Origin of the sequence: Mesorhizobium sp. M0676, assembly GCF_040320535.1 — a bacterium.
Lineage (GTDB): Bacteria > Pseudomonadota > Alphaproteobacteria > Rhizobiales > Rhizobiaceae > Mesorhizobium.
Genome location: NZ_JAMYPU010000001.1, coordinates 272169 through 383182, shown reverse-complemented (window position 1 = coordinate 383182; position 111014 = coordinate 272169). Strand labels below are relative to the sequence as shown.

116 protein-coding genes (2 of these 116 cut by a window edge) are annotated in these 111014 nt (G+C 64.2%); 59 read left to right on the top strand and 57 right to left on the bottom strand.

All coding sequences use genetic code 11. The features are described from left to right. Positions 1–228: the 5' portion of a sugar ABC transporter substrate-binding protein gene (locus tag NKI35_RS01855; RefSeq protein ID WP_352738235.1), read on the bottom strand. The gene continues 843 nt to the left of window position 1, outside the view; the window shows 228 of its 1071 coding nt (coding positions 1–228); its start codon is at positions 226–228; the stop codon falls past the left edge of the window. A 299-nt stretch (positions 229–527) separates the two neighbouring features. Here NKI35_RS01855 and NKI35_RS01850 point away from each other — a divergent pair, with 299 nt between their 5' ends. Next, positions 528–2123, top strand: coding sequence for a GMC family oxidoreductase (locus NKI35_RS01850; protein WP_352738233.1), 1596 nt, complete (start codon positions 528–530; stop codon positions 2121–2123). Between the two features lie 216 nt (positions 2124–2339). Here NKI35_RS01850 and NKI35_RS01845 read toward each other — a convergent pair whose 3' ends face one another. Continuing rightward, positions 2340–2720, bottom strand: a complete 381-nt coding sequence (locus NKI35_RS01845) for an endonuclease/exonuclease/phosphatase family protein (protein WP_023751374.1) — start codon at positions 2718–2720, stop codon at positions 2340–2342. A 268-nt stretch (positions 2721–2988) separates the two neighbouring features. On the opposite strand from NKI35_RS01845, the gene rsgA reads away from it, so the two are divergent. Continuing rightward, entirely contained in the window at positions 2989–4002 is a 1014-nt protein-coding gene (rsgA, locus tag NKI35_RS01840; RefSeq protein ID WP_352738231.1) for a ribosome small subunit-dependent GTPase A, read from the top strand. Between the two features lie 60 nt (positions 4003–4062). Here rsgA and NKI35_RS01835 read toward each other — a convergent pair whose 3' ends face one another. The 7 genes from NKI35_RS01835 to NKI35_RS01805 are packed head-to-tail and all read right to left on the bottom strand — an operon-like array spanning position 4063 to position 10378. Further along, entirely contained in the window at positions 4063–4854 is a 792-nt protein-coding gene (locus NKI35_RS01835) for a sugar isomerase domain-containing protein (protein ID WP_023700933.1), read from the bottom strand. A gap of 37 nt (positions 4855–4891) precedes the next feature. Beyond that, positions 4892–5662 carry a GntR family transcriptional regulator gene (locus NKI35_RS01830; RefSeq protein ID WP_023683130.1) on the bottom strand — a complete coding sequence of 257 codons (771 nt, stop codon included), beginning with the start codon at positions 5660–5662 and terminating at the stop codon, positions 4892–4894. Next, complete coding sequence (locus NKI35_RS01825) at positions 5659–6534, bottom strand: ROK family protein (RefSeq protein WP_352738228.1); 876 nt, start codon at positions 6532–6534, stop codon at positions 5659–5661. Before NKI35_RS01825 ends, NKI35_RS01830 begins: the two co-directional genes overlap by 4 nt. Continuing rightward, complete coding sequence (locus NKI35_RS01820; protein ID WP_352738226.1) at positions 6531–7271, bottom strand: PIG-L deacetylase family protein; 741 nt, start codon at positions 7269–7271, stop codon at positions 6531–6533. Before NKI35_RS01820 ends, NKI35_RS01825 begins: the two co-directional genes overlap by 4 nt. Continuing rightward, the gene (locus tag NKI35_RS01815) at positions 7268–8125 is read right to left on the bottom strand and encodes a carbohydrate ABC transporter permease (protein WP_352738223.1); all 858 of its coding nucleotides are present in this window, start codon (positions 8123–8125) and stop codon (positions 7268–7270) included. The genes NKI35_RS01820 and NKI35_RS01815 overlap by 4 nt, the downstream gene beginning before the upstream one ends. After that, positions 8122–9054, bottom strand: coding sequence for a carbohydrate ABC transporter permease (locus tag NKI35_RS01810; RefSeq protein WP_352650423.1), 933 nt, complete (start codon positions 9052–9054; stop codon positions 8122–8124). Before NKI35_RS01810 ends, NKI35_RS01815 begins: the two co-directional genes overlap by 4 nt. Before the next feature lie 49 nt (positions 9055–9103). Beyond that, a complete protein-coding gene (locus NKI35_RS01805; RefSeq protein ID WP_352538989.1) occupies positions 9104–10378 on the bottom strand; it encodes an extracellular solute-binding protein in 1275 nt (424 codons plus the stop codon). 316 nt (positions 10379–10694) lie between these two features. On the opposite strand from NKI35_RS01805, the gene NKI35_RS01800 reads away from it, so the two are divergent. Genes NKI35_RS01800 through NKI35_RS01790 form a run of 3 tightly spaced genes read left to right on the top strand, consistent with a single transcriptional unit; the run spans position 10695 to position 13737 of the window. Then, positions 10695–11987 carry an ABC transporter substrate-binding protein gene (locus tag NKI35_RS01800; RefSeq protein ID WP_352738220.1) on the top strand — a complete coding sequence of 431 codons (1293 nt, stop codon included), beginning with the start codon at positions 10695–10697 and terminating at the stop codon, positions 11985–11987. Next, the gene (locus tag NKI35_RS01795) at positions 11987–12877 is read left to right on the top strand and encodes a carbohydrate ABC transporter permease (protein WP_352738218.1); all 891 of its coding nucleotides are present in this window, start codon (positions 11987–11989) and stop codon (positions 12875–12877) included. The genes NKI35_RS01800 and NKI35_RS01795 overlap by 1 nt, the downstream gene beginning before the upstream one ends. Further along, a complete protein-coding gene (locus NKI35_RS01790) occupies positions 12874–13737 on the top strand; it encodes a carbohydrate ABC transporter permease (RefSeq protein WP_023804639.1) in 864 nt (287 codons plus the stop codon). The genes NKI35_RS01795 and NKI35_RS01790 overlap by 4 nt, the downstream gene beginning before the upstream one ends. Before the next feature lie 6 nt (positions 13738–13743). On the opposite strand, the gene NKI35_RS01785 is transcribed toward NKI35_RS01790, so the two are convergent. After that, on the bottom strand, positions 13744–14928 hold the full coding sequence (locus tag NKI35_RS01785; protein WP_352514036.1) for a Gfo/Idh/MocA family protein: 1185 nt from the start codon (positions 14926–14928) through the stop codon (positions 13744–13746). An 86-nt stretch (positions 14929–15014) separates the two neighbouring features. On the opposite strand from NKI35_RS01785, the gene NKI35_RS01780 reads away from it, so the two are divergent. The 8 genes from NKI35_RS01780 to NKI35_RS01745 all read left to right on the top strand — a co-directional run bounded on the left by NKI35_RS01780 (position 15015) and on the right by NKI35_RS01745 (position 24374). Continuing rightward, positions 15015–15902 carry a MurR/RpiR family transcriptional regulator gene (locus NKI35_RS01780; RefSeq protein WP_352498316.1) on the top strand — a complete coding sequence of 296 codons (888 nt, stop codon included), beginning with the start codon at positions 15015–15017 and terminating at the stop codon, positions 15900–15902. A 79-nt stretch (positions 15903–15981) separates the two neighbouring features. Further along, positions 15982–16764 (top strand): SDR family oxidoreductase, encoded by a 783-nt coding sequence (locus NKI35_RS01775; RefSeq protein WP_352514037.1) that lies wholly within the window; start codon positions 15982–15984, stop codon positions 16762–16764. Beyond that, positions 16761–18296 carry a mannitol dehydrogenase family protein gene (locus tag NKI35_RS01770; RefSeq protein ID WP_352738216.1) on the top strand — a complete coding sequence of 512 codons (1536 nt, stop codon included), beginning with the start codon at positions 16761–16763 and terminating at the stop codon, positions 18294–18296. Before NKI35_RS01775 ends, NKI35_RS01770 begins: the two co-directional genes overlap by 4 nt. Before the next feature lie 22 nt (positions 18297–18318). Continuing rightward, positions 18319–19233, top strand: a complete 915-nt coding sequence (locus NKI35_RS01765) for a sugar phosphate isomerase/epimerase family protein (RefSeq protein WP_352514039.1) — start codon at positions 18319–18321, stop codon at positions 19231–19233. A gap of 77 nt (positions 19234–19310) precedes the next feature. Next, positions 19311–20345 (top strand): ABC transporter substrate-binding protein, encoded by a 1035-nt coding sequence (locus tag NKI35_RS01760; protein ID WP_023704174.1) that lies wholly within the window; start codon positions 19311–19313, stop codon positions 20343–20345. Between the two features lie 267 nt (positions 20346–20612). After that, the gene (locus NKI35_RS01755; RefSeq protein WP_352738214.1) at positions 20613–22163 is read left to right on the top strand and encodes a sugar ABC transporter ATP-binding protein; all 1551 of its coding nucleotides are present in this window, start codon (positions 20613–20615) and stop codon (positions 22161–22163) included. Then, positions 22160–23131, top strand: a complete 972-nt coding sequence (locus NKI35_RS01750; protein ID WP_352738212.1) for an ABC transporter permease — start codon at positions 22160–22162, stop codon at positions 23129–23131. Before NKI35_RS01755 ends, NKI35_RS01750 begins: the two co-directional genes overlap by 4 nt. A 262-nt stretch (positions 23132–23393) precedes the next feature. Then, on the top strand, positions 23394–24374 hold the full coding sequence (locus NKI35_RS01745) for an ABC transporter permease (RefSeq protein WP_352738210.1): 981 nt from the start codon (positions 23394–23396) through the stop codon (positions 24372–24374). Positions 24375–24667: 293 nt separating this feature from the next. On the opposite strand, the gene NKI35_RS01740 is transcribed toward NKI35_RS01745, so the two are convergent. The 3 genes from NKI35_RS01740 to NKI35_RS01730 all read right to left on the bottom strand — a co-directional run bounded on the left by NKI35_RS01740 (position 24668) and on the right by NKI35_RS01730 (position 27151). Continuing rightward, on the bottom strand, positions 24668–25108 hold the full coding sequence (locus tag NKI35_RS01740; protein WP_352538980.1) for a lipid-binding SYLF domain-containing protein: 441 nt from the start codon (positions 25106–25108) through the stop codon (positions 24668–24670). A gap of 446 nt (positions 25109–25554) precedes the next feature. Further along, the gene (locus tag NKI35_RS01735) at positions 25555–25914 is read right to left on the bottom strand and encodes a hypothetical protein (RefSeq protein ID WP_352738208.1); all 360 of its coding nucleotides are present in this window, start codon (positions 25912–25914) and stop codon (positions 25555–25557) included. A gap of 88 nt (positions 25915–26002) precedes the next feature. After that, positions 26003–27151 (bottom strand): amidohydrolase, encoded by a 1149-nt coding sequence (locus tag NKI35_RS01730; protein WP_352738206.1) that lies wholly within the window; start codon positions 27149–27151, stop codon positions 26003–26005. A gap of 277 nt (positions 27152–27428) precedes the next feature. On the opposite strand from NKI35_RS01730, the gene NKI35_RS01725 reads away from it, so the two are divergent. The 3 genes from NKI35_RS01725 to NKI35_RS01715 all read left to right on the top strand — a co-directional run bounded on the left by NKI35_RS01725 (position 27429) and on the right by NKI35_RS01715 (position 29085). Next, on the top strand, positions 27429–28424 hold the full coding sequence (locus NKI35_RS01725; RefSeq protein ID WP_352738203.1) for a GlxA family transcriptional regulator: 996 nt from the start codon (positions 27429–27431) through the stop codon (positions 28422–28424). A 68-nt stretch (positions 28425–28492) separates the two neighbouring features. Then, the gene (locus NKI35_RS01720; RefSeq protein ID WP_023669694.1) at positions 28493–28774 is read left to right on the top strand and encodes a type II toxin-antitoxin system ParD family antitoxin; all 282 of its coding nucleotides are present in this window, start codon (positions 28493–28495) and stop codon (positions 28772–28774) included. Then, positions 28771–29085, top strand: a complete 315-nt coding sequence (locus tag NKI35_RS01715; protein WP_023669695.1) for a type II toxin-antitoxin system RelE/ParE family toxin — start codon at positions 28771–28773, stop codon at positions 29083–29085. The genes NKI35_RS01720 and NKI35_RS01715 overlap by 4 nt, the downstream gene beginning before the upstream one ends. Here NKI35_RS01715 and NKI35_RS01710 read toward each other — a convergent pair. Genes NKI35_RS01710 through eglC form a run of 3 tightly spaced genes read right to left on the bottom strand, consistent with a single transcriptional unit; the run spans position 29072 to position 33580 of the window. Continuing rightward, positions 29072–30391 carry an HlyD family type I secretion periplasmic adaptor subunit gene (locus tag NKI35_RS01710; RefSeq protein ID WP_023735099.1) on the bottom strand — a complete coding sequence of 440 codons (1320 nt, stop codon included), beginning with the start codon at positions 30389–30391 and terminating at the stop codon, positions 29072–29074. The two genes, NKI35_RS01715 and NKI35_RS01710, sit on opposite strands and share 14 nt — an antisense overlap. Positions 30392–30394: 3 nt before the next feature. Then, on the bottom strand, positions 30395–32155 hold the full coding sequence (locus NKI35_RS01705; protein WP_352738201.1) for a type I secretion system permease/ATPase: 1761 nt from the start codon (positions 32153–32155) through the stop codon (positions 30395–30397). After that, a complete protein-coding gene (gene eglC / locus NKI35_RS01700) occupies positions 32156–33580 on the bottom strand; it encodes an endo-1,3-1,4-beta-glycanase EglC (RefSeq protein WP_023714107.1) in 1425 nt (474 codons plus the stop codon). It abuts the gene before it with no gap. A 416-nt stretch (positions 33581–33996) separates the two neighbouring features. On the opposite strand from eglC, the gene NKI35_RS01695 reads away from it, so the two are divergent. Continuing rightward, positions 33997–34440 carry an SRPBCC family protein gene (locus tag NKI35_RS01695; RefSeq protein ID WP_023714108.1) on the top strand — a complete coding sequence of 148 codons (444 nt, stop codon included), beginning with the start codon at positions 33997–33999 and terminating at the stop codon, positions 34438–34440. A gap of 70 nt (positions 34441–34510) precedes the next feature. Here the strand turns inward: NKI35_RS01695 and NKI35_RS01690 are convergent, their stop codons facing one another. From NKI35_RS01690 to NKI35_RS01680, 3 genes are all read right to left on the bottom strand, one after another. Further along, positions 34511–35476, bottom strand: a complete 966-nt coding sequence (locus NKI35_RS01690; RefSeq protein ID WP_023714109.1) for a hypothetical protein — start codon at positions 35474–35476, stop codon at positions 34511–34513. 128 nt (positions 35477–35604) lie between these two features. Next, positions 35605–37107: a helicase HerA domain-containing protein gene (locus NKI35_RS01685; protein ID WP_352738198.1), complete on the bottom strand. Its 1503-nt coding sequence runs from the start codon at positions 37105–37107 to the stop codon at positions 35605–35607. Positions 37108–37243: 136 nt separating this feature from the next. Further along, positions 37244–37885 carry a glutathione S-transferase family protein gene (locus NKI35_RS01680; RefSeq protein WP_023710834.1) on the bottom strand — a complete coding sequence of 214 codons (642 nt, stop codon included), beginning with the start codon at positions 37883–37885 and terminating at the stop codon, positions 37244–37246. 146 nt (positions 37886–38031) lie between these two features. On the opposite strand from NKI35_RS01680, the gene NKI35_RS01675 reads away from it, so the two are divergent. Continuing rightward, positions 38032–38262 carry a hypothetical protein gene (locus NKI35_RS01675; RefSeq protein WP_023669703.1) on the top strand — a complete coding sequence of 77 codons (231 nt, stop codon included), beginning with the start codon at positions 38032–38034 and terminating at the stop codon, positions 38260–38262. 132 nt (positions 38263–38394) lie between these two features. On the opposite strand, the gene NKI35_RS01670 is transcribed toward NKI35_RS01675, so the two are convergent. Further along, positions 38395–38880 carry a hypothetical protein gene (locus NKI35_RS01670; RefSeq protein WP_023686540.1) on the bottom strand — a complete coding sequence of 162 codons (486 nt, stop codon included), beginning with the start codon at positions 38878–38880 and terminating at the stop codon, positions 38395–38397. A gap of 175 nt (positions 38881–39055) precedes the next feature. Here NKI35_RS01670 and NKI35_RS01665 point away from each other — a divergent pair, with 175 nt between their 5' ends. Continuing rightward, complete coding sequence (locus NKI35_RS01665; protein ID WP_023683098.1) at positions 39056–39421, top strand: RidA family protein; 366 nt, start codon at positions 39056–39058, stop codon at positions 39419–39421. Between the two features lie 105 nt (positions 39422–39526). After that, positions 39527–40753: an amidohydrolase/deacetylase family metallohydrolase gene (locus NKI35_RS01660; protein ID WP_352738195.1), complete on the top strand. Its 1227-nt coding sequence runs from the start codon at positions 39527–39529 to the stop codon at positions 40751–40753. 82 nt (positions 40754–40835) lie between these two features. Here NKI35_RS01660 and NKI35_RS01655 read toward each other — a convergent pair whose 3' ends face one another. Further along, on the bottom strand, positions 40836–42698 hold the full coding sequence (locus NKI35_RS01655) for a flavin-containing monooxygenase (protein ID WP_352738193.1): 1863 nt from the start codon (positions 42696–42698) through the stop codon (positions 40836–40838). Positions 42699–43100: 402 nt separating this feature from the next. Here NKI35_RS01655 and NKI35_RS01650 point away from each other — a divergent pair, with 402 nt between their 5' ends. The 7 genes from NKI35_RS01650 (at position 43101) to NKI35_RS01620 (ending at position 51306) form a co-directional block, all read left to right on the top strand. Further along, on the top strand, positions 43101–43190 hold the full coding sequence (locus NKI35_RS01650) for a K(+)-transporting ATPase subunit F (protein WP_023669708.1): 90 nt from the start codon (positions 43101–43103) through the stop codon (positions 43188–43190). A gap of 18 nt (positions 43191–43208) precedes the next feature. After that, positions 43209–44912, top strand: coding sequence for a potassium-transporting ATPase subunit KdpA (gene kdpA / locus NKI35_RS01645; RefSeq protein ID WP_023699137.1), 1704 nt, complete (start codon positions 43209–43211; stop codon positions 44910–44912). Positions 44913–44920: 8 nt separating this feature from the next. Next, on the top strand, positions 44921–45148 hold the full coding sequence (locus NKI35_RS01640) for a hypothetical protein (RefSeq protein ID WP_023686545.1): 228 nt from the start codon (positions 44921–44923) through the stop codon (positions 45146–45148). Further along, complete coding sequence (kdpB, locus tag NKI35_RS01635; RefSeq protein ID WP_352738190.1) at positions 45145–47238, top strand: potassium-transporting ATPase subunit KdpB; 2094 nt, start codon at positions 45145–45147, stop codon at positions 47236–47238. Before NKI35_RS01640 ends, kdpB begins: the two co-directional genes overlap by 4 nt. A gap of 12 nt (positions 47239–47250) precedes the next feature. After that, a complete protein-coding gene (gene kdpC, locus NKI35_RS01630) occupies positions 47251–47817 on the top strand; it encodes a potassium-transporting ATPase subunit KdpC (protein WP_031209129.1) in 567 nt (188 codons plus the stop codon). Between the two features lie 67 nt (positions 47818–47884). Then, positions 47885–50617: a DUF4118 domain-containing protein gene (locus NKI35_RS01625; RefSeq protein WP_352738187.1), complete on the top strand. Its 2733-nt coding sequence runs from the start codon at positions 47885–47887 to the stop codon at positions 50615–50617. Beyond that, complete coding sequence (locus tag NKI35_RS01620) at positions 50614–51306, top strand: response regulator transcription factor (RefSeq protein WP_023669714.1); 693 nt, start codon at positions 50614–50616, stop codon at positions 51304–51306. Before NKI35_RS01625 ends, NKI35_RS01620 begins: the two co-directional genes overlap by 4 nt. Before the next feature lie 15 nt (positions 51307–51321). Here the strand turns inward: NKI35_RS01620 and NKI35_RS01615 are convergent, their stop codons facing one another. Beyond that, positions 51322–51912, bottom strand: coding sequence for an invasion associated locus B family protein (locus NKI35_RS01615; protein WP_023669715.1), 591 nt, complete (start codon positions 51910–51912; stop codon positions 51322–51324). Positions 51913–52130: 218 nt separating this feature from the next. Here NKI35_RS01615 and NKI35_RS01610 point away from each other — a divergent pair, with 218 nt between their 5' ends. Next, on the top strand, positions 52131–52433 hold the full coding sequence (locus NKI35_RS01610) for a hypothetical protein (protein WP_023683090.1): 303 nt from the start codon (positions 52131–52133) through the stop codon (positions 52431–52433). A 120-nt stretch (positions 52434–52553) separates the two neighbouring features. Then, on the top strand, positions 52554–53030 hold the full coding sequence (locus NKI35_RS01605; RefSeq protein WP_023669717.1) for an NUDIX hydrolase: 477 nt from the start codon (positions 52554–52556) through the stop codon (positions 53028–53030). A 6-nt stretch (positions 53031–53036) separates the two neighbouring features. Here NKI35_RS01605 and NKI35_RS01600 read toward each other — a convergent pair whose 3' ends face one another. The 5 genes from NKI35_RS01600 to NKI35_RS01580 all read right to left on the bottom strand — a co-directional run bounded on the left by NKI35_RS01600 (position 53037) and on the right by NKI35_RS01580 (position 58261). Next, positions 53037–53903 carry a citryl-CoA lyase gene (locus NKI35_RS01600; protein ID WP_031205139.1) on the bottom strand — a complete coding sequence of 289 codons (867 nt, stop codon included), beginning with the start codon at positions 53901–53903 and terminating at the stop codon, positions 53037–53039. Beyond that, positions 53900–55078: a CaiB/BaiF CoA transferase family protein gene (locus NKI35_RS01595; RefSeq protein ID WP_031205140.1), complete on the bottom strand. Its 1179-nt coding sequence runs from the start codon at positions 55076–55078 to the stop codon at positions 53900–53902. Before NKI35_RS01595 ends, NKI35_RS01600 begins: the two co-directional genes overlap by 4 nt. A gap of 15 nt (positions 55079–55093) precedes the next feature. Next, positions 55094–56617 carry a tripartite tricarboxylate transporter permease gene (locus NKI35_RS01590; RefSeq protein WP_023747051.1) on the bottom strand — a complete coding sequence of 508 codons (1524 nt, stop codon included), beginning with the start codon at positions 56615–56617 and terminating at the stop codon, positions 55094–55096. A 4-nt stretch (positions 56618–56621) separates the two neighbouring features. Next, positions 56622–57158, bottom strand: a complete 537-nt coding sequence (locus tag NKI35_RS01585; protein WP_023683087.1) for a tripartite tricarboxylate transporter TctB family protein — start codon at positions 57156–57158, stop codon at positions 56622–56624. 125 nt (positions 57159–57283) lie between these two features. After that, a complete protein-coding gene (locus tag NKI35_RS01580) occupies positions 57284–58261 on the bottom strand; it encodes a Bug family tripartite tricarboxylate transporter substrate binding protein (protein WP_023686552.1) in 978 nt (325 codons plus the stop codon). 206 nt (positions 58262–58467) lie between these two features. Between NKI35_RS01580 and NKI35_RS01575 the strand changes: the two genes are divergently transcribed. After that, positions 58468–59241, top strand: a complete 774-nt coding sequence (locus NKI35_RS01575) for an IclR family transcriptional regulator (protein WP_023686553.1) — start codon at positions 58468–58470, stop codon at positions 59239–59241. On the opposite strand, the gene NKI35_RS01570 is transcribed toward NKI35_RS01575, so the two are convergent. The 3 genes from NKI35_RS01570 to NKI35_RS01560 form a co-directional block, all read right to left on the bottom strand. Next, entirely contained in the window at positions 59228–60328 is a 1101-nt protein-coding gene (locus NKI35_RS01570; protein ID WP_023747050.1) for an OmpA family protein, read from the bottom strand. The genes NKI35_RS01575 and NKI35_RS01570 overlap by 14 nt on opposite strands. 119 nt (positions 60329–60447) lie before the next feature. Further along, complete coding sequence (locus tag NKI35_RS01565; RefSeq protein ID WP_023669725.1) at positions 60448–60987, bottom strand: GNAT family N-acetyltransferase; 540 nt, start codon at positions 60985–60987, stop codon at positions 60448–60450. 142 nt (positions 60988–61129) lie between these two features. Next, on the bottom strand, positions 61130–61360 hold the full coding sequence (locus NKI35_RS01560; RefSeq protein ID WP_023669726.1) for a YdeI/OmpD-associated family protein: 231 nt from the start codon (positions 61358–61360) through the stop codon (positions 61130–61132). Between the two features lie 141 nt (positions 61361–61501). On the opposite strand from NKI35_RS01560, the gene NKI35_RS01555 reads away from it, so the two are divergent. The 4 genes from NKI35_RS01555 to NKI35_RS01540 all read left to right on the top strand — a co-directional run bounded on the left by NKI35_RS01555 (position 61502) and on the right by NKI35_RS01540 (position 65203). Further along, positions 61502–61957: a DUF2214 family protein gene (locus tag NKI35_RS01555; RefSeq protein ID WP_023669727.1), complete on the top strand. Its 456-nt coding sequence runs from the start codon at positions 61502–61504 to the stop codon at positions 61955–61957. Positions 61958–62135: 178 nt separating this feature from the next. Continuing rightward, positions 62136–63113, top strand: a complete 978-nt coding sequence (locus NKI35_RS01550; protein ID WP_023683081.1) for a tripartite tricarboxylate transporter substrate-binding protein — start codon at positions 62136–62138, stop codon at positions 63111–63113. Positions 63114–63211: 98 nt separating this feature from the next. Beyond that, on the top strand, positions 63212–63685 hold the full coding sequence (locus tag NKI35_RS01545; protein ID WP_023683080.1) for a tripartite tricarboxylate transporter TctB family protein: 474 nt from the start codon (positions 63212–63214) through the stop codon (positions 63683–63685). A gap of 9 nt (positions 63686–63694) precedes the next feature. Beyond that, complete coding sequence (locus NKI35_RS01540; protein WP_023683079.1) at positions 63695–65203, top strand: tripartite tricarboxylate transporter permease; 1509 nt, start codon at positions 63695–63697, stop codon at positions 65201–65203. Here NKI35_RS01540 and nth read toward each other — a convergent pair. Then, complete coding sequence (nth, locus tag NKI35_RS01535) at positions 65163–65996, bottom strand: endonuclease III (RefSeq protein ID WP_023683078.1); 834 nt, start codon at positions 65994–65996, stop codon at positions 65163–65165. The genes NKI35_RS01540 and nth overlap by 41 nt on opposite strands. Positions 65997–66018: 22 nt before the next feature. Here nth and NKI35_RS01530 point away from each other — a divergent pair, with 22 nt between their 5' ends. Then, complete coding sequence (locus NKI35_RS01530) at positions 66019–66513, top strand: DUF2244 domain-containing protein (protein WP_023700093.1); 495 nt, start codon at positions 66019–66021, stop codon at positions 66511–66513. 10 nt (positions 66514–66523) lie between these two features. On the opposite strand, the gene NKI35_RS01525 is transcribed toward NKI35_RS01530, so the two are convergent. Next, positions 66524–67216 carry a class I SAM-dependent methyltransferase gene (locus NKI35_RS01525; RefSeq protein WP_352738183.1) on the bottom strand — a complete coding sequence of 231 codons (693 nt, stop codon included), beginning with the start codon at positions 67214–67216 and terminating at the stop codon, positions 66524–66526. Positions 67217–67453: 237 nt separating this feature from the next. On the opposite strand from NKI35_RS01525, the gene NKI35_RS01520 reads away from it, so the two are divergent. From NKI35_RS01520 to NKI35_RS01500, 5 genes are all read left to right on the top strand, one after another. Continuing rightward, positions 67454–68359, top strand: coding sequence for a methylated-DNA--[protein]-cysteine S-methyltransferase (locus NKI35_RS01520; RefSeq protein WP_352738181.1), 906 nt, complete (start codon positions 67454–67456; stop codon positions 68357–68359). Positions 68360–68500: 141 nt separating this feature from the next. Continuing rightward, entirely contained in the window at positions 68501–69409 is a 909-nt protein-coding gene (locus NKI35_RS01515) for a ribokinase (RefSeq protein WP_023740841.1), read from the top strand. Further along, positions 69406–70866: an amidase gene (locus NKI35_RS01510; RefSeq protein WP_352738179.1), complete on the top strand. Its 1461-nt coding sequence runs from the start codon at positions 69406–69408 to the stop codon at positions 70864–70866. The genes NKI35_RS01515 and NKI35_RS01510 overlap by 4 nt, the downstream gene beginning before the upstream one ends. Before the next feature lie 98 nt (positions 70867–70964). Next, positions 70965–71579, top strand: a complete 615-nt coding sequence (locus NKI35_RS01505) for a LysE family translocator (protein WP_023669737.1) — start codon at positions 70965–70967, stop codon at positions 71577–71579. 148 nt (positions 71580–71727) lie between these two features. Next, positions 71728–72000: a hypothetical protein gene (locus tag NKI35_RS01500; RefSeq protein WP_245261353.1), complete on the top strand. Its 273-nt coding sequence runs from the start codon at positions 71728–71730 to the stop codon at positions 71998–72000. A gap of 209 nt (positions 72001–72209) precedes the next feature. Here NKI35_RS01500 and NKI35_RS01495 read toward each other — a convergent pair whose 3' ends face one another. Continuing rightward, on the bottom strand, positions 72210–73151 hold the full coding sequence (locus NKI35_RS01495; protein WP_023698210.1) for a nucleoside hydrolase: 942 nt from the start codon (positions 73149–73151) through the stop codon (positions 72210–72212). Positions 73152–73295: 144 nt separating this feature from the next. Between NKI35_RS01495 and NKI35_RS01490 the strand changes: the two genes are divergently transcribed. After that, positions 73296–73721 carry an Hsp20 family protein gene (locus tag NKI35_RS01490; RefSeq protein WP_023669741.1) on the top strand — a complete coding sequence of 142 codons (426 nt, stop codon included), beginning with the start codon at positions 73296–73298 and terminating at the stop codon, positions 73719–73721. Between the two features lie 64 nt (positions 73722–73785). Continuing rightward, complete coding sequence (locus tag NKI35_RS01485) at positions 73786–74043, top strand: BQ00720 family protein (protein WP_023683072.1); 258 nt, start codon at positions 73786–73788, stop codon at positions 74041–74043. Between the two features lie 71 nt (positions 74044–74114). Here the strand turns inward: NKI35_RS01485 and ptsN are convergent, their stop codons facing one another. The 6 genes from ptsN to lptC form a co-directional block, all read right to left on the bottom strand. Further along, entirely contained in the window at positions 74115–74579 is a 465-nt protein-coding gene (gene ptsN / locus NKI35_RS01480; RefSeq protein ID WP_023669743.1) for a PTS IIA-like nitrogen regulatory protein PtsN, read from the bottom strand. A 108-nt stretch (positions 74580–74687) separates the two neighbouring features. Further along, positions 74688–75272 carry a ribosome hibernation-promoting factor, HPF/YfiA family gene (gene hpf / locus NKI35_RS01475; RefSeq protein WP_023747046.1) on the bottom strand — a complete coding sequence of 195 codons (585 nt, stop codon included), beginning with the start codon at positions 75270–75272 and terminating at the stop codon, positions 74688–74690. Positions 75273–75670: 398 nt separating this feature from the next. Then, positions 75671–77197, bottom strand: coding sequence for an RNA polymerase factor sigma-54 (rpoN, locus tag NKI35_RS01470; RefSeq protein ID WP_023735117.1), 1527 nt, complete (start codon positions 77195–77197; stop codon positions 75671–75673). Positions 77198–77411: 214 nt separating this feature from the next. After that, positions 77412–78230, bottom strand: coding sequence for an LPS export ABC transporter ATP-binding protein (gene lptB, locus NKI35_RS01465; protein WP_023669746.1), 819 nt, complete (start codon positions 78228–78230; stop codon positions 77412–77414). After that, positions 78227–78811: an LptA/OstA family protein gene (locus tag NKI35_RS01460; RefSeq protein ID WP_023683069.1), complete on the bottom strand. Its 585-nt coding sequence runs from the start codon at positions 78809–78811 to the stop codon at positions 78227–78229. Before NKI35_RS01460 ends, lptB begins: the two co-directional genes overlap by 4 nt. Continuing rightward, a complete protein-coding gene (gene lptC / locus NKI35_RS01455; RefSeq protein ID WP_023669748.1) occupies positions 78798–79511 on the bottom strand; it encodes an LPS export ABC transporter periplasmic protein LptC in 714 nt (237 codons plus the stop codon). Before lptC ends, NKI35_RS01460 begins: the two co-directional genes overlap by 14 nt. A gap of 295 nt (positions 79512–79806) precedes the next feature. Here lptC and sppA point away from each other — a divergent pair, with 295 nt between their 5' ends. The 4 genes from sppA (at position 79807) to lhpI (ending at position 82521) form a co-directional block, all read left to right on the top strand. Then, the gene (gene sppA / locus NKI35_RS01450; protein ID WP_023686570.1) at positions 79807–80763 is read left to right on the top strand and encodes a signal peptide peptidase SppA; all 957 of its coding nucleotides are present in this window, start codon (positions 79807–79809) and stop codon (positions 80761–80763) included. A gap of 80 nt (positions 80764–80843) precedes the next feature. Continuing rightward, positions 80844–81128, top strand: a complete 285-nt coding sequence (locus NKI35_RS01445) for an integration host factor subunit beta (RefSeq protein WP_006200394.1) — start codon at positions 80844–80846, stop codon at positions 81126–81128. A gap of 52 nt (positions 81129–81180) precedes the next feature. Then, positions 81181–81525, top strand: coding sequence for a lipopolysaccharide assembly protein LapA domain-containing protein (locus tag NKI35_RS01440; RefSeq protein ID WP_023714118.1), 345 nt, complete (start codon positions 81181–81183; stop codon positions 81523–81525). 30 nt (positions 81526–81555) lie between these two features. Continuing rightward, entirely contained in the window at positions 81556–82521 is a 966-nt protein-coding gene (gene lhpI, locus NKI35_RS01435; protein WP_352738176.1) for a bifunctional Delta(1)-pyrroline-2-carboxylate/Delta(1)-piperideine-2-carboxylate reductase, read from the top strand. Between the two features lie 188 nt (positions 82522–82709). On the opposite strand, the gene NKI35_RS01430 is transcribed toward lhpI, so the two are convergent. Further along, entirely contained in the window at positions 82710–83864 is a 1155-nt protein-coding gene (locus NKI35_RS01430; RefSeq protein ID WP_352738174.1) for an MFS transporter, read from the bottom strand. Positions 83865–83987: 123 nt separating this feature from the next. Between NKI35_RS01430 and NKI35_RS01425 the strand changes: the two genes are divergently transcribed. Then, positions 83988–84752: a helix-turn-helix domain-containing protein gene (locus NKI35_RS01425; RefSeq protein WP_023700105.1), complete on the top strand. Its 765-nt coding sequence runs from the start codon at positions 83988–83990 to the stop codon at positions 84750–84752. A gap of 90 nt (positions 84753–84842) precedes the next feature. Here the strand turns inward: NKI35_RS01425 and NKI35_RS01420 are convergent, their stop codons facing one another. The 3 genes from NKI35_RS01420 to NKI35_RS01410 form a co-directional block, all read right to left on the bottom strand. Continuing rightward, positions 84843–85274 (bottom strand): EVE domain-containing protein, encoded by a 432-nt coding sequence (locus NKI35_RS01420; RefSeq protein WP_023698201.1) that lies wholly within the window; start codon positions 85272–85274, stop codon positions 84843–84845. Beyond that, a complete protein-coding gene (locus NKI35_RS01415; RefSeq protein WP_023698200.1) occupies positions 85271–85681 on the bottom strand; it encodes a VOC family protein in 411 nt (136 codons plus the stop codon). Before NKI35_RS01415 ends, NKI35_RS01420 begins: the two co-directional genes overlap by 4 nt. A 91-nt stretch (positions 85682–85772) precedes the next feature. After that, a complete protein-coding gene (locus NKI35_RS01410; RefSeq protein ID WP_352738172.1) occupies positions 85773–86471 on the bottom strand; it encodes a helix-turn-helix transcriptional regulator in 699 nt (232 codons plus the stop codon). A gap of 127 nt (positions 86472–86598) precedes the next feature. Between NKI35_RS01410 and NKI35_RS01405 the strand changes: the two genes are divergently transcribed. From NKI35_RS01405 to olsB, 6 genes are all read left to right on the top strand, one after another. Continuing rightward, positions 86599–87681, top strand: coding sequence for an RsmD family RNA methyltransferase (locus tag NKI35_RS01405; protein ID WP_352738170.1), 1083 nt, complete (start codon positions 86599–86601; stop codon positions 87679–87681). 34 nt (positions 87682–87715) lie between these two features. Further along, positions 87716–88573 (top strand): TrmH family RNA methyltransferase, encoded by an 858-nt coding sequence (locus NKI35_RS01400; protein WP_023683061.1) that lies wholly within the window; start codon positions 87716–87718, stop codon positions 88571–88573. Continuing rightward, entirely contained in the window at positions 88570–89058 is a 489-nt protein-coding gene (gene lspA / locus NKI35_RS01395) for a signal peptidase II (RefSeq protein ID WP_023683060.1), read from the top strand. Before NKI35_RS01400 ends, lspA begins: the two co-directional genes overlap by 4 nt. 105 nt (positions 89059–89163) lie before the next feature. Continuing rightward, complete coding sequence (acuI, locus tag NKI35_RS01390) at positions 89164–90153, top strand: acrylyl-CoA reductase (NADPH) (protein ID WP_023704210.1); 990 nt, start codon at positions 89164–89166, stop codon at positions 90151–90153. Positions 90154–90295: 142 nt separating this feature from the next. Further along, positions 90296–92584 carry a response regulator gene (locus tag NKI35_RS01385; RefSeq protein ID WP_352738168.1) on the top strand — a complete coding sequence of 763 codons (2289 nt, stop codon included), beginning with the start codon at positions 90296–90298 and terminating at the stop codon, positions 92582–92584. A gap of 276 nt (positions 92585–92860) precedes the next feature. Then, positions 92861–93736: a l-ornithine N(alpha)-acyltransferase gene (gene olsB, locus NKI35_RS01380; RefSeq protein ID WP_502897116.1), complete on the top strand. Its 876-nt coding sequence runs from the start codon at positions 92861–92863 to the stop codon at positions 93734–93736. 79 nt (positions 93737–93815) lie between these two features. Here the strand turns inward: olsB and NKI35_RS01375 are convergent, their stop codons facing one another. Next, on the bottom strand, positions 93816–94448 hold the full coding sequence (locus NKI35_RS01375; protein WP_023683056.1) for a trimeric intracellular cation channel family protein: 633 nt from the start codon (positions 94446–94448) through the stop codon (positions 93816–93818). Positions 94449–94574: 126 nt separating this feature from the next. After that, positions 94575–95204, bottom strand: coding sequence for a nucleotide exchange factor GrpE (grpE, locus tag NKI35_RS01370; protein WP_023691975.1), 630 nt, complete (start codon positions 95202–95204; stop codon positions 94575–94577). A gap of 259 nt (positions 95205–95463) precedes the next feature. On the opposite strand from grpE, the gene NKI35_RS01365 reads away from it, so the two are divergent. Both NKI35_RS01365 and NKI35_RS01360 read left to right on the top strand, forming a co-directional pair. After that, on the top strand, positions 95464–95664 hold the full coding sequence (locus NKI35_RS01365) for a hypothetical protein (RefSeq protein WP_023669766.1): 201 nt from the start codon (positions 95464–95466) through the stop codon (positions 95662–95664). Between the two features lie 84 nt (positions 95665–95748). Beyond that, positions 95749–96771 carry a fatty acid desaturase gene (locus NKI35_RS01360; protein ID WP_023669767.1) on the top strand — a complete coding sequence of 341 codons (1023 nt, stop codon included), beginning with the start codon at positions 95749–95751 and terminating at the stop codon, positions 96769–96771. A gap of 319 nt (positions 96772–97090) precedes the next feature. On the opposite strand, the gene NKI35_RS01355 is transcribed toward NKI35_RS01360, so the two are convergent. The 5 genes from NKI35_RS01355 to cysG form a co-directional block, all read right to left on the bottom strand. Next, positions 97091–97624 carry a DUF934 domain-containing protein gene (locus tag NKI35_RS01355; RefSeq protein WP_023669768.1) on the bottom strand — a complete coding sequence of 178 codons (534 nt, stop codon included), beginning with the start codon at positions 97622–97624 and terminating at the stop codon, positions 97091–97093. A gap of 117 nt (positions 97625–97741) precedes the next feature. Then, positions 97742–98506, bottom strand: a complete 765-nt coding sequence (locus tag NKI35_RS01350) for a phosphoadenylyl-sulfate reductase (protein WP_023669769.1) — start codon at positions 98504–98506, stop codon at positions 97742–97744. Beyond that, entirely contained in the window at positions 98481–100151 is a 1671-nt protein-coding gene (locus tag NKI35_RS01345) for a nitrite/sulfite reductase (RefSeq protein WP_352738163.1), read from the bottom strand. Before NKI35_RS01345 ends, NKI35_RS01350 begins: the two co-directional genes overlap by 26 nt. 35 nt (positions 100152–100186) lie before the next feature. Further along, positions 100187–100480 carry a DUF2849 domain-containing protein gene (locus NKI35_RS01340; RefSeq protein ID WP_352738161.1) on the bottom strand — a complete coding sequence of 98 codons (294 nt, stop codon included), beginning with the start codon at positions 100478–100480 and terminating at the stop codon, positions 100187–100189. After that, positions 100477–101928 carry a siroheme synthase CysG gene (gene cysG / locus NKI35_RS01335; protein WP_023704213.1) on the bottom strand — a complete coding sequence of 484 codons (1452 nt, stop codon included), beginning with the start codon at positions 101926–101928 and terminating at the stop codon, positions 100477–100479. The genes NKI35_RS01340 and cysG overlap by 4 nt, the downstream gene beginning before the upstream one ends. On the opposite strand from cysG, the gene NKI35_RS01330 reads away from it, so the two are divergent. The 3 genes from NKI35_RS01330 to NKI35_RS01320 all read left to right on the top strand — a co-directional run bounded on the left by NKI35_RS01330 (position 101927) and on the right by NKI35_RS01320 (position 104773). Further along, positions 101927–102181, top strand: a complete 255-nt coding sequence (locus tag NKI35_RS01330; protein WP_155923978.1) for a hypothetical protein — start codon at positions 101927–101929, stop codon at positions 102179–102181. The two genes, cysG and NKI35_RS01330, sit on opposite strands and share 2 nt — an antisense overlap. 166 nt (positions 102182–102347) lie before the next feature. Then, positions 102348–102797, top strand: a complete 450-nt coding sequence (locus tag NKI35_RS01325; protein WP_352738159.1) for a baeRF12 domain-containing protein — start codon at positions 102348–102350, stop codon at positions 102795–102797. A gap of 185 nt (positions 102798–102982) precedes the next feature. Beyond that, positions 102983–104773 (top strand): cation:proton antiporter domain-containing protein, encoded by a 1791-nt coding sequence (locus NKI35_RS01320; protein WP_023669774.1) that lies wholly within the window; start codon positions 102983–102985, stop codon positions 104771–104773. 22 nt (positions 104774–104795) lie between these two features. On the opposite strand, the gene NKI35_RS01315 is transcribed toward NKI35_RS01320, so the two are convergent. Continuing rightward, a complete protein-coding gene (locus NKI35_RS01315; protein WP_023669775.1) occupies positions 104796–105605 on the bottom strand; it encodes an AraC family transcriptional regulator in 810 nt (269 codons plus the stop codon). Positions 105606–105716: 111 nt separating this feature from the next. On the opposite strand from NKI35_RS01315, the gene NKI35_RS01310 reads away from it, so the two are divergent. Next, positions 105717–106637 carry a zinc-binding dehydrogenase gene (locus NKI35_RS01310; RefSeq protein WP_352738156.1) on the top strand — a complete coding sequence of 307 codons (921 nt, stop codon included), beginning with the start codon at positions 105717–105719 and terminating at the stop codon, positions 106635–106637. A 15-nt stretch (positions 106638–106652) separates the two neighbouring features. Here the strand turns inward: NKI35_RS01310 and NKI35_RS01305 are convergent, their stop codons facing one another. From NKI35_RS01305 to NKI35_RS01280, 6 genes are all read right to left on the bottom strand, one after another. Beyond that, entirely contained in the window at positions 106653–107405 is a 753-nt protein-coding gene (locus tag NKI35_RS01305; RefSeq protein WP_023733595.1) for an SDR family NAD(P)-dependent oxidoreductase, read from the bottom strand. A 130-nt stretch (positions 107406–107535) separates the two neighbouring features. Further along, entirely contained in the window at positions 107536–109812 is a 2277-nt protein-coding gene (locus tag NKI35_RS01300) for a transglycosylase domain-containing protein (protein ID WP_352738153.1), read from the bottom strand. A 205-nt stretch (positions 109813–110017) separates the two neighbouring features. Beyond that, positions 110018–110164: a hypothetical protein gene (locus NKI35_RS01295; protein WP_023686592.1), complete on the bottom strand. Its 147-nt coding sequence runs from the start codon at positions 110162–110164 to the stop codon at positions 110018–110020. 78 nt (positions 110165–110242) lie between these two features. Continuing rightward, positions 110243–110497, bottom strand: coding sequence for a GlsB/YeaQ/YmgE family stress response membrane protein (locus NKI35_RS01290; protein ID WP_023704219.1), 255 nt, complete (start codon positions 110495–110497; stop codon positions 110243–110245). A gap of 105 nt (positions 110498–110602) precedes the next feature. Continuing rightward, positions 110603–110809 carry a hypothetical protein gene (locus tag NKI35_RS01285; RefSeq protein ID WP_023683046.1) on the bottom strand — a complete coding sequence of 69 codons (207 nt, stop codon included), beginning with the start codon at positions 110807–110809 and terminating at the stop codon, positions 110603–110605. An 81-nt stretch (positions 110810–110890) separates the two neighbouring features. Next, a protein-coding gene (locus tag NKI35_RS01280; protein ID WP_031245915.1) for a ribonuclease D crosses the window boundary here: on the bottom strand, positions 110891–111014 show its 3' portion. The gene runs 497 nt beyond the window's last position; only the last 124 of its 621 coding nucleotides appear in the window; its start codon lies off the right edge, out of view — the gene reads right to left on this strand; the stop codon is at positions 110891–110893.

Below are 111014 nucleotides of genomic sequence, written 5' to 3'. Positions count from 1 at the left end.
GCCTTCCGAAACCAGCGTGACGTGTTCCAGCCCGGCCCATTTGGCATACGCTTCCGCGCCGGTCTTCCACACCGCGTGATAGGGGTTGGACAGCGAGCGGATCGACGTCACCAGTGTCGGCTTGTCCTGCGCGCGCAACACGCTCGGCATGGCGAGTGCCGCCACGCCGGCGGTGGCGCCCATCATCAGCGTGCGCCGGTTGACCGCAAAATTCTTCGTGTCGTTCATACCTCGAAACCTCCCGATTGAATTCTGTTCCGCCCGGCATCTTGCGCGTGGAGCGCGGCCGGGACCTCCTGGTGAGGATCGTCAAGCTCCTCCACTTGTACGACAACCCTTCAACACGATAACCATACCCTTTCTCTTGACGCGGCACAAGCGACTTGAGATCGTCGCGCGCAAGAGGAAGGGGCGGTGATCACCGCTGGCAGGAGCTTGATCCCTAGAAGTGGGAACCGGTTTTCTCGGACAAACGGGAAACCGTTTTGTCCGGAGATCTTGCTCCCAAAAGAGAGCCTGGAGTGGAAATGGCGGATTACATCATCGTCGGCGGCGGCTCGGCCGGCTGCATTCTGGCCGCGCGGCTGAGCGAGGACCCGGACGTGTCCGTCGTGCTGCTCGAGGCCGGTCCGCCCGACACCGACCGCTACATCCATTTGCCGGTCGGCTTCTTCAAGATGACGTCGGGGCCGCTGATCTGGGGCTATGACACCGCGCCCGGCAAGGAGATCGACGGCCGCACCATGGTCTATCCGCAGGCGCGTGTGCTCGGCGGCGGCTCCTCGATCAACGCCCAGGTGTTCACCCGTGGTTGCCCGCAGGACTACGATGGCTGGGCGACCGACGATGGCTGTGCCGGATGGAGCTATGCCGACGTGCTGCCCTACTTCGTCCGCTCCGAGGGCAACGACACGTTTGCCGATGCGCAGCATGGCATTGACGGCCCGCTCGGCGTCTCCAGCGGCGCGCCGCATCCGCTGACCCGCATCTTCGTCAAGGCGGCGCAGCAGGCGGGCCTTCCTTTCCGCGCCGACTTCAACGCCGGTGAGCAGGCGGGCGCCGGCTTCTACCAGACGACGACGCGTCGGGGGAAACGCTCGAGCACGGCGGTCGCCTATCTGAAGCCGGCGCTCGGCCGCAAGAATCTGACGCTACGCACCGACGCCTCGGTCAGCCGCATCGTGGTCGAGAACGGCCGCGCCATCGGTGTAGAGATCATCGTCAATGGCCGCACCGAACTGCTCCGCGCCGAGCGCGAAGTCATCGTCGCCGCCGGCGCCATCGGCTCGCCGAAATTGCTGATGCTGTCCGGCATCGGCCCGGCCGTGCATCTCGGCCATCACGGCATCGAGGTGGTCCACGATTCCAAAAACGTCGGCCAGAATCTGCACGATCACATGGACGTCGATGTCGTCGCCGAGCTCAACGGACCGCACGGCATCGACCGTTACAAGAAGAAGCGCTGGCAAGCGGTCGCCGGTCTTGAATATGCGCTGTTCGGCAAGGGGCCGGTGGCCTCCAACATTGTAGAGGCCGGCGGCTTCTGGTGGGGCGACCGCGCGGAGAAGACGCCGGACATCCAGTTCCATTTCCTGCCCGGCGCCGGCGTTGAGGAAGGCATCGGCTCGGTTCCCGGCGGCAATGGCTGCACGCTGAACTCCTACCATGTGCGCCCGCGTTCGCGCGGCAGCGTCACGCTCAAGTCCGCGGACCTGCGCGATGCGCCCATCATCGACCCCAACCCGTTCGCCGAGCGCTATGATCTCGAACGCGCCATCGACGGCATCGAGATCAGCCGCGAAATCCTGTCGCAGCCAGCCTTCGCCAGATACATCAGCCGCGAGCATCTGCCCGGCAAGGCGATGCAGGGGCGCTCAGCACTCGAAGCCTTCGCCCGAGAACATGGCCGCAGCGCCTATCACCCAGTCGGCACCTGCCGGATGGGCGGCGATGCCGACAGCGTCGTCGATCCCGAGTTGCGCGTGCGCGGTCTGCAAGGCCTGCGTGTCTGCGACAGCTCGGTCATGCCGAGCATCGTGTCGTCCAACACCAACGCGGCCGTGGTCATGATTGCGGAGAAGGCTGCGGATCTGATTGCGGGGCGAACGCTGCCGGTGGCGTAAGCAGGACAATCGCATGTGGTGGCGCCACGCGATTGCCCTGCCTTGAGCACCTGTCGCTGAGCGCATAGCACTCGAACCGCACTAAAAACGACAGCCTCCCGCAGCGCCTTCAACCGACGCTTGCGCAACCCACCAACCGACCGGAAACCCCCGGTTGCGGGCTCGTTGCCGACGCCTGCGCGGGGATGTGAAAGCGCTTTTGCGCCAGTTCCGCGATCACACCATATGAACCGATCCAAGCTCTGCTAGCTTGTGGGCGTGGGACTTGTCCCGCTTTGGCCGGTGCTTCAGGCAACCCCATCCCAACCCCCCGCCCCCTGTGGCGCCGGCCATCCCCCTCCCTTCTGCCAGGCTTCCCGACCTGCCATCCTCAGCCGTCCTTGCCAACTTCGAGGTCGACGACGAGGCTTGATGCGTTGCATGCAAATCCAAACCATCGGGCAGCGTATCGAGGAATTTCACATCGGCTGTCTGGATGACCTCCTGAAAGGCGACCAGATCCGGGTCGAGCCGCCCCAGCTCCCGGTTGATGGCCGCCAGGCGCTCCGGTTCGCCTTCCGTGTTGCAGACATTGAGAGTAACGAGGCGTAAGCGCATAGGATTTTTCCTCAATGTTGAACGACCCTCGACGCACGCGACGCGGATAGGTGCCACGATAGGGTTCCGTGTCTGGTGACGTTCAGCGAACCACCGCCTCGATGCGTTCCACGCGGTGCGCGAAACGGCTTGGCCATCGGCGCGGTTCGGCTTGCCAAATGCCGCCATGCCGCCCATACACGGCTTGAACAACCGCCCCGAGGGTCCGCGCCCATTTTGCCAAAGGATACTCTCCGATGTCTGTGACGCCGTCCCCGTGGTCAAAACCGTGACGGCTTCCCTCGCAAGCCTGGGCTGGACGGATTTCTTCGGCGACCAGCTTGAAGCCGATGAGGCAGACCTAGTGCCGACGCGCATCGCCTCGGTGCACCGCGACCGCCTCGCCGGCCTGTCTCTGTCAGGGCCAGTGGATCTGACGCTGCCGGCCAATGCCAACACCGGCGACTATGCCGTCGGCGACTGGGTGCTGGTCGAGCCGCATACACATCTGCTGCGCCGCCGCCTGACCCGCAAGACGGTGCTGGAGCGCCGCACACAGGGCGGCAGGGTGCCGCAGCTGGCCGCGGCCAATGTCGACACGCTGTTCATCGTGACGTCCTGCAATGCCGATTTCAACATCGCCCGGCTCGAGCGCTATCTGGCGCTGGCCAACCAGGCCGGAACGACGCCGGTGATCCTGCTGACCAAGGCCGACACCGCTGACGATGCCGAGAGATACCAAAGCCAGGCTGCCGCCCTTCAGCGTGGTTTGCCCGTAGTGACGCTGAACCCGCGCGTCGCCGATGCCGCAGCGGCGCTTGCTCCCTGGTGTGGCGCGGGGCAGACGGTGGCGCTGGTCGGCTCCTCCGGCGTCGGCAAATCGACGCTGGTCAACACGCTGGCCGGAGCGGCGCAGCAATCGCCGCAACAGACTGCGGGCATTCGCGAGCACGATGCCAAGGGTCGCCACACCACCACGGCGCGGTCGCTGCACCCCATCGCCGGTGGCGGCTGGGTAATCGACACGCCGGGCATGCGCACGCTGCATGTCAGCGACGTCGCATCCGGCATCGACACGCTGTTTGCCGAAATCACCGAGCTCGCACCGCTGTGCAAGTTCCGCGACTGCACCCATGTCCACGAACCGGGCTGCGCGGTGCAGGCTGCGTTGAAGGCGGGTACGCTCGACCCTGAGCGCCTTGCCCGCTGGCGCAAGCTGTCGGAGGAAAACCAGGGCAACACGCCGGTTCAGAGCGGCCCGCGCGGCAACAAATCGCCTGCCGGGCGCCCGAAGCGGCGTTGAGAGGATAGGAATTGCGGAACGAGACGTCGGAGGCCCGGCATGTGCCGGGCCTCCCTTTTTTCACTCTCCGCGCATCGTTGCCTGGAAGGTCGGCAGGTGCTTCTGCTGCGCCTCCAGCATGCGCTCGCGGTAGACGCCATAGATGACGTCGGTGTCGTGCAGCGTCACGCCGGCAATGGTCGGCGAGGCGAAGACCGGCAGTTCGATGCCGCGCTTGGCGAGCTGCTCGGCGGTGCGCGCGATCAGCTCATGCGCGAGGATCATGGCAAGCACCGTCGATGAGCCCGACACCGGCCGGCTCCAGCCCTCGACCGGCACGATGGCGTCCTCGATCGGCGAACAGGTGTCGATGACGAGGTCGGCGGCATCCGCCAGCCGCTTGCCGGAGGAGTGCGTCGCCGGCTTGTCCAGATTGTTCTTGCTGGTGACCGCGACGACGAAGATGCCGCGCTTCCTGGCGTATAGCGCGGTGTCGATGCCCGACGAGTTGCGGCCGCTATGGCCGAAGATGATGATCGAATCGCCCTTGTTGAGCGGCTGGTGGTCGAGGAATTTTTCGGCGTATTTTTCCGTACGCTCCAGCCACAAAAGCTCGCGCACGCCGCCGGCGCCGAGCACATTGTGCCACATCACGCGCGGGTCGGTCAGGGGGTTGAAGCCGACATAGCTGCCATAGCGCGGAAACACTTCCTGCACCGGCAGCACCGAATGGCCGGAGCCATAGAGATGTACCAGCCCGCCGCCCTCGAGCGAGTCGGCAAAGCGGCTGGCAGCCTGGCCAAAGGCCTCTTCATTGGCTTTCGCAGCCTGGTCGATGAGGGCGGCGAGACGGTGGATGTAGAGATCGGACACGCGGGTACTCCTGTTTGATGTGTCGGTCTGGAATGGATCAGCTTCTTGGGTTCAGCGGCACGCGTCCGGCGCGCAGCGTCGAGCGGATTTCGTAGCGGTCGCCGCGCATGATCGAGACGGTGAATTCGAACGGGCCGCGCTCGTCGGTGGTGATGCGTTCGACGACGAAGGCCGGGCTGCCGACGGCGAGGTCGAGCAGTTCGGCGTCCGCCGCGCCGACCGCGCCGACCCGGTAGTTCTCCCGCGCGGCCACCGGCACGATCCCGTAATGGCGCTCCAGCGCCTCGTAGAGCGAGCCCTGCAGCAGGCCGGCATCGAGGAAGCCCGGCACGCGCACCGCCGACAGCTGCGCCGTCTGGATGCCGATCGGCTCGTTGTTGCCGAGCCGCAGCCTGCGAATGCGCACCACCGGATCGCCCTCCTCGATCTCCAGCGCGCCGGCAGCCGCCGCATTGGCGGTGGTCAGGCTGCAGTCGAGCAGGCGCGAGCCCGCGACCACGCCCATATTGCCCATCTCCTGGGTAAAGCTGGTCAGCTCACGCGTGCCGGCGACCAGCGTGGTCGAGCGCACGAACGTGCCGCGGCCATGTTCGCGCCTGAGCAGCCCGGCCTCCTCGAGATTGCGCAGCGCGTGGCGCAGCGTGATACGGCTGACGCCGAACAGGGCGCACAGCCTGTCCTCCGCCGGGATCTGGTCGCCCGTTGCCCATTCGCCGCTCTTGACGATGGCGCGGATCGCCTCTTCGACCTGATACCAGAGCGGCTCCGGCCGTCTGCGGTCCGGCTGCTGAAAGCTTGCTTCGCTCATCGCACCTGCCTCCACCCTTGCCCAACGGCGCCGGCCAGCGCCGCGCCGACGAGGCCGGCGCGGGGACCGAATTTTCCGGGCTTGACGTCGATGCCGCGCAGATGCGGCGGCAGTTGGCATCGCAGCGCTGCAAGCAGCGGCGGCCGGATCACATCCAGCGCCTCCGCCAAACCACCCGAAATCAGAACCGCTTGCGGATCGAGCAGCGCGACAGCGCCTGCAAGCGCGGTGCCGAGCTGTCGCGCCGGCAGTTCAAGCAAGGTGAGTGCGGCCAGTTCGCCGGCCTGGGCAGCGGCGATCAGCTGGCGGCCGTCGGCAAGGCCGATCTGTCCAGTAAGGGCATCAAGCGCCCGGCCCGACGCGACGCGCTCCAGCCAGCCGCTGCGCTCCTCGCCATGATCTTTGACGTCGGCGCAGGCCCAGCCGAACGAGCAGGCGCCGCCATGCGCGCCGGCAACGATGCGGCCATTGGCCAGCACCGCCGAACCGATGCCGGTGCCGATGGCGAGCAGGATCGCATCCGACATGTTTTTCGCACTGCCTTCGACAGCCTCCGCCAGCAGCGCAATCTGCGCGTCATTGCCGAGCGCTACGCGCAGTTCGGGAAACAGCGGCTGGATATCGACGCCGTCGAGGAACGGCAAGTTGGGGATCCAGCGGCAGATTGAGCCCTCGACCAGACCCGGCACCGCGATACCAAGCGCTGAGACCGACCCGGCCTCAGCGCACAGCGCGTCGATGCGCGCAATGAAGGCACCAAGGGTTGCCGGCGCCGGCTCGCTGCCCAGCGCCTCCAACGCACCGACATCGCCCGTAGATACGGCGGCGCGCAGATTGGTGCCGCCGAGATCGATGGCGAGTACCCGCCTCATCGACCGGACCCTTTGCCGAAGGGGAGCGAGAACAGGCCGCTGCCGGCATTCCACGAATGCGACGCCGCCGCGAAGGCCTGCGCATGGCGCGTGCCACGCAGGCAGCCGCGCAGCCGGTACAGCGAACTGTAATAGTCGACATAGGGGAAGCTGCTCAGGCCGCGCGCCAGCTCATACTCCATGACCGCGTCGCGCCAGGCCTCGAACCCGTCGCTGACATCGACGAGATGCTCGGGCCGGAAGCCGTCATCGTCCTCCCAGTTCTCGCCGAACAGCAGCAGTTGCGGCGTGTGCGCCGGATGGTCGCTGGCAACGGTCGGCAGTCCGGCGAAGAAGATACCGGTCTTCGTCAAATGCGCGGCGGCGCGATGGTCCTTGTGCCAGCTGCCATGCCAATGGGTGATGACGATCTCGGGTTTCAGCTCGCGAATGATGTCGCCCACTTCGAGCGCCGTCTGATCGTCTGTGGGCAGGAAGCCGTCGCGCAGGCCAAAGCCACGCATGATGACGCCGAGCCGCTCCGCCGCGCTGCCCGCTTCCTCTTCCTTCTGCACGCAATAATGCGCGGGAACCAGGTACGGATGGCCCTGCTCACCCATGGTCAGATGCAGGAAGGTCACCGTGGCGCCGCGCTTGACGGCAGCGGCCGCCAGCGGCCCGGCCATCACCTCGGCATCGAAGGCGTGCGCGCCGACCACCAGGATGGATTTCGCCGCATAAATTCTGTCTTCGATCATCTCATGCCCCCTCCGGTGCCCACGCCTTCGCGAATCTGGCGCGCCAGCAGACAATACATGATCAGGATGGGCGCCATGGATATCACCAGCGAGGCGAACACCAGGCCCCAGTCGGTGCGGAACTGGCCGACGAAGACGCTGATCGCCAGCGGCACCGTCTTGTAGCGGTCGTCGAAGATGAAGATCAGCGGGAAGAAGAAATCGTTCCACACCGCGATCGCTGTGAAGATGGCCACGATCGACACCGCCGGCTTGACCATCGGCAGGATGATCTGGAACAGGATGCGGACCTCGCCGGCGCCGTCCATGCGCGCCGCCTCGTCCAACTCGGAGGGCAAGACGCGCATGAAATTGGCGAAGATGAAGACGGCGAAGGGAATGCGGATCGCCGAATAGACCAGGATCAGCCCGGTCAGCGAATCCAGCAGGCCGAGATTGCGCATCAGCGTGAACAGTTCGACCGAGGCCAACCGGATGGGCAGCATGATGCCGGACAGGAACAGGCCGAGCATGATGGCATTCCAGCCAAGCTTGTAGCGGCTGAGCGGATAGGCGGCCATCGCCGAGACGACGATGGTGAGGATGACGGCGCCGCCCGTGACGATCAGGCTGTTGATGAAATTCTGGCCGAGATCGGCGCGCGTCCAGGCGTTGAGGAAATTGTCGAAGGCAAAGCTTTGCGGCAGGCCGAGCCTGTTGTCGTAGATCTCGGCCGTGGTCTTGAAACAGGAGACGATGAGGATGTAGAGCGGCAACAGCACGGCCGCCGTCCAAACGACCAGCACCGTCCAGCCGGGCAGCCGCGCCAGCTGCCGAGAGATGGCCGGTCTTTGCGAAATCGCCAGCGCGCTCATAGCTGCACCGTGCGGCGGTCGAAGAAGCGCAGCATCATGAGCGTGCCGATGCTGAGGATCAAAAACAGCACGGTGCCGAGCGCCAGCGCCAGACCGATATCGGTGATGCCGACAGCACCTTCCGCCCCGAAGGCCAGCCGGTAGAAGTAGGTCACCAGCGTGTCGGTCGAATAGCTCGGATTGCCCTGCACGCCCTGCATGACATAGACGATGTCGAACTGGTTGAAGGTGTTGATGAACGACAGCGTCGTCAGCGTGCCCAGCGCCGGCATCAGCAGCGGCAACGCGATCGAGAACAGCATGCGCGCATTGCCGGCGCCGTCAAGTTTTGCCGCCTCGAAAATCTGGCCGGAAATCTGCCGCAGACCTGCCGTGTAGATCAGCACCGGCAGGCCCATCCAGTTCCAGGCATCGACGGCGATCAGCATGGCGAGCGCGGTGTGGCTGTTGCCGAGCACGGTCAGGCTGCCCTGGTGCAGGCCAAGCCCGTTCAGCGCCCATTCGACGACGCCGCCCGGTGCCAAAAGCAACCGCCACAGCGCGCCGACGATGACCGGGCTCAGCACCGCCGGAAAGAAGAACACCGACTGGAAGAAGGCCGCACCCTTGTCGCGCAGGAACAGCAGCCAGGCGAACAAAAGGCCGAGGCCATTTTGGAAGACCATGATGCCGAAGAACCAGGCGGTGTTGTGCCACAGCGCGCCGTAGATCCGCGCGCCGCTGGGGAAAACGAACAGCCTTGAGAAATTCGACAGGCCGGCGAACTCGACCATGCGCAGCCCCTTCCAGACGAAGAAGCTGCCCCAGAGCGACATCCCCAGGGGATAGAGGACGAACAGCGCATAGACCGCCAGCGCCGGCAGGATGAACAGCACGGCCATGCGCTGCTGCGTGCGGCGAAGGCTGCTGGTGCGGCGAAGGGTGCTCATGCGCTTTTCTGGTCCGTGAGTGACCGGCCGCTTTTGCGACCGGCCGCGCCTACTGCTTCGGCTTGAACCAGGTGGCGACCGCGGCCTGCATGTCGGCCGCTAGCTTCTCCGGCGCGATGTTGCCTTCGACCATGTCGATGATCTCCGACTGCAGCACCGAAGACGCCGTCGGCGACTGCCAGCGGAAGCCGACCAGCGTCAGATACGGCGTCGAATTCTTCGCCATCTCCATCATCGAGGCCAGCACTGGATCCTTCACCGTCACATCCGTGCGGGCCGGCGGCCAGCCGAGCTCGTCGGCGAACATCTGCGCGAACTCTGCCGAAGCCATGAAGCCCAGCACCTTGGTCGCGGCTTCCTTGTTCTGGCTCTCGGAGACCAGGCCATAGGAGCCGTCGGAGAAGGCCGAGGTGTAGAGTTTTGCCGCGGCATCGTCGGCGGGGAACGGGAAGATCGAGAATTTCAGCTTCGGGTTCTGCGCCTTGAAGCTGCCGTTCTCGAACGAACCGCCGAGGAACATCGCCGCCTTGCCGCCGATGAACTGCTGCGTGGCGGTGGTGTAGTCGATGCCGGCGAAGCCGTCGGGGAAATACGGCTTCAGCTCGGCGAAGCGCTTCAGCGCCGCCACATAGCGCGGATCCTCGAAGGTCGCCTTGCCGCTCATCATCTCGTCGTAGAATTCAGGACCATAGACGGTCGGGCCGACGACGCCGACGGCGATCTCCAGTTCCCAGGCCGAGCCGTTGGCGCCGCCGGTGGCGATCGGGGTGATGCCGGCCGCCTTCAGCTTCTCGCAGACGGCGGTGAAATCCTTGTAGGTCTTGGGGATCTCGATGCCCTGGGCGGCGAAGATATCCTGGTTGTAGAAGACGCCCATCATCGGCACCGAGTAGGGCACGCCGTAGAGCTTGCCGTCGCTGCGGCCGCGCGCGCCGCCAAGCGCCGCGTCCTCCATGTTCTTCAGCTCCGGCACGCTGTCGTCCAGCGCGTCGAGATAGCCGGCCTCGACGAAGGGCTGCAACTCGCCATAGGCCTTGAGCTGGGCGATGTCGGGCCCGCGGCCGCCCCGCAGCGCCGTGCTCAGCCGGTTCTGGTAGTCGGCATCGGGCGTGAACTGGATGGCGACCTTGATGCCGGGATTCTTCACCTCGAAGGCATCGAAGATGCGGCGCATCGCGGCCTCGTCCTCGGTGCGCCAGCTCCACAGCGTCACCGTGCTGTCGGCGGCTCGCGCCGGCAATGAGGCGAAGACGCCGGCGCAGGCGGCGGCAAGGCCGCCGATCAGCCCAAGTGCTGCGCGCCGGTGAAGTGAAAGCATGCTCATTGCCAGTCTCCCATTGTTCTCTGTCCTTGGCGTCCCGCGGCGTTTCCGTGCCGTGAGAAGTCATTGGTTAGGCAAAAGTCATTATAACGACATAGCGGTATTCGCAAGAGGTCTGCTACGCCTCAGGAATGGCGGCGTTGGCCCGCTCACGACATTGCAGTACCTGCATCCATTTGTTACCTAACGATAAATATCCACATTCCAGCGCCGCAAAGAAATCTGTAACCGTACCATGTGAGACTTTTTCGCTAGCAAGCCCTTGCGTCGCCGCGCTGACTTGTCATAACGTCATTGTGACCAATAGGGAGGATGAGGAATGTCGTTTGCCTGGACGTCGAAACTGGCACTGGCCGCAGGCCTCGCCATCCTGCCCGCCACGGCCTGGGCGCAATCGGTCAACATCTCCTATCTCACCCACTGGTCGCCGGAAACGGTGGCGCTGCTGGAAGCGGCGGCCAAGGATTATGCCAAGACCAATCCGGATGTCAGCGTCACCGTGCGTGCCGTCCCCTTCGGCGACCTCCTGACCACGCTGCGCTCGCAAGGCGGCGGCGCGGACGGTCCGACGATCGGCGGCATTTACGATCTCTGGTTGCCGGAACTGGCGCGCGACAAGCTGGTCGCGCCCGCTCCCGATGCGGTGGCCAGCGAGGTCAAGGCCGCCTGGCCGGCGGGCATCACCAGCGCCGCCTCGGTCGGCGGCACGCTCTACGGCATCCCCAACGAAATCGACGTCTATGCGCTGAACTACAACAACGCGCTGTTCAAGCAGGCCGGCATCGCGGCGCCACCCAAGACCTGGGACGAATTCAAGGATGCGGCGAAAAAGCTGACCAACAAGGATGCGGGACAGCAAGGCTTCGGCATGATCAATTCATGGGCCGCCGGTGTCGTTCATCCCTTCGCCTCGCTGCTGGTCTCCAATGGCGGCGACCTGGTCAAGGACGGCAAGCCGGTGCTCGACAGCCCGCAGGCCGCGGAGACTTTCGAGCTCTATGAAGACCTGATCAAGTCCGGCGCCAGCGTGCCTTCGATGGCGACAGCCGACGCCAACACCACCGGCCCCTTCCTCGACAATTTCGTCTCCGGCAAGACCGGCATGATCATCATGGCCAATTGGTGGGAGAGCGCACTGAAGGCCGGCATGGGCGACAAGTTCGCCGACATTGCAACGGCGCCGCTTCCCGTCGGCCCGAGCGGCGACAAGCCGCATTCGATATCCTACTCCTGGATGACCGTGGTCAACGCCAATGCAGGTGCCGCCGAGCAGAAGGCGGCGTGGGACTTCCTCGCCTGGCTGAACAATCCAAAGTCCGGCAAGAACGGTGCTTCCGCGATGTCGGATATCCTGATGTCGATGGGCATCCTGCCCTCACGCCTCTCCGACATCGAGGCGCACAAAGACAAGCTCGGCTCGGAATTCCTCTCCGGCTATGTCAGCGTGCTCACCGATGCCAAGCCGTTCCCTGTCGTGCCCGGCGGCCAGGAATTCTCGGAATCGCTGCAGCAGACGCTCGAGGCGTTGCAGTATGGCCAGGTCTCAGCCAAGGATGCGCAGGCGACGGCGCAGGCCGACGCCATTTCGATCCTGGAGCGCGCCGCCAAGTAATGATTCAGAGGTACCGTGCCTCGGCGGGCATCATGCTGGCGCCCGCCGTGACGCTGATCGGCATCTTCATCCTGTTGCCGATGCTGCTCACCGTCTGGCTGTCGTTCCAGGACTGGTCGACGCAGACGCCGTTTTCCAGCGCCAGCTTCGTCGGCCTCGACAATTTCCGCGAGATTATCGGGGCCACCTCGATCGGCCGCGACTTCAAGGCCGCGCTCACGAACACAGCCGTCTACACCGCGCTCTCCGTCGTCCTCATCCTGCCTCTGTCGGTGGCCTTCGGCCTGATGGTCTACCAGCAGGATATGCCCGGCGGCACGGCGCTACGCACGGTGCTGTTTGCCACCTACATGGTGCCGATGATCGCGGTGGCGCTGGTCTGGTCGAAGCTTTATTCGCCGAGCGAAGGGCCGCTCAACCAGATGCTCGGCCTGATCGGCATGGGACCACAGCCCTTCCTGTCGTCGCCGCGCTCGGCGCTGGTCTCGATCGTCTTCCTCAATGTCTGGCAGCAGGTCGGTTACTTCACCGTCTTGGCGATCGCCGGGCTGACGCAGATCCAAGGCAGCCTCTACGAGGCGGCGAAGCTCGATGGCGCCAACCGCTTCGAGCAGTTCCGCTTCATCACGCTGCCGCTGATGCGGCGCACGCTGTTGTTCAGCGCCGTCATCGCCATCATCAACGCCGTGCAGGTGTTCGAGCCGGTTGCCCTGATCACGCAGGGCGGGCCGGTCGGCTCGACCAATGTGCTCACCTACCACATCCGCCGCGTCGGCATCGAGCGTGCGCAGGGTGGACTGGGTTCGGCCATGGCGGTCATGCTGATGCTTTCGCTGATTGTCGTCGTCTGCGCGCTGTTTGCCTTCGCCAACCGGAAGAACGACGAATGAGCGCGGGATCGTCGAGCCGGCTGTCGCGCCGGCGCCCGTCCGGCCACAAGGCGCTGCTGGCGACGCTGATGCTGCTGGTCGCCGTCGCCTCGGCCTTCCCGCTGGTATGGATGGTGCTGTCGAGCCTCAAGACGCCGGCCGAGAGCATGCAGGTGCCGCCGGTGTGGATCCCCCTTACGCCGAGCCTCGACGCCTATGAGAAGGTGTCGGGCGTCGTCAATGTCGGCCGCTCGATGTGGAATTCTCTGGTCATCGCCTCGATCACCACCGCCGGCATCCTGCTGACCAGCATGATGGCCGGCTACGCATTCGCCAAATACCACTTCCCCGCCAAGTCGCTGCTGTTTTCTGTGCTGATCGCCACCATGTTCCTGCCGCCGATCGTGACGTTGATCCCGCTCTATCGCCTGGTCGGCTCGATCGGCCTCAACGCCAGCCTCGCCGGCATCATCGTGCCCAATCTCGCCAATGCTTTCGGCATCTTCCTGATGCGCCAGTTCATCTCCGGCGTGCCCGACGAGCTCATCGACGCCGCGCGCATGGACGGCGCCTCGGAGTTCTTGATCCTCTACAAGATCGTCGCGCCGAGCGTCGCACCCGCAATCGCGGCTCTGGCCCTCTTCGCCTTCGTCTATCACTGGAACAGCTATCTGTGGCCGCTGACCGTGCTGCAGGGCAATGCCGACGCCTATCCGATCGTCATCAGCTTGAGCCGCTTGCTCAGCTACAACAGAGGTGCGGTCAACACCGGCTTGGTGATGGCCGGCGCGACGCTGGCCGTGCTGCCGCCGCTCATCCTGTTCGTCTTCCTGCAGCGCTTCTTCGTCGATTCCATCGTCGGCTCGGCGATCAAGGGATAGCTCGCCTCACCCGAACCTTGCCGCCGTCCAAGCCCCGCCCGCAGCATTCGACTCCACCGCCGCCGCCACAAACTTCACCCCGCGCGCGCCATCGACGACGTCGGGCACCTGTGCCGCGCGCGCCGGATCAACCGACCCGCCCGAACGGTGCGCGTGAATGATGTCGGCGGCGTCGCGGTAGAAATTGGCGAAGGCCTCGATATATCCCTCCGGATGCGCCGCCGGCATGCGCGACACGCGCTGGCTCTCAGTGGTCGAGCCATGGCCGCCGCGCACCAGCGTGCGGGTCTCCTCGCCGTACATGGAGAAGCGCAGTTCTTCCGGCCGGCCGCCCGACCATTCGAGCCCGGCTTTGTCGCCATAGATGCGCACCGAGAGATCATTGTAGTGGCCGGGCGAGGTCTGGCTGGCGAGGATCGTGCCGCGCGCGCCGCCCGTCCAGCGCACCAGCACATGCGCATTGTCGTCGAGCCGGCGTCCGGGGACGGCGGTGAACAGATCGGCCGACACCGCCTCGGCCTCACAGCCGGAGATATAGCTTGCCAGGTTGAAGGCATGCACGCCGATATCGGCCAGCACCGCCGACTGCCCGGCGCGCGCCGGATCGGTGCGCCACTCCGCCTGCTTCTGGCCCTCGGCGTCGATCGGCTTGGTCAGCCAGTCCTGGATGTAGGCGCCATGCACGGACACGATGCGGCCAAGCGCGCCCGCCGCCACCATCTCGCGCGCCTGGCGGACCATGGCGTAGCCGGTGTTGTTGAGCGTGACGACGAAGCGTCGCTTTTTCTCCCGCGCCAGCGCCACCAATGCTTCTGCGTCGGCCAGCGTCGTCGACAGCGGCTTGTCGCAGATGACGTCGATGCCGGCCTCGAGAAAGGCCGTGGCGATCGGCGCGTGCAGATGGTTGGGCGTGACGATGACCACCGCCTCGATGCCGTCCGGCCGCGCCGCTTCGGCTCGTGCCATGGCGCGATAATCGGCATAGCTGCGCTCGGGCGCGATGCCGATCTCGGCGGCCGAGGCGGCGGCGTTCTCCGGGTTCGACGACAGCGCGCCGGCGACCAGTACGATCTGGTCGTCCAGGCGCATGGCCAGCCGATGCACGGCGCCGATAAAGGCATTGCGACCGCCGCCGACCATGCCGACCCTGAGCCGCTTGCCCGCCGATCCGTCCGATGTTGCGTAGACCATTTTCAAGCTCCTCCCGGCAGACCGCTTTCGAACATCATTTCCAATTTTCATATTGTAAAACGATCGTATCGCGCTAGCCTGAAATCATGAGTGGGGCAAGCAAGGCATCCGGACGGTCCAGCACCGACGAGGCGGCGACGCGCAAGCGCGGACGCTCGCTGGCCGCGCTTGGCTACATCCAGCCGCAGACCTATGAGGAGCTACGCGCGGTGCTGTCGTCGGGCACGGTGCATTTCCCCAAGCGGCTGCGCCAGGTGGCAATCTTCCTTTGGCAGCATCCGAGCGACGTCGCGCTCGGCACCATCGCGCAGGTTGCGGCACAGGCCGGCGTGCAGCCCTCGACGCTGGTGCGCTTTGCCCAGATCTTCGGCTATTCCGGCTTTTCCGATTTCCAGGGCCTGTTCAAGGAGCACATCAAGGGCTCATGGCCGGAAGGGCGCGGCGAACCGCGCACCGAGACCGAGCCAAATCTGCATTTCCTGCACGGCATGGTCGGCGCATCGCAGGCCTCGCTGGGCCGCATCGAGACCGGCTTCGACGTCGAGAGTTTCGACAAGATGGTGGCGCTGCTGGCGGCGGCCGAGCTGATCTATGTCATCGGCTCCAAGCGCGCCTTTCCCGTCACCGCCTATCTCTCGCTGACGCTCTCGCAGCAAGGCGTGCGCAACGTGCTGGTCGACAATGTCGGGTCCTCCGCACTCGACCAGATCGGCTGCATCGGCGGCCGGGATGCCGTGCTCGCTGTCTCCTTCAGCCCCTACAATTCGATCACGCCCGATCTCGTCGCGGTGGCGCATGAGCGCAAGGCGCGTATCGTCACCGTCACCGACAGCACCTTCAGCCCGCTGATCCCGCTCTCGGACAGCTGGCTGGAAGTGGTGGAATCCGACTTTGCCGGCTTCCGCTCACTGGCGGCCTCGCTCGCCGTTGGGATGGCGCTGGTCCATGGCGTGGCGGCGCGGCGCGGCGAATGAGGCGTCACTGGTCCAATTGACTATCGGGAATTGTCGTTCCATATTTCTCAAAATAGAAACTTTATTCCCGGGAGGAGGAATGGAGATCCGGCTTGACGGCAAGGTGGCTCTGGTCACCGGGTCGACGCAAGGCATTGGCCTCGCCATTGCCGAGACGCTGGCGCGTTCCGGTGCCGAAGGATTGGTTATTACCGGACGCGACAAGTTGCGTGGCGCTGAGGCGGCTGCGGCAATTTCGAGAATGGGCACTCCCACCGTCATCGTGCCTGCGGACCTCTCGGACCCTGCCACACCGGCTCGGCTGGTGGAATTTTGCGTCTCGCATTTCGGCCGCATCGACGCTCTCGTCAACGCCGCCGGCCTAACCGACCGCGCCTCCTTCCTCGACGCCAGCCTCGACGACTGGGCGTCACTGTTTGCCGTCAATGCGCGCGCGCCCTTCTTCTTGATGCAGGCAGCCATCGCCGACATGAAGAAGCGCAGTCAGGGCGGCGCGATCGTCAACATCCTGTCGATCAATGCCCATTGCGGCTCGCCGGAGCTTGCCGTCTATTCCGCCACCAAGGGCGCGCTGGCGACGCTGACCAGGAACGCCGCCAACGCCCACCGTTTCGACCGCATCCGCGTCAACGGCATCAATGTCGGCTGGACCGACACGCCGGCCGAACGCATCATGCAGGCGGAGACATTGGGCAACGGCCCCGGCTGGCTCGACAAGGCCAACGCCGCGCAGCCTTTCGGCCGGCTGCTGACGCCGAACGATATCGCCAGCCTCGCCGTCTTCCTGCTCTCCGACGCGGCCGGCCCGATGACCGGCGCGGTCATCGACCAGGAGCAGGCGGTGATCGGGGCCAACTGGTGAGCGCCTCCACCGAAACGCTTGGGCCGGCGCTGCTCGACCGCTTGCCGGCCTCGGTCCAGACACCGTCCTATGACCGTACGCTCCTGGCGCCCGGCATAGCGCATCTCGGCGTCGGCGCTTTCCATCGCTGCCATCAGGCCGAATACACCGACGATCTCATCTCGCTGCGCTTCGACCGCTGGGGCATCGTCGGCATCAACATCCGTCCGCCCAGCCTTGCCGACACGCTGGGACGGCAGGGCGGGCTCTACACAAGGCTGATCCGCGAGAACAGCCACATCGAGGCGCGCGTCATCGGCAGCATCGTCCGGGTGGTCGACAGCCAGGAGAGTGCGGCACCGGCGCTCGGCGTGCTGATCTCACCCGATATCGAGTTGGTGACGATGACAGTGACCGAAAAAGGCTATTGCCACGTCCCGTCCAGCGGCGAACTCGACCTTGGCCATCCCGACATCGTCCACGACCTCGCCAGCCCCGAGACGCCACGCAGCGTCCCCGGCCTGTTGGTGCGGGCGCTGGAGCAGCGCAGGGCCACAAATGGGCGGCCGCTGACACTGCTGTCCTGCGACAACATTCCGGCCAATGGCGTTATCCTAGCCAATGTCGTGCAGACCTTCGCCAGGCAGCGCGGCAATGGCTTGGCCGCGTGGATCGCAGCCAATACCGCCTTCCCTTCGTCAATGGTCGACCGCATCGCGCCGGCGGTGACGCAAGATGACATCGATAGTGTCGAACAATGGTTCGGCTACCACGATGCCGCCGTCGCTGTCGGTGAGCCGTTCCGGCAGTGGGTGATCGAGGAAAAATTCGCCGGCCGCATGCCGCGCTGGGATCTGGTCGGCGCCACCTTCGTCGACGATGTGACGCCGTTCGAGCATCTCAAGATGCGGGTGCTGAACGGCGCCCAGACGACACTGGCGACGCTCGGCGTGCTGGCCGGGCTCGAGCACACATCGGACGCCATAGCCAACCCGCTGCTGTCGGACTTCATCCGGCGCATGCTGGTCGAGGAGACGCTGCCGACGCTGATGCCGGTATCCGGCGTCCTGCCGCTTGCCTATGTCGAGCAGAGCCTTGCCCGGCTGAAGAACACCGCGATCCGCCACCGCAACCACCAGGTCGCAACCGACGGTTCGCAGAAGATCGTCCAGCGCCTGCTCAACCCGATCCGCGACCGGCTCGCAATGGGCCAGAGCATAGGCCTCCTGTCGGTGCCGGTCGCCGGCTGGATGGCCTATCTCATCCATGCTTCCGCACGCTTCGGCAAACGCTGGCCGGTGTCGGATCCCTATGCCGGCAAGGTCGCCGCGATCGCCGATGCGACCGGTCACGATGCCAGCGCGCTGGTGTCCGCCATCCTTGCCATCGACGGGATATTCGACCCCGGCCTTGCCGCCGACGATACGTTCCGCGCGGCCGTCACATCGGCGCTGGGCGACCTGCTGTCGGACGATCCGATGGCGGCTGTCCGGCACAGTCTCGAACAAGATGAGGTCGCGAGGTTGAAGCGATCCAAACAATCGGCATTATAGTCGTCGGGTCTAGGGAGGCAGAATGAAACTTGGAGTTCTTACAGCACCGTTTGCGGAGACGCCGCTTGGCGAGGTCGCCGGCTGGGCGCACTCGGCCGGCTTCGAGGCGCTGGAAATCGCCTGCTGGCCGAAGACCTCCGGCCCGACGCGACGCTATGCCGGCACCAGCCATATCGATGCCGCTTCCACCTCGCCCGCGCAGGCCAAGGAGATCGTCGCTTCCCTGACGGAGAAGAAGCTGACGGTCTCTGGCCTCGGCTACTACCCCAACCCGTTGCATCCGGACCCTGCCCATCGCGAGGCCGTCATCGGCCATCTGAAGAAGGTCATCGTGCTGGCCGCCAATATGGGCGTGCCGGTGGTCAACACCTTCTGCGGTGGCGATGCCTCGAAGACCGTCGACGTCAACTGGCAGGACGCGCTGAAAGTCTGGCCCGAGACCGTCGCCTATGCGCGCGATCACGGGGTAAAACTCGCCTTCGAGAACTGCCCGATGATCTTCAGCTATGACGAATGGCCGGGCGGGCACAACATCGCCTATTCGCCGCTGGTCTGGCGGCGCATCCTCGAAACCTGGGGCGGCGAGGTCGGCATGAATTTCGACCCCTCGCACCTGGTCTGGCAAATGATCGACCAGGGCCGTTTCATCCGGGAGTTCGGCCCCTACATGCTGCATGTCCACGCCAAGGATTTGATGATCGATCATGATGGTTTGTATGAGCGCGGAATCCTTTCCGCCGGGATAGGCTGGCAGGTGCCGCGCATGCCGGGATTGGGCGATGTCGACTGGAGCGGCTTCTTCTCCGGCCTCTACCGCGCCGGCTATGACGGCTCGGTCATCATCGAACATGAGGACAGGCGGTTCGAAGGCAACGACGATGCGGTGAAGCGGGGCTTCCTGCTCGCCCGCGACGTGCTGCGTCCCTTCGTCAAATGACGAGGCAATGACTTGGTCCGATCCTGCCGAAGGGTCTGGCCCTGAGACGAAAAACAACAATGTGGAGGAGTACTGACATGAAGAAAATACTGACCATGGTCCCGTTGCTTGCGGGCGCTGCCTTGCTGGCATCGATGGGCGTGTCGTCGGCCGAAGCCAAATATACGATCGGCATTTCCAACACCGTGCAGGGCAATGGCTGGCGCGAGGAAATGGTCTGCGCCATGAAGGCGCAGGCGCTGGCTTCGGGCGAAGTGACGAAGCTCAACATCGCCCACCGCAACACCGATGCCGCCGGCCAGCTCGAAGACATCCGCAATCTGATCAGCGCCAAGGTCGACGCCATCGTCGTCAACCCCGCTGATCCCGCCGGCATCAAGGCGGGCCTGGAAGAAGCCACCAAGGCCGGCATCGTCGTCGTTGCCGTCGACCAGGCGGTGACCGAACCGTCGGCCTACATCATCTCCAACAACCAGGAACAGTATGCCTATCTCGGCGCCAAATGGCTGTTCCAGCAGATGGGCGGCAAGGGCGAAGTGTTCTACATGCGCGGCGCCGCCGGCGCCTCGGCCGACAGCGATCGCGACAAAGGCTTCAAGAAGGCGCTGGCCGAAAACCCCGGCGTGAAGGTGGCGCAGGAAGTCTTCACCGGCTGGCAGCAGGATCAGGCCAAGCAGCAGATGCTGTCGTTCCTGGCCACCGGCACGCCGTTCAACGGCGTGTGGACGTCGGGCATCGACAACGTCATCGTCGACGCGCTGGTCGAATCGCAGGCGCCGCTGGTGCCGGTGGTCGGCGCCGACAATGCCGGCTTCGTCGGCCAGCTGAGCTCGGTGAAAGGTCTCGTCGGTGCAGCCGTCACCAACCCCGGCTCGATCGGCGGCGCGGGCGTGACGCTCGCGCTGCAGATCCTCGACGGCAAGAAGCCGGCGCAGCAGACCGTGCTGGTCGACCCGCAGCTGTGGGACAACGCCACCGACGAAGGCAAGGCCAAGCTGAAGGCAGCCGCCGACCCGTCGCTCAGCCCGGAATGGCCGGTCTCGATCTCGATCCCGGAGTGGACGACCTACACGAAGGAGCAGATCGTGGCCTGCAAGGGGCCGGGGGAGTAAGCCTGGTTTGAATGAACTGGCGAGGACGGCGAACGGCCGTCCTCGTCACACAGACTAGCGCTCTGCGGCGCCCCCTCTGTCCTGCCGGACATCTCCCCCACAGGTGGGGAGATTGGCTGTCATCTCGGCTTTCGCTAATTTTCTACGTCGCAAGACGAGGGGCGGCGCCGGAACTGCCAATCTCCCCCCTTGTGGGGGAGATGTCCGGCAGGACAGAGGGGGGCGCCGTAGAGCGCCAGCAAGAGAATTTCTGATGCGGACATCGATTTGACCACCAGCCCCCTCCTCGACGCCACCGGCGTCGCCAAGAACTACGGCGCGGTTGCAGCACTTCGCAACGCGTCGCTCTCCGTGCTGCCGGGCGAGGTCCACGCGCTGATGGGCGCCAACGGCGCCGGCAAGTCGACGCTGGTGAAGATCCTGACCGGCGCCATTCCGGCCAATGCCGGCCACATCCTGATCCGCGGCGAGGCCCGCGACATTCGCTCTCCCGCCGCTGCGCGCGGCGCTGGGCTGTTGCCCGTCTACCAGGAACCGTCGCTGATCCCCGATCTCGATGTGCTGTCCAATCTCAGGCTCACCGGCACGCCGGTCGAGCCGTTCCGCGCCTGGGTGCGCGAGCTCGGCATCACCGACCTCGATCTGCGCGACACCGCGCGCGACATCCCGCTGGCCGTGCTGCGGGTGCTCGACCTGGCGCGGGCGCTCGCCGTCGAGCCCGACGTGCTGCTGCTTGACGAGATGACGGCGGCCCTGCCCGCCAACCTTGCCGAAAAGGTGCTGGAAGTGGTGCGCCGCCAGGGCGATTCGGGCCGCGCCGTGATCTTCATCTCGCACCGCTTCGTCGAAATCTCGGCGCTGTGCGACCGCGCCACCGTGCTGCGCGACGGCGAGACCGTCGGCGTCGTCGACATCGTGCCGGGCGTGGAAGAAAAGATCGTCGAGCTGATGCTCGGCACCCGCATCGTCAAAACCCATGTCGCGGCCCGCAGCGCTGCCGAGAAGGCCGCGCCCGCAGCTGCCCGGCCGCGCGTCTCCGTGCGCAATCTCCGCGTCGGCGCCAAGCTCAGCGACGTCTCCTTCGATCTCGCCGACGGCGAAGTCGCCGGCGTCGTGGCGCTCGAAGGCCAGGGCCAGGACGAATTGTTCGCCGCCCTTGCCGGCTCGATCCGGCCCTCCGGCGGCACCATCGAAGTCGATGGCCAGCCGGTGAAATTCTCGCATCCGATCGACGCCATCCGCGCCGGCATTGCCTATGTGCCGGGCGACCGCTCGGAAGCGCTCGCCATGCAGCGCTCGGTGCGCGAAAACATCGCGCTGCCTTTCAGCGCTGCCTTGCGCAACTGGGGTCCGATCAACATGCGCCGCGAACGCGCGACCGTGCTCAGCGCGATCGAGCGGCTGCAGATCGACACCCGCGCGCAAGGCGAGGTGCAGCGCCTGTCCGGCGGCAATCAGCAGAAGGTGACCATCGCCCGCTGGATCGCGGCGGATGCCCGCACCATCCTGTGCTTCGACCCGACGCGCGGCATCGATGTCGGCACCAAGCAGGAGATCTACAAGCTGCTGCGCGAACTCGCCGGCAACGGTAAGTCGGTGCTGTTCTACACCTCGGAACTCGAAGAGGTGCAGCGCGTCTGCGACCGCGTCATCGTCATCTTCGGCGGCCGCCTCGTCGACATCTTCCCCGTCGAGGAGGCCGACGAGCCGGCGCTGATGCGCGCCGCCTACGGCCTGCCGCGCGGCGCCAAGGCCGATATCGGCATATTGGCTGATCCGACCGCGAACACTTCGGCTTCGCCGGAGGCCGCGCCATGAGCCATTTCCTGCGCCGCCAGGGCTGGGTCGTCGGCCTGTTGGCCCTGCTCATCGTCCTGTTCATCGCCACCAGGATCATCCAGCCGGCCTATGGCAGCAATGATTTCGGCTCGCTCGCCCGCGCCGTTCTGCCCTATGCCTTCGCAGTCGCCGCGCAGACGGTGGTCGTCATCGCCGGCGGCATCGATCTGTCGGTCGCCGCCATGATGGCGCTGACCAGCGTCACCGCGGCGTCGATGATGAATGGCGCGAGCGAGGAATACGCGCTGTTCGTGGTGCCCTTCGTGCTCGCCATGGGTTTTGCGCTCGGCGCGCTCAACGGCCTGCTCATTGTCGTCACCCGCGTGCCCGACATTGTCGTGACGCTGGCCATGCTGTTCGTGCTGCAGGGAGCAGCGCTGTTGGTGCTCGACGCGCCGGGCGGCGGCATCGCCGAATGGCTGAAGGCGCTGATCTCCGGCACGGTACCGATCCCCGGCCTGCCCGACGCCATAGACGCCTGGCTGCCCAAGGCCCTGCTGGTGCTGATCGTCTGCCTCTGCGTCATCTGGATACCGCTCAGGCGCTCGCGCCTGGGCCTCTCCATCTACGCCATCGGCTCGAGCGAACTGGCGGCGTTCCGCTCCGGCGTGCCGGTCAAGCGCACCCGCCTCATCGCCTATGCGCTGTCGGGCCTGTTCGCCGCCATGGGCGGGCTGGCGCTGACCATGAGCACCGGCATCGGCGCCCCCATCCCCGGCCCCTATCTGCTCGCCAGCGTCGCCGCCGTGGTGCTGGGCGGCGTCGCGCTCGGCGGCGGCAAAGGCGGCCTGCTCGGCCCGATCGTCGCCGTCTTCGTGTTGCGCCTGGTGCGCACGGATTTGACGCTGCTCGCTATCGACCCGAATGTCACGGCTATTATCGAGGGGCTGATCATGGTGGCGGTGGTGATGTTCGGCGCGTTTATCACGATGCGGGGGCGGCAATGATGGGAGGGCTGTCGCAGAGAGACGTCGGCGTTCCTTCGCGCCCCCCTCTGTCCTGCCGGACATCTCCCCCACAAGGGGGGAGATTGGATGTCGCGACGACTTTCGCCAATCTCCAACCTTGCAAGAATGAGCGAGGCGCTGAAGCTGCCAATCTCCCCACCAGTGGGGGAGATGGCCGGCAGGCCAGAGGGGGGCGCCGTAGAGCACTGTCCTCGCCAACTTGCCGCACCTTGCAAACCTCATCGCGAGCAAGAGCCGCCCCATGAGCACCACCGCCATCACCCCCGTCCCCCTGGGCCGCCGCATCAAGCGCTTCATGGCCGACCGCCCGCTCATCCCGCTGGTCATCCTGCTCGCCTTCCTGGTTATAATCCTGCAGGTCCTGCGCCCCGGCATCGTCAACGAGCGCTGGATCGCCAACACTATTAAATTCGCCATACCGCTGGCGATCCTGGCGGGATGCCAGACCATGACCATGCTGACCGGCGGCATCGACCTGTCGGTCGGCACGGTGGCGACGATGAGCGCCTTCATCATGGCCACGCAAGTGGTCAACCAGGACCCGGCGGTGGCGTTCCTCCTGGCGATGATGCCGGCGGTGCTGATCGGCCTCGTCAATGGCATTGGCGTCGGCGTCTTCCGCGTCCACCCGCTGATCATGACGCTGGGCACCAGCCTGATCGGCACCGGCTGCCTGCAGGTCTACCAGCGCACGGTGATCGCGTCGGGCGCAAAAATCCCCGACTTCTTGGCTTGGCTCGGCACCGGCGTGACATGGGGCTTCCCCAACGCGCTGCTTTTGTTCGTGCCGCTCGCCGCCCTCATCGTCTTCACGCTCGCCCGCACCGGCTTCGGCCGCCTGCTCTACGCCGTCGGCGACAATGAGCGCGCGACCCGCCTGTCGGGCGTGCAATACTGGCAGGTCATCACCGCGCTCTACGTCACCTCCAGCGTGCTCGCCGGCATCACCGGCCTGCTCTATATCGGCCTGATCAAGGCGCCGTCGCTGTCGCTCGCCGAACCGCTGGTGCTGCCCTCGGTCGCCGCCGCCGTCATCGGCGGCACCTCCATCTTCGGCGGCCGCGGCGGCTACACCGGCACCGTCATCGGCGCCCTGATCCTGACCGTGCTGACAACACTGCTGACCATCCTGCAGATGCCGGAGGGGGCACGGCGGATCTTGTTCGGGCTGATCGTGCTGTTCGTGACGGCGGCGTATCTGCGGATTGTGGAGGAGCGGTAGGGGGCTGGCGCCCGACGCTGCATTGGGCGAAGCTTTCCCATCCAAGGTTCAGGCCAAGCGCACGGGAGCAAGTTCCCCCTCACCCGGATTGCCAACCGAATTGCGAAGGGCAATTCGGGGCAATCCGACCTCTCCCCGAGGGGAGAGGAGGGCGCCAGCGTCAACGCCAGCCTCTTCTCCCCAGCGGGGAGAAGGTGGCCGCGAAGCGGCCGGATGAGGGGGCTGGCGCAGCCATAGGCGATTATCATCGCCCCAGACGAGCTTACCCCACCGAGAACGCGAGGGAGCGCCCCCTACTTCAAAGAAATCGCCATCCCGCTCAGATCCGCATTCACCTGCAGCCCCACCTGCCGGCCCGTAAGCTCGAGCTGGGCGCCCTTGTCGTTGGTCATGACGATCACCTGCGCGCCCTTGCCGAGCGCCCCGCCACCGCCCGCCGCGCCATAAACCCCGGCCGCATCGCGGACCCTTCTGATATGCCGCACGGTGCCCCGGAAATAGGTCTTGGAAACCCCAAAGGCGAAGCCGCCCGAGACACCGCCGACCGTGATGGGATAGGAGCGGCCATGGAAGGTCAGCGTGCCCTCGCCGCCGGAGCCGCCGACGAAGAAGGCCGCCTTGTAGACGGCAAAGCGGATCGTGCCGCTATCGGCATGCGCGGCGCTGGCAGCGCTGACGGACACAGTTGTGATGGCCGCAACCGCGAGCGAACGAAAGCTGGACGAGATGGTCATGGTGGGAGCTCCTCAAGTGCGCCGCTCACCCAACCGGCAGGGCTCGTCGGCGTCGTAACCAACTTGAACAGTTTAGGCTTGGATTTGGTTCCAGGGAGAGCCCTCGGTGGGTCAAGGCGCAAAGCTGGTGGGGAGAGCGGAGGAGCGCTTCATACAGAGCTGGCAATGCCAATGCCTCGGGGCAAGGGCTATCGCATATGAGCTTTTACGAAGAGGACCCCCACTCTAACTTGCCGGGGCGAGCCAGGGTTTCGCCCGTCCTTCGGACCCTCACAAGGCGGAGGGAACGCTGCCGCACGCCCAGCCCTTTTTTAAGTCGACTTAGACGGTTTTGCGGAAATCAGCGCCAACCTAGTCTCCCTCCCCCTTGTTGGGAGGGATTGAGGGGTGGGGGTACTCGCAGGCGCAAGCCTCCGCTATGGTCCCTGTGCAAACCAATCCCAGCCCTACGGATATTTCCCCGGCTTTGGTGCGTAGATTTGCGGATCGAAGTCCAAATCCTTCGGCAGCGGCAGGCTCGAGCACTGCAGATGCATCTGGCGCGCCAACAGCCTTCGCTGCTTCTGCTCGTTCTCCTTGATGGCCGCCACGAGGCCCATGCTGTAGGGCCCCAGCACGACGCCGGCGGCCCATCCCGGATGCTCCTTCTCGCGCGCGTCGTAATTCATGGCATCGGTGCGGGCCTGCTGGCATTCCGGCGTCGCCCATTTCGGGTCTTGGGTCGAGAGCGAGGCTCCATACTGGACCGGAGACGATACGCACCCTGCCACTGTCGCAGTCAACGCGACGACCATTGCAATTCTCATCCGCAAGCCCCTCCTAATGTAGGAGGCGACTACAAGACGATTCCAGCGGGAAAAAGGCAGCTTCAGGATGCGGATTTTGCAGGGCCGCTCACCCCAGCAGGTTGCGCGCCGTGCGCATGAAGATCTTCGAACCGATCGGGATCAGATCGTCGGGAAAATCATAATCGGGGTTGTGCAGCGAAGGATGGCGCTCGCCGGCGCCGAGAAAGAACATCGCCGACTTCGCCTTGTGGCCGAAGATGCCAAAATCTTCCGAAGCGCGCATCGGCAAGGCTTCCTCGCTGCGCGCGACGCCCTCTTCGTCCAGCGCGCGGTTGAGATGTTCCACCGCGTCCGGCGCATTGACGCTGGCGACGAAGATTTCGTGATAGTCGCAGCGCACGGAGAGGCGGTGCTCGGCCGCTATCCTGGCGGCCAGCGCTTCCGCAGCTGCGACCAGCTCCGCCATGCGCTCGTCACGCCTTGTGCGCAGCGTCGCCCAAACCTCGGCGTAGCCGGGCGCGATGCCGAACACGGCCTCGCCCATCGTCGCATGGGTGACGGTGACCATGCTGAAATCGTCATCGGCGAAAGTGCCGCGCCCGAGTGCCGGAAGCGCCGGCATCAGCTGGCTGATCGCCGGCATCGGCGACACGCCGGTTTCGGGCATGGAGGAATGCGCGGTCTTGCCGTCCAGCACGATGCGGATGCCGCGCGAGGCGCAGTTGACCACGCCGGGCTTGAGGCGAACCTCGCCGAACGGCACGCCCGGCAGATTGTGCAGCGAGAAGGCGAAGTCCGGCGCGATCTCGTCAAAGCGTGGATCGGCGACGACGCCGGCCGCACCATTGCCGGTCTCCTCCGCCGGCTGGAACATCAAGACGACGCGGCCGCGCGCCGGCCGTTCGCGCCCGAGCTGGCGGCCGAGTGCGGCGAGGATCGCGGTGTGGCCGTCATGGCCGCACATATGCGACTTTCCCGGCACCTGCGAGGCATGCTCGACACCTGAAAGCTCCTCGATCGGCAGCGCATCGATCTCCGAACGGAACAGCACCGTCGGCCCGGCCTGGCCGCTGTCATACACCGCTGCCACACCATGGCCGCCGAGGCCGGTCAGCACCTTGTCCGGCCCTGTATCGGCGAGGAAGCCGACGACTTCCTTGGCGATCTTTTCCTCTTCGTTGGAGATTTCCGGCTGCTGGTGCAGCTTGCGGCGCCATGCCGTCAGCTCGATGATATCGCGATTGGTGAGGGTCATGGTTGGGCTCCGCTTTGGTGCTGCAGGTTACACAAACACGATAGGGTTTTTCTCACGCCGTGCCATACTGATCAATTCCGCTGGTCCATCTGCCTGTCTTGTGTGAGCGTAGATGACGACATCCCATGACCACCACACAACCCAGAGAATTTCCAGCTCCGCACTGAGGCCGTCGATCTCATCTCCGACATCCGGTGGCTTCTCCTGAAAAGCGCCGCGTGCTCGCCTGTGCGACATCTTTGCTTCCATCCACCCGAAGGAACGTTTCGGAGCAACAATGGCCAGGCGGTTTGCGTTTCTCTTGGTTCGCGACTTCACGCTGTCGCCGCTGTCGCTGTTCATCGACACGCTGCGGCTGGCCGGCGATGAAGGCGACCGCAGCCGCCGGATCGAGTTCGACTGGGAGATCGTCGGCGAGCGTGGCCTGCCGATCCGGGCGAGTTGCGGTGTCGAGTTGCTGCCGACCAAGGCGATCGGCAATCCGCAGGAGTTCGACAATGTCGTCGTGGTCGGTGGCCTGCTCGACACCAACCGCAGCCTCAGCTCCGAAAAGGAGGCCTTCCTGTTGCGGGCGGCCGAAAAGGGCGTGCCGCTGACGGCACTCTGCACCGGCAGCTTCGTGCTCGCGCGCTACGGTCTGCTCGATGGCTACAGTGCTGCCGTCAGCTGGTTTCACATCAAGGATTTCCGCAGCCAATTCCCTGATGTGAACGCCCATGCCGACAGCCTGTTTTCCGTCGATAGGGGCCGCTCGACCTGCGCCGGAGGCACGGGTGCGGCCGACCTTGCCGGCCATTTCGTGTCGCAGTTCATCGGCCGCAAGGCTGCGGAAAAAGCCGCCAAGATCCTCGTGCTCGACCGCATCCGCTCGAGCCTGGATGTGCAGCCAGTCGGCGATCTCTTTCCGGCCGCGTCGAGCCGAGCGGTGAAACGGGCGCTGCTTCTGATGGAAAGCAATCTCCAGGAGACGCTGTCGGTCGCCGAGATCGCGGGCCGGTTGCATTTATCCCGGCGCCAGCTTGAGCGGCTGTTCGGCGCCGAGCTCGGCATCGGCCCGATGGCCGCCTATCTTGCGCTGCGCGTGCATCAGGCCAAGTCGCTGCTGGAGGGGAGCGACTTGGCAATCGGCGACATCGCCTACCGCTGCGGTTTTCCCAATGCCGGCCATTTCAGCCGTGTCTTCCGCCATCAGACCGGTATCACGCCGACCCATCTCAGGCATCCGAACCGAATGTCCGGTGTCTTTGTCGACGCCAAGGGGAGCGGTCCCTAAGCCTATATTGGGGCGTGCGATCTCGCCGTTGGTATGATAATATCATACCAACCTGATAGGAGGGATCCATGTCCGCCACCGAAAAACGCACCTTCAGCCTGCCGGCCGAACAGGCTGCTTTCATCGACCAGCTCGTTCGGTCCGGCACATACGCGACCAGCAGTGAAGTGATCCGCGCCGGTCTTCGCGCATTGCAGGAACGCGACGCCGCCGTGGAGCGCTGGCTGCGTGAGGAGGTCGCGCCGACCTATGATAGGTGGAAGGCAGACCCCTCCCAGGCCATCCCGGCCGACAAGTCTTTTGACAGCATCCGCGCACATCACGCAGCTCGCCTCAAGGGGAACGTGTGAAGCGCCGGCATGTTGTCCTTTTGCCGGAAGCCCAGACGGACCTGTTATGGATATACGATACGGTCGCTCACGCGTCCGGCAACCTCACCGCCCTTCGCTACATCGAGCGGATCGAGCGATTTTGCCTGGGTCTCGACTATGCCTCGGAACGCGGAACCCTAAGGGATGATGTGCGGCCGGGGCTTCGCATCGTTGGCTTCGAGCGCCGCCTGACTGTGGCCTTCACCGTAGAAGGCGACCAGGTGGTGATTCTCAGGGTGTTCTACGGCGGCGTCAACTGGGAGGACGAGTTGGCGCCTATCGCTCCGTGAACGCCCGCGCGAACGAGTCCAGCATCGGCCGCGCCAGATATTCGAGGAAGGTTCGGTCGCCGGTGCTGATAAACGCCTCCACCGGCGTTCCTGGGTAAAGCTGCTCGGCTTTCACGCCCTGCGGCAGCGTGTCGGTGATCTTCAGCCTGGCGCGGAAATACGCCTCATGCGTGGTTTCATCGATCAGCCGGTCGGCGGAAATTTGCGTCACCGTAGCCGGGACCTCAGGGGTGAGGCGCGCGTTCAGGGCGGACAGCCTGAGCTTCGCCGGCTGGCCGACGCGAACCAGGTCCACGTCTTTCGGCCGCAGCTTCGCGTCGACGATGAGGCCCGACGCGGTCGGCAGGATCTCCATGATCTTCTGCCCCGGCGCAATCACGCTGCCTTTGGAGTTGTAGATCGAGGATACCACGATGCCGGCTGCCGGCGCCTTGATCGTCGTGCGCCCCAGCACCGCCTCGGCTGCGGTGATCTGTTCGCCGATGTCGGCCAGGCTGGTGCGAACCTCGTCGAGCTTGGTCAGCGCGTCCTCGACGCGCTGCGTGGTCGCGCGCTCGACCTGCGCCTGGGCTTCGACGATCTGCGTCTTGGTCGCTGCGATATCCGCCTCCAGCGCGCCGGCCTGGCCGACCAGATCGGCCTCGCTGCGCAGAAGCTGCGAATATTCGCTGCGGTTGGTGAGACCCTTGTCGAGCAGGCCGGTCTTGATGCCGAGTTCCTTCTTCACGATCTCGGCCTGTTGCTGGATGGCCAGTTTCTGCGCCTCCAGTCCCAGCGCCGACTCACGATGCATGGCGACGCGCTGCGCCAGGATCGACTGCTCGGAGCGGAACCGGGCGAGCCTGGCCTCGAACTCCTTCTGCTGTTCGTGCACCAGATTGTCGAAATCGCGCTGGAACGGCGCGGGTGCTGCTTCGGCGATCGGCGCCAGCCTGTCCGATCCGTCGCGCTCGGCCTCAAGTCGCGCGGCACTTGCCCTGAGCGCGATCGTCTGTCTGGTCAGCCGGTTGAGGTCGGTCTCGGCCGCCCTGCGGTCGAGCAGGACCAGCGGTTCGCCTTGTTGCACGCGGTCGCCTTCATGCACCAGCAACTGCTCGATGATGCCGCCCTCGGGGTGCTGGATGAGGATGTTGCCGCCCGTCGCCGAGATCGTGCCGGAGGTGATCACCGCGCCGGAGAGCGGCGCGTTCGCCGCCCAATAGCCGAAGCAGCCGACGAAGAGCGCTATGGCCACGTAGCCGACGACGGCCATGCGGCGGAAGTCGGTGCGCGGTCGACCTTCGAAGGCGAGGCTCTGCTGCATCATCGTCTATGACCCGAAGCGGACGCTGTGCGGGCGCACGGTCGGCACGAACGAGCCTGTCACCACCGCGCTCCCGGCCTTGCCGGCCGCCGGTTGCCTCAGCACCCCGCTGGCGGGGCCGAAAGCTTCGACCATGCCGTTGCGCAGGACCATGACGCGGTCGCAGGCCGCGGCGATCGAAGGGCGATGCGTGATGACGACTGTGGTGACGCTTGCACTTCGCGCGGCCGAAAGCATAGCTTCGAGCGCCGCCTCCCCACTGCCGTCGAGATGGGCGTTGGGCTCGTCCAGCACCAGCATGCGTGGCTTGCCGTAGAAGGCGCGCGCCAGCCCTATCCGCTGACGCTCGCCGCCCGACAGCACGGTATGCGACGGGCCGATCACAGTCTGATAGCCGTCGGCCAGCGTGAGGATCAGCTCATGCGCCTCGGCGCGCCTGGCCGCTTCGACGATCGCGGCGTCATCGGCGTCGGGTTCGAAGCGGGCGACATTTTGCGCGATCGATCCGGGGAAAAGCTCCACCTCCTGAGCGAGATAGCCGATATGCCTGCCGAGCTGGGCTTCGTCCCAGCTCCTCAGATCCGCGCCGTCGATCCTGACCGCGCCGCCGGTCGGCTGCAGTGCGCCCACAAGCAATTTCGCCAGCGTCGATTTGCCGGCGCCGCTCGGGCCGACGATCGCCACCGCTTCGCCGGCACCGATGGCAAAATTCAGCCGCTTGAGGATGGGCTCCGTGCCGAAAGAGGCATTCGGCGCGATGAAGAACAGATCCTGCACCGAAATCGCGCCCAATGGATCGGGCAGGACGAGCTTGCGCCCCTGCGCCGGTTGCGCTGCAAGGGCTGTGTCCAGCCGCTTCCAGCATCGCCTGGCGTCGACGATCTGCCGCCACGATCCGATCAACTGGTCGAGCGGCTGCAGCGCGCGCGAGGACACCAGCGACGAAGCGAAGATCATGCCGGCGGTCATCTGCCCCTGCAGCACCAGCCACGCGCCGGCGCCGAGGATCGCCAGTTGCAGCATCATGCGCAGCGCCCGCGACGTCGCGCTGAAGATCGCATTGGCGCTTCCGGAACGGTCATGCAGGGTCAGCGCCTCAGCAACGTGCTGTCCCCAGACCGCGGCGGCATTTTGCACCATGCCCATGGCGCGCAGCGTGTCGGTGTTGCGGGCGAAGGCCTGCTCCGCCTGGCTGGCCACCGCCGAGCGTTCCGCCGACATGGCATCGTTCCTGCCGATGGCAAGCTGGTTGGTCACGACCAAGAGAAACAGCAGCACGGCGCCGGCGAACGTCAGCCAGAACAGGACGGGATGGATGAAATAGAGCAAGGCCAGGAAGACGGGCGCAAACGGCAGGTCGAACAACACCGCCACGCCGCGCGACCTGATGAAGGCGCAAGTCGTGGCAAGGTCGTTCAGCGGCGACAGCCCGCTGCCGGCATGTCTGGCGCCAAGCGAGGCGGCGAATGTCCGCGCGCCCAGTTTCTGGTCGACGGTGGCCGCAACACGTTGCGCGTAGATGGCGCGGACCGCGTCCAGCAGGCCGAGGAAGGCGAGCGCGAGGACCGCCATGGCCGAGAGATAAAGCAGCGTCTCGACGCTGGAGGACGGCAACACCCGGTCATAGACCTGCAGCAGATAGAGCGGGATCACCAGGAGCAGGATGTTGATCAGCAACGAAAAGATGCCGATATCGGCGATGCCGCGCAGGAAAACCGGGCGCAGGCCGATGGCCGCATCCCTGAGTGGCGCGCGGTCCCGTGACATCTAGACCGCGTGCTCGGCTGTCGTGCTCAGATGGCTCTGCTGCAAATCGTTCAGCGTATAGGCGTGGATATAGTCGATCTTCATTTGCGCGGGTGTCGCCAGATGGTCGGGCGGCGCGCCGGCTTGACCGCCGACCGCAAGGTCGACCAGCATATACATGGGCTTGTTCATATCGGACGGCGTCGCCGCTTCCGCGACCTGGACGCCATCATAGGTCCAGACCAGCTTGTCCGGCGTCCACAACAGGCCATAGGTGTGATAGCCGTCGGTGTTGGAGACATTCACCGTCGACCCGACCGTGGTGTGGGTTCCCGTCTCATTTGTGTGCGCGGTCATGAGAAGCGCATTCGGGTTCTGCCCATACATTTCGATCACGTCGAGTTCCGGGGGCCATGAACCGTCTTCGGGCAGAAGCCAGAAGGCCGGCCACGCGCCGGCGTTTTCCGGGAGATCGGCCCGCATTTCGAAATAGCCATAGGTCTGCGAGAAGGTGTCGTGCGTCGTCAGTATGCCGGAAGTGTATTCGTAATTGTTGATCAGCGGCTTGATGTCGTCGGGCGCATGCGCCGCGGTTATGGTGAGCACGCCGCTTGCGACGCTGAACGGATGGACCGAGCTGGTCGGCGCATAATTGGCGTCGATATACCATTGCAGCTCGCCGTTCTGGGGCTGCGAGCTGCCGTTCTGCGCCCCCCACCAGAAATTGGAATCCCAGATGCCGCTCTGGCCGTTCCACAGCCTCAGCGTGTTGAAATCGTCGTTGAAGGACAGCGTCATGCCGGTCTTGTCGATCGGCAGCTCGAACTGCCCGGGCTGAAACTTGTCGATCGTGGTGTTGTGGAACACCAGCACCTCGCTCGAGCCGAGGTTCAGCTGCACGTTCGATCCCACCTGGACCATATTGGCGTGGACGGCCTCGAACGAGGTGAAGGTATAGCCGTTGAGGCGCACCGTGTCGGTCGCGCCGAAATCGGAGATCAGGTCGCTGCCATTGCCCTTGGTGACGATGAAGGTGTCGGCGCCGGCGCCGCCGATCAGCACGTCATTGCCCTTGCCGCCGTCCAGCGTCTGGCTGCCAGCGCCGCCCGTTATGATGTTGTCCTGAGCATTGCCGAAGGCATAGTGGCCGTCGCCGGTGACGACGAGGTTCTCGAAATTGGCGGGCAGCTTGTAGCTCATCCAGGTATCGATCGTGTCGACGCCCGCGCCGTAGTTCTCGACCGCTTTGTTGATCGTCGAATAGAGATGGTAATAGTCGTCGCCCGCGCCGCCATACATGGTGACCTTGACGTTGGTGTCGCCCCAGAAGGAATCGTTGCCCGAGGTGCCGTAGCGGTAAGACGCGCCTCCAGTCGCCGAGAACCAATGGGTGGAAGCGCCGGTATAGGGAAGTGGAATGCCTTTGGCGTTGAGGACTGTGGCCATTCCGACACTCCTTGCGCGTGCTGCCTTGGTCGTTCGACAACCTTCGAGCGACCATTTCGGATCAACTCTTAAATTGATCCGTCGTTCCAGGGAATCATTCTATAGTACACCAAGGAGATCGTCGTCCGTCATTTAATAGATAATGCCGAAGGCGTTAAGCCGATCCTAATACAACTTTGTAGGAGAGACTTACAATTTTAATAAATTGTGAGATCCGCGCCGAAAAGTTAAGCAATCTGTCAATGATGCATGCAAATTTGACGCGACACGGCCGCCTGCCTGAGGCGGCGGTCGAAGTCGTGGGCGGATGGCCGCCGGCAAAGGGCTCAAGAAAATTTGACAGGCTGTGTCGGACCGGGTGAGGTTCACCCGTCCTTGGGGCATCGAACAACGAAACCACAAAGGATACCGAAGAGATGCCAAGCACCGTACGTTTGCACCGCGTTCTGACGACCAGCCCGGAGAAGGTCTACCGCGCATTCATAGAAGCCGACGCGCTGGCGAAATGGCTTCCGCCGAACGGCTTCACTTGCACGGTACACAGCTTCGACGCGAAAGTCGGTGGCGCCTTCAAGATGTCGTTCCGAAACTTCACGACGGGCGGCAGCCATTCCTTCGGCGGCGAATATCTCGAACTCGTTCCCGGCGAGCGCCTGCGCTACACCGACAGGTTCGACGACCCCAATTTGCCCGGCCAGATCGAAGTGACCGTGCTCCTGAAGAAAGTGTCGGTCGGCACGGAACTCGACATCACGCAGGCCGGCATTCCGGACGTTATTCCGGCCGAAGCCTGCTATCTCGGCTGGCAGGAGTCGCTGCGCAATCTGGCAAAGCTCGTCGAACCCGAGATCAATCAGTAGAGCCCATCGGATCGGCGGCGCCGCCCAGCCAGTCCGCGCCGCCGACAATGCCGAGCCGAGGACTCATCCCTCACGGCCCGGTGCAGATCGGCAACGGTTGTGGCGGCGGTGGCGGGTTGTCCTTGGCGTATTGCGCGATGATCGGCTCAAGGCTCTTTCGCGGCCAGAATTTCGGCTTGCCGATCTCCTTCAGGCAGGACGCATTCCAATAGGCGCCCGATTTACCAACGGCGGCGATGTCGCGCGATTCCGGGTAGATATAGAGCGTCGTCGGATTGCTCTTCACCATCGAAATGATCTGGTCGGCGTCGGACGGCGACCAGCTGGTGCAGCCATTGCTGCGGCCGCCGGCGTAATCCACCAGCTTGCCGTATGGGACGAAGCCGTCATGGTCGGCATAGGAGCTGTTCGGGTTCTTGCGCAGGCACATGCCGCGCAACAGCCGCGCCGCGTGGCCGCCGATCACCCGCTGCCTGGCATTCGCCGTCTCGCCCTCGCCGTCGAACTGGATGAAGGTGCGCAGCAGCGCCTGGTCCTTTTTTGCGCCGATGCGGTAAAAACCCTTGAATGAGGTCTTTGCCTCGCCGGTCATATAGGCGCCGCCGGTCGTCAAGGACGAGTCCAGCGCATTGCCGAAGTTTTTCGCGCAGCGCTTCCCGTTGGAGAAATCGACCACGCCCTTCAGATTGCGGCCGCCGCCATGGCCCGACGAGATCGCCCTGAACGACTGCTTGGCCTCGCAAATGACGTAGTAGCGCCGCCCCAGCACGCCATTGCCGAGATCGCCGGGGCGCGTCGCATCCATGGCGAAATAGCAGCCATTGTGGACCGCGCCTTGCGCGACCTTCTTCAGGTAAAGCGCGCGCGCCCGCTCCAGCACCACTTGCGAAATCTCGCCGTCGTCATTGCCGACGTGGGCCTGCAGCCACGCCGGCAAATCGGAGGACGCGGCAAAAGACCGGGCAGACATCGTCAAGGCAATGCCGGCGATGGCGAGGAGGCCAAAGACAAAGACAGCCAGAGATTTCAACCGCACCGGACAACCCTCCCGCCCGAACCGTTCTGCGATTCTCGGAAACCCATCATAAATCGTCGCGCGCCGATCGGCGAAACACATCTTGTTCAGAACCGCGCAAGCAAGTCAGGTAGCTGCCTGTTCGCCTTTCACAGCGCCAGGCTGCCCTGTTCCGCCTCCGCGGCATTGGGGTCGCCCGGCGCCGTCGCCCAGGCGAGCTCGACCAGCGTCACCGTGCGGCGGCCGGTGCCGTCGAGCTGGCAGACGATGAGGCCCTGCTCCTCGATATAGGTGAGCAGCCGCCGGGCGCGCCGCAGCGAATGCGAGCCGTAGGCGCGCGCGATCGCCGCGTCGCTCGGGCACGGCCAGCCCTCCTTGGCGGCGCGGGCGATCATCATGAACACGCCCTGCATGTCCTCGGGCAGCAGCGAGGCGCGCACGGAAACGTCCTGCCAGGCGTCATCGCCTGCCATGTCGGCGCCGAGCCCGGCGCGGGCGCGCGTCAGCATGCGACGGAATTCTGAGAGGTCCGGCACCACCGAAGCGAGGCCTTCGATGCGGCAGCGGACGACGAACTCCTGATAAAGCACGCCGATGACGCGGAAACCCGCATCGGGCTGCGCCAGGATGGCGCGCAGGACACGGTCCACCCGCTCTCGCCGCTCGGCCATATCCTCGGCGCTTACCGCCGGTTCCGCAGGTTCGGGGCGGATGTCCAGCGCCGCCGATTTGGCCGCCATCAGCTGGTCGAGCAGCTCCGGCGACGCCATCCGGCGCGGCGCGCGGATCGTCTCGGGCGGCGGCGCCGCCAGGATGATGGCGCGTGCGTCTTCAAGCGCTGTTTCCGGCATTGCCATCAGCCGCGGCGTACCGTTGCGCGGGCTGGTCTCGGTCTGGCCGATGCGCACGCCGAGCGGGCGGCGCGACAGCGCCGGTCCCAACGCCATGAAGTGCCCGCGCTCCAGGTCTCGAAACGCCTCGGCCTGACGCCGTTCCATGCCCAGAAGGTCGGCGGCGCGCGCCATGTCGATATCGAGGAAGGTACGGCCCATGAGGAAGTTGGAGGCCTCCGCCGCAACATTCTTGGCGAGCTTTGCCAGCCGCTGCGTGGCGATGATGCCGGCAAGGCCACGCTTGCGGCCGCGGCACATCAGATTGGTCATGGCGCCGAGCGAGAGCTTTCGCGCCTCGTCGGACACTTCGCCGGCCACGGCGGGCGCGAACAGCTGCGCTTCGTCGACCACCACCAGCATCGGATACCAATGCTCGCGGGCAACCTCGAACAATCCGCCGAGAAAGGCAGCGGCGCGCCGCATCTGGTTCTCGGCATCGAGCCCTTCGAGATTGAGCACCGTGGAGACGCGGTGGATGCGCGCCCGCTCGCCGGCTGCTTGCAGGCCACGCTCCGTATGCTCCTCGGCATCGATGACCAGATGGCCGTAATGGTCGCCCAGCGAGACGAAATCGCCTTCCGGGTCGATGATGGTCTGCTGCACCCAGGGCGCGCTCTGCTCCAGGAGCCGGCGCAAAAGGTGCGATTTGCCGGAGCCGGAATTGCCTTGCACCAGAAGCCGGGTCGCCAGCAGCTCCTCAAGGTCGAGCGCCGCCGGCGCACCCGCCGTCGTCTGTCCCATCTCGATGGCTACGGTCATGTCACGACTCTCCTTGCGGACAGGGCTTATCAACCCGGCCGCGAGCCGTCGAGCGCGCCATGGCAACTCGCCCGCTGTTCCACACCTATGCTGCCAAAGCGCCACACATCAGCCCATCTGCCCATAGGAAGGCACATCAAGCGGAGTTGACCGGCGGCAGAAGCGGCGCTTCCAGCCCGTCGAAGGGATCGCGCCAGGCATCGATGGCTTCGAGCCGGCGATACCAACCCAGAACAGAGGGATAGTCCGCCAGCGGCAGGCCGGCTGCATCGTTGAACGGCAAAAACGTCGCCATGCGGAAATCGGCATAGGAGAGCGACTTGCCCACAAGCCATGGCCGCTTGGCGAGCTCCGCCTCGAGAATCGCTGCCGCGATGCGGAACTCCGCCAGCCCCTCCTCGACCTTGCCCTGGTCGACGGGCCCAATCCCGTAGCGCTGCTTGGTTCCGCGCTCGAAATGCACGGTGTCGCAGGCCCGCACGAAATTTTCCTTGCCCCAGCTTAGCCAGCGGATCATGTCGGGTTGGTCGCCGCCGCCGCGCCAGAAATCCGAACCCGCTTCGCGCGACAGAAGGCAGGCTATGGCGTCGGCTTCCCACAGGCTGCCGCCCGGCCATGCCAATATCGGCAGGGTAAGATTGGGATTGAGCTGACGAAACCGCTCAGCCTGCCCGGGCGCCATGGGTGCCGCAAACTCACACTCGACCTTGGCCTGCAGATGACGTGCAGTTGCAACCGCGAGGCGCGGATTGGGATTGCGGCTGAAGTACAGTTTCATGTCCGGTCCTGGATGCTGTGGGCTCGATCCTATCAAACACGCAACCGTGCCCTCCAGGCAATCTGGTCGGACCACGATTCCGCTGGCACACGCCGTCGTTCGGCGTATTATTTCCTTCGGGAGAGGGTTCTTGGCAGGAGGAAGCCATGAACGTAGTGCCGAGCGTACCTGTCATCGACGTGACAACCCAGAACCTTGTTTCCTCTGCGCTTTCCAGATTCCGCGCCGGCGATACCGTCTCGACTAGAGCGGCGCTCGACGCCATCCGCCGCATGGATCCAACCTGTGTCGACAGCGACGACGATCTCGTCGAACTCGTGGTCATGGCGGCAATTGGTAAGACCATGGCGGTCGTGTTCGACCACCGCTCCCGCTAGCCCTGTTGGACGAACCTGTGCCGTTCAACTCGCTTGAGCTCGAGTGAGTTCGGTTGGCGAGCTTTTACAACTGCAGCCCGGGAGGCGCACGTCTTCGTGCGCGAAGGCCGGCGGTAGCATAAGCGGCAAGACTCAGATCCCCAAGGGATGTGGCATGTAGCCGACGAAGCCGCCGATCTTCCAGTGGCCCGCCACCTTCCTGCAAAAATACAGCGTCTGCCATTTCAGCTTGTCGACGCTGCCATCGGCCTTGGCCACCGAGCCGTTGAACTTCTTGTGCAGCACGGCCCGGTCGCCATCGACGTCGATGTCGCGCATGTTGGTGACGCGAAACAGCGCCTCGCGCAGCGGCTCGGCGAATTCGGTCGCCGCCGTCTCCTTGGCCTGGCGCAGCCATTCGTCGCGATAGACGGCAAGGCTCGGGAATTGCAGACGCCAGGCGTCGGCATCGCTGAGGAAATGCGCATGCATGCCGAAGAAGCTGTCGGCGAGGAAATCATCCTCGACCATCGACCAGTCCTGACCGATAAAGGCGTCGATGTCGCGCCGCACCAGCATTTCCCAGAGCGCGTGACGATCGGCATCGCCCTCTGGAAACGGGTTCTTGTCGAAGGTCATTGAAATCTCCTGTCGGGAAAATGCGACGCGCAAGATGCTGGCGAGCCTGCGATAAAGCAACACGCGTTTGGAAAAATGTTGCATTCCAAAAAGCCCCCTATGAGGATCACCGGGACAGGCGTAGAGCGGTCGGCGAAAACGGGGCGCGGCCCGCCATTCTGAACAGGAGTTTCCCTTGCCCAAAGAGTGTTTTGGAACATCCCACGTGCCGCTGTCGCCGGCCGTGCGCGCCGGGGATTTCGTCTACATCTCAGGTCAGGTGCCGGTCGACGGCGACCGCATTGTGGTCAAGGGCGGCATTACCGAGCAGACCGAGCAGGTGCTGCAGAATGTGAAGGCAGCACTGGCGCTGGCCGGCTGCACCATGGACGATGTCGTCAAGACCACGGTCTGGCTCGAGGACGCGCGCGACTTCGGCGCCTTCAATGCCGTCTACGCCAAGCACTTCCCGAAAAATCCGCCGGCCCGCACCACGGTCGAATCGCGGCTGATGATCGACATCAAGATCGAGGTCGAAGCCGTCGCTTACCGGCCGGTTTGACCAGTCGGGGCATGATCCCGAAAAGTGGAAACCGGTTTTCTCGGACAAACGGAAACCGTTTTGTCCAAAGATCATGCCCCGAAACAAAGAGAGAGGCAGGCGCCGATGCAGTTCGATCTCCTGATCAAGGGCGGCCGCCTGATCGATCCGGCCTCGGGCCTGGACGCGCCGCGCGATGTCGCCGTTGCGGGCGGACGCATCGTGGCCATCGAGGCGGCGATCGATGCCGAGCACGCCACCAAGATAGTCGACGCTCGTGATTGCATTGTCACGCCCGGCCTCATCGACCTGCACAGCCATGTCTATTGGGGCGGCACCTCGCTGGGCGTCGACGCCGACCGGCTGGCGGCCAAGAGCGGAACCACCACCTTCATCGATGCCGGCAGCGCCGGCGCCGGCAATTTTCTGGGCTTTCACCGCCATGTCATCGAGCGCTCGAAGGTGCGTATTCTCGCCTACGTCAACATCTCCTTTGCCGGCATATTCGGCTTCTCACAAAGCGTCTCGGTCGGCGAATGCAGCGATCTCAGGCTCTGCGAGCCACGCGAGACGGTGGCTGCGGTGCGCGAGCACGCCGATGTCGTCGTTGGCGTAAAAGTGCGCTCCGGTAAGCATGCCGGCGGCGCCAGCGGCATCGCGCCGGTCGATCTCGCGCTGGAAGCCGCCGACCAGGCCGGCCTGCCGCTGATGGCGCATATTGACGAACCGCCGCCCGGCCGCTCCGAAGTGCTGCCGCGGCTGCGCCGCGGCGACATCCTCACCCATTGTTTTCGGCCATTCCCCAATGCGCCGGTGTTCGCTTCCGGCGCGGTGCGGCCGGACATGCGGCTGGCCCGCGAACGCGGCGTCATCTTCGACATCGGCCACGGCATGGGATCGTTCGACTTCGCCGTGGCGAAAGCGATGCTGGCCGAAGGCCTCGCGCCCGACGTCATCTCCAGCGACGTGCATCTCTATTGCGTCGACGGTCCGGCCTTCGACATACTGGTCTGCATGTCGAAGCTAATGGCGCTGGGCATGCCGCTGGTCGAGGTGCTGCGCGCCGCCACGCAAAGGCCAGCCGAGGCGATCGCCAGGCCGGAGCTTGGGACGCTGAAAGTTGGCGGTGTCGGCGATGTCGCGGTGCTGAGACTGCGCCCCGGGCGCTTTACCTTCGTCGATGCGGTCGGTGCGGCGCTGATCGCGGATCAGCGGCTGGTCTCAGAAGGCATTGTTATCGGCGGTGTCTGGTGGCCGAACGAGGCGCCCGACCACAACGAGACCGAGCGCTTCGAGCCGCATGCGGCACATACGCATGTCGAGGTCGCGGCACGGCATTTCGGGCGTGGATAATCTCCCTCCTTGAGGGGGAGATGGCCGGCAGGCCAGAGGGGGTCGGTTCGACCGGACGCAAGCTCCTCGCGGCAGCTGGAGGTCAGCGCTCCACGCGCGGCGACCCCCTCTGTCGCCTTCGGCGACATCTCCCCCTCAAGGGGGGAGGAGATCGCTCGCGCCCTGCGTTACTAACCGCCCCAAACACCGGCGTCGCAATCCCTTCCATCCGCGCCTTGATCTGCAGCGCCACATATTTCGAGTAAAACCGCGACAGCGCCAGATTGCCGCCGTGGAACCACAGCGCGTCCTGCGCCGTCGGCTTCCACATGTTGCGCAATTCGCCTTGCCAAGGACCGGGATCGCCCTTGACGCCGGAGCCGAGGCCCCAGCATGGCCCGACCTTGTCGGCGACCTCGCGCGAGACGATGGCTGCCACCGTCTCGTTCATCGACTGGTAGCCGGTGCAGGCGACGATTGCATCGACCGCCAGCTCGCTGCCGTCGTCGAAGGCAATGCCGGTCGGCGTCAATGATTTGATGCCGACGGCACTCTTCACTTTGATCTCGCCATTGATGATCAGTTCGCAGGCGCCGACATCGATGTAGTAGCCGGAGCCGGTGCGGTAGGCCTTCATCAACAGCCCGGTCTCGTCCTCCCCGAAATCGATGGCGAAGCCGGCGGCGCGCAGCCGGTCGTAGAAGGACGCATCGCGCGCCTTGATCACCTCGTAAAGATCTCGCTGGCCCTTGGGCACCAGCGCGAACGGCGTGGACGCGACGATCAGGTCGGCCTTGTCGGTGCTGATGCCGCGCGCCAAAGCCTTTTCCGAGAAGATCTCGAAGCCGACTTCCATCAGAGTGTCGGATTTCACCACTGTCGTCGGCGAGCGCTGGATCATGGTGACATCGGCGCCGCTCTCCCAGAGATCGACGCTGACATCGTGCCCGGAGCTTGCCGCGCCGATGACCGCGACCTTTTTGCCGCGGAATTTCTCGCCGCTGGCATACTGGCTGGAGTGCAGCAGCTCGCCCTTGAAGGTCTCGGCGCCGGGCAACGCGATCTGCCGCGGCGGGCCATAGGCGCCGGTGGCAAAGACAATGTGCCTAGGCTTCAGCGTGATATACCGGCCGACGCGGTCGACCACCACAGTCCACACCTTCTCGGCCTCGTCATAGCTGGCGCTGACGCATTTGGTGGCGACCCAGTAGTTGAGCTCCATCACCCTGACATACATCTCCAGCCAGTCGCCCATCTTGTCCTTGGGCGTGAACACCGGCCAGTTCTCCGGGAACGGAATGTAGGGCAGATGGTCGTACCAGACCGGATCGTGCAGCACGAGCGAGCGATAACGGTTGCGCCAGGAATCGCCGGGGCGCGCATTTTTCTCTATGATGATTGTGGGCACACCGAGCTGCCTCAGCCGCGCGCCGAGCATGATGCCGCCCTGCCCGCCGCCAATGACCAGGCAATAGGGCTGCTCAGTGGCGCCGAGATCGCGCGTCTCGCGCGCCCGCGCCTCCGCCCATGTCTCGCGTGCAGGGTCGGCCTTGTGGCGGATGCCGAGCGGCCGCGCCGGTCCCTTTTGCTCCTCGAACCCTTTGAGCTCCCGCACCGCCGTGAACAAGGTCCGGCAGCGGCCATCCATGAGGCGCACAATCCCTTCGCCCCGCGCGACAGACGTCTCGAAGGTGAACCAGGCCTCGACGGTGCCCTCATCCGAGGTCGCCTCGCCGGACAGCGTCCAGTGTGAGGGCTTCGCTTCCGCCAGCGTCGCTTGCAGCATGTCGCGGATCTCATCGCGGCCTTCCATCGTGGTGATGTTCCAGGTGAAAGCCAGCAGATCGCGCCAGTAGCAATCCTCGACGAACAGGTTGGCGGCCGCCTCGGCGTCATCAGCTTCCAGCGCCCGTGCAAGCGCGCAAAGCCATGTCGCCGCCTGTTTCGATGGTGCCATGTCGAGCATCTGTTTTTCCCTCACTTTGCGTTCCCATTGTTTCGAAAGACGGAGCCGCCGCAAGAGGGGTCGCGATATCATGGCGTCGGTTTCTGGCGGCCCGGAACGGAGCCATCTCCCGGAAATCTTTATAGGAATTTTATATCTTTCCTCCCGGCCCCGTCTCGAACCTTTATGGCGATCGGGTCCATATTCCATCTCGAGCAAAACGCTGCGGACGCCGTGACCCCAGAGTTACGGCGGGCCGTTCTCATGGAATTTCTGGCTCGCCAATCGCTGGCGCCAAATACAAGCAGAAGCAAGGACCAACACACATGGACATTGTCGTCATCGGGATCGAGGTTTTGTTCTTCGGTCTTTCCCTCGCCTACATCAAAGCTTGCGACGCTCTTTAAGCAGAAGGATCGCACCATGCTTGTCGATTACATCCTCGGTGGCGGCGTGACCTTGTTCCTGCTCGTCTACCTGACATACGCCCTCGTTCGCCCAGAACGCTTCTGAAGCAAGGCACGGAAAGCCATGACACTCAACGGATGGATACAGATCCTGGTTTATTGCGGGATCGTCGTTTTGCTGGTGAAGCCGCTCGGCGGCTACATGTACCGCGTCTTCAATGGCGATCGCACCTTTCTCTCGCCCATACTCGGGCCCGTTGAGCGCGGCCTCTACCGCATTTCGGGAACCAGCGAGCGCGAGGAGCAGCACTGGACGACCTACGCGGCAGGAATCATCTTCTTCAGCCTTGCCAGCTTCCTGGTGCTGTACTTTCTGCAACGCCTGCAGGGCGTCCTGCCTTACAATCCGGCCGGGATGGCATCGGTCGAACCCAATCTCGCCTTCAACACTGCCGTCAGCTTCGTCACCAACACCAACTGGCAGAATTACGGCGGCGAAAGCACGTTGTCCTACCTCGTGCAGATGGCCGGCCTGACCGTGCAGAACTTCATGTCGGCCGCCGTGGGCATTGCCATCGCGGTGGCGCTGATCCGCGGCTTCGCCCGCGCCTCGGCCAAATCGATCGGCAATTTCTGGGTCGATATGACCCGCTGCACGCTCTACATCCTGCTGCCGCTCAGCATCGTGCTCACCCTTGTCTATGTCTGGCTCGGCATGCCGCAGACGCTGGGGCCGTATGTCGATGCCACCACGCTCGAAGGCGCCAAGCAGACGCTCGCCCTTGGGCCCGTCGCCTCGCAGGTTGCCATCAAGATGCTCGGCACCAATGGCGGCGGCTTCTTCAACGCCAATGCCGCGCATCCTTTCGAAAACCCCGACGCCATCTCCAACATGATCCAGATGGTGACGATCTTCGCGCTGGGTGCTGCACTCACCAACGTCTTCGGCCGCATGGTCGGCAACCAGCGCCAGGGCTGGGCGATCCTGGCCACGATGGGTGTGCTGTTCATCGCTGGCGTCGTTATCTGCTACTGGGCGGAAGCCGCGGGCAATCCGCTGGTCCATGCGCTGGGCGTCGACGGCGCCAACATGGAAGGCAAGGAGAGCCGCTTCGGCATTGCCGCTTCGGCCCTATTCGCCGTCATCACCACGGCTGCGAGCTGCGGTGCGGTGAACGCCATGCATGACTCGTTCACAGCACTTGGCGGCCTGGTCCCGATGCTCAACATGCAGCTCGGCGAAGTCATCGTCGGCGGCGTCGGCGCCGGCTTCTACGGCATCGTCATGTTCATCGTCATCACCGTGTTCGTCGCCGGCCTGATGGTTGGCCGCACGCCCGAATATCTCGGCAAGAAGATCGAGGCCAAGGAGGTCAAGATGGCAATGCTCGCCATCCTCGCTCTGCCGTTGGTCATGCTGGTCTTCACGGCAATAGCGGTCGTGCTGCCAAGCGCCGTCGCCTCGATGGCCAATGGCGGTCCGCATGGCTTCTCCGAGGTTCTTTATGCCTACACTTCGGCGGCGGCCAACAACGGCTCGGCCTTTGGCGGCCTTTCCGGCAACACGCCCTGGTACAACATCACGCTCGGCATCTCCATGTGGGTGGGTCGCTTTTTCGTCATCATTCCAGCGCTTGCCATTGCCGGCTCGCTAGCGACGAAGAAGACGGTTCCGGCTTCCGCCGGCACCTTCCCGACCGACGGCCCGCTGTTCGTCGGCCTGCTCGTCGGCGTCATCCTGATCGTCGTCGGCCTGACCTTCTTCCCGGCACTGGCGATCGGACCGATCGTCGAGCACCTAGCTGCCATCAACGGCCAGACATTCTGAGGCTTGTCATGTCCTGGTTCTACCCAAAACGCATGAAGGCCCGGCCGCGAGCCGGCCCACGAGCCGGCAATGAGGGGGAGGAAACGCCCCCTCCCTTCCCCAGCGTATCTACCTTCCTCGGCCTCGCGGCAGTCATGATCGTGATCTGGCTGCTGGCCTATGGCCCGCCGCCCCTCTTTTCGGCATCCGATCGGTCGGTGCCGGCCAACAGTTCAGATACTGGAGCCACCAAATGAGCCAGTCCAAATCCGCGAGCATCATGGATGCCAGCATCCTGTGGCCGGCCATCGGCGGCGCCTTCAGGAAACTCGACCCCCGCACGCTGGTCAGGAACCCGGTGATGTTCGTCGTCGCCATCGTCTCGCTTCTTACCACGGTCCTGTTCGTCAAGGATCTCGCCACCGGCGGCGGCGATTTCGGCTTTACGCTGCAGATCATCATCTGGCTGTGGTTCACCGTGCTGTTCGCCAACTTCGCCGAGGCCGTCGCCGAAGGCCGCGGCAAGGCGCAGGCCGATTCGCTGCGCAAGGCGCGCACCGAAACCCAGGCCAAGCTGCTTGCCGGCGAAGACCGCTCCAGGTTCAAGCTGGTGCCCGGCACCAGCCTGAAGGTTGGCGACATCGTGCTGGTCGAAGCCGGCGACATCATCCCGTCCGACGGTGAAGTGATCGAAGGCGTGGCCTCGGTCAACGAGGCGGCAATCACCGGCGAGTCCGCACCCGTCATTCGCGAATCCGGCGGCGACCGTTCGGCGGTCACCGGCGGCACGCAGGTTCTGTCCGACTGGATTCGCGTGCGCATATCAGCCGCCTCCGGCCACACCTTCCTCGACCGCATGATCTCGCTGGTCGAGGGTGCCTCGCGCCAGAAGACGCCCAACGAGATCGCGCTCAACATCCTGCTCGTCGGCATGACGCTGATCTTCGTGCTGGCCACCGCCACGATCCCGAGCTTTGCCTCCTATTCCGGCGGCTATATCCCGGTGACGGTGCTGGTCGCGCTGTTCGTCACCTTGATCCCGACCACCATCGGCGCCCTGCTGTCGGCCATCGGCATTGCCGGCATGGACCGCCTGGTGCGCTTCAACGTGCTGGCCATGTCCGGCCGTGCCGTCGAAGCGGCGGGCGACGTCGATACGCTTTTGCTCGACAAGACCGGCACCATCACGCTCGGCAACCGCCAGGCCACCGAATTCCGCCCGGTCAAGGGCGTCACCGAACAGGAACTGGCCGATGCCGCGCAGCTCGCCTCGCTCGCCGACGAGACGCCTGAGGGACGCTCAATCGTCGTGCTGGCCAAGGAGAAATACGCCATCCGCGCCCGTGACATGGCAACCTTGCATGCCAGCTTCGTGCCCTTCACCGCGCAGACCCGGATGAGCGGCGTCGACATCGATGGCTCGTCGGTGCGCAAGGGCGCCGTCGATTCGGTGCTCGCCTATGTCAGCCAGTCGTCATCGGCCACTCACGGCACGCGCCCCGGCAGCGACACCGTCAAGGATCTCCAGGCGATCGCCGACGAGATCGCCAAGTCCGGCGGCACGCCGCTGGCCGTCGAGCGTGACGGCCGCCTGCTCGGCGTCGTCCACCTCAAGGACATCGTCAAGGGTGGTATCCGCGAGCGCTTTGCCGAACTGCGCAAAATGGGCATCCGCACCGTGATGATCACCGGCGACAATCCGATGACTGCGGCGGCGATCGCAGCCGAAGCCGGCGTCGACGATTTCCTCGCCCAGGCCACGCCCGAGGACAAGCTGAAGCTGATCCGCGACGAACAGGCCAAGGGCAAGCTGGTCGCCATGTGCGGTGACGGCACCAACGACGCGCCGGCCTTGGCGCAGGCCGATGTCGGCGTCGCCATGAACACCGGCACGGTTGCCGCCCGCGAGGCCGGCAACATGATCGACCTCGATAGTGACCCGACCAAGCTGATCGAGATCGTCGAGATCGGCAAGGCGCTGCTGATGACGCGCGGCTCGCTGACGACCTTCTCGATCGCCAACGACGTCGCCAAATACTTCGCCATCATCCCGGCCATGTTTGCCGTCTTCTACGTTGCGCCGGGACATACAATCGGCCCCCTGCAAGCGCTCAACATCATGCACTTGGCGACGCCGCAGAGCGCCATCCTGTCGGCCATCATCTTCAACGCGCTGATCATCATCGCTCTGATCCCGCTGTCGCTGAAAGGCGTCAAATACCGCGCCATCGGCGCCGGCGCGCTGCTCAGCCGCAACCTCCTGGTCTACGGCCTCGGCGGCATCATCGTTCCCTTCGTCGGCATCAAGGCGATCGACATGATCGTCACCGGCCTCGGCCTCGCTTAAGGAAATACGTCCATGCTCACTCAGATAAGACCCGCTGTTATCATGATCGTCTTTTTCACCGTTTTGACCGGCCTGATCTATCCCCTGGGCATGACCGGCATCGCCCAGGCGCTGTTTCCGCACCAGGCCAATGGCAGCTTGATCGAGAAAAACGGCACGGTCATCGGCTCCGAACTGATCGGCCAGGGCTTTGCCGACGACAAGTATTTCCATGGCCGCCCCTCGGCTGCCGGCGACGGATACAACGCCGCAGCGTCCAGCGGCTCCAATCTCGGTCCAACCAACCCCAAGCTGATCGACCGCATCAAGGGCGATGTTGCAAAGCTGAAGGCGGAGAACCCGAACCAGCCGGTGCCGATGGATCTGGTGACGACGTCCGGCAGCGGCCTCGACCCCGCCATCAGCCCGAACGCCGCCTATTTCCAGGTCGCTCGGGTGGCCAAGGCCAGGGGCTTCGACGAAGCCAAGGTCAAGGCGCTTGTCGACAGCCATGTCGAAGGCCGCGAACTCGGCTTCCTCGGCGAGCCGGTCGTCAATGTGCTGGCGCTCAACCTGGCACTGGACGATACCAAGCAGTGAGAGACAATCTCTGAAGCCAGGGGCCAGGGATCGACACGATCCTCGGCGCCGTTCATGATCGAGCCTGATGCCGGACGCCAGAAGCAACTATACCAGACCCTCTCCGGACGCGCTGCTCGAGCATGCGGAACGGGAAGAGCGCGGCCGCCTGCGGATATTTCTGGGTGCTGCACCCGGTGTCGGCAAGACCTACGAAATGCTGATGGCCGGCCGCGCCATGCTTGCCGACGGCATCGACGTGGTCATCGGCATCGTCGAAACCCACGGCCGCAAGGAAACCCTGGCGCTGGTCGAAGGCTACGAGGTCATCCCGCGCCAGAAGGTCGACTACAAGGACCGCGTGCTGAATGAGATGGACATCGACGCCATCCTCGCCCGCCGGCCGGCGCTGGTGCTCGTCGACGAACTCGCCCACACCAACGCACCCGGCAGCCGCCACCCCAAGCGCTATCTCGACGTCCAGGAAATCCTTGCGCGCGGCATCGACGTCTACACCACGCTCAATATCCAGCATGTCGAGAGCCTGAATGACGTCGTGGCACAGATCACCCGCGTCAGGGTGCGCGAAACGGTCCCGGACTCCATCATCGACCAGGCCGACGACATCGAGATCATCGACCTCACGCCCGACGACCTGATCAAGCGGCTGAAAGAGGGAAAGGTCTATTTCCCCAACACTGCCCAGCGCGCAGTCGAAAACTATTTCTCGCCGGGCAATCTGACCGCGCTTCGGGAATTGGCGCTGCGCCGCACCGCCCAGCGCGTCGACGAGCAGTTGCTCAACCACATGCAGTCGCACGCGATTCCCGGCCCTTGGGCGGCGGGCGAAAGGGTGCTCGTCTGCGTCGATGCGCGTCCGGGCGGAGCGTCTCGTGTCCGCTATGCGCGCCGGCTGGCCGACCGGCTGCGCGCACCGTGGACGGCGCTGCATGTCGACACGCCGCGTTCGGCCGCCATGTCGGAGGAAGACAAGGACCAGCTGGCCACGCTCTTGCGCCTGGCCGAGCAGCTCGGCGCCGAGGTGACGACCATTCCGGGCCAGAACGTCGCCCAGGACATCGTCCGCCACGCCACGGCCAACAACTTCACCCATATCGTCGTCGGCAGGCCGACCCGCTCGCGCTGGCGCGAACTGATCGAGGGTTCGCTCACCTACGATCTGATCCGCAATGCCGGCGATATCAGCGTCCATGTCATTTCAGGAACGGAGCGCGACAACGAGGCCACGTCGAGGGTCAAGGCGGCGGCCGAGCAGACGCCATTTCAAATCTGGCCTTATCTTTTCTCGACGGTCTATGTCGCCGGCGCGCTTGCCGTCAGCGCCGTCCTCGATCAGTTCCTCGACGTTCGCAACCTTGCCAGCGTGCTGCTGCTGGCGGTGCTGACATCGGCAGTGACCTTTGGCCTGTGGCCGGCGCTGTACGCCTGTTTCCTCAGCGCCATTGCCTTCAACTTCTTCTTTCTCGAGCCGCGCTACACGATGACGATCCGCGATCCGGAGAGCATCGTTGCCTTCGCCGTCTTCCTCGTCGTTGCCGTCATCGCCAGCAATCTGACGGCGCGTGTGCAGCGTCAGGCAGCCGCCGCCCGTTCACGCGCCCGGGCCACCGAGGACATCTACCTCTTTTCAAAGAAGCTCGCCGGCGCCGGCACGCTCGACGACGTTTTGTGGGCCACAGCCTTCCAGATCGCCTCGATGCTGAAGCTGCGCGTGGTGCTGCTTTTGCCGGAAGAAGGCACGATCACCGTCAAGGCCGGTTATCCCCCCGATGACACGCTGGCCGAGGCCGACATCGCGGCTGCACGCTGGGCTTGGGAACACAACCGGGCTGCCGGCCGTGGCGCCGATACCCTGCCCGGGGCAAAACGCCTCTACCTCCCCTTGCGCACCGCACGCACGGCCGTCGGCGTCGTCGGCCTCGACAATGACAAGCAAGGCCCGCTGCTGACGCCCGAGCAACAGCGCCTGCTCGACGCGCTGGCCGACCAGGCGGCGGTTGCCATCGAGCGCATCCAGCTGGTCGCCGATGTCGACCGCGCCAGGCTGGCGGCCGAGGCCGACCGCTTGCGCTCGGCACTGCTGACGTCGATCTCGCATGATCTGAAGACGCCGCTGGCGGCCATCATGGGCGCGGCCGGCACGCTCAGGGAATTTGCGCCGGCACTGCCCGAGAACGATCGGGCCGAGCTGCTGACCACCGTGCTCGACGAGTCCGAACGGCTGAACCGCTTCATCGCCAATCTGCTCGACATGACCAAGATTGAATCGGGCGCCATGGAACCGAATTTCGCCCTGCACTATGTCGGCGATGTCGTCGGCTCGGCCTTGCAGCGGGCACGCAAGATCACTGCCGGGCACAAGACCGAGGTTGATATTCCGGCCGACCTGCCGATGCTGAAGCTTGATCCCGTGCTGTTCGAACAAATGCTGTTCAATCTGCTCGACAATGCCGCGAAATACGCGCCACAGGGATCGACAATCCGGCTGCAGGGCTGGGCCGACAATGGCTCCGTCGCGCTGCAGATCATGGATGAGGGACCGGGCATTCCGCCCGCCGACCTGGAGCGCGTCTTCGACAGCTTTTACCGGGTGCGCAAGCGCGATCAGGTCCAGGCCGGCACCGGGCTCGGCCTGTCGATCTGCCGGGGCTTCATCGAGGCGATGGGCGGCACGATCATGGCGGCGAACCGCAGCGATCGCCAAGGCGCGGTCTTCACCATCCGCATGCCGAAGCCGGCACGATCGCCCGGCCTGGACGAACGGAACGCGGACGGGCAAAACTCTGGTGATCCGGCATGACAAATTCCAACGTCAGCATACTGGTCGTCGACGACGAGCCGCCGATCCGCAAACTGCTGCGCGTCGGCCTCGGCAGCCAGGGCTATGCGGTCAGCGAAGCGCCCAACGCCAACGCTGCGATCGAACTCGTCGATGCACAAAAGCCGGATCTGATCCTGCTCGACCTCGGCCTGCCCGGCATGGGTGGCCTCGATCTCCTGCGGAAATGGCGCGGCGACGGCCTCGACGTGCCCGTGGTCATCCTGTCCAGCCGCACCGACGAAGCCGGCATCGTCGCGGCGCTCGAACTCGGCGCTGACGACTACATCACCAAGCCGTTCGGCATGAACGAGCTGGTCGCCCGCATCCGCGTCGCGCTGCGCCACAAATTCCAGCAGCAGGGCGAAAAGCCGGTGTTCCACACCGGCGATCTCAGCGTCGACCTGGTCAAGCGCATCGTCAAGGTCGAAGGCAAGGAGATAAAGCTCTCCCCCAAGGAGTACGACATATTGCGCATTATGGTGCAGCATGCCGGCAAGGTGCTGACCCACCATTTCCTTCTGAAGCAGGTGTGGGGCGATTCGACCGACGTGCAGTATCTCAGGGTCTATGTCCGCCAGCTCCGGCAGAAGATCGAAAAATCACCCGACCAGCCGCGCTACATCACCACCGAGACCGGGGTGGGGTACCGGCTGCGCGAGGTTGAGTAGCCGCGCGCTCGCTGCTCAGTCCGCCGAGAGTTCCGCGGTCCGTGCCAGTGCGCCGCCGAAGCCGTTGAGCGGGATGGTGAAACTCACCGCTTGACCGGTGTCGGCCGCGAAGGCGTCGATCTTCAGCGTGGTGGCTGCCTTGAGCAGCGGCGTGACGCTGGCATCGAACGCCACCGGCACCAGGCAGCCGACGGCCTGGCAGGTGTTGAACGGCAGGCTGCCTTCCAGCTTCTGGTCGTCGATGGTCAGGCTGACGCCTTTGGCGAGCGCCAGGCCGAACGGCAGCGCCAGCGTTCCGGCGGCATCCTCGCCGCTCTTGCTCGACAGCTCGATGGCCAGCAGGCGCTGGTTGGACTGCTTGTTGAACTGCTGATGCGACAGGCTGCAAACCTTGGCCGTGCCGGTTACCTGGCAATTGACCGTCCAGTCGCCATGTGTCTCGGACAGCGCCGAGGCGCCGCCAGGCAATGTCGGGCCGGCAGCAGGGGCGGGCGCTGCGGCGGCAGGCGCCGCCTTGTCGGTCTTGGTTTGCGCCGCGACTGCCACCGGGCCAAGAATACAGATGCTGCCCAGTAGCGCCGCGAAATATACTTGCCTGCTTTTCATCAATATGCTCCCGATTGTGCCTCGAGTCAGCCGCGATTGAGGCCGAGATCCGCGCCCGATAGAGCGGTCAATCGATCTTTTCTGTCAAGTGCGGCCGGGCCGCTTCCTCAGGGATTTCGCCAACCCGTGGCAGATCGGCCCATGGCAGACCGGCCCATGGCAGATCGAGACGAACGCCCTATATAGAGAGGAGGTTATATCTGTACGGGAATGAACTGATGTCGACGCTTCGCCTATCGACAGTTCTCATGTCGGCAATGCTGGCGGCGGCAACGCTCGCCGGCATCATGCAATCTGCTGCGGCTCAGTCCGTCAATCCCAGCGCCAACCGGCTGATCCAGCAGAACCAGCTGCAGCAATTGCGCAACAGCCTGCAGCGGCAGCAGTTCCAGCAACAGCAGCAGCAATATCGCGAGCAGGACCGTCGGATCGTGCCGCAGCCGCGCCCCGAAGTGCCCGTCGTCCGGCAAGCTTGTCCGATTCAGATCGTCAACAACCAGATTGTGCGTGTTTGCCGTTGATATCGGTCGCTTGCGATTTACTTAGTCGACTTATTTACTAAAAATGCTCATTGCCTCGCGGGCATATCAGGGTTTGCAGGCGGCGTGCGGCGGTGCGCCCGCCGACCGGATTTTCAGCACATGGCGACGACGAAGAAAAAGGCGGTACGCAAGGCAAGGCGAGGCGAACGCATTCGCCAGGTCGCCGCCATTCCCTTTCGTCTGGACGTTTCAGGCAATTTCGAAGTGATGCTGGTGACGTCGCGAGCGACGAAGCGCTTTATCGTGCCCAAGGGCTGGCCGATGAAAGGAAAGAGCGGGCGCAAGGCCGCCACCATCGAGGCGCGCGAAGAAGCCGGCGTGCTCGGCAAGACCCGCAAGGCGCCTGCCGGCAGCTATTCCTACTGGAAACGGCTGGAGCACAATTTTGTGCGCGTCGACGTCGTCGTCTATCTGTTGGAGGTGTCCGAGGAACTGGCCAACTGGCAGGAGGCCAAGAGCCGCCAGCGGGCATGGCTCAAGCCGCAGGACGCGGCGTTGCTCATCGATGAGCCGGATCTCTCGACGCTGATGGCCAACCTGGCGCCGCCTCAGCCGGCAGTGCCGGACCCGGCCTGACCAACCTCACTTGCCCTCGTCCCCTTCAGCGGGACCCTCATCCCCCTCAGCGGGAAATGGCCGCAGCGGCGTGCCCGTATAGGCCCACAGCCATTCGCGCGGCAGCGGCCCTTTGTTGCGCTCGCTTTGCTGCGACTGTTCCCATGCATGCGCCAGGATGCCGACCGAGCGCGAGAGCACGAACAGGCCGCGCGTCAACGGCGGCGGAAAGCCGAGCTCGCCATAGATGACGGCGGTGGCGCCGTCGATGTTGAGCGGTATTTTCTTCCCCTTGCGCCGTGCCGCCTCTGATTCGACGGCCTCGGCGATGTCGGCAAAGCGTCCGCTGACGACGCCGCGCGCGGCAAACTCGCGCGTCACTGCGATCAGGCGCGGCGCGCGCGGATCGACCGGGTGGAAGCGATGGCCAAATCCCGGCACATAGCCTTTCTCCTCGGCGAAGAAACGGTCGAGCCGTGCGGCTACGGCTTGGTCCAGCGCAACACCCTGGTCAAGTGCCACGGCAATGTCGCCATAGAAGGACAGCGCCTGTTCGCCGGCGCCGCCATGCACGTCACCCAGCACGTTGACGGCGGACGCCATGGCGCTGTTGATGCCGACGCCGCAGGTGATGGCCATGCGGGCAATGGCGATCGACGGCGCCTGCGGCCCGTGGTCGACGGCCGCCCCCAGCGCAATGCCGAGCAGCGCCGCCTGCTCCTCGCTCGGCAATTCGCCGCGCAGCATCAGCCAGATCGTGGCCGGAAAGCTGACGCGGCCGATCAGCTCCTGGATTTCATAGCCGCGCAGCCGGATAATGCCGGGGCTCATCTCGATGATGCCGGTCTGCCACCATTCCTCGCCGCGTTCGCGGCCGGTTTTTCTCTCGCTCACGCGCTTCTCCTGGCGCGCGGCGGCAGGGTGGAAAAAACCTCGTCCATATGCTCGCCCAGCACAGGCGGCGGCAGGACCGGCAAGGGTGCCGCGCCATCGACCATGAAGCCGCCGCGCACCACGGTCAGCGGCTGCGCCATGCCGGGCAGACCCTGGAAACGCGTGGTCATGTCGCGCTCGACCACCTGGCGCTCGCCAAGCACTTGGGGGATCGTCAGCACCCGGCCCGCCGGCACGCCGGCGCGGTTGAATTTTTCCTCCCAGGCTGCGGCCGAGGCGCTCGCCAAGGCCGTCTCGATCAGCACCTTCAGCACAGCGCGGTTCTGCTTGCGCGTCTCGCGCTCGGCAAAGCGCGGATCGTCGGCCAGTTCCGGCTGGCCGATCAGCCGGCAAAGCGTGACGAACTGCTCCTGCTTGTTGGCGGCGATGTTGAGCAGGCCGTCGCCGGTGCGAAACGCGCCGGAGGGCGCAGCCGTCATGTTCTCATTGCCCATCGGCTGCGGCTCGACGCCGGCGGTCAGATAGTTGGACACCGGCCAGCCCAGCGCCGACAGCGTGCATTCGAGCATCGAGACATCGAGAAACGCGCCCTCGCCCGAGGTCTTCTGCTTGACCAGCGCCGCGGCGATGGCGAAGGCCCCGACCAGCCCGCCCAGCGTGTCGGCGACGGGATAGCCGACCCGCAAGGGTGCGGTCTCCGGCGTGCCGGTGATGCTCATGATGCCGGACAGCCCCTGGATGATCTGGTCGTAGGCCGGATTGTCGCGCATCGGCCCGGTCTGGCCGAACCCCGATATGGCGCAATAGACGAGACCCGGACGAACCGCTTTCAGCGCCTCATAGCCAAGCCCCAGCCGCCCCATCACGCCCGGTCGAAAGTTCTCGACCAGCGCATCGGCGGAGGCGACGAGATCGAGGAAGCGTTCGCGGTCGGCTTCGCTCTTGAGATCCAGCACCACCGATCGCTTGCCGGCATTCTGCGCCAGGAACGACGCGCCCATGCCCGCATTGTTGAGCGCCGGCGAGGCGCCGAGCTGGCGCGCCAGATCGCCGCCTTGCGGCGTCTCGACCTTGATGACATCGGCGCCGAGCAGCGCCAGCTGGTAGGCACAATAAGGGCCCGCCAGCACATTGGTCAGGTCGAGGATGCGGATGCCGGCAAGCAGATCGGTCATGATGCTCCAGGTTGCTCAGGCATCGCCCGGCACATGCTCCAGCCCGCGCCGGCGCCGATGCTCGATGAAGGCCCAGATATGCGGACCGGCGAGCCCGATGAAGGCGAGGATCAGCAGCACCAGCGACAGCTTGTGGGTGTAGAACACCGACCAGTCGCCGTTCGAGATCGTCATCGCCCGGCGGAACTGCGTTTCGGCGAGCGGCCCCAGGATCATGCCGATGATGACCGGCGCGGTCGGGAAATCGAAGCGCCGCATCAGGAAGCCGGCGGCCCCCAGGAGATAGAGGATGACGAGGTCGATCGGCGATTGCGAGATGCCGTAGGTGCCGACGGTGGCGAACACCAGGATGCCGGCATAGAGCTGCGGCGCCGGGATTTTCAACAGCCGTACCCACAGCCCGATCAGCGGCAGGTTGAGGACGACCAGGATGACGTTGGCGATGAACAGGCTGGCGATCAGGCCCCAGACCAGATCGGCCTGCGTCGTCAACAGCAGCGGTCCCGGATTGATGCCGTAGCTCTGGAAGGCCGACAGCATGATTGCGGCGGTCGCCGAGGTCGGCAGGCCAAGGGTGAGCATCGGCACCAGCACGCCGGCGGCAGACGCATTGTTGGCGGCTTCCGGTCCGGCAACGCCCTCGATGGCGCCGACCGTGCCGAACTCCTCCTTGTGCTTCGACAGCTTCTTTTCGATGGCGTAGGACAGGAAGGTCGGGATCTCGGCGCCGCCGGCAGGCATGGCGCCGATCGGGAAGCCGATGAAAGCGCCGCGCAGCCATGGCTTCCACGAGCGCCCCCATTCGGCCGCGGTCATGTAGAGCGAGCCCTTGAGCGGCACGATCTCGTCCTTGCCGGCATAGCGGCGCGAGGCCATGTAGAGCGTCTCGCCGACGGCAAACAGGCCGACCGCGGCAATGATGACATCGACGCCATCGAGCAGTTCGTTCATGCCGAAGGTGAAGCGCGGCTGTCCCGTCTGCAGGTCGACGCCAATCATGCCGATGACGAAGCCGATGAACAGGCTGGTGAGGCCGCGCACGGAGGACGAGCCGAGCACCGCCGACACCGTGATGAAGGCAAGCACCATCAGCGAGAAATATTCGGCCGGCCCGAAGGCGAGCGCGAACTTCACCACCACCGGGGCCAGGAAGGCGACGCCCATCGTGCCGATGGTGCCGGCGACGAAGGAGCCGATCGCCGAGGTCGCCAGTGCCGCGCCGCCGCGACCCGAGCGGGCCATCCTGTTGCCTTCCAGCGCGGTGACGATGGTGGCGCTTTCGCCCGGCGTGTTGAGCAGGATCGAGGTCGTCGAGCCGCCATACATGGCGCCGTAATAGATGCCAGCAAACAGGATGAAGGACGCCTCCGGCGCCACCTGGTAGGTGATCGGCAGCAGCAGCGCGATGGTCAGCGCCGGCCCGAGGCCGGGCAGCACGCCGATGGCCGTGCCGAGCGTGGTGCCGACCAGGCACCACAGCAGGTTCATCGGCGAGAAAGCGACGGAAAATCCGTGGGCGAGATGGCCGAGCGTCTCCATGGCGTCAGCCCCTCGCAGTGGCGATGATCGCGTCGATCACCGTGTTCAGCTGGTTTTCGATGAAGCCGGCGCCAATGTTGACGCCGAGCGCCCTGGCAAAGCCGAAATAGGCGGCAAGCGCCAGGATCAGGCCGGTCAGCGCATCGCGTAGCGTGTGCTTGCTGCCGAAGCCATAACAGACGAGCACGAACATGATGACCGAGGCGGCGGTGAAGCCGAGCGGCTGGATCAGCACCAGATTGGCGACCAGGCCGGCAACGACGATGCCCATGGCCTTCCAGTCGGTCGGCGTTTCCTTTTCCTCCTGCGGCTGCCAGCCGCCGCGCAGCGCGGCGACGATGAGCAGCAGCGAAAGCACGATCATGCCTGTCATGGTGATGTAGGGGAAGACGGTCGGCCCGACCTTGGAATAGAGCGGCGAAACCGGGATCGCCAGGGTCTGCCACGCCACGGCCGCGGCACAGGCGAGAAGCCCGATGCCGATCAACAATTCGGGCATGGCAAGGCGCGGGGGCGCCGGCTGCTGGTCGCTGGTGCTCATCGATGTCCTCCCGAGATGGCCGGCATCCTCCCGCCGGCCGCATCCGCAGTTTCACTCCCAGCGCATGATATGTCCATCTCGCAGGCTAATGTCGGAAGGGGCGGCCGTGGCCGCCCCTGAAGACATCAGGCGAGGCCGAGATCCTTGAGGATCGCGGTGATGCGGGCGGTGTCGTCGACGAGGAATTTCGCATAATCGTCGCCGGTCAGAAGGATGGGGGTCCAGTTGCGGTTCTTGCATTCGGCTGCCCAGGCATCGCTCTTGGCCATGGTCTCGATCATCGTGACCATCGCCGCCTTGTCGGCGTCGGAGACGCCTGGCGGTGCGAATACGCCGCGCCAGTTGAACAGTTCGACGTCGATGCCGGCTTCCTTCATCGTCGGTGCGTCGATGCCGTCCTGGCGCTTGTCGGCGGAGATCGCCAACAGCCGAAGCGCGCCCGCCTTGACCTGCTCGGAGAACTCGCCGAAGCCGGAAATGCCGGCCGCCACCTGGTTGCCGAGCAGCGCCGACAGCGCCTCGCCGCCGCCGGCGAAAGGCACATAGGAGAGGTTGGTTGCCGGAACGCCGACCGTCTTGGCGATCAGCCCGAACAGGATGTGGTCGGAGCCACCGGCCGAGCCGCCGGCCACCGGAACCTTGGTCGGATCCGCTTTGAGCGCGGCGACGAAATCGCCGGCCGTCTTGAACGGCGAATCCGCCGGCACCACCAGCGCCTCGAACTCGCCGGTGAGGCGAGCGATGGGCGTCACTTCGGAGAGGTTGTTGGCCGATTTGTTGGCGATGATGGCGCCGACCATGACCATGCCGGCCACCATCAGCGAATTGCCCTTGCCCTTCCATTGGCTGATGAACTGCGGCAGGCCGACCGTGCCGCCGGCGCCGCCGACATTGGTGATCTGCGAGCCGGAGATCAGTTTTTCACTGCGCAGCACCTGGTCGATGGTGCGCCCCGTCTGGTCCCAGCCGCCGCCGGGCGCGGCCGGCACGAAGATCTGGATCTGCGGTGCATCCTGAGCGAGGGCGGGCGTCAAATGCGTTGCAACGAATCCGGCAGCGCCTGCGGCCGCGGTGCTCATCAAAAATCTGCGTCTGTTCAGCATGGGATTCCTCCAAATCACGACACCTCCTCCGGTGCCTGCCAGAAACGTAGCCTGAAAACAGACCCGCTCGGCAAAAATTCATGCCGATTTCGGTACGTTCTGTCAACAGGAACGCTGTTCTACTAGACAGAACCATGGATGTGCGGCACAATCGCTTCGGCCGGCCTTTGTCCGAGCAGGTAAACTGGAATGAAACTGTTCGTGAGATGACCGAAGCGCGATCCCAGCCGTTGCCGGCCGATGGTGTTGCCGCGCTCGACCGCGCGATCGCCATTCTCGACGCGTTCGCGACCGCCGACCGCTCGCTCAGCCTGGCCGAGATCGCGGCGCGCACCGGGCTCTACAAAAGCACCATTTTGAGGCTAGCGAACTCATTGCTGCGTGGGCAGTTGCTGGAGCGGCTCGACGATGGCCGCTACCGCATCGGACCCGCCACCTTCCGGCTTGGCGCGCTTTACCAGCGCTCGGTCGTGGCGGTCGACATCTTGCTGCCGATCATGCGCGATCTTGCCGAACGCAGCTGGGAAAGCGTGGCGTTCTATGTCCGCTCGGGCGACGCCCGCACCTGTCTCTACCGCGTCGAATCCAAGCACCCGATCCGCTACACGATCCGGGAAGGCGACCTGCTGCCGTTGCTCACCGGCTCTGGCGGCCGCGTGCTGGCAGCGTTTTCAGGCCAGCCGGGCGAACCATACGAGACCATCCGCAACGCCTGCCACTATCTGTCGATCGGCGACCGCGACCCTGAGACGGCGGGCGTCTCGGTGCCGGTGTTCGGACCGGGCCGCGTTCTGCTCGGCGCCTTGACGCTCGCCGGCCCGTCGACACGCGTCGACACGGCGTTCCTGCGCCGCATGACACCGGACCTGCTGGAGGCCGCCGCTCGCGCCACCCGCGCCTTCGGCGAGGATGCCTCGATGCTGGAGCAGGCAGCGCGCCTAGCCGGCGCTGAAACCGTGATCGGCCTCAGTTCGCCTTGACCAGCACCACACGGCGGTTCTTGGCGCGGCCGGTTTCGCCGTCATTGCTGGCGACGGGCGCCATCATGCCGGCGCCGGCGGCGGTCAGCCGGCCGCCATCGATGCCGTATTTCGAGACCAGCGCCGCCTTCACCGACTGCGCCCGCCGCGACGACAGATCGATATTGTAGTCGAAGGCGCCCTGGTTGTCGGTATGACCGACGACGATCACCGCCATACCGGGCTCGTTGGTCAGAAGCGTCGAGATCTCCTTCAGCGTCGGTTCCGATTCCGGCTTGATGTCGGCCTTGTCGGTGTCGAAGAAGATGCCGTAGAGCGAGATGGAGCCGGTGGCCGACAGCGAATCCGCCATCTTGGCCGCTTCGACCACCACCATCTTCTTGTCGCGCGCCTTGGGCTCCAGCACCTGAACGACGGCGATGGTGCGGCCGTTGAGTTCCTTGCAGTAGAGGTCGTCGATCAGCGAATAGGCCTGAACAGTGACATAGGCGTCGCCGCCATCCTGCGGCACCTTGGCAGCGAAGAAGCGCTGGTCGTTGATACCGGTGGTTACCGCCCAGGCGCCATTGGAAAAGGCCGCGTCCTTGACGTCGCTTTCATGGAAGAAATACATCATCAGGCTCATGTCGCCGCCGCCACCGCTCGACGACCGGTCGGCGGCGCCGCCGCACTCTTCCTTCTTGCATTCGAACAGGACTTCGCCGCCGGCGGCCGCGATCACATCCTGGTAGTTGCGCAGCACTTCGAGCGGGGAGCGCTCGGCCGGCAGCACATAGGCGATGCGGGTCAGCGCGCCTTCGACCTCAGCCTTCTTGTCCGGCGCGAACACACGGTTGTTCATCGTGTCACGGGCATCCGGATCGGCGCTCGGCTTCAGCGGCGACAGCGGCACTGTAAAATCGGTATAGGCGAATTTTTCGTAGGAGACGATGAACGACCCCTCGTAGCGCTTGGCCAGATGATTGTCGGCACCGCCCTCGATGTCGGCGGTCGGCACCGTCGCATCGGCGCCCGCCAGTTGCACGGCCGCCAGGAGCAGCAGCCCCGCCCAGAAAAGCTTCAGAAATATCGCATTGATCGCACGCATGGTCGGCTCCCCCAAAGAGCAATTCCAGGAAAAGTGTGAAGGTTTTCCCACAGGAATTGCGTAGCTAGATTAGAATAGCCAACCCTGGCAGAACGTGGAAATTGCGTCGATGAAGCGCTTCACACCCGCCGTTCGAGCAGGATCGTCAGCCCGTCGTGATAGGTGGTTTCCAGGACCTTGGTGTAGCCGCACTTTGCCGCAACGTTCAACGAGCCGGTGTTTTCCGGATCGATGATGCAGACGGTTCTCGCGCCGGCAAAGGTTTCGTCGCCCCAGGCCAGGGCCCTTCTGACGACTTCGCTGGCAAGACCCTTGCCATGCGCTTGCGGCGCCAGCGCCCAGCCGGCTTCCGGAATGCCCTCGAGCGACGGCTCGATGTCGCGCTTCAGGTCGTGGAATCCGGCTTCGCCGATGAAGCGACCGCTGGCCTTGTCCTCGACCGCCCAGAAGCCGTAGCCAAGCAGCGACCACAGGCCGGCATGCCGCAGGAACCGCATCCAGCTTTCCTCCCGCGTCCGCGGCTTGCCGCCGATGAAACGGGTGGTGACGGGGTCGGCCCACATGACAGCATAGTTGTCGAAGTCTTCGATCCGGTGCGCCCGCATGATGGTCCGTTCCGTTTCGAGAACCGGGACGCCGGCTGTTTTTGGACTGCCCATGAAACTCTGCCTCCGTTGACGGTCAGCGCTTAGCAAACCAGCGCGCCCGGACAAGGGCCAAGCCGGATCATCATTCAGCCAGGGAAGCTTCCGAACGGCCTGGCGCGACCAGGCGGTCGAAGCGAACAGCGTCGGCTTACTTTCAGCCGTGCCAGACCATCTTCATGTAGAGCCCACCGCGCCGCAATTCGTCCAGCATCTGGTCGAGCCGCTTCTGCCTGGTGTCGCTGCGTTTGGCGCGGGCGACCCAGCCGAGATAATCGTTCTTCTGGTAGTCCGGCCGCGCCTCGTAGGCCGCTGTCAGTCCTTTTTCGGTCAGGGCGATGCGGATGTCGTCCGGCATCGGGTACAGGGCGCGCTTCAGTCCGGTCATTTCAGAAAACCCCAGCTGTCAGGATGGCGACGCCGATGGTCCAACCCAGATCCGCCTCTGGGAATTCTGCCGAACGATGCTACCTTTCGCAACCGGTCCGGCAAGGGCCGGTCTCGATACCGCCAATGGGAGGAGAACGCCATGGACACCACCGATCTCGTGCTTGCCATTTTCCATCATCTGCTGGTGTTCTCGCTGGCCGGCATCATTGGCGCCGAATTTGTCCTGATCCGCGGCGACCTCTCCGCCGCCACGCTGAAGCGGCTTGCCGGCATCGACCGCCACTACGGCATCCTCGCGATGTCGATCATCATCGTCGGCATCGGCCGCGTCGTCTACGGCCTGAAGGGCTGGGAGTTCTACGTCTACAACTGGGTGTTTTGGACCAAGATGGCGGCATTCGGCATCGTTGGCCTGCTGTCGATCATCCCGACCATCCGCTTCATCTCCTGGAACCGGCAAGCCAGTGCAAATCCCGGCTTTCAGGTGCCGGTTGCGGAACTCGCCTCGGTGAAGACCTATGTGCGCGCCGAAGCCTTCATCTTCCTGCTGATCCCGATCTTCGCGGCGGCGATGGCGCGCGGCTACGATTATTGAAGCAACGCCAACACCAAACCCATCTCCTCCGGGCATACTCCCCACTGATCGCCATGGTTGCGCACGACTGTATTTTGCAGTTTGCGTCAGGCGACAATCTGTTAGCTTGCCTTTGTTGCACCCTCGCTGCCTGACCTGCACAGCGATCGGAGATTGATATCCTGGGAGGAGAATTACGATGAGGAAAATTGTAGCCGCCCTGGCCGCCGCCGCGGCCGTCACGCTTTATTCGTTCACCGCCAGCGCACAGACCTATCCCGAGCGCACCATCACCGTCGTCGTGCCGTTTGCGGCCGGCGGTCCGACCGACACGGTTACGCGGCTCGTCGCCGAAGCCATGTCGAAGGATCTCGGCCAGCAGATCATCGTCGAAAATGTCGGCGGCGCCGGCGGCACGCTGGGCGCCGGCCGCGTCGCCAACGCCGACCCGGATGGCTACACGCTGCTCCTCCATCACATCGGCATGGCGACCAGCGCGACCCTCTACAGAAAACTCGCCTACGACACGCTGAACGCCTTCGAGTATGTCGGCCTCGTCACCGAGGTGCCGATGGCCATCGTCGCCCGCAAGGACCTGGAGCCGGCCGACCTGAAAGGGCTGGTCGAATACGCCAAGACCAACAAGGACACCATCACCGTCGCCAATGCCGGCATCGGCGCTGCCTCGCATCTGTGCGGCATGCTGTTCATGAGCGCCATCGGCACGCCGCTGGTCACCGTGCCCTACAAGGGCACCGGTCCGGCCATGACCGACCTTCTCGGCGGCCAGGTCGACATTATGTGCGACCAGACCACCAACACCACCAAGCAGATCCAGGGCGGCACGATCAAGGCCTATGCCGTCACCACGCCGGAGCGCCTCGACGTGCTGAAGGACGTGCCGACGACCATCGAAGCCGGCCTGCCCGCGGTGCAGGTCGGCATCTGGCACGGCCTCTATGCGCCGAAGGGCACGCCGGCCGAGATCACCGGCCGACTGTCGAAATCGCTCCAGGTCGCGCTGAAGGACCCCAACGTCATCGCCCGCTTCGCCGAACTCGGCACCAAGCCGTCGTCCGAGGCCGACGCGACGCCGGCAGCGCTGAAGGCCAAGCTGGAAGGCGAGATCATGCGCTGGAAGCCGATCATCGAAGCCGCCGGCCAATACGCCGACTGAGGCTTGAACGGGGCGCTGCCGGCGCCCCGTTTTCGCTTCGACGTCCGTTTTCACATTTGCAACGGCAAGCCCGTTGCAAGGGTCAGGGGAGGACCGCCATGAAACCTTTCGCCATCGACAGGGCAAACGGCCTGTGCGCCGCGCTGTTCATCTTTTTCGGCGCCTTTTTCGCGATACAATCGCTCGGCCTCGAAATCGGCACCGCCTTCCGCATGGGACCGGGCTATTTCCCGCTGGTGCTGGCGATCGTGCTGATCGTGCTCGGCGCCATCATCCTCGTCCAGGCGGTGCGCGTCGAGGGCGAGCCGATCGGCCCCATTGCGTGGCGCGGCATGCTGTTCATCCTGCCGGCGCCGATCTTTTTCGGCATGACCGTGCGCGGCCTCGGCTTCGTCCCGTCGATCTTCCTGACGGCGTTGATCGCCTCTTTTGCCAGCGCCCGCATGAAGCCGCTGACGGCACTTCTGCTGTCGGCCGGCCTGACGCTGTTTTCGGTGCTGGTCTTCAGCTACGCGCTCGGGCTGCCATTCCAGCGCTTCGGCCCCTGGTTGCCCCAATGGCTGGCATTGTGAGGCGCTGAGATGGACCTCCTCAGGAACCTCGAACTCGGCTTTTCGACGGCCACCACGCCGGCCAATCTGGGTTTTTGCCTCATCGGCGTTCTGCTCGGCACGCTGATCGGCGTCCTGCCCGGCATCGGCGCCACCGCAACCATCGCCATGCTGCTGCCGATCACCTTCCAGATCGGCGACCCGGTCTCGTCCCTCATCATGCTGGCCGGCATCTACTACGGCGCCCAGTATGGCGGTTCGACCACCGCCATTCTCATCAACATGCCCGGCGAATCCTCCTCGGCCGTGACCGCCATCGACGGCTACCAGATGGCCAGGAACGGTCGCGCCGGGGCGGCTCTGGCGATCGCCGCGATCGGCTCGTTCTTCGCCGGCACGGTGTCGACCTTTCTCGTCGCCGTCTTTGCCCCGCCGCTGACGGCAATAGCCCTGCAATTCGGCGCGGCCGAATATTTTTCGCTGATGATCGTCGGCCTCGTCTCGTCCATCGCGCTCGCCCACGGCTCGATCGTCAAGGCGCTGGCGATGGTCGTGCTCGGCCTGCTGCTCGGCATTGTCGGCACCGACATCTACACCGGCACGCCGCGCTTCACGCTCGGCATCCGCGAATATGCCGACGGGCTGAACTTCGTCGCGGTGGCGGTCGGCGTCTTCGGCGTTGCCGAGATCCTGCGCAATCTCGAAAACGAGCACGAGCGCTCGGTGATGATCAAAAAGGTCTCCGGCCTGATGCCGACCCGCGACGACTTCAAGGCGATGGCCGCGCCCATCGTGCGCGGCACGATCATCGGTTCGGCGCTCGGCATCCTGCCCGGCGGCGGCGCGGTGCTTGCGGCCTTTGCCTCCTACACGGTCGAAAAGCGCGTGTCGAAACACCCGGAGGAGTTCGGCAAGGGCGCCATCGCCGGCGTCGCCGGACCGGAATCGGCCAACAATGCCGGCGCCCAGACCTCCTTCATTCCGATGCTGACGCTGGGCATTCCGGCCAATCCGGTCATGGCGCTGATGATCGGCGCCATGATCATCCAGGGCATCGTGCCCGGCCCCAATGTCGCGATCGAGCAGCCGGCGCTGTTCTGGGGCATCATCGCCTCGATGTGGATCGGCAATCTGATGCTGATCGTGCTGAACCTGCCGCTGATCGGGCTGTGGGTGAAGCTGCTGACGATCCCCTATTATGTGCTCTTCCCGATCATCATGGCGTTCTGCTCGATCGGCGTTTACAGCGTCAACACCAACGCCTTCGATCTCTACGCGGTCGCATTCTTCGGCCTGCTCGGCTACATCCTGACCAAGCTGCGTTGCGAACCCGCACCCCTGCTGCTCGGCTTCGTGCTCGGCCCGCTGCTCGAGGAAAACCTGCGCCGCGCCATGATCCTGTCGCGCGGCGACCCCTCGACCTTCGTGACGCGGCCGATCAGCGCCGGCCTGCTGCTCGTCGCACTGGCCGTGCTCGTCGTCGTCTTCCTGCCGTCGGTCAAGAAGAAGCGCGAAGAGGTGTTCGTGGAGGAAAGCTAGTTGTCGGGACGCCGGGCGCCGCGATTTCCACGAGCGGCGCCGGCACGTCTGTCGTCTTCACCTCGGCCTTGCAGAGATCGGCGATGACGCAGGCCGGGCAATCGGGCTTGCGCGCCTTGCAGACATAGCGGCCATGCAGGATCAGCCAGTGATGCGCATGGCGCATATACTCGTCCGGGATGATCCGCAGCAGCCCTTGCTCGACCTGTTCGGGCGTCTTGCCTGGCGCCAGGCCGAGGCGGTTGCCGATGCGGAAAATATGGGTGTCGACCGCCATCGTGTGCTGGCCGAACGCCATGTTGAGCACGACATTGGCGGTCTTGCGCCCGACCCCCGGCAGCTTGACCAACTCATCGCGCTCGCTGGGCACCTCGCCGCCGTAATCGCGTATCAGCGCCTCCGAGAGCGCCACGACATTCTTGGCCTTGTTGCGCCAGAGTCCGATGGTGCGGATGTACTCGCCAACCCTGGCTCCGCCCAGCGCCAGCATCTTTTCAGGTGTGTCGGCGACCTTGAACAACGCCCGCGTCGCCTTGTTGACGCCGGCATCGGTCGCCTGCGCCGACAGCACCACGGCCACCAGCAGCGTGAAGGCGTTGACGTGCTCGAGCTCGCCCTTCGGCTCGGGCCGCTGCACCGAAAACCGCCGGAAGATCTCATGCACCTCGGCGGCGCTGTAGAGCGAACGGAGCCGCGCCGGCCGCGGTCGCGGCTTGGCATTCGAGCCGTCGCGCCGCCCGGGCGGCAGTTCACTTTTGGATAGGGAAAGATTTTTGGACTTGGGGCTGGCCATTCCCTTCCTATAATATCCTGGGATGAGCGACACAAACGCCTCGTTTCAGGCCGACGAGCCATTCTTCCAGGCGCTGCTGACACCGCACCGCTCGCTGGGCCGCACCGGCTTTGCCGTGCTGATGGGCGCGCTGCTGTTCGGCTGGGTGGTGACCGGGGCGTTTTTCCTGTCGCGCGGCGCCTGGCCGGTGTTCGGCTTCTTCGGCCTCGACGTCATCGCCGTCTACGTCGCCTTCCGCGCCAACTATCGCGCCGCCCGTGCCCGCGAGGAAGTGTCGGTGTCGCGCACCAGCCTCGACATCCGCAAGACGGCGCCCTCGGGAAAGTCGGAAGCGCATCGCTTCAACCCGTTCTGGGCGCGCTTTTCCGTCGCTCGCCATGCCGAGATCGGCATCACCAGGATGACGGTGGAAGCACAAGGACAGAATGTGCCGATCGGATCATTCCTGGACCCAGACTCCCGCGAGAGTTTTGCTGTGGCCTTTTCGCGGGCACTGACAAAAGCCAGGACGCGCTAGAGCCGCCGCATTAGAACCGGTAGCGTAAAATCCTGCCGACCTTGCGCAATGCGGGAATGTGTCTCCACAGTCCGATGAACAGTTTCGCGGACCAGCCCATGTGCGCGGTGCGTTCGGCGCTGTAGGCCGAGATGTCATCGACAAAGCGCAGCTTCGGAACGGCACGCTCCAGTACCTGCGGGTCGTCGATCGCCCAGTGAACCTCGGCGCCCGTCGCCCTGATGGTCGGATTGAGGCGCAGCATCTTCAGGCCGAAGCGGCTGTAGGCGTCGAACATCAGCTCGCCGCCGGCAAGATGCGCGACAAGGCGTGACAGCAGCCGTGGCCCCTCCTCTACCGGGAGATAAGGCGTCAACCCCTCCATCACCACGACGGCCGGACGATTGCGCGGCACTTCTGCCAGCCAGTCCGGGTCGGTTACCGAAGAGCCGACGAGGTGGTAATGGTCGCGGGACGGGTAAAGCTTGCGCCGGAGCGCGATGACATCCGGAAAATCGACATCGAACCACTCCACGCCTTCGGGTGGATCGACACGGAAAATGCGCGTATCGAGCCCGCAGCCGAGATGCAGCACGATGGCGCCGGGATTTCTGGCGATGAAGTCTTGAACTCGCACGTCGTAGGTCTTGGCTCGAATCGCCAATCCGATGCCGAGATTGGTGTCGACCTTGAGGTGCGAGAAATCATAGTCGATCTTGCGCAAGCCTCGTCGGCGAAGCGGTCCCCGAGCAGCGAATGGGGCAGCCGGCTTTCCAGTGCCTTGCCATAAAGCGTCATCAGCAAGGTCTCCCTTGCTCCGCTCAGATTCACCCTTTCGCCGGCCATTGGCATCTCCCGGGGCGCAATCCAGTATTTATCTGGGAACAGGCGGCAACAAGGCAAGTTTCGGGTGGTTGCAAGGGGCGGAAAGACCGATATTCGCGGTCAAGGAGATATTGCCATGAACGCCCAGATGACCATGAATACGCAGATGAAACCGACAGCGATCCTGCAGCACGACATCACCCCCGAGGGCAGCGACTACGAGGTCGTGCGCCGCGCCATCGAGAAGATCAGCCTCGACTATCGCGACCAGCCCTCGCTGGAAGCCCTGGCAGCCGATGTCGGCGAGACACCCACGGGCCTGCAAAAGCTGTTCACCCGCTGGGCCGGCCTGTCGCCAAAAGCCTTCCTGCAGGCGGTCACCCTCGACCACGCCCGCAAACTGCTCGATTCCGGCATGCCGCTCCTCGAAACATCGTTCGAACTCGGCATGTCCGGCCCCGGCCGGCTGCACGATTTGTTCGTCACCCACGAGGCGATGTCGCCGGGCGACTACAAGACGCGCGGCGCCGGCCTGACCATCCGCTACGGCTACCACATCTCGCCCTTCGGCATCGCCCTGATCATGGTCACCGACCGTGGCCTTGCGGGGCTCGCCTTCAACGATCCGGGCGGCGAGCGGGCGGCGTTCGCCGACATGTCGGGCCGCTGGCCGAACGCCACCTATGTCGAGGACATGAGCGCCACCCAGCCCTATGCGGCGCGCATCTTCGATCCGACATTGTGGCGCGCCGACCAGCCGCTGCGCGTGGTGATGATCGGCTCCGACTTCCAGCTGCGCGTCTGGGACGCGCTGCTCAGGATCCCGATGGGCAAGGCCTGCACTTATTCCTCGATCGCCTCCAAGATCGGCGCGCCAAACGCCAGCCGGGCGGTGGGGGCGGCGGTCGGCGCCAACCCATTGTCATTCGTCGTCCCTTGCCATCGGGCGCTGGGCAAGTCCGGCGCACTCACCGGCTACCACTGGGGCCTGACCCGCAAACGCGCCATCCTCGGTTGGGAAGCGGGCCAGACCGCGTCCTGAAGCTGCCCGCATCAAACAACACCGGCGAAATCCCTTCGCCGGTGTTGTTCTTTTTGCGAGCTCCCGGCGCAAAACATCCGCACGCTCTGGCAAGCCGCCGGCTTACAGGTTAGCTTCCCGCGCATTCCGCAGGAGGCTTTCTTGATCATCGTTGTCGGCTCGATCAACCTCGACCTTATCGCCAATGTCGACCGCCTGCCTTCGCCGGGCGAGACGGTCCGCGGCTCCGGCTTCGCCACCGCGCCCGGCGGCAAGGGCGCCAACCAGGCGCTGGCTGCGGCGCGCGCCGGCGCCAAGGTGCGCATGGTCGGCGCCGTCGGCAAGGACAATTTCGCAACCGAAGCCCTGGCTTTGCTCGTGGCCGGCAAGGTCGATCTCTCCGGCGTCGGCCAGAGCTTCGCCTCCACCGGCACGGCGCTGATCCTCGTCGGCGCCGATGGCGAGAATGTCATTGCCGTGGTGCCGGGCGCCAATGATTCGGTGCTGCCCGGCGATCTCGCCAAGGCTTTCCTTGCGAAGGGCGACGTCGTCCTGCTGCAGCACGAGATCCCGTTGCAGACTGTCGATGCAGCGCTCGACGCCGCACGCGCCGCCGCCGCGGTCACCGTGCTCAACACCGCGCCGTTCCGTAGCGAGGCGGCAGCGTTGCTCGGCAAGGCCGACTACGCCGTCGCCAACGAAACCGAATTCGACCTTTACGGCGAGGCGCTGTCGCTGAAAGGCCGCGACCGCCCGGCGCGCATGCGCGACTTCGCCCGCAAGACCGGCCGCACCATCGTCGTCACGCTCGGCGGCGACGGCGTGCTGGCGGCGACCCCGGAGGATTTCCTGACCGTGCCGGCGCTGAAGATCACGCCGGTCGACACCGTCGGGGCCGGCGATACTTTTTGCGGTTATCTCGCCGCCGGGCTGGCGTCCAACCTGCCGCTGGAGCAGGCTCTCACCCGCGCCGCAGCCGCCGGCTCGCTCGCCTGCCTGAAGCCCGGCGCCCAGCCGGCCATCCCGCTGGCCGCGGATGTGGACACCGCCCTGCGCAACAACGCCGGATGACAGCCCTGCGCCCCGCAACGAAGCACGCCGCGCCCCCCGCCGGCGACATCTGCCGGATGTCCGCTGTCGACCTGGCCGAGGCGATCCGGCTGCGCCGCCTGTCCGTGCGCGAGTTGGTCGCCGCATTCCTTGACCGCATCGACGCGGTAAACCCGCTGGTCAATGCCATCGTCTCGTTGCGCGAGCGCTCCGACATCCTGCGCGAGGCCGACGCGGCGGACGCGCATCTAGCGCAAGGCGGGCCGGCCGGCTCGCTGTTTGGCCTGCCGATGGCGATAAAAGACCTCGCCATGACGCGCGGCTTGAGGACCAGTTTCGGCTCGCCGATCTTCGCCGATTTCGTGCCGCAGGAGGATGATTTCTTCGTCGAGCGCATCCGCAAGGCCGGCGGCATCATCATCGGCAAGACCAACGTTCCCGAATTCGGGCTGGGATCCAACACCTACAATAATGTTTTCGGACCGACGCTGAACGCGTTCGATCCGGCGCTGACCGCCGGCGGCTCGAGCGGCGGCGCAGCGGTCGCCCTTGCGCTCGACATGGTCCCGGTCGCCGACGGCAGCGATTTCGGCGGCTCGCTCCGCAATCCGGCGGCGTGGAACAATGTCTTTGGCTTCCGCCCGTCGCAGGGCCTTGTCCCCGGTGGGCCGGACCTCGAAGTCTTTCATGCCCAGATGGGCATAGACGGGCCGATGGGCCGCAGCATCAGCGACATGGCGCTGCTGCTCGATGTGCAGGCGGGCTACCACCCGCACGCGCCGCTGTCTTGGGAGAAACCCGGCTCGTTCCTCGAAGGGCTGGCAACGCCGGCAAGCGGCGGCCGCGTCGGCTGGCTCGGTGATCTCGGCGGTCACCTGCCGGTAGAGCCTGGCATCCTCGATCTGTGCGAGGCCGCACTCGGCCGCTTCGCGGAGGCATCCTTCCTGACCGAGCCCTTGCTGCCGGATTTCGATTTCGAGGCACTGTGGCAAGCCTTCGTGGTGCTGCGGCAGGCGAGCAGCGGCTCGGCGCTGAAAGTCCATTACGACGACCCGCTCAAGCGCGCCCTGCTGAAGCCGGAAGCCGTCTGGGAGGTGGAGAACGCCATGCGGCTGACGGCGCCGCAGATCCGCGCGGCCTCGGTCATCCGCACCTCCTGGCACCGGACGCTTCTGTCGCTGTTCGAGCACTTCGATCTCATCGCGCTGCCGACGGCGCAGGTCTTTCCTTTCGACGTCGGCACGCATTGGCCAAGTGAGGTCGCCGGACGGACGATGGACAGCTACCATCGCTGGATGCAGGTTTCGGCCTTCGCCACGCTCGGCGGCTGTCCGGCGCTCAACGTGCCGGTCGGCTTCGACGACAAAGGCCGCCCCTTGGGCATGCAGCTGATCGGCCGGCCGCGCGGCGACCTCGCCGTGCTCAGGGCCGGAGCGGCCTATGAGGCGACCTTGCCTTGGCAGGTGGGGGCGTCCTGACGCGAGGGGCGGCACGGTCTGCGACCGGCTTGCACCAGCCCCGCCGCCATGCATTGATTGCAGCCAGCCGCCTAAGCGCATCCTCGAGGAAATCCCCCATGTCGCTGGAACTCTACGCCGCCTATGTCCTTGCCTGCATCGTCATCATCCTGGTGCCCGGTCCGACTGTCACGCTGATCATCGCCAACAGCATCCGCCATGGCTACCGCGCCGGCCTTGCCAATGTCGCCGGCACGCAGGCTGGGCTCGCCGTGATGATCGCCATTGTCGGCATCGGCCTCAACACGCTGATATCGGGCATGGGCCACTGGTTCGAATGGGTACGCCTGATCGGCGCCGCCTATCTGATCTGGATGGGGGTGCAGATGTTCCGTTCCAAGGGCGCGCTGAATGCCGACGGCACCGCGAGAAAGCCGCGCGGCGGCTTCTTCCTGCAGGGCCTGCTCGTGGCGCTGAGCAACCCCAAGACCCTGGTGTTCTTCGGCGCCTTCTTCCCGCAATTCATCGCCCCGCAGGGCAATTACACCCTGCAGATCGTCGTCATGGGCCTCACCGCCATGATCTTCGCCGCCGTCTCGGATTCCACCTATGCTCTCGCCGCCAGCCGCGCCGGCCGCCTGCTCTCGGCAAGCCGCATTAAGCTGATGTCCAGGATCAGCGGCAGCTTTCTGGTCGGCGGCGGCCTGTGGCTAGCTTTTTCGAAGGCGAAGTAACAACCGTGGACGGTCGTTTCCAACGGCAGAATGAGCCCGTACGTGAAGGCTGATTGAAAGTCAGTCTCCACGCCACCACATGACTTTGTGCTGGGGATTCTTTCAAATGTCATGGACTTATAGGGATTTGAAAAGGAACGCGCCCGGCGTGGTCCTGATCGTCGCCATGTTCGCGATGATGGTTCCTTCGGCGCTCTACAAATGGACGAATGACGCGAGCCCTATCCGGTCAGTCGAGCCAATCCACGCAACGGTCAAAAGCGCCCAATCGGACCACGACCACACCCTTTATCTGGTTTCGCTCGAAAGCGGTTCGTCCATTCTTGTCGATGACGACCGGCCGCATCTGATCGGCGCGACGGCAAACATGGAGCGCGTCACGCGCGAGAATGGAATGGTCTTCTATCGATTTGCAAAGTGAACGGCGGCGGCGCCTTCCTTCTCCCCCTGTGGGAGAAGGTGGATCGGCGCGATAGCGCCGAGACGGATGAGGGGTGTTCCAGCGGAGTGAGACGTGGGCGTTCCCTGGAACACCCCACATCCGTCGCCTTCGGCGACGCCGCCCGGGGGCGAGCCACTTGTCTCGCCCCGTCCCTTCGGAACCCACAATGGGAGAAAGGAAAGACAGAGCTAAAGCCGCGCCAACCTCTCAACCAGCAGCGCGAAAAACGCGTCATGGTCGATGTCGCGCATCACCATGGCGTTCTTCGGCCGCTTGGTCACGCCCCACCAGTCGATCACGGTCATGCCCATGGTGAGTTCGGAGGTGGTTTCCACGGTGACGTTGCAGTTGCGGCCCTTGAACAGCTCCGGCTTCAACAGATAGGCGATGACGCAGGGGTCGTGCAGCGGGCCGCCATCGGTGCCGTATTTCTCCTCGTCGAAGCGCTCGAAGAACTCCAGCATCTCGGCCGTCGCGGTGCCGACCCTGGTGCCGAGCTGGCGGATGGCCTGCGTGCGCTTGGCCGTGGTCAGCGCCTTGTGGGTAACGTCGAGCGGCATCATGACGATCGGAATGCCGGATTTGAAGACCAGGTCGGCGGCTTGCGGATCGACATAGATGTTGAATTCTGCGGTCGGCGTGACATTGCCGCCTTCGAAGAAACCGCCGCCCATCAGTACGATTTCCTTGATGCGCGGCGCGATCTTCGGCTCACGGATCAGCGCCAGCGCGACATTGGTGAGCGGGCCGAGCGCGCACAGCGTGATCGTGCCGGCCTCTTCCTTCATCAGCGTCTCGACGATGAAGTCGACCGCATACTGGCCCTGCAGCTTCATCTTCGGATCGGGCAGTTGCGGGCCGTTGAGGCCGGTCTTGCCATGCACTTCCTCGGCGGTGACCAGCTCGCGCGCCAACGGGCGGATGGCGCCTGCATAGACCTTGATATCGGGCCGTCCGGCCAGTTCGCAGATTTTCCTGGCGTTCTTTTCGGTCAATTTCAGCGGCACGTTGCCGGCAACAGCAGAGATGCCGACGATCTCCAACTCGGCGCTGCCGAGCGCCAGCAATATGGCGACGGCATCGTCCTGGCCGGGATCCGTGTCGATGATGATCTTGCGGGTCTGGGGCATTTCATTTCCTTATGCGGGGGAGTCTTTTTGGCGGGGGTGTTCGGCGGCTTGAACTTGGCCGCGGCGCGGACCATATCAAGACCATCGGGAAAAATGCCATCCGGGTTTTTCCAGTTTATGTCGCTCCAAAGAGGACAGTGTAACATGAGCCGAATGACGCCCTTCTCCAGCCCGCTTCTCCTTGGTTTCGATGCCATGGAAAAGACCCTGGAACGACTGGCGAAATCCGGTGACAGTTATCCTCCCTACAACATCGAGCGCCTCAGCGGTGCTGACGGCAAGGCCGAAAGGCTGCGCATTACGCTGGCTGTCGCGGGTTTCGCCGAAAGCGATCTCGATGTCACCACGGAGGAAAACCAGTTGGTCGTGCGCGGCCGTCAAACCGACGACACCGAGCGCGAATTCCTCCACCGCGGCATCGCCGCGCGCCAGTTCCAGCGCTGTTTCGTGCTGGCCGACGGCATGCGGGTGATCGCAGCGGAACTGAAGAACGGCCTTTTGTCGATCGATCTCGATCGGCCGGATACCGAACGGCTGGTACGGAAAATAAATATATCGGTGAAAGACTGATCTTTACCGATGGCTCTCATGCGGGATGGCCTTGAGCGGCGTCCTCGCGCCAAGGAGGCTTGAAATGACCAGAACTGACGAAACCATCACCATGACCAGCGGCGAATTCGCCCATCTCGGCGAAGGCTCGGTCGCTTATCTCCGCAAGGTATCGAGCGACGAGCTGCTCGGGCGCTTCCCCAACCTCGGCGAAATAGCGCCTGGTATGGTCCTGTGGGCCCTGTTTGCCGCCAACGGCCAGCCGATCCTGCTTTCGGATGCGAAAGACCGGGCTTTGGCCGGCGCCATGGAAAACGACCTGACCACTGTCGCCATTCACTAAGGCGACTGCTGGCGGTTGAAATGGAGAGGGCCGCCTTCGGCGGCCCCTGGAAGACTTAAATCCGAAGAACTTCAGGCGGCGTGCGAGGCCTGCGTGTCCGAAAGCAGTGCGTGGATGGCGACCGCGTCGCGCGTGCCTCTGATCTTGGCCACCGTGTCGGCGTCGCGCAAAACCCTGGCGATGCGCGACAGTGCCTTGAGGTGATCGGCGCCGGCGCCTTCCGGGGCCAGCAGCAAGAACACCAGATCTACCGGCTGGTCATCCAGGGCCTCGAAATCGACCGGCGTCTCCAGCCGGGCAAAGACACCGGCGATGCGCTTCACCCCGGCGAGCTTCCCGTGCGGAATGGCGATGCCGTTGCCGACGCCGGTGGAGCCCAGCCGTTCGCGCTGCAGGATGGTGTCGAACACTTCGCGCTCCGGAATGCCGGAAATCGCCGCCGCTCTCTCGGACAGCAACTGCAGAAGCTGCTTTTTGGAGTTCGCCTTCAACGCCGGCAAGATCGCCGGAACGTTGAGAAGATCGCTCAGATCCATGTTTGAAATCCCTTATTCGCCTGCCGTCGCCAGTCCTCGCCCCTCGCGCGGCTGGCTATTATCCCTGTGCGACCATTGTCGTCACCTGTGCGACCGTTGTCGTTGTCGTCACGCCTGTGCGACTTTGGTCGTCGACGGGTCGATCCAGCCGATATTTCCGTCCGGCCGCCGATAGACGATGTTGAGGTGGTCGTTTCCGGCGTTGCGGAAGACGAAAACCGGGCTGTCCTTGGTGTCGAGTTCGATAACCGCCGACGCCACCGACATGGTCTGCAGCGTCATGGTTGATTCGGCGACGATGGCCGGGGCGTAGTCCTCCGGAATGTCCTCGTCGTCGTCGGTCAGCGGCGCCATCACCGTATAGGCGATGTCGGTGATTTCGCCATTTCCACTGCCTGAATTGTGCGATTTCAGACGGCGTTTGTAGCGCCGCAGCCTGGTTTCGAGGCGATCCGCGGCCGCCTCGAAGGCAAGTGTCGGATCCTGGGAATCGCCGGTTGCCTGCAGCGAAGCGCCGGAATCCAGCCTGATCATGCAATCGGCCGAGTAACGCGACCCCGATTTGATGACCGTGACGTGCCCTGAAAAACCGCGATCGAAATATTTTCCAATCGCCTCGCCGACACGATCGGTAATGCGCGTACGCAACGCATCGCCGATATCCATGTGTTTACCCGATATGCGCAATTTCATCTGAAAACTGACCTTCCTTGCTCAGGCTTCAAACTGGCCAGAGTTTATACTCGTGATCCGTGCGCACAAGCTTTGCGGCGTCAACTCGCGCCGATTTTAGATCCGAACTTTCCGGTTGATCACAATCCGCCTTCTTGGCCGTCCCGTGGCCTTCGTCGTGACGGACCATCCGCATGCGGGCCGCGAGCCCGTCTCATGCGGGCGGGCTTCTAGACACTTCATTGCAGCTTGTCAATTAATGCATGTCGCCCAGAAGTGCGCTGCGGTTCTGGGACAACGACATGCATCAAAACAAAGACTTAAAGCGCGTCGTATGAATCCGTTTCAGCGCGATGCGCTTTAAGGTCGGAAAGTTGTGGAATCCAGCCATAGCAAAAGCCCTTGTCGGGCAAGCAGAGCTAGCGCCCCGCGCTCGCCAGAGCGCGCTTTTCACGCCGCCGCTGCACCGACGAGGGAATATTCATACCCTCCCGGTACTTGGCCACCGTGCGCCGGGCAATATCGACGCCGCTTTCCTTCAACATGTCGACGATTGCGTCATCGGACAGCACATCGGCGGGCTTTTCCTCGTCGATCAGCTGCTTGATGCGGTCGCGCACCGCTTCCGAGGAATGCGCATCACCGCCGCCCGACGCCGCGATCGAAGCCGTGAAGAAATAACGCAGCTCAAACACGCCACGCGGCGTCAGCATGTATTTGTTGGCCGTCACCCGGCTGACGGTCGATTCATGCATGCCGATGGCATCGGCCACCGTGCGCAGGTTGAGCGGCCTGAGCTGGCGCACGCCATGGACGAGAAAAGCGTCCTGCTGGCGCACGATTTCCGACGCCACTTTCAGGATCGTCTTTGCCCGCTGGTCGAGACTGCGCGTCAGCCAGTTGGCATTCTGCAGGCATTCGGCCAGGAAATCCTTCTCCGCCTGATTCTTCGCATGCGGCGAGACCTGGGCGAAATAGATGTGATCGACCAGCACGCGCGGCAGCGTCTCGGCATTGAGCTCGACCGTCCAGCTACCGTCATTGGCGGCACGGACTTCGACATCGGCGACGATGGCATCGCTGGCGCCGCCTGAAAATGCCGTGCCCGGACGCGGATCGAGCGCGCGGATTTCGGCCAGCATGTCGAGAAGATCCTCCTCGTCAACCCCGCAAAGCCGCTTCAGCGTCTGGAAATCGCGCCGCGCCAGGAGTTCGAGGTTGCCGATCAGCGTTTTCATCGCCGGATCGAGACGATCGCGCATGGCAAGTTGCAGCGACAGGCATTCGGCAAGGTCGCGCGCAAACAGGCCGACCGGCTCGAATGTGTGGCAGGCTGCCAGCACCTTGGCCACCACCGCCTGATCGGCGCCGAGCCGTTTGGCGATCTCGGCGGGATCGGCGCGCAGATAGCCGGCCTCGTCCAGGCCGTCGGCCAGTTCGGCTGCGATCAGCCTTGCGGCCGGATCGGCAAAGGCAAGCGCGATCTGCTCGCCGACATGCTGGCGCAGCGTGATCGCCGCGGCGGCCATGTCGCCGACGTCGAAGCCTTCGGAAGAACCGGACGAACTATTGCCGGTGGCCGACTTCCACTGCGCCGTCAGGTCCGGACCGAGCCGCTCGCTGGTGCCGGGATCGTCGGGGAACAGATTTTCCAGCGAGCTGTCGAGCTTGTCGGAGATCGCTTCGGCGCTCCACGCCGTCTCGTTTTCGAACCAGTCGCCATCGGCGGCAGGCTCAGGAGCGGCATCGCCCTTCTGCACCTGGTCGCTTGCGGCGTCATCCTGGGGCTCGGCGCGCTCCAGCAGCGGATTGCGCTCGATCTCGTCGTCGATGAAGTGGTCGAGCTCGACATGGGTGAGCTGCAACAGCCTGATCGACTGCATCAGCTGCGGCGTCATCACCAGCGACTGGGATTGTCGTAGCTGTAGTTTCGCCGCCAACGCCATGGTTCGGTTTCAAACGCCCTTCTGCACCCGGAAGCCTACACATCAGAAGCTGCCGGAAAATGAATTTTTCCGACCTTCCATAGAAACTGGCCCGGCTTTTGCTTGTCAAGGCGAACGATGGCAAAAGGCCCCTACCGAAGCATTATCTCACGCAAAATCGGAGAAAAAAGCCCGGCGGGGCGGCAAAAATCACGTCAGGAAACAAATTTCACGCTCAGAGCGTGAAACCTTCGCCGAGGTAGAGCCGGCGCACATCGGGGTTCGCCACCACCTCGTCGGCACGGCCATGAGTCAGCACCTGGCCGGCATGGATGATGTAGGCGCGGTCGATGAGGCCGAGCGTTTCGCGCACATTGTGGTCGGTAATCAGCACGCCGATGCCGCGCGCCGTTAGATGACGAACCAGTTGCTGGATGTCGGCGACGGCAATCGGGTCGATGCCGGCGAACGGCTCGTCGAGCAGCATGTAGGCCGGGCGCGTCGCCAAAGCTCGGGCGATCTCAAGACGCCGCCGCTCGCCACCCGACAGCGACATGGACGGCGACTTCCGCAGATGGCTGATGTGAAATTCCTCGAGCAGTTCGTCGAGATTGCGCTCGCGCACCTTGCGGTCCTTCTCAACCACTTCGAGCACGGCGCGGATGTTCTGCTCGACATTCAGGCCGCGGAAGATCGAGGCTTCCTGCGGCAAATAGCCGATGCCGAGGCGGGCGCGGCGGTACATCGGCATCGAGGTGACGTCGAAACCGTCGATCTCGATCGTGCCCTCATCGACCGGCACCAAGCCGGTGACCATGTAGAAACAGGTGGTCTTGCCGGCGCCGTTCGGCCCGAGCAGCCCGACAGCCTCGCCGGCGCGCACGCCGATGGTGACACCGCTGACCACCTTGCGGCCCTTGTAGCTCTTGGTCAGACCCTTGGCGATCAGGGTGCCCTTGAACTTCGAGGAATCAACGGTGACTGTGGCCGGTGCTGCAAGTTTACTGGCCGCCCGTCCCGGAAGGCGGGTCAGCAGCGAAGACACGCCAGTCATTCGGGCTTCGGGGCCTCGGATTTCGGTGGCGGCGTCATCGACATGATGACGCGCCCGCCGCAGCCATCGACCTGAGCAAGGCCGCTTTTCATCTGCACGGTGAGCTTGCAGCCCTTGAGGACGTTGGGTCCTTGGGACAAGACGACCTCCTTGCCCGACAGAACAAGCACCTGCGTCTTCATGTCGAACGTGGCGTTGTCGCCGGTGGCGATCTGGTCATTCGACTTGATGTAGACTTTGTTCTTGACCACCAGATGGTCGATATTGGCCGAACCGGTCATCGCCGAAGCGCCGGCGGCAGCACCTTTGGCGGCGTTGGGGTCCTTGACGTAGTAGACCTCCATGCTGCCGGCCTTGAGCAGCGTCGGCCCTTGCGTGACGGTGACGTTGCCGCTGAACAGCGCCATGCTGTCGGCCTGGCGGACCTCAAGTTTGTCGCTCTCGATCTGGATCGGCTGGTCGCCCGACAGTTTGAGCCCGGATTGGCTGCTGGCGCTGGACTGAGCCCAGGACGGCGCCATACCCAGCAACAGCAAGGCCGAAGCTGCGGCGACAAGCCGTGCCGAATTACTGGGACGCATTCGTTTCTCCGCTCTTTGCCTCTGCCGCCTTCATAGTGGCCGGATCGATGTGAACGCTTACCTTGTTCTCGAAAACGATGACCTTGCCATTGTCTTCGACCGACATTGAACCCGCGGTGATCCGCGAGCCGTTACGGCTGACATCGACCGCATCACCTGTCTTCATAGAGCCTTTGCCCATATCGAGGAAGACCGATTTGAAGATGGCAGCGACGCCGTCGGTGGTGGTGACGGTAACGTCGCTGGTCATGTCCATCGTGTTGGCGTTTCTGTTGTAGATCCCGCGCTTGGCGTCGACGGTCGCCACATTGTCGGCCGTCAGCGGCAATTTGGCATGGATGCCTTCGAGTTCGATGATGTCCTGCTTGCCGACATCCTGGATGGCGCGCAAGGCCGTCAGCGAATAGGGCAGCTTGTCCTTGGTGAAGCCGTTGAGCTTCGGATTGGCCATCACCAGCTTGCCATCCGCGAAAGCGGTGCCGTCTGCCTGTATCGAAATGTTGATCGGCGCCGCCAGATAGGAATAGACCGGAAACGCAACCGCGATCCCGGCGGCAAGCACCGGCACGGCAAACTTAAGCACGCGCACGCGGCGCGAGTGGCGCTGGGCGCGGTCGAAGGCGTCGCCGCGCGTGCCCGCTGGCGCCGTGGGCGCCAAGGCCGCATCGGCGTTGGTCGGTTCGTTCGATCGCGCAAGCATGACTGACTTCTAATAAACCCTTGTCCGCCAAAACACCTGCTATAGGTGGGTTGCCGGCTCCCGCAAGCAAGCACAAGCGGAGGAAAACCGCAAAAATGTGACGGCCGCTGTTTTACAGACGGAACTCAGGCGACACAATTTCGTCACTTCATAGCAGAAACGAACGCGCCGCGTCATTTTTTCGTGAAATGCCTCCGTCGTGAAGGTCGCTTCGTCGCAGGCTCTTGAGGAAGAGGTAGCCGGGCGCGGACGCTTGCTTTAAAAGCATCGCTTCCCACCGACTGTGAGGCAGACCATGGCACTGAGAGCCGACGACCTGATCGACCGCCGCCGCTTGCGGCGCAAGCTGACCTTCTGGCGCGGCGCCGCCATTGCCATCGTGGCCCTTGGGGTGATTGCGCTTGCAAGCTGGTTCTATGGGGGCGACCTCGGCGGTTCTTCCGTCGACCACATCGCCAAGGTCAGGATCGAAGGCACCATCACCGAGGACGAGGAACTGATCAAGCGGCTGGAAACCATCCGCACATCCCCGCAGGTCAAGGGCGTCATCCTGGCGATCGATTCGCCCGGAGGCACCACGGTCGGCGGCGAATCGATCTACGAGGAGGTGCGCAAGCTTGCCGCCGACAAGCCGGTGGTGGCCGAGGTCGGCACGCTGGCCGCATCGGCCGGCTACATGATCGCCAGTGCCAGCGACCATATCGTTGCCCGGAAGACGTCGATCGTCGGCTCGATCGGTGTGCTCATCCAGTATCCCGATGTCAGCGGTCTGATGGACAAGGTCGGCATCAAGCTCGAGGAAGTGAAATCCTCGCCGCTGAAGGCATCGCCCTCGCCCTTCAAGCCGACCAATGAAGACGAGCGAGCTATGGTCCGCAAGCTCATCCTCGACAGCTATGACTGGTTCGTCGGCATCGTCGCCGAGCGCCGCAAAATGACCCGCGATCAGGCACTGGCCCTTGCCGACGGCTCGATCTTCACCGGCCGCCAGGGCCTTGCCAACGGTCTGATCGACGCTGTCGGCGGCGAGAGCGTGGCGATCGACTGGCTGGCGACCAAGGGTGTCGACGCCAAGCTCAAGGTGGTGGAATGGAAGGACACCGAGCGGCGTGGCGGCTTCCTGTTCTCGAAAGCAATAGCGCGCAGCGTCGGGAGCGCGCTCGGCCTGTCGGAGGCCGGCAGCGACGTGCTTCACGAAATTGGCGCGGATCGCTTGTTTCTTGACGGTCTCGTTTCCGTCTGGCACCCTTGATCTGCCGGTTGGGGCGAGTAAAAAAGCAAATAAAATCATCCTGATAATTTGACCGCAGCGCTTTCACGGGGACCTTTCTGATGATCAAATCCGAGCTTGTGCAGATCATTGCCACGCGCAACCCGCATCTTTTCCTGCGCGACGTCGAAAACATCGTGGGAGCGATCTTCGACGAGATCACCGATGCCCTGGCGGAAGGCAATCGGGTCGAGTTGCGCGGCTTCGGCGCTTTTTCGGTGAAGAATCGCCCTGCCCGCACCGGCCGCAACCCGCGCACCGGCGAATCCGTCGAGGTCGAGGAGAAGTGGGTGCCGTTCTTCAAGACCGGCAAGGAATTGCGTGAAAGGCTGAATGGCGGCAAGTAGGCGCGGATCACGCGCCGGCGTTATCAAGGCCTGCCTTCTCCAGGGAATCTCTATGTTGAACCGCTTCATACTTATCGTGGTCTTCGTGCCGCTCGCCGTCATCCTGATTGCGCTGGCCGTCGCCAACCGCGAGCTGGTCGCCTTCACGCTCGACCCGTTCAACCCCGGCAATCCGAAACTGACGCTGACCTTGCCGCTGTTCATCTTCCTGTTCGTGGCGCTCGCCATCGGCATGGTCGTCGGCAGCCTGGCGACCTGGGTCAAGCAGGGCCGCTACCGCAAGCTGGCGCGCCAGCGCGGGGTCGAGGCCGAGAATCTGCGCCAGGCGGTCAGCCGTATACCCGCCGTGCAGCAGGGCCCGGCCGCCGGGCCGGCGCTGCCGAAGCCAACGGCCTGAAGCCGGCGCTTTTATCTTCGCGGAGTTTGCATGCTGACCATTTCGGCCGACGCTGTCGACCAGGCGCTGACCTTTCCCGGGCTGGTCGAGACATTGCGCGCGGCCTTCCGCGAGGGTGCTGTGCAACCCGTCCGCCATCATCACGGGGTCGAGCGGCCCGACGGTGCCACATCCACGCTGCTTTTGATGCCGGCGTGGACCGACTTCCATGCGGCCGGCACGTCGGTCGGGGGTCATATCGGCGTCAAGATCGTCACCGTATCGCCCGACAACAACGCCATCGGCAAACCGGCGGTAATGGGGCTCTACCTCCTGCTCAACGGCGCCACCGGCGAGCCCGAAGCGCTGATCGACGGCCAACGGCTGACACAATGGCGCACCGCTTGCGCCTCGGCGCTGGCGGCCTCCTATCTCGCCCGCGAGGACGCATCGCGGCTTCTGGTGGTCGGCGCCGGCGCGCTGTCGCCGTTCCTCGCCAAGGCGCACTCCGCGGTGCGGCCGATCAAGACCATCCGCATCTGGAACCGCACGCCCGCCAATGCCGAAAAGGTCGCGGCTGATTTGCGCGCGGACGGTTTCAACGCCGAGGCCGCAAGCGATCTCGACGCCGAACTCGCCGAGGCCGACATCGTCTCATCGGCGACGATCACGACGACGCCGCTGGTCAAGGGTGCGCTGCTCAAGCCGGGCGCGCATGTCGATCTGGTCGGCGGCTTCACGCCGACCATGCGCGAGAGCGACGACGACGCGATCGCGCGCGCCCGCGTCTATGTCGACACCCGCGCCGGCGCCACCAAGGAAGCCGGCGACATCGTCCAGCCGCTCGCCTCCGGCGTGCTGAAGCCGGAAGCCATCGTCGCCGATCTGCATGAGCTGGCGCGCGGGGAAAAACAGGGCCGGCAGAGCCCCACTGAGGTCACGCTGTTCAAGTCGGTCGGCGCCGCGCTTGAGGACCTTGCCGCCGGCATTGCCGTCTACAACGCGCTCAAGCAGTAGCGTCTGCCTGCACCGGCGCCGGCGCCGTTCCTGAGGCCAAACTTCCTGACCGCTTCCGCGCTGCCCGCGCCTTGGTCCCATCCAAACATTAGGCCTAGGAGACCAAGCGACTGAGAAGCGTGGGGAAGCGGAACGGCGGCTTTCGGGCCAAATCGCCGCTTCGCGTACGTCAGTGGTGACCGACAAATCTACGGGCGTTTGAAAGAAACTAGAATTGTGAAAGCGAGGAGACCCAAGCCAACGCTTATTGGTACGGCTCTTGGCGAAATCCAGTCCATGAGTGACCCGGTTCCAGTCGATCCCATAACGCTGCCTATGGAGTAGGCCAAAGAAAAGCTGGCAGTTCCGGCTACTAACATCCCGCCCTCGATGCGCTCGCCCAAGATTGTGAGGGCACAAGTGCTCAAGGCGAATGTTGCAACGCCAATTATAGCGAACACCACCAGGATAGCGGCCTCGGATTGCAAAAACGGGATTGCCAGGAACGCGACCGCTCCTACAAGGCCGCAGCAGATCGTCACACCGGCACGCGATGTCTTGTCCAGCAACCATCCGACCAGAGGCTGGGCAAACGCGGTGGGAAGTGACAGCACGGTAATGGCATATGCTGCGAAAGCTTCGGAGTGGCCGACGCGAACGAAGTAGACCGCCATGCCTGAAATCGCAGCAATATCGGCAAAGCCGAAGGCCAATTCTATCATAACCAGAATGGGTGCGGCGCTGATAAATCGGAGCAGCGCGCCTGCCGGCGCGCGTTCAGGCGATGTGCGGGTACTGCCGGTAAAGGCTGCGCAAGCAAAGCCAATCAATGCAATGTAACCGGCCACCAAGGCAAAAGCAGAACCGTTAGACGTGCCGACAAGCGGAATGGCCAATGGTCCGATGGCAAAGCCAGCGCACATGCCCGCCCCGTAGAATCCGGAGATACGCCCACGTATCCGGTCGGGACTCGCAGTATTTAGCCACGCTCCGCTTAGAATCGAGATCAAGCTCGCGCAGAAGCCGATCAAGAAGCGCGCTATGAACCAGATAGGCAAATAGTCAATTGTCGCGAATGTCGCCAAGCTGATCGAGCAGATAAACAGGGCCGCTACGATCAGCCTGTTTCCGCGAAACCGAGCTGTGAGCTGATCAATCCACAGGACGGCGACGATAGCTCCGGTCGCGTAGGCAGCGGCATTTAGCCCTATCAGGCTTCCGGCCACGCCCCTTCTTTCCAGCACAAGAGAGATGAGCGGAAACGTCAGGCCTTGGGCAACCGCAAAAGCCGTAACGCTCAATATGACTATCACGATAGCAGCCCAATCCGGGGCATCGACTTCATGCGTTCTCGTGGCGACCATGGCTGCTGCTCTCCGTACGTTTTATCAGCGCGGTCGGCCAGCTTAGGAGATATTGTTGTGTCTTAATGTCGATGATACGTTTATGAATATCTAGGATTCGTCACACCGCTGGTTGTTTACAAGATGATGCATCCAGGAGCGCATCCTCGATATATCCGCGAAATCGAAAGCCAAGAGATTGGTCAGGATCTCGGCTGGCACACTCATGATTTCGGGCAGTTCTTTTCCGCCATTCGCGGATCGATATACGTTGGCACGCGCAACCGCGTTCTCTTGCTAAGCCCAGCCATGGCTGTGTGGATACCGCCAGATGTGGAACACTGGCTGCGATATGTTACGGGCAACGAAGTTCTTTATGTCGACGTCAACCGCGCGGAGTCAGGTAAGTTGGGCGCAGCGCCCCGTATCGTGCAGATGACGCCGCTTCTTCATGCTCTGATGCACGCCATTCCAGACAACAACGCCTCAAGTCTCCCAAAACCGCATGAGGCAGCTCTACACGAACTGCTTTTTCACGAAATTCTGGCGGCAAGGGATGTGCCGCTTTCAATCGCGATGCCCAAAGACAAGCGGATTTCCGATCTAGCGCATTCCGCCATGGACGATCCGGGTTCGATTGTCTCTGTTGATGAATGGCTCACCGGCGCTTCGGCCAGCCGCAAGACCATCGAACGCCTGTTCATAGCCGAAACCGGAATGCCGCCTTCGCGGTGGCTAAGACACGCCCGCATTCTCCAGGCCATCTCACAGCTCTCTGCTGGCAAGAAAATCAGCTCTGTTGCATTCGATCTCGGGTACGAATCCCCAAGCGCGTTTACCTACATGTTTCGTAGCGCTATCGGCTTGAGTCCACGCCGCTTCCTGCGGTCAGGAAACAACGTCGGCTAAAGTTCCCGGCGATCCGCCGCTTTGGGGCAACGGCAGAGCATCTCGAATGTCTCGGAAGCTGCCGCTACCTCTCATGGTAGGAATGGCCGGTCAGTCGGCCTTCATGGCAGCGCCCATCGCCTCGGCGATCAGCGCGAAATCATGCGCCGTAATTTCGAACAGCCCAAAGCGCAGTTGATAACCCCAGTTCGATTTGCCCGCGGTGAAGTCGAGCTGCTCGAGCAGCGGCTTGATCGGCGCCTCCTCGGCCTTGGCCCATTCGACATCCCTGCGGAACGGCGTGAAGCCACCGCCCATGTCGCCCTGGTAAGGCTCGCCTTCTCGCACGGTGCCGATTGCCGTGAAGGCCTGCAGGCCGTCCTTCTCGCGCAGAATTGTGGTCGGCGAGTAGTAGATGATGCCGTCGCCGGGCTTGATGCGGCGCAAAGGTGCCGCCTTGCCGTGGTTGACCTGCATGAAGCCGGCCTCGCGGCCGCGCCGGACATGTTCGGCGGAAGCGACCGCGATCCAGTGCGCACTCATTTCTGTTCTCCATTGGCCTGTTCCCCATTGGCCTGTTCTCCGTCGTTCAGCCAGTAGACGCGCAGCCGGTGCTTGTCGGGATCGAGCGCAACGAAGGTGCGGCCGAAGTCCATGTCGGTCGGCGTCTGCAGAATGGTCAAGCCGCGTCCTGCCCAGTCCGTGTAGGCGGCGTCCACCGCATCAGGCCGGTCCAACGCGAAGACGAGCTCCGCACCGCCGCCCGCGGCCGCGGCCGACGGCTCCACCGTGTGGCGCGACCACAGGCCGAGCTTGAAGCCATTGTCGAGCACGAACAGCACGAAGGTCGGCGACGTCTCCACCGGCTGGCGTCCCAGCAGCGCACCGTAGAAGGCGCCGCTCCGCTCCGGGCTGTCGACATAAAGGATGACGAAATTGGGGGTGTTCATGTCTGCTCTCCAGGGTTTCGATTGGAGGAGCATAGGTGACCCCACTGTCAGATTCTGGCAGCAGAGTCTTGTGGGCGCGTGGAAAGGAGCATTAAGCGCCAGGCTGGCGCTTCGGTGCGTCCAGCGTCGCGCGCCATTCCTTCAGCAGCGCCTGCCGACGACGCGGATAGCGGATATCCGTGGTGTTGAGCCCCGACATCCGGTCGGAGCGAAAATGTCTGAAATCCTGCCGCGTCTCGCACCAGGCCACCACCACCCGCACCTTGTCGAAAAAGCCGAGCGCGAATGGCCAGATCAAGCGCTCGGAGGCGGCGCCGCCGGCGTCGCGGTAAAGAAAGCCGAGTTTTCTCTCGTTGCGGATCGCCTGGCGCACCAGGCCAAGGTCGATGCTTTCGACAGCATCGCCGTGCGGCCCGACCAAAAGCGCGGTCGCATCGAGGTCCTCGCGCAGATCATCCGGCAGCACAGAGGCGATCTTGGCCAGCGCGTCGGTGGCGGCGGCCGACAGCCGCTTGTCCGGTTGTCTGGCAACCCAACGCGATCCCAGAACGATGGCCTCGATCTCCTCGTCGGTGAACATCAGTGGCGGCAGCATGAAGCCGGGTTTCAGCACATAGCCCAGCCCAGCCTCGCCCTCGATCGGCGCGCCTTGCCCCTGCAGCGTGGCAATGTCGCGGTAGAGCGTTCGGATCGAAACGTCCATCTCGCCGGCAAGCGTGCGACCGCTCACCGGCCGGCGATGCCGGCGCAGGATCTGGATCAGGTCGAGCAGGCGTTCGGAACGGGACATGATTCGAGATTTGCCTGTTTCCTCAGCGAGGTCCACCACCTCAGACATTCGCACGCTGGACCATTTTGTTTGCGCAGCCGGTGACCCTATGCCAAAAGCGGCCTGCCGCCTCCGGAGACGCTCCTGCTTGAAGTCCTTTCGCGACAAACGCCGCGACAACCGTCCGCCCGCAAAAGGCAGGACCGAACATGCGCGGCCGCAGCCGGAGACCGTACCAATCCGACCCGAAGCCAGACAGCAACGCCACGAAACAAAACCGGACGACCGGTCTGATCCGAAGCCCGCCCCCCGTATCCTGGCGCGTCGCGAAGGCATCCTGCCCACTGAGCGCCTGCCGGTGATCCTCGAAGTGGCGCCCAATCAGGATTATGCACTGCTCGACAGCGGTGCCGGCGAGAAGCTCGAACAATACGGCCCCTACCGCATCGTGCGGCCCGAGGGACAGGCGATCTGGCAAAAGGCCTTGCCCGCCAGGGACTGGGACCGAGCCGACGCCATCTTCACCGGCGACACCGACGAGGAAGGCATCGGCCGCTGGCGGTTCCCGAAGGTACCGCTGGGCGAGACCTGGCCGATGAAGCATGACGGCATCGACTATCTCGGCCGCTTCACCTCGTTTCGCCATGTCGGCGTCTTCCCCGAGCAGGCTTCGCACTGGGACCATATGGCCAGCCTGATCGCGGCGGCCGACCGCCCGGTCAAGGTGCTGAACCTGTTCGGCTATACCGGGCTCGCGTCTCTCGTAGCCGCCCGCGCCGGTGCCGAGGTCACCCATGTCGATGCCTCCAAGAAGGCGGTCGGCTGGGCGCGCGAAAACCAGGAAATGGCCGGTCTCGGCAGCAAGCCGATCCGCTGGATCGTCGACGATGCTGTGAAATTCGCCGAGCGCGAAGAGCGCCGCGGCAGCCGCTACGACATCATCCTGTTCGACCCGCCCGCCTATGGCCGCGGCCCCAAGGGCGAGGTCTGGCAGTTGTTCGAGGACCTGCCCGGCCTGACCGATCTTTGCCGCGCGATCCTGACGCCGAAACCGCTCACCGTGGTGCTGACCGCCTATTCCATCCGCGCCTCCTTCTTCGCCATCCATGCCTTGATGCGCGACACCTTTGCCGGCATGGGCGGCACCGTTGAATCAGGCGAACTGATCATCCGCGAGCAATCCGCCGGCCGGGCGCTGTCGACATCGCTGTTTTCGCGCTGGGTGGCCTGAATGCCCGGGAGACCTGAATGCCCGGGAGTCCCGAATGAATGAGCGGCACGCAGGTGCGCCCGGGCAGGTCAAGGAAGTCACCAGCCTTGCCAATCCGCTGATCAAGGACATCAAGGCGCTCGCCCAGAAGAAATTCCGCGACCAGCAGAACGCCTTCATGGCCGAAGGGCTGAAGCTGGTCATCGACGCCCTCGACCTCGGCTGGTCGATCAGGACGCTGGTTTTCGCCAAGGCCGGACGCGGCAATGCGGCGGTCGAAAAGGTGGCGGCGCGCACGGTTGCCGCCGGCGGCACCGTGCTCGAAGTGTCCGAAAAAGTGCTGGTCGCCATCACCCGCCGTGACAATCCGCAAATGGTGGTCGGCGTCTTCCGGCAAAAACTGCTGCCGCTAAGAGACATCCGCGCTCACGACGGCGACGTCTGGGTGGCGCTCGACCGGGTGCGCGATCCCGGCAATCTCGGCACCGTCATCCGCACCGTCGATGCCGTCGGCGCCAAGGGCGTCATCCTGGTCGGCGAGACTACCGATCCTTTTTCTGTCGAGACCGTGCGCGCCACCATGGGCTCGATCTTCGCCGTGCCGGTGACCAAGGCGACGCCGGAAGCATTTCTGGCTTGGCGAAACAGCTTCTCGGGCCTAGTGGTCGGCACCCATCTGAAGGGTGCGGTCGACTACCGCTCGGTCGATTTCTCCCGAGGACCGGTGCTCTTGATGATGGGCAATGAGCAGCAGGGCCTGCCCGACAATCTGGCGGAAAGCTGCGACCGGCTGCTGCGGATTCCGCAGGCCGGCCGCGCCGATTCACTCAATTTGGCGGTCGCCACCGGAATCATGCTGTTCGAGATCCGGCGCGGCGCGCTGAAACTTGCCCCCGAGGACGCCACATCGTGAAATCATGGTCTCCCTATGCGCTGCTGGTGATGGTGGCAATCGCGCTCGACCAGTGGATAAAGCATCTGATCGAGACCGGCCTCGTCTTCCAGGAAAAGCTCGACCTGGTGCCATTCCTGGCGCTGTTTCGCACCTACAATACCGGCATCGCCTTCTCGATGTTCTCGTCCTTCGGCGACACCGGCCTGGTCGTCATCGCGGTCGTGGTCGTTGCCTTCGTGCTTTATCTGGCGACGCGCACGCCCTCCGGCCATGTGCTGGCCCGCATCGGCTTTGCCCTGATCATCGGCGGCGCGATCGGCAATCTGATCGACCGCGCCGTCTACGGCCACGTCATCGACTATATATTGTTCCACACGCCGGTATGGTCCTTCGCCGTCTTCAACCTTGCCGATGCCTTCATTTCGGTCGGCGCGGCGCTGGTCGTCTTCGACGAGTTCATCGGCTGGCGGCGCGAGGCCAAGCCGCAAGGCCCAGAAGCCTGACGGCCCGACTCTTTTGACCAATTGACCTCGCCGGACGGTCGCCGCACAGTTCGGCCAGAGCCAGCCAATGCCGACCGCCAGCCTTTGCGAAGCCGAGGAGAAGAGATGCCTGAAACCTTCAAAGCCATCCTCGTTTCGCGCGACGCCGAAAAGAAGCAATCGGTCGAGATCGTCGATTTCAGCGAAGCCGATCTGATGGAAGGCGACGTAACTGTCGCGGTCGAGGCGACGACGGTCAACTACAAGGACGGGCTGGCCATCACTGGGAAAGCGCCAGTGATCCGCCGCTGGCCGCTGGTGCCGGGCATCGATTTCGCCGGAACCGTCCTCTCCTCATCGCATGCCGACTGGCGCAAGGGCGACAAGGTCATCCTCAATGGCTGGGGCGTCGGCGAGACGCATTTCGGCGCCTATGCCGGGCGCGCGCGCGTCAACGGCGACTGGCTGGTGCCGTTGCCCGACGGCATCAGCGCCCACGATGCGATGGCGGTCGGCACCGCCGGCTATACGGCCATGCTCAGCGTCATGGCGCTGGAGCGGCACGGCATCCTGCCGGATCGCGGCCCGGTGGTGGTGACGGGTGCAGCCGGCGGCGTTGGGTCGGTCGCGGTCTCGATCCTGTCCAGCCTTGGCTATCACGTCATCGCCTCGACCGGCCGCAACGCCGAAAGCTCCTATCTGATCGACCTCGGTGCCGCCGAAGTGATTTCGCGCGAGGAACTCTCCCAGCCGGCCAAGCCGCTGGCCAAGGAGCGCTGGGCCGGCGGCATCGATGCCGTCGGCAGCCACACGCTGGCCAATGTGCTGTCGATGACCGCCTATGGCGGCGCGGTCGCCGCCTGCGGCCTGGCGAGTGGCATGGATCTGCCGTCGAGCGTCGCCCCGTTCATCCTGCGCGGCGTCTCGCTGCTCGGCATCGATTCAGTGATGGCGCCAAAGGCTGTGCGGCTGGAAGCCTGGCGCCGCATCGGCAGCGATCTTGATCTCAAGAAGCTCGCCGGCCTGTCGACGACCATCGGCTTCGACGGCATCATCACCGCCGCCCATGACATCGTCGAGGGCAAAATCAGGGGCCGCGTGGTTGTCGATATGTGAGGCTCCCGAAGCATGATCCCGAAAGGGAATCAGGTTTCGGAAAAGATCAGGCGATGCGGAAAACCGCCAAAAATGCATGACCGCTAAAATTCGAACGATCCGCCGCGCTTTTCCATAATCTCTATCTGGCAAGGAGTTCCGCATGATCGCGGAGTCCGCCAGGAAAGAGAAGAGCCGCGCCGAAAGCATCGACGGGCCGAACCCGGCGACGCCCAAGCGGCAGCATGTTGCCGCGCCGCCGCTGGCGCCGGATTTGCCGCGCCCCACGTCCGAGGGCCTGCCGTTCCTGACGGTGGTCGCCAGTGTCGTGCTGGCGGGCCTCTCCCACCTCACCGGTGCGCCGATCTTCATCACCCTCGGCCTGCTGGCGACAGGCCTTGCCGGCGTCGCCATGCACCTGCGCAACCGCCGCACCGTCCACCGCGCGACGGCCTTGCTCGACGAAACCGCAGCGCGCAGCCGCGCCGAAATCGAGACGCTGGCCGACCGTATGTGGGAGATGCAGGAGAGCGAGGAGCGTTTTCGCGGGCTGATCGATGCGCTCGGCGATCTCGTCGTCCACCGCGACCGCGATGGCCACATCGTCTACGCCAACAAGGTTTTCGCCAGCCTCGTCGGAACCGACCAACGCGACCTTGCCGGCAGGACCCTCGCCGAACACGGCATTGATGTCGGCATCGTCCCCGACGCCGCCTTTTCCGATCATGAATGCCTGAGTTCCACCGACGTCTCCATACGCACCCCGAACGGTCCGCGCTGGTTCTCATGGATCGAACTGTCGGTACGCGACAAGGATAGCGGCGCCGTCTCGCACCGGGCGATTGCCCGCGACATCACCGCGCGCAAACGCGCCGAATCCTCGCTGATCACCGCGCGCGAGCGCGCCGAATATGCCAGCCAGGCCAAGTCGCGCTTCCTCGCCACCGTCAGCCATGAGATCCGCACGCCGATGAACGGCATCATGGGCATGGCCAAGCTTCTGGCTGACACCAATCTGTCGCCCGAGCAGCGCACCTATGTCGGCGCTGTCTCGACCTCGGCCAGCGCCCTTTTGGCGCTCATCGAGGATTTGCTCGACTATTCCAAGATAGAGGCCGGCCGTTTCGACCCGGAGCCGCAGCCGACATCGCTGCGCGAAATCGCCGACAACATCGTCGAACTGATGGCAGCGAAAGCCTTCGCCAAGAACATCGGCCTCGGCTGTCATGTCGAGCCCGACGTGCCGCAGATGATCATGGCCGATCCCGGCAGGGTCAGGCAGGTGCTGCTCAACCTGATCGGCAATGCGATCAAGTTCACCGACACCGGCGGCGTGCTGGTCTCGATTGCGCGCGCCCGCACCGATACCAGCGACCGCATCTGCTTCACCGTTACCGACACCGGCCCCGGCCTGCACGAAGACGACATGGAGCGCATCTTCGAGGAATTCGAACAGTCCGACGGCACCTCGACCCGCACCCATGGCGGCGCCGGCCTCGGTCTGGCCATATCAAGGCGCCTGGTCGCCGCCATGGGCGGTGCCATTTCGGTGTCGAGCCGGCTTGGCGAGGGATCGGAATTCGTCTTCGAGATCCCGGCCGCAGGAGCAACCGAAGCACCGCAGAACCGGCAGAACATCCTGGCCGGCCGGCGCGCCGTGATCGTGTCGAAGAACGCCGTCGAGGCCGACGCCATCGCCCGCACCATCCGCGCCCATGGCGGCGCCGTCGACGTCGCCGCAACCGCTTCCCAGGCGACGCCCTTCGCCGAACATTGCGATGTGCTGTTGATCGACGCGGCCCTGGAGGACGGCGACGGCAGACTGCTCAAGCGCCTGCGCCAGAGTGGCTTTGCCGATTGCGAGGCGATCACGCTGATCGCGCCGACCGACCGCGGCATGCTTGGCGAATTCCGCACCAACGGCTACGCCACCTTCCTGGCAAGGCCGGTGCGCGGCGAAACGCTGCTGCGCGTGCTGTTGACCAATCACGCCCCTGCCTTGCCCCAGCCCAAGCCGGAAAAGAGCGGCGTGTCCGCCCTTCGTGTCCATGGCGGGCGCCGGCAAGGCTTGTCGGTGCTGATCGCCGAAGACAACGACATCAACGCCATGCTTGCCCGCGCCACGCTTTTGAAGGCGGGACATCGCGTGAAAGTGGTCGGCAATGGCAAGGCCGCGGTCGAGGCGGTGACCGAAGCCGGGCTGAAAAACCGCTTCGATGTGGTGCTGATGGATCTGCACATGCCGGTCATGGACGGGCTGGACGCGATCGCCGCCATCCGCCGCCACGAGGAGGAAATGGCTGTGCCGCCGGTTCCGATCATGGTGCTTTCGGCCGACAGCCAGGAAAAGACCCGCCACACCGTGCTCGCCCATGGCGCCAGCGGCTTTGTCACCAAGCCGCTCGATCCCGACGCGCTGGTCCATGCCGTCGAGGGCCAGGTGGCCGCCTGAATTCATGTCGCTCGAAAATGGCCCCGGTTTTGAGAAGACGACATGCACAAAACAAAGACTTGAAGCGCGTCGCGTGAATCGTCCCAGCGCGACGCGCTTCAAGGTGACGCTGGCGCAATCCTCGCGTCACGTAGGTAGCCGAATGAGGGTTTTCGCCAGCCGACGAAGTATTGCCCGTCGCGCCGTATCACGGTACTGTCACAATCCTGTTGCACCTACACCGTATCCCCGTGCCAAGAGGGATGGCTCGAAGGAGAATCACTCGTGCATACAGTTATGCCGGAATGTGACACTCGGCCCAGCGCAGGCGGCGCTTTGCTCGCCGCGCGGAACGCCGATGCCGTCGCAACAGGCGCACCGCTGGGCCGTATCGGCAATCTCGAAGTGCGGCTTGCCCGCAATGAGGCCGAGATCGCCGCCGCGCAGGAAGTGCGCTACCGGGTGTTTTATGACGAGCTTGGCGCCAGGAAGGACCTGTTCCAGGCGCAGGACCGGCGCGACGCCGACCGCTTCGACCCGCTGTGCGACCATCTCCTGGTGCTTGACACCTCGATCTCCGGCCCCGAGCATCGCCGCATCGTCGGCACTTACCGCCTGCTGCGGCAAGAGATTGCGGCGACCGCCGGCGGCTTCTATTCCGAAGGCGAGTTCGAACTGACCAAGCTGATCGCCCGCCATCCCGGCCAGCGCTTCCTTGAGCTCGGCCGCTCCTGCGTGCTGCCGGAATACCGCTCGAAGCGCACCATTGAGGCGCTGTGGCAAGGCATCTGGGCCTACATCAACCACTATGAGATCGGCGTGATGACCGGTTGTGCCTCGTTCCCTGGCACGGTGCCGGCTGCGCATGCCGAGGCGCTCACCTACCTTGCCCATCACTGCCGGACCAACTCCGCCTGGGATGTGCGGGCGGTCTCCGGCCGCTATTGCTCGATGGATCTGATGCCGATCGAGGCGGTCAACGCCAAGGCGGCGATCGCGGCCATGCCGCCGCTGGTCAAGGGCTATCTGCGCGTCGGCGCCCGCATCGGCGACGGCTGCGTCATCGACCGTGAGTTCTCCACCGTCGATGTGTTCGTGGTGATGCCGGTCCAGGAAATCGGCGCCCGCTACGTCAACTATTATGGCGGGGAAGCGCAGCGCTTTGCGGCGTGAGGCAGTAGGCAGTAGGCAGTAGTGAAGGCTGCCGCGAATTGCTGACTACCGACTATTCCCTATTCCCTAATCCCTCTCCCTACGGAATATCCTCCGGTCGCCGTCCCGGGCGGCTCTTGTAGGACGGAAAGGTCCAGCCGAATTTCAGCGCGCCGCCGCGCACCAGGAAAGCCGCGACGAAGCCGGCGATATCCGAGGCGAGCGGCGGCAGGCCGGCAAGATCGCCAAGTGTGTAGAGGCCGGCGCCCGCGAGTGCGGCGGTGACGTAGATTTCGGGCCTGAGCAGCACCGATGGCTCGCCGGCCAGCAGATCGCGCAGGATGCCGCCAAATGTGGCGGTCAACACGCCCATAACAACGGAGACGACCGGCGAGCCGGTGATGGCCAGCCCCTTGGCCGCGCCCATTACGGAAAAGGCCGCCAATCCGATGGCGTCGAGCCAGAGCAGCCATTTCCAGCGGGATTCGACGCGGTGGGCGATGAAGAAGACCAGCACCGCAACCGCCGCGCAAACCAGCACATAGCCGGAGTTGGCGACCCAAAAGACGGGCAGGTTGAGGATGACGTCGCGAAGCGTGCCGCCGCCAATGCCGGTGACGCTGGCCAGAAACAGGAAGCCGATAATGTCGAGCTGCTTGCGCGAAGCCGCCAACGCCCCGGTCGCGGCAAAGACGGCGACGCCGGCATAGTCGAGGAGGTCGATGGGTGTCAGGGACATGAGGTAGTAGGGATTGGGAATTAGGGAAAGTATGAATAACACGAAGCCGCGCGATTGATACGCCTGCCCCTATTCCCTATTCCCTATTCCCTATTCCCTATTCCCTACTGCCTACCCTACTCACGCATCCTTCTCGGCCTGCTCGTTCACCGGCCCCGGCTCGACCGGCGCTTCGGTGGCCGCGATCTTGGGGCCGCCCTTGGCGACCCCGACCATGGCCGGCCGCAGCACGCGCTCGCCGATCGAATAGCCCGGCTGCACGACCTGGACGACGGTGTTGGCCGGCACATCGGGATTGGGCACTTCGAACATCGCCTGGTGGAAATTCGGGTCGAACTTCTCACCTTCCGGTTCGAGCTTCTTCACCCCATGCCGTTCCAGCGTCGACAGCATGGCGCGCTCGGTGATCTCGACGCCGTCGATCAGCGCCTTGAAGCCGGCATCTCCGGCCGCTTTCGCCTCGGCGGGGATAGCATCGAGCGCGCGGCGCAGATTGTCCGACACCGACAGCATGTCGCGGGCGAAATTGGCCACCGCATAGGCGCGCGCATCATGCACGTCGCGGGCGGTGCGGCGGCGCAGATTCTCCATCTCGGCTGCGACGCGCAGCGCGCGGTCCTTCAGCTCCTCGTTTTCCTTCAGCAGCCGCACCAGCGCTTCATAGTCGCCGTCGATGCCGCCTTGCGTGCGCTCGGCCTCGGCCGTTTCGATATCCTCGGGCGCGCGTTCGTCTTTTGTCTGGTCGCTCATCGCCATTTCCCGTCATTCGAATGGTTTGGATTTGCGCCCGATATCGAGGTTTGGCGGCCAAAAATCAAGGGGCAAGCCCAGGAGGACGCCCCACAGCAGGCAATGTTGCGGGCTGCCCGTCGGACTTGGTGCGGGGCGCAAGGACGTTCAAAATTAATTCAAACTTTACCGTAACGGCAGCCTTTGCTTGCCAATACCCCGCTATGGGGAACCATTCAAAGCTTGGAGGAGTTTTGAAACCGACACAGGATTTGAGACAATGGACCGCAATACTGGCAACAGAAGCGAAGAGCTCGCCGCCGACATCAGGCGCCAGTTCGGCACCGAGGCGACGACGCGCTTCTTGCGCACCTTGCCGGCCTTCCGCACCGAGGCCGACATTCCCGCCCGTTTCCGGGATCTGCTCGACCGGCTGGACGGCATAGAAGCCAGCATGGCCGGCGGCCAACGCCGTCAATAGCGATGCTATCGCGCGACAATTACGCGCAGTAATTTTGCGTGAGCTTTTCCTTGCGGCAGCGGGACGCCCCGCCTATGCTTCCTGATGAACATGATTTCCCCCGAGACGGCCGCCAACAGCAAGCGCGCCTGGTTGAAGATCCTGGCGCGCTACAAGAAGCCCGACCGGCGACGCAGCACTCTTGAACTCGCCATCACCCTTATTCCTTTCGTTACGCTGTGGGCGCTGTCTTCGGCAGCCTATTCCTATGGCCACTGGTGGGGCTTGATCCTGATCCTTCCCGCCGCCGGTTTTCTGGTGCGGATCTTCATGATCCAGCACGATTGCGGCCACGGCTCCTTCTTCGCCAACCGCACTGCCGACGACTGGATCGGCCGCGCGCTCGGCGTGCTGACGCTGACCCCTTACGATTGCTGGCGGCGCGCGCACGCCACCCATCACGCCAGCGCCGGCAATCTTGACGAGCGCGGCATGGGCGATATCAGGACGTTGACGGTTGCTGAATACCGGCAGCTGTCTTGGCGGGGACGCCTTGCCTATCGTCTCTACCGCCATCCCCTGGTGATGTTCGGCCTTGGCCCGATCTGGCTGTTCATCTTCGAGCAGAGGCTGCCGGTCGGCATGATGCGCGGCGGCCTGACGCCCTGGGTGTCGTCGATGACCACCAATCTCGGCATCGCGGTCGCGGCAGCGCTGCTTATCTGGCTGGTCGGCCCCGGCGCTTTCCTGATCGTCCATTTGCCGATCGTGATCCTGGCCGGATCGGCCGGAATCTGGCTGTTCTACGTCCAGCACCAGTTCGAGGAGACGGAATGGGCGAAGGACGAAGAGTGGGAATTCCAGCGTGCCGCCCTGCACGGCTCGTCCTATTATGATTTGCCGCCGGTGCTGAACTGGTTCACCGGCAATATCGGCGTCCATCACGTGCACCATCTCTCGGCCAAGGTGCCGGGCTACCGGCTGCAGGAAGTGCTGCGCGACTATCCCGAACTGCGCGGCATCGGCCGCGTCACGCTCCTCGACAGCCTGCGCTGCGTCAAGCTTGCGTTGTGGGACGAGAACCGCCGCAAGCTGGTCTCGTTTCGCGAAGCGCGGGCCTTGGCCTAAAAGCAATTCCAGCAAAGTGTGAGGCGGTTTTCCGGGCTTTCGCTTGGGAATTCCGTAAGACAAAGAAAAAAACCGCCGCACCGAAGGCGCGGCGGCATCTCCCAAAAACCGGCTCAGGCAGCCTTGCGCTCCTCGCGCATCCAGACCTTGCAGCCCTGATCATGTCAGGCGCCTTTTCGGCGATCATGATGGACGGTGCATTGGTGTTGCCGCCGATGAGCGCCGATTCCTCCCTCGCGCCCGGCGGATATTTCCGTCCGGACAGCCAGGAGAAGGCCCGATCACAGTCTTTGTAAAGACAGGCGGAATTACCGTCGCGTCAGCTGTTGCGAACGCGCCGCCAGGAGTATTTCGGCCCCTTCGGCTCCGACGCTTCGGTCGGCTGATAGTAAAGGCCCAGCCCGCCTGTGCGGCCTTCTTCGAGGCGCTTCAGCAGAACCGGGTTGGAGATCTCGAACTCGTCGAAGCCGAGGCGCAGCATATGCGGCAGCTGGTCGACGAGCACCTGGCCCGTGGCGCGGACCGCGCCCTCGAAATCGTAGCGGCTGCGCAGCAATTCGCCCTTGGAAAACGAGCGGCCGTCGCTGAAGGCCGGAAAGGCCAGCGCCACCAGCGACAGCTGGTCGAGCAGATCCACGATCTTTTCCAGCTGGTCGCCCGGCAGCAATGCGACGCCCAGCCGCTCCTTGGCCGAGCGCCGCACCTCGGCATCAAGGCCGAGAAATGCCTGCAACGGCAGGATGAAGCGGCCATTGCCCGCCAGTGCATCCGCACTTTCGGCATGTGTCCACTCGTCTTCGCGAAACCCCGTCCGGGTCCAGAGGCGGGTCTCCGCTGTGGTCTGTTCAGTCATAGAAAATTCCTAAAGCCCTAAAAATCGAAAGTCCGCGAAAGCCGGTCCACACGAAACCGGCGGCCTCCGAGCGGAAGCCGCCGTTGCAGGCCAGCCTCACCTGAATATCACCATAGCTTAAAGGGATGCGTCGGTCAGCGATACTTCCAGTCCCGACAGATGGATGCCGCACTCGGTCTTGGCATGACCGGCCCAGCGTCCGCTTCGCGCATCCTCGCCCGGCTGCACCGGCTGCGTGCATGGGAAGCAGCCGATCGACAGATAGCCGTACGCAACCAGCGGATTTTCGCGCAGCGCATGCGCGCGCATGTAGTCAGCCTGGTCGGATGTCGTCCAGTGCGCCAGCGGATTGACGCGTACGCGCGGGCCGACCGCCTCGAACACCGGCAGCGCGGCTCGCGTCGCCGCCTGGAAGCGCTTCCGGCCGGTCAGCCAGGCGCGGAAGGGGGCGACGCCGCGCGCCAGCGGCTCGACCTTGCGCACGTCGCAGCAGGCATCGGTATTGCTCTGGTGCAGATTGCCGGTCGGATCGACCCGCTCGAGCGCCGCGTCTTCGGGCTTGATCACCCTGATGTTGGTCAGCCCGAAATCGGCGACCAGCGCATCGCGATAGCCCAGCGTCTCTCCGAAATGCTTGCCGGTGTCCAGGAAGATGACCGGCAGCGTGCGGTCGACCTTGGCGATCATATGCAGCAGGACGGCGGAATCCGCGCCGAAGGACGACACGGCGGCGATCTCGTCATGAAACAATTCGCTCGCCGCGCGTTCGATGATGTCGAGCGGGCTCAGATGTCCATACAGCGCGTCGAAGCCCGCCGCTTTGGCGGCGATGCTGTCGTCGACGTCGACGATGCGGTCAAGCGGCCTTGGTTTCGCCAGCATAGAGCGCCTCCTTGAACGGCGCGGGACCGACACGGCGGTAGGCGTCGATAAAACGTTCACTGGGACCGAGCCGAAGGCCGAGATAGGTGTCGACGATCTGCTCGATGGCGTCCGTGATCTCTTCCGAAGAGAAGCCGCGGCCGATGATTTCGCCAACCGAGGTGTTCTCGTCGGCCGATCCGCCAAGCGTCACCTGGTAGAGTTCGGAGCCTTTCTTCTCGACGCCGAGGATACCGATATGGCCGACATGGTGATGTCCGCAGGCATTGATGCAGCCGGAAATCTTCAGCTTCAATTCGCCGATCTCGCGCTGCCGCTCCAGCGAGGCGAAGCGAAGCGAAATCTCCTGCGCGATCGGGATCGAGCGCGCTGTCGCCAGCGCGCAATAATCGAGGCCAGGGCACGCGATGATGTCGCTGATCAGGTTGGAATTGGCCGTCGCGAGGCCAATGTCGACCAAAGCGTCGTAGACCGCTTTCAAATCGGCGCGCGCCACATGCGGCAGGATCAGGTTCTGCTCATGGCTGACGCGCAGTTCGTCGAACGCGTATTTCTCGGCGATGTCGGCGACCGCTTCCATCTGGCTGTCGGTGGCATCGCCCGGCACTTCGCCGATACCTTTCAGCGAAATCGTCACCGCGGCATAGTCGGGATGGCGATGCGTCACGACATTCTGGTCGAGCCAATCCGAGAAGCTTTTGGAATCGAGCCGCGCCAGCTTGATCGCCGCGTCGCCTTCCGGCCGGGCGGTCAGTGCCGGCGGCGCGAAATAGGCGTCGATGGCACGGATGTCGGCTTCCGGCAGCTTCAGCTCGGCGTCCTTCAGCTCCTGCCATTCGGCCTCGACCTGGCGGGTGATTTCCTCGACGCCGGTCTCGTGGACGAGGATCTTGATGCGCGCCTTGTACTTGTTGTCGCGGCGGCCATAGAGGTTGTACACGCGCAGGATCGCCGTGCAGTAGGACAGCAGCTCGGCTTCCGGCAGGAAGTCGCGGATCTTGCGCGCCACCATCGGCGTGCGGCCCTGGCCGCCACCGACATAGACGGCAAAGCCGAGCTCGCCGGCGGCGTTCTTCTTCAGATGCAGACCGATATCATGCGTCTGGATGGCGGCGCGGTCGCGCTCGGCCCCGGTCACCGCGATCTTGAACTTGCGCGGCAGGAACGAGAATTCCGGATGCACAGACGACCATTGCCGCAGGATCTCGGCATAGGGGCGCGGATCAGCGACCTCGTCGGCGGCGGCGCCGGCAAAGTGATCGGCGGTGACGTTGCGGATGCAATTGCCGCTGGTCTGGATGGCATGCATCTCGACGCTGGCGAGATCGGCCAGGATCGCCGGAATGTCGGACAGCGCCGGCCAGTTGAACTGGATGTTCTGGCGCGTGGTGAAGTGGCCGTAGCCCTTGTCGTATTTGCGCGCGATGTGGCCGAGCATGCGCAGTTGCGCGCTGTTCAGCGTGCCATAGGGCACCGCGATGCGCAGCATGTAGGCGTGCAGCTGCAGGTAGACGCCGTTCATCAGCCGCAGCGGCCGGAACTGATCCTCGGTGATCTCGCCGGACAGCCGGCGTTCGACCTGGTCGCTGAACTCGGCGACGCGGGCCTGGACAAAATCGTGGTCGAACTCATCGTAGCGGTACATGTTTCGTCTTTCAGGGCGCGTCCGCCCGTATTTTGTTACGCTGCCCGCGCAGCCTGCTTGCCCAGATCTTCCCGGATGGTCGGGCCGGCGGCGCGGATCTTTTCGCGCAAGCGTACCGGCACGACGACGCCATTGATGACTTCAACGTCGATCAGATTGACGTCGACAACCTCATTGTTGGCGTTGGCCTTGGCGCCGATTGCTTCCAGCCTGTCCTCTGCCGCTTGGTCATGGGCAAGGTCGGCATGGTCGACCGTCTCGGCCCAGCCGCCATCGGCGTACCAGACGGCGATGCCGTCGGAGAGGCGGTTTGCGGTCAGTATCTTCATGGCTCGACCTCTGCGTCGGCCGCGTTGGCGGCGCCCTCATAGTTATGGGCCGCGAGCGGCTCGGAACGTTCAAAGTTGGCGCCGGCAACCGCGTCGCCGATGATGGTCATCACCGGACCGGCCAGATCGGCGCGCTCTTCCAGCGACGGCAAATCGGCCAGTGTGCCGTGGAAACGGCGGCGGTTCTGCAAGCTGGCATTCTCGACCACGGCAACCGCCGTGTCCGGCGACAGGCCGGCCTCGATCAGTCGTCCGGCGACTTCGGCGGCGACCGAGCGGCCCATATAGACGGCGACGGTGGCGCCGGAAATGGCGAGCTTGGCCCAATCCGGCAGCGAATTGCCCTTCAGATCATGGCCGGTGGTGAACACCATCGACGAGGAGACGCCGCGCAGCGTCAGCGGCAGCTCGAAGTCGGCGGCGGCGGCAAAGGCGGCGGTGACGCCGGGGACGACATCATAGGCGATGCCGGCATCGCGCAGTGCGGCCATCTCCTCGCCGGCGCGGCCGAACACGAGCGGGTCGCCCGACTTCAGCCGCACGACGCGCTTGCCCTGCCTGCCGAGATCGACCAGCAGCGCATTGATCTCGGCCTGGCTCTTGGTGTGGCATCCCTTGCGTTTTCCGACCGGCAGCCGCTCGGCGTCGCGGCGGCCCATGGCGACGATCGCCTCCGGCACCAGCGCGTCATAGACGATGACGTCGGCTTCCATCAAAAGCCGATGCGCGCGCAGCGTCAGAAGATCCTCAGCACCTGGCCCGGCGCCAACCAACGCGATATGGCCCGAAGCCGGAGCCTTCGACAGCAACAGATCGGCGGCGGCGTCATGCGCCTGCGAAAGCTCGCCGGCTTCGACGGCGCGCGCCGGTGCACCCTGGAAAAAACTGCTCCAGAACTGGCGGCGGGCGTTGCCTTTCGGCAGCAGCTTTTCGGCGGCACCCCGGAACGAGGCGGCAAGCGCTGCCAGCGGCCCGAGCGACGGCGACAGCATGCGGTCGATGCGGCTGCGCAGCATCTGCGCCAGCACCGGACCCGCGCCTTCCGTGCCGATGGCGATGGCGACCGGGGCGCGGTTGACCAGCGCCGGGGTGAAGAAATCGCATAGCTCCGGCCGGTCGACGGCATTGACCGGAATGCCAAGGCGGCGCGCATCGTGGGCGACGCGGCGGTCGAGCGTCTCGTCGCCGCTGGCGGCAAACACCAGGACCGCGCCTTCGAGATGCGCGGCGTCGTAGGGGGCGTCGATACGGATGGCGCCGGTCGTGGCGATGAAGCTCAGCAATTCGGCGTCGGCAACATCGGCAATGATGCGAAGCACAGCACTCGACTGATCAAGTAGCCGCGCCTTGGCCAACGCTTCGCCTCCGCCGCCGACGATGGCCACGGCTTCGCCTTCGACCCGCATGAAGACCGGGAACGCGGTGAGCTTGGGATTGGTGTGCGGCATGACGAACAGATTCCGGAACAATTCGGCAGTTTTAGGCGCGGACGCGAAAAAGCTGAAGGAACCCACTCGCGCATCCCCTGACGGGAGGCAATCGGTTTTCCGCAAGCCAAAGGGCCAAGAGAAAAATATTCCACATCCGCATATCAGGCGGATTCAAGCTGCTGCCGCAGGCTTTGTTCTGCGGCTCTTTTATCCGGCAGTCGGCCAAGCTGCAAAATTATTTTTTCTAAATTCTACCAATTTAGTAGATTAAAGCCGTGACCTCCGGACATTGCTCCGATAGACGATAGATCGGGCTTGATATGGCTGCGTGCGATCTCGGCGAACGAAGTGGAACGTTCCCGCTTCGCCACGCGTTCTGCCCCTGCCGTAACAGACAATCGTCGGCTGGATTTGAACCTTCAAACAGGAGCGCGCAAATGAGCAAGATCAACCTGAAACATGGCCTTCTGGTCATGGTGGCCGATGGCGAGAAAGCGCTGTTCCTGAAGAACGAGGGCGACAATCTCTATCCGAACCTGCAGCTCTTCCAGGAGATGAAACAGGACAATCCGGCAACGCGCGAACAAGGCAGCGACAGTTCCGGCCGCTACAATGACGGCCCCTCCGTGCATCGCAGCGCGGTTGAGGAAACCGACTGGCACCGGCAAGGCAAGGAACGCTTTGCCGAAGAGATCGCGGACCGGCTCTACAAGCTCGCCCATCACGGCATCTTCGACGACATCGTGCTGGTCGCGCCACCGCTGGTGCTCGGCACCATGCGCAAGAAACTGCACAAGGAAGTCACCGACAAGGTGCAGGCGGAGATCCCAAAGACCCTGACCAACCGCCCGCTGATCGATATCGAGGCCATGCTGCAGGCGGCGTGACGCATCGATCATTCGGTATTGGCGCGCGCAGCGGTTTTGCTGCGCGCGCCTTTCGTTTTCGGTGCCTCTGGCCACCAATTTACGTCTTGCGGGTTGCGTCGCCCGCACCCCCTCCACCATATTGAAAAAGGCGGCGGCTGCGGGCGGCGCACACCCGACATTTCCCGAAAGGCGCTCCATAGACAATGCCGCATGACACGCCCCTTATCGCCACCATCGTCGCCGGTCTGGGGCTGGCATTCATCTTCGGGGCGCTCGCCAACCGTTTTCGCATCCCGCCGCTGGTCGGCTACCTCGTCGCCGGCGTACTGGTCGGACCGAACACGCCGGGTTTCGTCGCCGATGCCGGTCTTGCCAATGAGTTGGCCGAAATCGGCGTCATTCTGCTCATGTTCGGCGTCGGCCTGCATTTCTCGCTGAAGGACCTTCTCTCCGTCCGCGCCATCGCCGTACCCGGCGCCATCGTCCAGATCGGCTTTGCCACCGCGCTCGGCGCCGGCCTCGCATGGATGCTCGGCTGGTCGATGGGCGCAGGCCTCGTCTTCGGCCTGGCGCTTTCCGTCGCGTCCACAGTGGTGCTGTTGCGCGCGTTGCAGGAGCGACGGCTGATCGAGACCGAGCGCGGCCGCATCGCCGTCGGCTGGCTGATCGTCGAGGACCTCGCCATGGTGCTGGCGCTGGTGCTTTTGCCGGCGTTGGCCGGCGTGCTCGGCGGCCAGCCGCAGGTCGATGACCATGCGAGCCTTTTGTCGCTGCCGGCCAGCTACGGCATCTGGGGCGTCGTCGGCCTCACGCTGGCCAAGGTCGTCGCCTTCGTCATCGTCATGCTGGTGGTTGGCCGCCGCGTCATTCCGTGGATCCTGCATTACGTCGCCCATACCGGCTCGCGCGAACTGTTCCGGCTGGCGGTGCTGGCGATCGCGCTCGGCGTCGCCTTCGGCGCCGCCAAACTGTTCGGCGTCTCGCTGGCGCTCGGTGCCTTCTTCGCCGGCATGATCATGAGCGAATCCGAGCTCAGCCACCGCGCGGCGGAGGAATCACTGCCGCTGCGCGACGCCTTCTCGGTGCTGTTCTTCGTCTCGGTCGGCATGCTGTTCGATCCGTTCAGCCTGATGAGCAATGGCTGGCCGATCCTGGCGACGCTGGCCATCATCGTCATCGGCAAGTCGCTGGCCGCCTTCGTTATCGTCATCGCCTTCCGCTATCCGCTGGGAACCGCCTTGATGATCTCGGCCAGCCTCGCGCAGATCGGCGAGTTCTCCTTCATCCTGGCGGAGCTCGGCGTCGGGCTGAAGCTGTTGCCGCAACAGGGACGCGACCTGATCCTGGCAGGCGCCATCCTGTCGATCCTGGTCAATCCGCTGATGTTCCTCGCCCTCGACTGGATGAAGCCATGGCTGGACGCGCGCGCCGCCAAGGCAGCACCACCGGAAGAGGCCAAGCCGGTCGGCCCGGCGACGCAGCCCGGACAAGTGGCCTCGGTGGCCGCTGCTGCCAAAGAGGACGGCCCGCCGCCACGCACAACGCTTTCGGGCCACACCATCCTGATCGGCTACGGCCGCGTCGGCAGCCTGGTCGGCGCGGCGCTGAAACAGGCATCGCTGCCCTTCCTGGTCATCGAGGACGCCGACAAGACGCTGGCGAGGCTCAGAGACGACGGCGTCGAAATCGTCTCCGGCAATGCGGCCAGCGCGAGCGTGTTTGCCGCCGCCAATCCGCAGGGGGCCAAACGCTTGATCCTTGCCATCCCCAACGCGTTCGAGGCCGGGCAGATCGTGCTCAGGGCGCGCGCCGCCAACCCCGGCATCAACGTCATCGCGCGGGCCCATTCCGATGCCGAGGTCGAGCACCTGATGGGGCTCGGCGCCGACACCGTCATCATGGGTGAACGCGAAATCGCCCGCGGCATCGTGCAAGAAGTGCTGGAGCAAAAGCTGATGCCGCGCCCCGAAGCCATTGAGCCCTCCCCGGCCTGAGGCTTGCCCACAGGCGCGTTGATCACGCCACGAAGGCGGAGCCGCCATTGTGCGCGACGCTGGCGAGATACTTTGCCGGCGGCTTGCCGAGCGCTTTCTTGAACATGGTGATGAAGGCGGTGACGGAGGCGTAGCCGAGATCGCCCGAAACCTGCTGGACACTCGCACCGGAGGCCAGCTCCCGTATGGCGACGATCAGGTGCAATTGCTGGCGCCAGCGGCCGAAGCTCAGTCCGGTCTCCTTCACCACAAGACGGGCGAGACTGCTTTCTGAGAGCGCGACGCGGGTGGCCCACTCGGCAAGCGTGCTGCGGTCGGCAGGGTCTTGCGCCAACGCATCGGCGATCCGCCGCAAGCGCGGCTCGGCGGAGATCGGCAAATGCAGCTGCTGGACCGGCATGCGCGGCAGTTCGGAGAGCAGCATCCCAGTCAAAAGCGCGTCCTTCCCGTCGTCTTCCTCCATGCGGTCGGCCAGCTCGATGATCAATTCGCGCAGCAGCGGCGAGATCGACAGCGTGCAGCACCGGTCCGGCAGATCGGCGGCTCCCGGCTCGATATAGACGAAGAAAATCCGCGCATTGGCGGTCGCGATATTGCTGTGTTCCATGCCGCCGGGAATCCACACCCCGCAATGTGGCGGCACCATCCACAGGCCGCTCGGGACGCGGCATGTGACGCCACCGCCGAGCGCGAAGACGAGCTGGCCCTTCCGATGCCAATGGGTCGCCACTTCCGCTTTGGTTTCGGTGACATCGACGCGCACCGCAATTGCAGGAGCGATCACATCATCGACGTCGAAATTGACCCACGGGTAGCGGAGAGGCTGTCTCATGATTGACGGCTTTTAGCGACTATTCGCCATGATAGCTAAATTCTTTGATCCGGGAAGTCGATAGGCTCCGGTTCGTGGCTGGCATGTCACAAACCGGCAGGAAGGCTTCCCATGCGCGCCCTCGTCATCTCTCCCGACAGCCCCACCGGACTGACCTTTGCCGAGGCCAACGAACCTCAACCCCTCGCCAACGAAGCGCTTGTCTGCGTCCACGCAACCTCGTTGAACCGCGGCGAACTGCGCCTGCTCACCATACGCCCAAAAGGCTGGATACCCGGCCAGGACATCGCAGGGATTGTCGAACGGGCGGCAGCCGATGGCTCCGGGCCTGCCGTCGGCGCCCGGGTTGTGGCTTTGGTCGACGAGGCCGGCTGGGCGCAACGGGTCGCCGTTCCGACCGACCGCTTCGCCGTCATCCCGGATGAGGTCAACTTCGTTTCCGCCGCCACGCTTCCCGTGGCGGGCACGACGGCCCTAAGGGTCTTGCGCCATGGCGGCGACCTCGCGGGACAGCAGGTCCTGATCACCGGCGCGAGCGGTGCGGTCGGCCGTTTCCAGATCCAGCTCGCCCGCGAGCAAGGCGCCGCGGTGACCGCAATCGCCGCTGCCCGGCATGCCGAGGATCTGCGCAGCCTTGGTGCCAAACAGGTTGTCGAGTCGATCGAACTGGCTGAAGGACCATTCTCGCTGATCACCGAGTCGGTCGGCGGCCAAAGCCTAGCACTCGCTATCGAGCGCGTCGCGCCGGGCGGTACCATCGTCATGTTCGGTTCGAGCAGCGGCGAACTCACACCGGTTGGCTTCAGGCAGTTCGTTCCCGGCCACGAGGGTGCGAGGCTTCAGACCTTCGCCTATTACACATCAGGCCCAGCCATTGGCGCGGACATCGCCCCGCTGCTCGCTCTGGTGTCGGCTGGCCGGCTGGAAACCCGCGTGTCCTTGACGTTGCCGTGGACAGACATCGCTCAGGCCCTGGATGCGCTCAGACAGCGCAGCTTCAGCGGCAAGGCTGTTCTCACCATCGCCGGATGAGCAGTCTGTCAGTGCTCAGACGTGCTGGCCGCCATTGATGTGGATTTCCGAGCCCGTCACGTAGGACGCCTGCTGCGAGCACAGGAAGAAGATGATGTCGGCGACCTCAGCCGTGGCGCCGAGGCGCCTGAGAGGGATCGTCTCGACGATCTTGTCGGTGCCCGGCGATAGGATCGCGGTGTCGATCTCGCCCGGCGCGATCGCATTGACGCGGATGCCGTGCGGGCCGAAATCATGCGCCATCTCGCGCGTCAGCGAGCCGAGTGCCGCCTTCGAGGTCGCATAGGCGGTGCCGGCGAAAGGATGCACGCGCGTGCCGGCGATCGAGGTGACGTTGACGATCGAACCTTTTGCTGCCGCAAGCTCCTTGAAGAGACCACGCGCCAGCATGATCGGCGCGAAGAAATTTACCTGGAACACATCGCGCCAGACATGCATCGGCGTGTCGATCGAATCCATGCGGCTGTTGCCGTCCTTGAGCTTCGGCGAAATGCCGGCATTGTTGACCAGCGCGTGCAATTGCCCGCCATGCGCTTCCAGCCGGTGACGGATCTCCGAGACGGCGATGCCGACATCCTCCTGGTCGGCGAGATCGACCTTGATGTGGTCCTCTGGGCCGGCTGGCCACGGGCAATCCTCGGCAAAAGCCTGGCGCGAACAGGTGATGACCCGCCAGCCCTCACGCGAAAAGCGCTTGACCGTGGCATGGCCGATGCCGCGGCTGGCTCCGGTCAGCACGATGGTTTTTCTGGTGTCGGTCTCAGCCATGTCTGTCACTCCGGCCGGAGATGTAGCCGAATGCGGCGGAGGTGGCGAGAGGCCGAATTGTCACCGCAGCTCTCATATGAGGAACGGATTGCCAGCTCGCCATTGGTTTGAAGCCAGAATGACGAGCCGCTCAGCCGCCGCCGAGAATATCCAGGATTGAGGTTTTCCGCTTCTTGGCCGGGCCGCCGACGCTGCCCGGCGGTACCGGGTGCTTGATCGAGGCCGTGGTGCCGCCGTCGCCCGGCATGTCGAAGCCGTCGGCATCGACCGTTTCGGCCGGACGGCGGACCGGTGCTTGTGCGGGTACAGCAGCAGGTGCCGGCGCGGCAGCAGGCTCCGAACGGCTGACGGCCACCGCAGGCAACGGCGCCGCCTGATTGTTATCGACTGACGGAATATCGTCGGGCACGATGGTATCTGGAGGCGTCGATTTCCAGGTCCCGGGCAGCGGCCTGACCGGCACGCCTTCATGCGCCGCCACCATGAATTCGTGCCAGGCCTGTGCCGGCAGCGCGCCACCGGTGACCTTCTTCATCGGCGTGCCGTCATCATTGCCGAACCATACGCCGGTGGTGAGGTTTGCGGTGTAACCGACGAACCAGGCGTCGCGCGAATTCTGGCTGGTTCCGGTCTTGCCGGCAGACGGCCAGGCGAAGGCCGCCTTCTTCGCCGTGCCGATCTCGACCGTGCCGGTCATCATCGAGTTCATCATGCCGACAATGTTCTGCTTGACGACGCGCGGCGCGCTGCCGCCATTGTCGTCATAGAGCACCTTGCCTTCGGTCGTGGTGATGCGGCGGATGAAATGGATGTCGGGCTTGTAGCCGCCATTGGCGAACGGCACATAGGCCGATGTCAGCTCCAGCGGCGTCACCTCCGAAGTGCCGAGCGCGATCGAGGTGTTGGCGATCAGATCGGATTGGATGCCCATACGGTGCGCCGCCTCGACCACGGCGTCGGGCCCGACTTCCATGGTCAGCTGTGCGGCGACGGAATTCAGCGACTTCGCCAAAGCGGTCGCCAACGTCACCTTGCCGAAATACTTGCCGCCGTAGTTGTCCGGTGTCCACTTGCCGATCTTGATCGGTGCGTCGTTGCGCACGCTGTCGGGCGTGCGGCCGGCTTCCAGCGCGGCCATATAGACGAACGGCTTGAACGCCGAGCCCGGCTGGCGGCGTGCTTCGGAGGCGCGGTCGAACTGGCTGGTCGAATAGTCGTAGCCGCCGACCATGGCGCGCACGGCGCCGGAATTGTCGATCGAGACCAGCGCGCCTTGGCTGACATTGAGCTTCTTGCCGCTCTCGTCGATCAGCCGGCGGATCGACTCTTCGGCGAGCTTCTGCAGGTTGAGGTCGACGGTGGTGTCGACGACGATGTCGCTGCGCACGTCGCCGATCAAATCGGGCAGCTCTTCCATGATGGTGTCGGCGACGTAGTTTTCCGAACCGGTCCAGTACGATGGCGCGCGCGTTGCCGGCGCGCTCATCGCCGAGGCCAGTTCCTTGGCGCTGATCTTGCCTTCGTCGCGCATGGCGGCGAGCACCAGCTGCGAACGCTCCTCCGCCGCCTTCGGATCCCGCGCCGGCGACAGTCGCGACGGCGCCTTCAAGAGGCCGGCGAGAAGGGCCGCCTCCGACAGAGTGACATCGCGCGCGCTCTTGCCGAAATAGCGGCGCGAGGCCGCCTCGACGCCATAGGCGCCGGAGCCGAAATAGACCCGGTTGAGGTACATTTCGAGGATCTGGTCCTTGGTATGCTTGTGCTCCAGCCACAGCGCCAGCAGCACTTCCTGCACCTTGCGCTCCAGCGTGCGGTCGGGCTTCAGGAACAGGTTCTTGGCCAGTTGCTGGGTCAGCGTCGAGCCGCCCTGCGAGAAACGCCGGCCCAGAACATTGGTCACCATGGCGCGTGACAGGCCGATCGGGTCGATGCCGAAATGCGAATAGAAGCGGCGGTCCTCGATGGCGATGACGGCTTCCGGAATGTAGGGCGACATTTCGTGCAGGCCGACCGCCTCGCCGCCGCTCATGCCGCGGTTGGCAAGCAGTTGCCCGTCGACCGAGACGATCTTGATGTTGGGGGCACGGTCGGGGATGGACCAGGTGGTCGCCGCCGGCATCTTGGCGCCGTAATAGACGACAATGCCGGCCACCGCGATGCCGCCCCAGATGCAGAGCACGAAGCACCAGTAGAACATCCGCGCCGTCACGCCGAACAGCCCGCGCCGGGGTTTGCCGCGCTTGCCGCGTGACGATGATTTTGCCTTGGAGGTTTTGCGCGCCGAAGATGATTTGCGATTGGCCGGCACGACCCGATCCTCCTCGTTCACCGAAAAACCGGCCGCGGATTTCGCCTTTGGCGATCCCTCGAAGCTGGGTTCGATGCGACTGTCTCTGCGGTTCGCCATGCGTTGCGCTGTCTTCCCGGTGTCAATGGCGCTCGGGTTGGAGGGTAGATGCGGCGGTTTAAGGGCGCGTTAAAGCAGGGTTTATGCACCCTTCTGAAATTCCTTAAGAATTTCTAAAAATCCGCTGCCGCCAACTGGGTCCGAAAGCCGCATCCTCGCGGCCTGTCTGCCGCAAAAGGCAGAGGCCCTGGCTACCCCGAATATTTCAATTCTGCTGGATCGAAATGCCCTTGTCGTCGATCTTCAGTTCGACGCCCTTGGGCTTGGTCTGTTCGTGATAGACATATGCACCGAGCGCGATGACCACGACAACGAGCGCGCCGACAAGGAGATAGAGAGTGTTCTGTTTCACGGCGCGCTCCTTTGGCAGCAATTCCAGGAAAGCACAGGCTTTCTCCTGAGGAATTGCGTTGAATGAAAACTTAGAGCGTCAAGCTCGCTTCAGAACCTTGACCAGCACCAGCAGGATGACGGCGCCGATCGTGGCGTTGATGATGGCAGCCAGAATGCCGCCGCCGATAGCGAAGCCGAGCCTTGGAAATAGCCAGCCGGCGATCAGGGCGCCGATAATGCCGACGATGATGTTGCCGATGAGGCCGAAGCCGAAGCCCGAGACGATGAGGCCGGCGAGCCAGCCGGCAATGGCGCCGATTATGATGAAGATGAGAAGGCTTTCGATGCCCATGACGCGTTCCTCCAGGAAGAGAGGCTACGGAGCGGAAGGCCCCGAATCGGCCTCGATATCAACGACTTCAGGCTATGCGAAAGCAGTTGCACCCGCCAGCGGCGCTCATTGATCGTCGTCATCGTCGCTGGAGACTGGCCGCCAGCTGGTCGGGTCGACCTTTTTCTGGGTATCGCTGTCGGTGTAGACCCACCAGGCGCCGTCGCGATATTGCCCGACGGATTCGCTGACGACGCCGGCGCCGTCCTTCCACAGGACAGTGACCTTGGAGCCATCCGTCGGGGCGGTCGCTATCGGCTTGCGGTCTGCCACGTCATCCCCCTCATTGAGTCGACAGAAACGCCACGACGCGTGTCTGGTTCCAAGGCTGCCGGAAGCGTTATCCGAAGGCCATCAGCTGTGGGCAAAAATATCCTCTTCGTCCCAACCCATCAAATCGAGCTTGGCACGCGTCGGCAGGAAGCGGAAGCAGGCGTCGGCTTCCTTGGTGCGCCCGTCCCGCGCCAGGCGTCCAGCC

Excerpts from the sequence above, each read along its gene's own strand:
- sppA (WP_023686570.1), top strand. The coding sequence starts at position 79,807 with ATGGCACTGAGAGCCGACGACCTGATCGACCGCCGCCGCTTGCGGCGC.
- NKI35_RS01675 (WP_023669703.1), top strand. The coding sequence starts at position 38,032 with ATGAACGTAGTGCCGAGCGTACCTGTCATCGACGTGACAACCCAGAAC.
- NKI35_RS01750 (WP_352738212.1), top strand. The coding sequence starts at position 22,160 with ATGAGCCATTTCCTGCGCCGCCAGGGCTGGGTCGTCGGCCTGTTGGCC.
- lptB (WP_023669746.1), bottom strand. The coding sequence starts at position 78,230 with ATGACTGGCGTGTCTTCGCTGCTGACCCGCCTTCCGGGACGGGCGGCC.
- NKI35_RS01330 (WP_155923978.1), top strand. The coding sequence starts at position 101,927 with ATGACGAACAGATTCCGGAACAATTCGGCAGTTTTAGGCGCGGACGCG.
- kdpC (WP_031209129.1), top strand. The coding sequence starts at position 47,251 with ATGCTCACTCAGATAAGACCCGCTGTTATCATGATCGTCTTTTTCACC.
- NKI35_RS01485 (WP_023683072.1), top strand. The coding sequence starts at position 73,786 with ATGACCAGAACTGACGAAACCATCACCATGACCAGCGGCGAATTCGCC.
- NKI35_RS01460 (WP_023683069.1), bottom strand. The coding sequence starts at position 78,811 with ATGCGTCCCAGTAATTCGGCACGGCTTGTCGCCGCAGCTTCGGCCTTG.
- NKI35_RS01585 (WP_023683087.1), bottom strand. The coding sequence starts at position 57,158 with ATGAGCACCAGCGACCAGCAGCCGGCGCCCCCGCGCCTTGCCATGCCC.
- NKI35_RS01340 (WP_352738161.1), bottom strand. The coding sequence starts at position 100,480 with ATGAAGATACTGACCGCAAACCGCCTCTCCGACGGCATCGCCGTCTGG.
- lhpI (WP_352738176.1), top strand. The coding sequence starts at position 81,556 with ATGCTGACCATTTCGGCCGACGCTGTCGACCAGGCGCTGACCTTTCCC.
- NKI35_RS01425 (WP_023700105.1), top strand. The coding sequence starts at position 83,988 with ATGATGCATCCAGGAGCGCATCCTCGATATATCCGCGAAATCGAAAGC.
- NKI35_RS01655 (WP_352738193.1), bottom strand. The coding sequence starts at position 42,698 with ATGCTCGACATGGCACCATCGAAACAGGCGGCGACATGGCTTTGCGCG.
- NKI35_RS01820 (WP_352738226.1), bottom strand. The coding sequence starts at position 7,271 with ATGATCGAAGACAGAATTTATGCGGCGAAATCCATCCTGGTGGTCGGC.
- NKI35_RS01320 (WP_023669774.1), top strand. The coding sequence starts at position 102,983 with ATGCCGCATGACACGCCCCTTATCGCCACCATCGTCGCCGGTCTGGGG.
- NKI35_RS01805 (WP_352538989.1), bottom strand. The coding sequence starts at position 10,378 with ATGAGCATGCTTTCACTTCACCGGCGCGCAGCACTTGGGCTGATCGGC.
- NKI35_RS01815 (WP_352738223.1), bottom strand. The coding sequence starts at position 8,125 with ATGAGCGCGCTGGCGATTTCGCAAAGACCGGCCATCTCTCGGCAGCTG.
- NKI35_RS01355 (WP_023669768.1), bottom strand. The coding sequence starts at position 97,624 with ATGACTGAACAGACCACAGCGGAGACCCGCCTCTGGACCCGGACGGGG.
- NKI35_RS01445 (WP_006200394.1), top strand. The coding sequence starts at position 80,844 with ATGATCAAATCCGAGCTTGTGCAGATCATTGCCACGCGCAACCCGCAT.
- NKI35_RS01540 (WP_023683079.1), top strand. The coding sequence starts at position 63,695 with ATGGACCTCCTCAGGAACCTCGAACTCGGCTTTTCGACGGCCACCACG.
- NKI35_RS01720 (WP_023669694.1), top strand. The coding sequence starts at position 28,493 with ATGTCCGCCACCGAAAAACGCACCTTCAGCCTGCCGGCCGAACAGGCT.
- grpE (WP_023691975.1), bottom strand. The coding sequence starts at position 95,204 with ATGAGCGACCAGACAAAAGACGAACGCGCGCCCGAGGATATCGAAACG.
- NKI35_RS01740 (WP_352538980.1), bottom strand. The coding sequence starts at position 25,108 with ATGACCATCTCGTCCAGCTTTCGTTCGCTCGCGGTTGCGGCCATCACA.
- NKI35_RS01660 (WP_352738195.1), top strand. The coding sequence starts at position 39,527 with ATGCAGTTCGATCTCCTGATCAAGGGCGGCCGCCTGATCGATCCGGCC.
- NKI35_RS01325 (WP_352738159.1), top strand. The coding sequence starts at position 102,348 with ATGAGCAAGATCAACCTGAAACATGGCCTTCTGGTCATGGTGGCCGAT.
- NKI35_RS01440 (WP_023714118.1), top strand. The coding sequence starts at position 81,181 with ATGTTGAACCGCTTCATACTTATCGTGGTCTTCGTGCCGCTCGCCGTC.
- NKI35_RS01430 (WP_352738174.1), bottom strand. The coding sequence starts at position 83,864 with ATGGTCGCCACGAGAACGCATGAAGTCGATGCCCCGGATTGGGCTGCT.
- NKI35_RS01735 (WP_352738208.1), bottom strand. The coding sequence starts at position 25,914 with ATGAGAATTGCAATGGTCGTCGCGTTGACTGCGACAGTGGCAGGGTGC.
- NKI35_RS01560 (WP_023669726.1), bottom strand. The coding sequence starts at position 61,360 with ATGACCGGACTGAAGCGCGCCCTGTACCCGATGCCGGACGACATCCGC.
- NKI35_RS01710 (WP_023735099.1), bottom strand. The coding sequence starts at position 30,391 with ATGATGCAGCAGAGCCTCGCCTTCGAAGGTCGACCGCGCACCGACTTC.
- NKI35_RS01845 (WP_023751374.1), bottom strand. The coding sequence starts at position 2,720 with ATGCGCTTACGCCTCGTTACTCTCAATGTCTGCAACACGGAAGGCGAA.
- NKI35_RS01575 (WP_023686553.1), top strand. The coding sequence starts at position 58,468 with ATGACCGAAGCGCGATCCCAGCCGTTGCCGGCCGATGGTGTTGCCGCG.
- NKI35_RS01550 (WP_023683081.1), top strand. The coding sequence starts at position 62,136 with ATGAGGAAAATTGTAGCCGCCCTGGCCGCCGCCGCGGCCGTCACGCTT.
- NKI35_RS01780 (WP_352498316.1), top strand. The coding sequence starts at position 15,015 with ATGAGTGGGGCAAGCAAGGCATCCGGACGGTCCAGCACCGACGAGGCG.
- NKI35_RS01790 (WP_023804639.1), top strand. The coding sequence starts at position 12,874 with ATGAGCGCGGGATCGTCGAGCCGGCTGTCGCGCCGGCGCCCGTCCGGC.
- NKI35_RS01415 (WP_023698200.1), bottom strand. The coding sequence starts at position 85,681 with ATGAACACCCCCAATTTCGTCATCCTTTATGTCGACAGCCCGGAGCGG.
- NKI35_RS01850 (WP_352738233.1), top strand. The coding sequence starts at position 528 with ATGGCGGATTACATCATCGTCGGCGGCGGCTCGGCCGGCTGCATTCTG.
- NKI35_RS01350 (WP_023669769.1), bottom strand. The coding sequence starts at position 98,506 with ATGCTGGCGAAACCAAGGCCGCTTGACCGCATCGTCGACGTCGACGAC.
- NKI35_RS01305 (WP_023733595.1), bottom strand. The coding sequence starts at position 107,405 with ATGGCTGAGACCGACACCAGAAAAACCATCGTGCTGACCGGAGCCAGC.
- NKI35_RS01345 (WP_352738163.1), bottom strand. The coding sequence starts at position 100,151 with ATGTACCGCTACGATGAGTTCGACCACGATTTTGTCCAGGCCCGCGTC.
- NKI35_RS01705 (WP_352738201.1), bottom strand. The coding sequence starts at position 32,155 with ATGTCACGGGACCGCGCGCCACTCAGGGATGCGGCCATCGGCCTGCGC.
- NKI35_RS01830 (WP_023683130.1), bottom strand. The coding sequence starts at position 5,662 with ATGAGCGAAGCAAGCTTTCAGCAGCCGGACCGCAGACGGCCGGAGCCG.
- NKI35_RS01825 (WP_352738228.1), bottom strand. The coding sequence starts at position 6,534 with ATGAGGCGGGTACTCGCCATCGATCTCGGCGGCACCAATCTGCGCGCC.
- NKI35_RS01615 (WP_023669715.1), bottom strand. The coding sequence starts at position 51,912 with ATGAAAAGCAGGCAAGTATATTTCGCGGCGCTACTGGGCAGCATCTGT.
- NKI35_RS01595 (WP_031205140.1), bottom strand. The coding sequence starts at position 55,078 with ATGACCGATCTGCTTGCCGGCATCCGCATCCTCGACCTGACCAATGTG.
- NKI35_RS01625 (WP_352738187.1), top strand. The coding sequence starts at position 47,885 with ATGCCGGACGCCAGAAGCAACTATACCAGACCCTCTCCGGACGCGCTG.
- NKI35_RS01490 (WP_023669741.1), top strand. The coding sequence starts at position 73,296 with ATGAGCCGAATGACGCCCTTCTCCAGCCCGCTTCTCCTTGGTTTCGAT.
- olsB (WP_502897116.1), top strand. The coding sequence starts at position 92,861 with ATGCCGGAATGTGACACTCGGCCCAGCGCAGGCGGCGCTTTGCTCGCC.
- NKI35_RS01520 (WP_352738181.1), top strand. The coding sequence starts at position 67,454 with ATGAACGCCCAGATGACCATGAATACGCAGATGAAACCGACAGCGATC.
- NKI35_RS01775 (WP_352514037.1), top strand. The coding sequence starts at position 15,982 with ATGGAGATCCGGCTTGACGGCAAGGTGGCTCTGGTCACCGGGTCGACG.
- NKI35_RS01650 (WP_023669708.1), top strand. The coding sequence starts at position 43,101 with ATGCTTGTCGATTACATCCTCGGTGGCGGCGTGACCTTGTTCCTGCTC.
- NKI35_RS01680 (WP_023710834.1), bottom strand. The coding sequence starts at position 37,885 with ATGAAACTGTACTTCAGCCGCAATCCCAATCCGCGCCTCGCGGTTGCA.
- NKI35_RS01695 (WP_023714108.1), top strand. The coding sequence starts at position 33,997 with ATGCCAAGCACCGTACGTTTGCACCGCGTTCTGACGACCAGCCCGGAG.
- NKI35_RS01580 (WP_023686552.1), bottom strand. The coding sequence starts at position 58,261 with ATGCTGAACAGACGCAGATTTTTGATGAGCACCGCGGCCGCAGGCGCT.
- acuI (WP_023704210.1), top strand. The coding sequence starts at position 89,164 with ATGCCTGAAACCTTCAAAGCCATCCTCGTTTCGCGCGACGCCGAAAAG.
- NKI35_RS01610 (WP_023683090.1), top strand. The coding sequence starts at position 52,131 with ATGTCGACGCTTCGCCTATCGACAGTTCTCATGTCGGCAATGCTGGCG.
- NKI35_RS01555 (WP_023669727.1), top strand. The coding sequence starts at position 61,502 with ATGGACACCACCGATCTCGTGCTTGCCATTTTCCATCATCTGCTGGTG.
- NKI35_RS01640 (WP_023686545.1), top strand. The coding sequence starts at position 44,921 with ATGTCCTGGTTCTACCCAAAACGCATGAAGGCCCGGCCGCGAGCCGGC.
- NKI35_RS01530 (WP_023700093.1), top strand. The coding sequence starts at position 66,019 with ATGAGCGACACAAACGCCTCGTTTCAGGCCGACGAGCCATTCTTCCAG.
- NKI35_RS01685 (WP_352738198.1), bottom strand. The coding sequence starts at position 37,107 with ATGACCGTAGCCATCGAGATGGGACAGACGACGGCGGGTGCGCCGGCG.
- NKI35_RS01570 (WP_023747050.1), bottom strand. The coding sequence starts at position 60,328 with ATGCGTGCGATCAATGCGATATTTCTGAAGCTTTTCTGGGCGGGGCTG.
- cysG (WP_023704213.1), bottom strand. The coding sequence starts at position 101,928 with ATGCCGCACACCAATCCCAAGCTCACCGCGTTCCCGGTCTTCATGCGG.
- rpoN (WP_023735117.1), bottom strand. The coding sequence starts at position 77,197 with ATGGCGTTGGCGGCGAAACTACAGCTACGACAATCCCAGTCGCTGGTG.
- NKI35_RS01565 (WP_023669725.1), bottom strand. The coding sequence starts at position 60,987 with ATGGGCAGTCCAAAAACAGCCGGCGTCCCGGTTCTCGAAACGGAACGG.
- NKI35_RS01315 (WP_023669775.1), bottom strand. The coding sequence starts at position 105,605 with ATGAGACAGCCTCTCCGCTACCCGTGGGTCAATTTCGACGTCGATGAT.
- NKI35_RS01310 (WP_352738156.1), top strand. The coding sequence starts at position 105,717 with ATGCGCGCCCTCGTCATCTCTCCCGACAGCCCCACCGGACTGACCTTT.
- ptsN (WP_023669743.1), bottom strand. The coding sequence starts at position 74,579 with ATGGATCTGAGCGATCTTCTCAACGTTCCGGCGATCTTGCCGGCGTTG.
- NKI35_RS01785 (WP_352514036.1), bottom strand. The coding sequence starts at position 14,928 with ATGGTCTACGCAACATCGGACGGATCGGCGGGCAAGCGGCTCAGGGTC.
- NKI35_RS01545 (WP_023683080.1), top strand. The coding sequence starts at position 63,212 with ATGAAACCTTTCGCCATCGACAGGGCAAACGGCCTGTGCGCCGCGCTG.
- NKI35_RS01300 (WP_352738153.1), bottom strand. The coding sequence starts at position 109,812 with ATGGCGAACCGCAGAGACAGTCGCATCGAACCCAGCTTCGAGGGATCG.
- NKI35_RS01505 (WP_023669737.1), top strand. The coding sequence starts at position 70,965 with ATGTCGCTGGAACTCTACGCCGCCTATGTCCTTGCCTGCATCGTCATC.
- NKI35_RS01590 (WP_023747051.1), bottom strand. The coding sequence starts at position 56,617 with ATGGAGACGCTCGGCCATCTCGCCCACGGATTTTCCGTCGCTTTCTCG.
- kdpA (WP_023699137.1), top strand. The coding sequence starts at position 43,209 with ATGACACTCAACGGATGGATACAGATCCTGGTTTATTGCGGGATCGTC.
- NKI35_RS01795 (WP_352738218.1), top strand. The coding sequence starts at position 11,987 with ATGATTCAGAGGTACCGTGCCTCGGCGGGCATCATGCTGGCGCCCGCC.
- NKI35_RS01725 (WP_352738203.1), top strand. The coding sequence starts at position 27,429 with ATGGCCAGGCGGTTTGCGTTTCTCTTGGTTCGCGACTTCACGCTGTCG.
- NKI35_RS01360 (WP_023669767.1), top strand. The coding sequence starts at position 95,749 with ATGAACATGATTTCCCCCGAGACGGCCGCCAACAGCAAGCGCGCCTGG.
- NKI35_RS01810 (WP_352650423.1), bottom strand. The coding sequence starts at position 9,054 with ATGAGCACCCTTCGCCGCACCAGCAGCCTTCGCCGCACGCAGCAGCGC.
- NKI35_RS01365 (WP_023669766.1), top strand. The coding sequence starts at position 95,464 with ATGGACCGCAATACTGGCAACAGAAGCGAAGAGCTCGCCGCCGACATC.
- NKI35_RS01765 (WP_352514039.1), top strand. The coding sequence starts at position 18,319 with ATGAAACTTGGAGTTCTTACAGCACCGTTTGCGGAGACGCCGCTTGGC.
- NKI35_RS01510 (WP_352738179.1), top strand. The coding sequence starts at position 69,406 with ATGACAGCCCTGCGCCCCGCAACGAAGCACGCCGCGCCCCCCGCCGGC.
- eglC (WP_023714107.1), bottom strand. The coding sequence starts at position 33,580 with ATGGCCACAGTCCTCAACGCCAAAGGCATTCCACTTCCCTATACCGGC.
- NKI35_RS01290 (WP_023704219.1), bottom strand. The coding sequence starts at position 110,497 with ATGGGCATCGAAAGCCTTCTCATCTTCATCATAATCGGCGCCATTGCC.
- NKI35_RS01410 (WP_352738172.1), bottom strand. The coding sequence starts at position 86,471 with ATGTCCCGTTCCGAACGCCTGCTCGACCTGATCCAGATCCTGCGCCGG.
- nth (WP_023683078.1), bottom strand. The coding sequence starts at position 65,996 with ATGGCCAGCCCCAAGTCCAAAAATCTTTCCCTATCCAAAAGTGAACTG.
- NKI35_RS01620 (WP_023669714.1), top strand. The coding sequence starts at position 50,614 with ATGACAAATTCCAACGTCAGCATACTGGTCGTCGACGACGAGCCGCCG.
- lptC (WP_023669748.1), bottom strand. The coding sequence starts at position 79,511 with ATGCTTGCGCGATCGAACGAACCGACCAACGCCGATGCGGCCTTGGCG.
- NKI35_RS01400 (WP_023683061.1), top strand. The coding sequence starts at position 87,716 with ATGAATGAGCGGCACGCAGGTGCGCCCGGGCAGGTCAAGGAAGTCACC.
- NKI35_RS01745 (WP_352738210.1), top strand. The coding sequence starts at position 23,394 with ATGAGCACCACCGCCATCACCCCCGTCCCCCTGGGCCGCCGCATCAAG.
- NKI35_RS01385 (WP_352738168.1), top strand. The coding sequence starts at position 90,296 with ATGATCGCGGAGTCCGCCAGGAAAGAGAAGAGCCGCGCCGAAAGCATC.
- NKI35_RS01420 (WP_023698201.1), bottom strand. The coding sequence starts at position 85,274 with ATGAGTGCGCACTGGATCGCGGTCGCTTCCGCCGAACATGTCCGGCGC.
- NKI35_RS01670 (WP_023686540.1), bottom strand. The coding sequence starts at position 38,880 with ATGACCTTCGACAAGAACCCGTTTCCAGAGGGCGATGCCGATCGTCAC.
- NKI35_RS01730 (WP_352738206.1), bottom strand. The coding sequence starts at position 27,151 with ATGACCCTCACCAATCGCGATATCATCGAGCTGACGGCATGGCGCCGC.
- NKI35_RS01605 (WP_023669717.1), top strand. The coding sequence starts at position 52,554 with ATGGCGACGACGAAGAAAAAGGCGGTACGCAAGGCAAGGCGAGGCGAA.
- NKI35_RS01800 (WP_352738220.1), top strand. The coding sequence starts at position 10,695 with ATGTCGTTTGCCTGGACGTCGAAACTGGCACTGGCCGCAGGCCTCGCC.
- NKI35_RS01495 (WP_023698210.1), bottom strand. The coding sequence starts at position 73,151 with ATGCCCCAGACCCGCAAGATCATCATCGACACGGATCCCGGCCAGGAC.
- NKI35_RS01760 (WP_023704174.1), top strand. The coding sequence starts at position 19,311 with ATGAAGAAAATACTGACCATGGTCCCGTTGCTTGCGGGCGCTGCCTTG.
- hpf (WP_023747046.1), bottom strand. The coding sequence starts at position 75,272 with ATGAAATTGCGCATATCGGGTAAACACATGGATATCGGCGATGCGTTG.
- kdpB (WP_352738190.1), top strand. The coding sequence starts at position 45,145 with ATGAGCCAGTCCAAATCCGCGAGCATCATGGATGCCAGCATCCTGTGG.